Origin of the sequence: Crossiella sp. CA198, assembly GCF_052078295.1 — a bacterium.
In the GTDB taxonomy this organism is placed as follows: domain Bacteria; phylum Actinomycetota; class Actinomycetes; order Mycobacteriales; family Pseudonocardiaceae; genus Crossiella.
In genome coordinates this window covers 111351-226693 of sequence record NZ_JBQJIM010000017.1, presented here as the reverse complement: position 1 = coordinate 226693, position 115343 = coordinate 111351, and the positions used below count along the sequence as shown (strand labels likewise).

The window sequence follows — 115343 nt, the reverse complement described above, 5'->3', positions numbered from 1 at the left end:
TCCCAGTCACCCAGCACGACCTCGGTGGACCCGCCGCCGAGGTCGACGACCACAAAGGGCCCTTCCTCGGGCTCCAGATCGCCCACAGCGCCGGTGAAGGAGAGCGCGGCCTCCTCATCCCCGGTAATCACTTCGGCGTCGATACCGAGCGTTTCACGGACCATGCCGAAGAAGTCATCCCGGTTGGCCGCGTCCCTGGTGGCCGAGGTGGCCACCATGCGCACCCGTTCCACGCCCTTGCGGCGCAGGATGGCGGTGTAGTCGGCCAGCGCGATCCTGGTGCGCTCCAGGGCTTCCGGCGCGAGCACGCCGGTGGCGTCCACGCCCTGCCCGAGCCGAACGATGCGCATCTCCCGGTGCACGTCCCGCAGCCAGCGGCTGCCGTCCTCGCGTTCGGAGACATCGGCGACGAGCAGCCGGATCGAGTTCGTCCCGCAGTCGATCGCACCTACCCGTGGCACAGCCCACCCCACCCTCGCGAAGCTTCCGCGACAACCCTACTGCGGCGGCTGCGCCGAGTTGGTCCTGGCCACCGTCGGCGTGCTGCTGGTGGAGCTGGGAGTGGGGGTGACGCAGGCAGGCAGGCCGGAGCTGCTGGTCGGCGTGGGCGAACTGGAGGGGGAGCTGCTCGACGGCGGCGGGGTGGTGCAGGTCGGCGTCGGCGACGGGCTCGGGGAGGGGCTGGTGCTGCTCGACGGCGACGGGCTGGTGCTCAACGACGGCGTCGGCGAGACCGAGGGGGACGGGCTGGGACTCGGGCTGGAACTCGAACTCGAGCTGGTCGGGCCGGGGTTGCCCGGGTCCGGCGGCGGGTTCTGCGGCGGCGGGGTGACCCCGCCCTGCGGCGGCGGCTGGGTCAGGTTCGGGTCGGTGGGCACCAGCGGGTCGTCCGGCAGGATCGTGACGCCCTTGGCGTAGCGCTCCATCCAGGTCAGCACGTTGCGCACGTAGACGTTGGAGTGGTTGTAGCGGAACACCGCGGTGGCCAGCTGGGCCGGGTTGCTCAGGTCCAGACCGCCGGAGCACAGGTAGTTGCCCGCGCCGAGGGCCGCGTCGTAGACGTTGTTCGGATCGGACCTGCCGTCGGCGTTGCCGTCGGCGGCGTAGCCCCGCCAGGTGCTCGGGATGAACTGCATCGGGCCGACCGCCCGGTCCCACTGGGTGTCGCCGTCCAGCGCGCCGTTGTCGGTGTCCCTGATCGCGGCGAAACCGGGACCGCCGGAGAGCTGCGGGCCCAGGATGCGCGGGCTGGCGTTGCCGTTGATGTCGACCTTGCCGCCGCGGGCGTGGTTGGACTCGATCTTGCCGATCCCGGCCAGCAGCGACCAGTGCAACCGGCAGCCGGGGGTGGTGCCCGCCAGGATCTCGGCGGCCCGCCGGTAGGCCTTGAGCACCTCGCCGGGGATGCCCTCCACGGCCGAGCCGGGGTCGAACGGGTCCGGCGGCGGCTGCTGGCTGGGGTCGCGCAGCGCGGCGACCAGCTCCGGGCTGACCGAGTCGGCGCTGGGCAGCGCGCCGTTCACGCCAACGCTGTTGTTGTCCTGCAACAGGGCCAGGATGTTGCCGGGGCGCGGGGTGTCCAGGCCGCTGATGTCGGCCACCGGGAGGATGCCGAGCGCGCCACTGCCCGCGGCGAGCAGGCCGGGGGCGACCAGGGCGGCGCTGACGGTGGCCGCGGCGATCAGTCTCCGACCCTTGCGCCGTTGTCGTGTCGTCGCCGCCACGAAGCCAGGCCCGTTCGGAGCACCCACCTGCAACCTCTCCCTCACCACATCCCGCGGCCGGTCGACGGCCGTGCCTCCCCCACACCCACACGCACTGGGCCGTCGCAAGCCTGCCTGATCAGCGAAGCCGTGTCACCGGTTCTCACCGTACTGAGCACAACGAGCGGGTACCAGGAATGTCACGTAACACGGCCGGAACCTGTCCAACTGAATTGAACCGGGTCATCACGCGCGCTTATCGGCGGCGCAACGAGACGAGATCGGCGGGCGAGAGGGTGACGGTGAACGGCTCGCTCAGCGTGACCGACTCGGTGCCGCGCGCGAATGCGACCTCCACATAGCGGTCTTCCCGCAAATGCCAGCAGCGCAACGCCGGTTCGTCCGGATCGACCACCCAATAGTTCGGGCATCCGGCCGCCTGCATACGCGCCCGCTTGAGTTCCAGGTCGAATCGCCGGGTGCTCGGCGAGAAAACCTCGACCGCGAGCACCGGCGGGCCGAAGAGCCCGCGATCGGTCCAGTCCACCGTGCGCGCGATCACGATGTCCGGGATCAGCACGGTGTCCTCGGCCAGCACCACGTCCACCGGGGCGGGCAGGATCTCCAGCTCCTCGGGGCAGTGCGGTTCCAGCGCCATGATCAGTCGCAGGATGGCGCGCTGGTGGAGTGGACGGGGTGACGGGCTCACGGTGAGCACCCCGTCCACGAGCTCGTAGCGATGACCGTCATGAGGCATCGCCTCCAGGTCAAACCGCGTCAGTGGCCTGCTGTGAGGAAGCGCGGGGACACTACCCATGGTGGCTGTCCTTCCGCTGGCATTCCACCCTCGTTGCGAGGCGGTGACCTGGCCGAACCCCGGTGCTGAGCACGAGATACGCGAGTGTAGCGACTCGACCGGTGCAGCCGAAGACCGCGAGTTCCCCAGAGAGCCCAGCGCGCGCTACACGCAGCTACCGGAGCGCCACCAGTCAGTCAGCCGGTCGGCCGATTCATCACCAAAAGGGTTCACTCCGCGCCCACAGGCAAGTGCATGTGCAACTTGTACGTGCAAGCACTTGACCCGGTCCGGCATTCCGCCCGCGGTGACCCCGGTGCCCAGCGACTCGATCCCGTCGCGCTCGGCGAGATAGCTCTCGTGCGCCTTCCGGTACTGGTCAGCAAGGCCCTCATCGGTTTCGAGGCGGTCGGTCATCTCCTTCATCAGACCGGAGGCCTCCTGCGTCCCCAACATCGAGTTCACCCGGGGGCAGGTCGAGTAGTACATGGTGGGGAACGGGGTGCCGTCGTCCAACCGGGGGTTCGTCTGGAGCACCGCCGGGTTGCCACACGGACAGCGGTACGCCACCGCCCGTACACCGCGTGGTGACCGGCCCAGCTGCGCGGTCACCGCCGCGCGATCGGCCTCGGTCAGCTCCTCCCGCACCGGCGGGACATCCAGTCCCAGGCGCGGTTTCTCCTTGCTCACGAACCACTCCCGGTGATCGAGTCCCATAGCCGGTCGTACCAAGGCTTGTCGTTCTTGCGTTGTTCGGCCTCCGCCGGCGCGGCCGGCGTGCTCGGCTGCGGCAACTGCACCACGTACGGCGTCTCACCCGGCCGGACGTAGCGCAGCCTGCGCCGGGCCTCGGCCTCGATCTGGGTCGGGTCCGAGAGCTGGGTCTTGCGCTCCTCGAGCTGCTTGGCCACCTCGTTGAGCTGCTTGACCTTCTCGGTCTCGGCCTGCATCTCCGACTTCTGGCTCCAGTAGTTGCGCAGTGGCACCGCGATGGACAGCGTCAGCGCGCAGGCGATGATCGCCAGCAGGGCGGCCCGCCGGGTGGAGGAGAGCTTGAACGCCCCGCCCGGTCCCGCGGTGGGCCTGCGCGTCCGCGCGCCGGGCGTGCCGCGGCGGGTGGTCTCACTGCGGTCCCGCGCGGACCGGTCCCGGGCGGAGCGGACCTCCTCGGTGCTGGAGGAGGCCGCCGCCGCGCCGGTCCGGTCCGGTCGTTGCCACTTGCGGCGCGCGCGCTCCGGCCGGCGCGCCGAGGAGGCGGAGGAGTTCTCCGTCCGCCTGCGCCGCCGCTCCCTGTCGTGCTCGCGCCCCGCCATCGGGCTCAGCCCTGGGTGTCCGGGGTGAACCGCGGGAACGCCAGCTCGCCCGCGTAGCGGGCCGCGTCGCCGAGGGTCTCCTCGATGCGCAGCAGCTGGTTGTACTTGGCCACCCGCTCGCTGCGGGCGGGCGCGCCGGTCTTGATCTGACCGCAGTTGAGCGCCACCGCGAGGTCGGCGATGGTGGTGTCCTCGGTCTCGCCGGAGCGGTGGCTCATCATGCTGCGGTAGCCGCAGGACTGGGCCAGGCTGATCGTGTCCAGCGTCTCGGACAGGGTGCCGATCTGGTTGACCTTGACCAGCACCGCGTTCGCGGCGCGGCGGGCGATGCCCTCCTCCAGGCGCTCCTGGTTGGTGACGAACAGGTCGTCGCCGACGATCTGCACCCGGTCGCCGACCTCCTTGGTCAGCTGCACCCAGCCGTCCCAGTCGTCCTCGGACAGCGGGTCCTCAAGGGAGATCAGCGGGTAGTTGTTGATCAGCTCGGTGTAGTACCCGGTCATCTGCTCGGCACTGCGCTTGGACTTCTCGAAGTGGTACGAGCCGTCCTTGTAGAACTCGGTGGCGGCCGCGTCGAGCGCGAGCGCGACGTCCCGGCCCACCCGGAAACCGGCCTTCTCGATGCCTTGCACGATCAGGTCCAGCGCGTCCCGGTTGCTCGGCAGGTTCGGCGCGAAGCCGCCCTCATCGCCCAGGCCGGTGGCCAGGCCCTTGGCCTTGAGCACCGACTTGAGCGCGTGGTAGACCTCCACGCCCCAGCGCAGCGCCTCGCGGAAGCTCTCCGCGCCGATCGGCGCGATCATGAATTCCTGGATGTCGACATCGCTGTCGGCGTGCGCGCCACCGTTGATGATGTTCATCATCGGCACCGGCAGCACGTGCGCGTTCGGACCGCCGACGTAGCGGAACAGCTCCAGCCCACTGGACTCGGCCGCGGCCTTGGCCACCGCGAGCGAGACGCCGAGGATGGCGTTCGCGCCGAGCCGGGACTTGTCCGGGGTGCCGTCCAGGTCGACCAGCTTCTGGTCCACCAGCCGCTGCTCCACGGCTTCGATGCCGACCAGCTCGGGGCCGATCTCATCGAGCACCGCGGTCACGGCCTTCTCGACACCCTTGCCGAGGTACCGGTTGCTGTCGCCGTCGCGCAGCTCGACCGCCTCGTGCTCGCCCGTGGACGCACCCGAGGGCACGGCCGCGCGGGCCAGCGTGCCGTCATCCAGTGCCACCTCGACCTCGACGGTGGGGTTGCCGCGAGAGTCCAGGATCTCGCGGGCGCCTACCTGTTCGATGACCGCCACGTGCGCTCTCCTTAATCACCCAGCCTGGGACTTGACCACCGCCGAGCCTAGCCGGACCCCACACCCACCCGTGCGCCGTGTTGGCCGTTGTCGTACGCAGTGTTGGCCACACTGGTACGGCTGCCGCCCGAAAACGGCCAACACCTGGTACTACAACGGCCAACACGCCGTACCAGAACGGCCAACACGGCTGGTGGGGTGTGGATCATGGCCCGGATGGCGGGCGCGCGATCGGCGAAGACGTCGTACCGTGGGGTGACTATGACCGAGGGCACCTTCGAGGCGTATCGCAGGGCGGAGTCGCTCCTGGCCGCGAACCGGCCACTGGACGCACTGCGCTGGCTGGAGCCCGTCCTGGAGTCCAATCCGGACCTGCCGAGTGTTCATCTGCTCGCCGCCCGGTGTTATCTGCACTCCGCCCAGTTCACCAGGGCCGAGCGGTCCTTCCGCCGGGTGCTGGAGCTGGATCCCACCGATCACTTCGCCCGCTTCGCGCTGGGCCGGACCCTGCAACGGCAGAGCAGGCTGTCCGAGGCGATCACCCAGCTGCGGATGGCCGCGGCGATGAACCCGAAGCCGGACTATCTGGAGGCGGTCAACGAGGTCCGGGCCCGGATCATGCTGCGGGAGAAGGACACCGGCACCTGAACCGGCTTCAGCGCTGGCCGAGGCTGCCGCGGGCGTAGCGGTCGGCCAGGCCGAAGACCTTCTGGCCGTACTCCACCGAGTTGTTGTAGGTGAAGGTCGCCGCCCACCAGTCCTTGCCGGTGCCCAGGTCCCGGTTGGCCGAGCACAGGTAGCGGCCTGCGGCCACCGCGGCGTCGTCGATGTCCTGCGGATCGGCCTTGCCATCGCCGTCGCCGTCGGCGGCGAAGCGCTTCCAGGTGCCAGGGATGAACTGCATCGGGCCCACCGCCCGGTCCCACTGGGTGTCGCCGTCGAGCTGGCCCTTGTCGGTGTCCGGGATGGCCTTGAAGCCGGGCGAGCCGTCCAGCGGCACGCCGATGATCGGCTTGGACGGGCGGCCGTCCTCCTGCAGGGTCGCGCCGCCGTAGCGGTTGTGGTTGGACTCGATCCGGCCGATCGCGGCGATGGTGGCCCAGGTGATCCGGCAGCGCGGCTTCTCCGCGCGCAGGGTCAGGTCGGCCACCGCGTAGGCGCGTAAGGCGCGGGCCGGGACCTCGATGGTCTCGCTGACCCGGTTGGCCCAGTCGCCGATCGGGTCCGGGGCCGGACCGCCCTGGGCCGCTGGCGGCGGCTTGCGGTCCGGCGGCGGCTGCCGGTCCGGCAGCACGTCGCCGGGAATCACGGACCCGGGTTCCACCGGCACCGCCACGATCGGCGGCTCCACCCGGCGCGGGGTCCGGTCCGGCTCGGTGATCTGGGTCAGCGCCCAGATGCCCGCCCCGGCCACGCCGATGACCACACCGGCGATGACCAGCCGCCCGGCGACACCGCCGCGACGGCGGGGCGGCGGCTCAGGAGTAGGCGTCGGCAGGGACGGTGCAGCAGGGGTGACCACCAGACCAGGCTACGCACACCCGGCGCGGGCGGGTCAGTTCTCGCGGCTGGCCCGGCCGTAGTGATCGGCCCGGTCCAGCACGTCCTGGCCGTAGCGGCGGCTCTCGTTGTAGGTGGTCACCGCACGCCACCAGCCCTCCGGCGTGCCCAGGTCGCCGCCGCTGGCGCACAGGTAGCGGGCGGCGGAGAGGGCGGCGTCGTCGAGGTCGTCCGGATCGGTGCGGCCGTCGGTGTCGGCGTCGGCGCCCCAGTCCTTCCAGGTGGTCGGGATGAACTGGAGCGGGCCCATCGCCCGGTCCCACACGGTGTCCCCGTCCAGCCTGCCGCCGTCGGTGTCCCTGATCGCCTTCACGCCCGGCCGCCCGTCCAGCGGGATGCCGCGGATATCGCTGGTGGGGCGGGCCGAAGCGTCCAGCTTGGCGCCGTTGAACCGGCCGTGGTTGGACTCGACCTGGCCGATCCCGGCGAGCGCGGTCCAGGTGATCCGGCAGGCGGGCCGCTCGGCCGCGGTGAGCGCGGCGGCGTAGCCGTAGGCCTCCAGCGCGCCCTTGGGCACGTTGAGCTTGTTCGAGTACTGGGCGGCCCAGCCGGCCAGCTGGGCCTGCGGGCGGGCGCCCGGCGGCTGCGGGGTCAGCTCGGGCAGGGCCGCGCCCGCGTTGGGCGGGGCCAGGGCGGTGGGCAACTTGAACTCGGCGACCGGTGGTTGCCGCAACGCGGGCGTGGCGGCCAGCTCGCCGCGCACCACCACCGCGCCGAGGGTGACCATGGCGGCTCCGGTGGCCCCGAGCAACAGGAAGGCCCAGCGTCGTTCGCTTCGGGTGTGGCCGTCGGCGTTCATCGCCACCCAGTGTGCCTGGGAACCCGCTCAAGGTCATCGTCAACCCACACGGCGGGTCACGAATTCATTCCGATTAACCCAATCAGGGGTAGCCCGTCTCGCCCGTTCAGCCGGTTGAGCTGTCGCCGCGTGAGCCGCCGTTGAGCTGTTCAGTGGGCCAGTACCGGCGCCAGCCGTCCGCGTCCAGCCCAGCCGGATCGGCGCCGTCGGCGCGGGCGGCGGCCTCGGCGGCACGCAGGGCGTCCCCGAAACCACGGGCCACCGCGCGCAGTGCGGACTCCGGGTCGCCGCCGTCGAGTTTGGCCCTGGCGGCCACCGCGAACAGGGCCTGGCCGGGGTCGCCGCCGTCGGGCAGCAGGTCGGCTGGCACTCCGGCGCGACCGGCGCGCTGGGCGAGTTTGGCGGCCAGGGCCACCGCGGGCTGGCCGAGGGCGACCCCGTCCACCGCGGACTCCCGGCGCTTCTCCATCTGCTTCAGCTCCTCCCAGCGCTGCTGCTGGGTGTGGCTGTCCCGCACCGCGGGGTCGCCGTGCTCGGCGAAGACGTGCGGGTGGCGGCCGACCAGCTTGGCCACCAGTTCGGCGGCCACCTCGTCGATGGAGAACGGGTCGGCCCCGTCCTCCTCGGCCACCCTGGCGTGGAAGAGCACCTGGAGCAGCACGTCGCCGAGTTCCTCGCGTAACGCGGCCCGGTCGCCGTCCTCGATCGCCTCCAGCAGCTCGTAGGTCTCCTCGACCAGGTACTGCCGCAGCGAGTCGTGCGTTTGCTCGGCGTCCCAGGGACAGCCGCCCGGCGAGCGCAGCCGGTGCATCACCTGGGCCGCCTCGACCAGTCCGGCGCCACGGGGCTCCGGGGTGCCGATCAGCTTGGCCCCGGCCCGCACCAGCGCGGCCGCGGCCGGGCCCTCGGCGTCCAGGGTCAGCAGCACCACCGGCGCCTCGGCGGCCAGCGCGAGCAGCTCGGCCGCCGGTGGCGGAGCGGGAAAGCCCAGCTCGGCCGGGTCGGCGTAGACCTCGGCCGCGGTGCGCACCACGGGCACCGCGGCCAGCGGTAAGACCGCGCCGAGGCGCTCACTGAGCAGGACGACGGCGCAGCCCTGGACCACGGGGGTCACTTCCGGACTTCGGCCCGCGCCGGGATGCTGAAGGTGGGGGCCGGGTTGCCGGGGCCGGTGATCCGGGCCTGGGTGTCGGTGGAGGTCGGCTCCCAGACGCCGTAGCGCGGGTTGATCTCGATCTGCTGGCCCGCGGCGTAGTGCGAGATCACGGCCTGGCCGACCAGTTCGAGCTGGGACGGGCCAGCCTGCTCGGCCACCTCACCCGGCGAGGTGCCCGAGGTCGGCTGGTCGGTGCGGCTCTTCACCCTGGCCACGATCCACTGCTGCGCGCCGCCGCCCTGCTGACCGGAGTTCAGCGAGGCCCCGACCACGGTGCCCGCGGGCACGGTGAACAGCGACATCAGCGCGCGCGGGGTCTGCTGGCCGAGGAAGTTGGTCACCGGCAGCGTCTGGTTCAGCCTGCTCTGCTCGGCGGTCTGGCCGGTCTGCGGGTTGGCGGGCATGCCGGCCACGTCCTTGCGCACCAGCGCGGTCGCGGCCTGCTCGCTCTGCGCCATCTCCTTGGCCTTGCGCTCGGCCTCGGTGCGGCTGGTCGCGGTGGTGAAGTCCATGGTGATGCGCAGGTTCTGGATGTGCCTGCGGCCGATCGCGGCCGCGAGCAGCTGGGCCCGCACCGACTGGTGGTAGTTGGCCGGGGTCTCCAGGGTCTGCGCCGCCGCCTCGGTGGAACCGCCTACCTGCTTGATCAGCTCCTGGACCTCTTCCTCGCTGTAGGTCACGCCCTCGGCCTTGGCGACCTGGCGGACCAGCTCGCGGCTGACCAGCACACTGGCCTGCGCCCGGCCCAGGTTGGCCAGGCCCTGCCGCTCCCGCTGGGCCCCCGACCCGTCCGAGTAGGCCGCCAGCCAGGCGTCGAAGCGCTGCTGCACGGTCTCCAGCGGGATGGCGGTGTCGCCGACGATCGCCGCGCTGCCGATCTTGCTGGGGCCACCGGCACAGCCGGTCAGGAACAGGCCCGCGGTGATCGACACGGCGACCAGGCGGGTGCGAGTCATGGCCTTCGTCACAGCTCCGTACCTTCTCACGATCGGGTGGCGCAGGTCGTCACGAGTCTTGCCCATCAGGCCCTTCCCGCCCCAACGGGGGTACCCGGAGTGGCTCCGGCGAGGTTGCGCAGGAACTGCGCGCACCAGTCCAGCAGTGCTTCGTCGCGCAGCGGCGGCGCGCCCATCCGCCCGCCTGCCGGGCCCTCGGTGGGCCGGGGCACGTTGATCAGGTGGCTGGCCTGCTTGTACAGCGCCTTGGGGTAGAGCCGCTTGAGCCGGATGGTCTGCGAGTCGCGCAGGTCCATCGGGGCGAACCGGATCTGGCTGCCCTGCAGGGCGATCTCGGTGACCCCGTGCTCCCGGCAGGTCTGGCGCAGGGTGGAGACCGACAGCAGGTGCTCCACCGCTCTGGGCAGCGGGCCGTAGCGGTCGGTCAGCTCCGCGCGCACCGCGTCCAGGTCGGCAGGGCTGACCGCCGCGGCGATCTTGCGATACGCCTCCAGCCGCAGCCGCTCGCCGGGCACGTACTCGTGCGGGATGTGCGCGTCCACCGGCAGCTCGATCCGCACGTCGGCCAGCTCGGTCTCCTCGGCCTCGCCGTCCCCGGCGCCCGCCTGCTTGCGGAAGGCGTCCACCGCCTCGCCGACCAGCCGGACATAGAGGTCGAAGCCGACCCCGGCGATGTGCCCGGACTGCTCCGCGCCCAGGATGTTGCCCGCGCCGCGGATCTCCAGGTCCTTCATGGCCACCGCCATGCCCGAGCCCAGCTCGGAGTTCTGCGCGATGGTGGCCAGCCGGTCGTGCGCGTGCTCGGTGAGCGGGGACTCCGGCGGGTAGAGGAAGTAGGCGTAACCGCGTTCCCTGGCCCGGCCGACCCGGCCGCGCAGCTGGTGCAGCTGGGAGAGGCCGAGCAGGTCGCCGCGTTCCACGATGAGGGTGTTGGCGTTGGAGATGTCCAGGCCGGTCTCCACGATGGTGGTGCAGACCAGGACGTCGTACTCCTTCTCCCAGAAGCCCTCGATGATCTTCTCCAGCCGGTCCTCGTTCATCTGCCCGTGCGCGGTGACCACCCTGGCCTCTGGCACCAGCTCACGCAGCGACCGGGCCGCCTTCTCGATGGTGCTGACCCGGTTGTGCACGTAGAAGACCTGGCCGTCGCGCAGCAGCTCGCGCCGGATGGCCGCGCCGACCTGCTTCTCGTTGTGCCCGCCCACGTAGGTCAGCACCGGGTGCCGTTCCTCCGGCGGGGTGAGGATGGTGGACATCTCGCGGATGCCAGCCAGGCTCATCTCCAGCGTGCGCGGGATCGGGGTGGCGGACATGGTGAGCACGTCCACGTGCGTGCGCAGGGACTTGATGTGCTCCTTGTGCTCGACCCCGAAGCGCTGCTCCTCGTCCACGATGACCAGGCCGAGATCCTTGTAGCGCACGGTTTTCTGCAGCAGCCGGTGAGTGCCGATGACCACGTCCACGCCGCCGTCGGCCAGCCCGGCGAGCACCTTCTCCGCTTCCATGGTGTCGGTGAACCGGGACATGCCCCTGACCGTGACCGGGAAGGCGCGCATCCGCTCGGTGAAGGTGTTGAGGTGCTGCTGGGCGAGCAGCGTGGTGGGCACCAGCACCACCACCTGCTTGCCGTCCTGCACCGCCTTGAACGCCGCGCGCACCGCGATCTCGGTCTTGCCGTAGCCGACGTCGCCGCAGATCACCCGGTCCATCGGCACCGGGCGGCGCATGTCAGCCTTGACCTCGTCGATGGCGGCCATCTGGTCCGGGGTCTCGGTGAACGGGAAGGCGTCCTCCAGCTCCCGCTGCCACGGGGTGTCCTCGCCGAAGGCGTGCCCCGGCGCGGACTGGCGGGCCGCGTAGAGCTGCACGAGTTCGGCCGCGATCTGCTTGACCGCCTTGCGCGCCTTGGCCTTGGTGGCCTTCCAGTCCGAGCCGCCGAGCTTGTTCAGCGCGGGCAGTTCGCCGCCGACGTAGCGGGAGACGTCGTCGAGCTGGTCGGTGGGCACGAACAGCCGGTCGCCGGGCTGGCCGCGTTTGCTGGAGGCGTACTCCAGCACCAGGTACTCCCGGGTGGCGCCCTGCACGGTGCGCTGCACCATCTGCACGTACTTGCCGATGCCGTGCTGCTCGTGCACCACGAAGTCGCCGGGCTTGAGCGCGAGCGGGTCGACGGCGTTGCGGCGGCGCGAGGGCATCCGGCGCATGTCCTTGGTGGAGGTGCCGCCGCGGCCGCCGGTGAGGTCGGTCTCGGTGAGCACCACCAGCGCCGGGTCGGTCAGCACGAAGCCGTCCTCCAGCGCGCCGCGGACCACGGTGACCAGGCCGGGAGCCGGGGCTTCCGGCAGGCCGTCCTCGGCCCAGCGGCAGGGCACCTCGGCCTCGCCGAGCTGTTCGCAGGCCCGCTGCCCGGTGCCGGTGCCGGGCACCACGAGCACCGCGGCGCCGCCGGCGGCGGCGTGCGCGCGCAGGTCGGCGAAGGCCCGTTCGACCTCGCCGCGGTAGGCCTCGACCTGGCGGATGTCCAGCCGGATCGGGCGGCGCTCGCCGTCCACGTCGTCGGTGGTGAGCTGGCTCAGCGACCACCAGGGGCGGCCGGTCTCGCGGGCGTGCTCGGCGATGTCGGAGAGGCTGCGGTAGGCGGAGGCGCCCAGGTCGATCGGGGCCTTGCCGCCGGTGGCCGCGGCCATCCAGGAGGCTTCCAGGAACTCCTGGCCGGTGCGCACCAGGTCGTGCGCGCGGGTGCGCACCTTCTCCGGGTCGGCCACCAGCACGTGCGTGCCGACCGGGACCACGTCGGTGAGCAGTTCGAGCTGGCCGGGCAGCAACGCGGGCAGCAGCGCCTCCATGCCCTCGCACGGGATGCCGTTGGCGATCTTGTCCAGCATCTCGGCCAGCTGCGGATCGCCCTGGTGTTCCGCGCCGAGGCCGGCCGCTCGGGCCCGGACCTCGTCGGTGATCAGCAGTTCCCGGCAGGGCGGGGCGAACAGCTCGGGCACCGGATCGGCCAGCGAGCGCTGGTCGGCCACGGCGAAGGCGCGGATCTCGGTGACCTCATCGCCCCAGAACTCCAGCCGTACCGGGTGTTCGGCGGTGGGCGGGAAGACGTCCAGGATGCCGCCGCGCACGGCGAACTCACCGCGCTTCTCCACCATGTCCACCCGCACGTAGGCCAGCTGCACGAACCGCTCGACCAGGGTGTGGAAGTCGTGCTCGGAGCCGACCCGCAGCCGCACCGGCTCCAGTTCGCCCAGGCCGGGGGCCATCGGCTGGATCAGGCTGCGCACGGTGGCCACCACCACCCGCAGCGGCCCGAACTCCTCGGGGTGGGCCAGCCTGCGCAGGATGGACAGCCGCCCGCCAACGGTGTCCGCGCGCGGGGAGAGCCGCTCGTGCGGCAGCGTCTCCCAGGACGGGAAGACCGCCACGGTGTCCGCGCCGAGCAGATCGGACAGGGCGGTGCCGAGTTCCTCGGCCTCCCGGCCGGTGGCGGTGACGACCAGCGCCATCCGGTCCGCGCCGAGGGGGGCGGGCGCGGCGAGGGTGGCCACCACCAGTGGCCGGGCCGAGGCCGGGCCCTCCAGTTCCAGATCGTGCGCGCCGACCGCGGTGACGACCTTGCGGAGGGCCTCGGACTTCGCGGTGGCGAGCAGCAGACCGGCCAGCGGTGCGGAGGTGGTCATGACGGAGTGCGATCCCCTCGGTGTTCGAACGCGAGACAGACCTCTGCCCGGGATGTTGCCCCGGAGAGGGGTCTCGTCAGTCAGCCTACGTCGGCCGCGCGCTCATCGCCCGCGACCCACCAGTCGAGCAGTCCCGGCAGCCCCGCGATGCCGATGAGCAGGCCGGGGTTGAACCAGCCCCAGTGGAACTCGTTGAACCAGAAGCTGACCACGAGCACCGCAACCAGCACCGGGATCCGGTACCAGCGGTGCACGAGCGAGCGCCCGATCCGCCGCACGTTCCCCGCCAGGCTCATCGCGGGGCCAGCGAGTCCAGGACGTCCACCACCGCGGCCGGGCGGGCCAGGAAGCCGAGGTGGCTGCTGGGCACGGTGTGCACGTCGAAGGGGTGCGCCGGGTTGGCCGCGTCCGCGTCCGCGATGAGCAGGTCCTGCCAGGCAGGCGGCAGCAGCCGGTCCCCGGCCAGCCGGATATAGCTGCGCGGCACGCGGCCCCAGCGCGCCGGGTCCAGGCTGGTGTCGCCCTGGGTGATGTGCACCGACTCGTCCGGGTCCAGGGTGTTGATCGCGGCCAGGAACTCGGCCTCGGTGCCCTCGGCGAACATCGCCTGGTGCGCGAGCGCCAGCCGGGCCGGATCGCCGGTGCGCCAGTTCATCCGGACCACCCCGGCCCGGACCGGATCGGTCACCACCAGCGCCTGGCCGACGGCCATCGCCTGGCCCGCGGTGTACTCCGGCGCGGTCACGTAGTCGGCGACCGGCCGGGTGCAGCACCAGGCGGCGATGTAGACGATCCGGTGCAGCAGGTCCGGGATCGTATTGCCCACCCCGCCCAGGGTGAACCCGCCGAGGCTGTGCCCGACCAGGATCACCGGCCCGTGCCCGGCGGCCCGGCGCACCACGGCCACGGTGTGTCCGACGTAGTCGGCCAGTGTCGCCTCGGCCACCGTGGACGGGGCCGCGGTGAACGCGTCCGGGTCCTGGGGCGCCTGGTATGCGGGGCTGAAACCGGCCTGGAAGCCGTGTCCTGGCAGGTCCACAGCCAGGGAACGGTGTCCGCGCAGCGCGAGTTCCCGCTGCACCGCGGACCAGCTGAAGGAGTTGGCGTTGGCACCGTGCACGAGCACGAACGTGGCTGTCATCCCGCGCAGCGTGCCACGCGATGCTCGTCGCGCCCTACCGATTTCCGCCGGTGATCCGGACATTCACGGCGAGACCACAGCAGATGCCGCACTCTGGAGAACATGAACTCGCGGGTCGCGATCATCGGGTTGTCGGTCCTGCTCACGGCGGGCTGTGCGGGCGGGGTGGGCGGCAGCGCACCGTCCACGAGTCCCTCGCCCAGCCTGGCGGTGGAGGTGGTCACCGACAAGCTCACGCACGGCTGGGAGATCGGCTTCCTGCCGGACGGGCAGGTGCTGGTCAGCCAGCGACCCGGCAGGCTGGCGCTGCTGTCCGGGTCCAGGCCGGGGGCGAGCGTGACCGAGGTGCGCGCGGACTTCACCGACGTGCTGGTGCGCGGGGAGGGCGGGCTGATGGGCCTGGTGGTGCACCCGGACTTCGCCACCAGCCGCAAGTTCACCACCTGTCAGACCTACCAGCAGGACGACCGGCCCATCGACGTCCGGCTGGTCACCTGGACGCTGGCCGCGGACGGCCGTAGTGCGACCAAGAGCCCGAACCCGCTGCTGGCCGGGTTGCCGGTGAGCAGCGGACGGCATTCCGGCTGCCGGTTGCAGCTGGCCCCGGACGGCGCGCTGCTGGTCGGCACCGGGGACGCGGCGCAGGCCGCGGCCGCGCAGGACCGGCACGGGCTGGGCGGCAAGGTGCTGCGGATCGACCTGAACACCGGGGCGCCCGCGCCGGGCAACCCGTTCGCCACTTCCGGCGACGCGCGGGAGCGGCTGATCCACACCCTCGGCCACCGCAACGTGCAGGGCCTGGCGGTCCGGCCGGGCGGGGACCAGGTCTTCGCCGCCGAGCACGGGCCGACCAGGGACGACGAGGTGAACCTGCTCAAAGCGGGCGCCAACTACGGCTGGGATCCGGCCCAGGGCGGCACGGTGACCAGCTACGACGAGAGCGTGCCGATGACCGACACCGAGCGGTTCCCTGACGCGGTGCCCGCGGTGTGGAGTTCGGGTTCCTCCACCGAGGCGGTGTGCGCGGTGGACTTCCTCAGCGGCGCGAACTGGGGCGAACTGGACGGCACGCTGGCCATGACCACGTTGAAGGGCAGCAAGCTGTTGCTGCTCAGCCTGGACGAGACCGGCGCGGTGAAGTCGGTCTCGGCGCCACGGGAGCTGGACGACACGCACGGCAGGCTGCGCGCGGCCCGCCGCGGCCCGGACGGCGCGCTGTACGTCACCACCTCCAACGGCACCGGGGACAAGCTGCTGCGGATCACCCGCCGCTGAGCGCGGGCGAGGTGTTCTCCAGCCGGCGCACACTACGGCTGGCCAGCATGAACAGCGTGGCCAGCGCGATCACCCCGGCCGCGGCGTAGAGGGTCTCGGTGACCCCGAAGGCGTGCGCGGCAGGGCCGATCGCGATCTCGCCGATGGGCACCGCGAGGAAGGACCCGATCGCGTCGTAGGAGTACACCCTGGCCAGCCGGTCGGCCGGGATGTGCTGCTGCATCGAGGTCTCCCAGGCCACGCCGAACTGCTCCAGCCCGATCCCGGCCAGGAAGGCCATCAGCACCAGGGTCCAGGTCTGCGGGCTGATCGCCAGGGTCAGCGGCAGCACCGCGTCCAGCAGCATGCACACACAGCCGACCAGCAGCAGCCTGCGCACCCGCAACCGCATCGCGATCACCGCGCCCACCGCCATGCCCGCGGTCTGCGCGGCGATCACCAGTCCCCAGCCGGAGCGGCCGATGGTCTGGTCCGCGACCGCAGGGCCGAGCACCTGCAGCACGCCGACCGTGGCCGCGTTGAGGAACATGAACCCGACCACGACCACCCACACCCAGCGCCGGGAGACGAACTCGCGCCAGCCGTCGACCAGCTCCCGGACCATGGTGGTGCGCTCGGTGCCGGGCTCGGTCCTGGGCAGCCGGATCAGCAGGAAGCACAGCCCGGCCACCGCGAAGGTCAGCGCGTCCAGCGCCAGCCCCCAGCCGGGTCCGACCACCGCCACCAGCAGCCCGCCGATCGAGGCACCGACGATCTTGCCGCCGCTGATGCCCAGCCGGACCAGCGCGTTGGCCTGCTGCCAGGTCTCCACCGGCGCGGTCTGCGGGGTGATCGCGGCCGAGGCTGGCCAGGAGAAGGCGACCGAGGTGCCGTTGATCGCGGCCAGCACGGCCACCACCGGCACGGTCGCGGTCCCGGTGAGCAGCAGGGCGGCCAGCAGGGCCTGGCTGAGCGTGCTCACCGCGCTGCAGCCGACCAGCACGAAATTCCGGGGCAGCCGGTCCGCGATCACCCCGCCGAAGAGCAGGGAGAGCACGGACATGATCGAGCGCAGCCCGACCACGAGCCCCAGCGTGACCACCGAGCCGGTCAGGTCGAGCACGGCGAAGGCCAGCGCGATGGTGGCGACGGAATCACCCAGCTGAGTGATCACCCGGCCTACGGTCAGCAGCCGGAAGGCGGGATACCGCAGGGGTGCGAGCACCCGCTCAAGTTATCGAGAGAGGCGCAGCTTGGGTGCCGGATCCAGGTGTGACAAACCCTTCCAGGACAGGTTGACCAGGTGCGCGGCCACCTCTTCCTTCTTGGGCTTGCGCACCTCCAGCCACCACTGCCCGGTGAGCGCGACCATACCCACCAGCGCCTGCGCGTAGAGCCCGGCCAGCTTGGGGTCGTAGCCGCGGGCGGAGAAGTGCAGCCCGAGGATGTGCTCGACCTGGCTGGCGATGTCGTTGAGCAGGCTGGAGAAACTGCCGGTCGCGCTGGCCACTGGTGAGTCGCGGACCAGGATCCGGAACCCGTCGGCGGACTCCTCGATGTAGTCCAGTAACGCGGTGGCGGCCCGTTCCAGCAGCTCACGGGGGTGGGTGGCGCCGGAGAGGGCGCTGATGACACCTTCCAGCAGCAGGTCCATCTCGCGATCCACGACCACCGCGTAGAGGCCCTCTTTGCCGCCGAAGTGCTCATAGACCACGGGCTTGGACACGCCGGCCCGGTGCGCGATCTCCTCGATGCTGGCCGCGTCGTAGCCCTTCTCGGCGAACAGCGCCCGCCCGACGTCGAGGAGCTGCTGCCGCCGCTCCTTGCCGGTCATGCGCACCCGCGGCACTGGCGGGCGCGCCGCGGCGACTTCGCTCTGCGCCCGCTCGCGTCGTCGTGCTGCCATCTCCCCCACCCTAGATGCTTTTCCTACCGCAATATGCCAGCGGCCCAGCTCACGCCGCACGTGAACTGGGCCGCCGAAGCGAAAACTGCCGGTAATTCAGTGCGCCGCTTCCGTGACAGTGATGCGGGCCAGGCGCTGCTCACTCGGCCAGCGCACCGAGTGCACCCAGCCGAACTTCTCGAAGATCCAGATGATCCGGGCCGAGGTGTCCAGCTGCCAGCGCTTGACGCCGTGGCGGGCGCTGGTCGGGTCGGCGTGGTGCAGGTTGTGCCAGGACTCGCCGAAGCTCAGGATGGCCAGCGGCCAGAAGTTGGCCGCCTTGTCCTTGGACTTGAACGGGCGGTCGCCGATCAGGTGGCAGATCGAGTTGGTCGACCAGGTGACGTGGTGCAGGAAGCCCACCCGGACGATGCCTGCCCAGAAGAACGCGGTCAGCGCGCCCCACCAGGACCAGGTGATCAGGCCGCCGAGCACACCGGGCAGCACGAAGGTGGCCACGGTGAACAGCGAGAAGTACTTGTCGACCAGCTTGATGTCGTCGTCGGCCAGCAGGTCGGGGGCGAAGCGCTCGGCGTTGGTCTTGTCCCGGTTGAGCGTCCAGCCCATGTGCGCGTGCCAGAAGCCCTTGGTCAGCCCCCACGGTGTGGTGCCGTGCAGCCACGGCGAGTGCGGGTCGCCCTCCTTGTCGGAGAAGGCGTGGTGCCGCCGGTGGTCGGCCACCCAGTGCAGGATCGAGCCCTGCACGGCCATCATGCCGGCCACCGCCAGCCCGATCCGGACCGGGCGCTTGGCCTTGAACGAGCCGTGGGTGAAGTGCCGGTGGAAGCCGATGGTCACACCGAGACCGGACAGGTAGTAGAAGAACACGGCGAGGCCGATGTCCACCCAGCTAAGCCCCCACCCCCAGGCCAGCGGCACCGCCGCGATCAGCACCAGGGTCGGGATGATCACGAAGGCGCAGATGGTGATGTGCGCGGTGGTGGAGCGCGGCTCGCCCAGCATGGGCTTGGGGCCGCGCGGGGTCTCCTCGGTGGGAGCGGGAGTCTCGACAGTGGTCGTCATTCGATAGCTACCTCAGCGATGTGGGGGACGGTCGAGGCTGGTCTCGGTCCAACTTACGGCACCGTAACTTACGCAAGCGTAAGTAAGGTCAGCCCAACTCGCCAGACCCCGTGGCGCAGGTCTCGGCGTTTCGGCTTCCCCGGGCGTGTCGGTTCACCCGGAACTGACCCGCGGGCCACCTGAACGGCGCAGGCTGGACATGATCAGGACAATGCGCTGGTGGAGAACACCTCGGTCCGGATCGACCCGCCTGCCGCGCCCGCGCGGCCCCGCCGCACCGGACGGCGGATCGTCGCCGCGGTGGTGGCCACCCTGGTGGTGCTGACCCTCGGCGCGGGCGGCGTCGGCTGGTACTACAGCGGGGAGCTGCTTGTCCCCTACTCGGGTGAACCGCAGTTCCGGGACCTGGTGCTGGCCACCAGCACCGCCACGGTGACCCTGGAGGACAGCGAGAACTCCCGTCAGCCGGGCACGTTCACGCTGGTCTGGCCGGGTGGCGCGACCCGGGTCGGGGAGGTGGTGCGCCGCTCCGGCGAGCAGGTGGAGCGCAAGCTGATCGGGGCCGGCACGGTGACCGCCGGGACCAAGGTGCGCTTCGACAACGACGTGTTCGACGGCGATCCGAAACGGGCGCTCGGCCTGGACTTCACCGAGGTGCCCATCGCCTCCGAGCTGGGCCCGATGCCCGCCTGGCTGGTGCGGCCGGAGACCTCCGCCGACACCGGGGTGTGGGTGGTGCAGGTGCATGGGCGGGGTGCCAGCCGGGACGAGACGCTGCGGATGATCCCGGCGATCCGGAAACTCGGATACACAAACCTTTCGGTTACTTACCGCAATGACAAAGGTGCGCCAATTTCACCCGATGGGCTGTATCACCTGGGTGACACGGAATGGCGGGACGCGGAAGCCGCGGTGCGGTTCGCGGTGCAGAACGGCGCCCGCAAGGTGGTGTTGTTCGGTTACTCGATGGGCGGGGCGATCATCGGTCAACTCCTGGCCCGCTCCGAACTGGCTTGGAACGTGGCCGCGGTCGTGCTGGACGCACCCGTGCTGAGCTGGAAGAAGACCCTCGACTGGCAGGCCGGTGAACGCGGTCTGCCGAAGTTCCTGACCCCCATCGCGACCACGGTGTCCAGCTGGCGCTCCGGCATCGACTTCGACCGCCTGGAGTTGATCGAGCGCCCACCGGCGGCCAAGCCGCCCACCCTGGTCATCCACGGTTCGGCCGACGGCACGGTGCCGGTCCAGGCCAGCCGTGACCTGGCCGAGCAGTCCCGGCGGCTGGCCTGGCCGGTGCAGTACGAGGAGGTGCCCGGCGCCGACCACGTGGCCGCGTGGAACCTGAATCCGGCCGGTTACGAGCAGATGATCAGCGCTTTTCTCACCCGGCTGCCGGGTCTGCGTCCGTCCTGACCAGGGCGGCGACCGGCAGGACCGGACCGGCCGAAAGTCGCCAGGGCGGCGTTCGAACATGGCAAACCCGGCCGGATGTCACTGCCCGGTGCCCGGATATGTAACGATGTCCGGGCGGACGCGCAGCCGGTGTCCGTGATCCGCCGTGGTGTAACGGCAGCACCTCGGATTTTGGTTCCGATGGTCCAGGTTCGAATCCTGGCGGCGGAGCGGTGCGGACTCGGGGAGGGTCCAACCCGAACGGTGGACAACCGGCGGCTATGCGACACGTCAGTAAGGGGGTGTGCGCCACTGTCCTCGGAAACGGTCGACAGGCGGGACGGCCCCTTGCCCACGCGGTCTGAACTATCCGAAGCGTGGTTGGTGGGGCGTGCCCGCGAACTGGCCGCGGTGGCGCAGAACAGCGAGCTGGGCATCCAGCTCAACGCCGCCGAGGAGACCGACGAGCTGCTCACCGAGGCGCAGCGGCGCGGCGAACCCTGGATGGTCGGCGAGATCCTGCGCTGTGCCGCGGTGGTCCGCCTAGTCACCCCCAGCATCGCCGATGACGCGGAACCGCTGCTGGAGGAGATGATCGCGCACACCCGCAGGCACGGCCTGCTGGTGCTGGAGGCCGACGCGCACGCGTTGTCCGGCCGCCGCGCGCTGATGGCCGACCGCGAGGACGCGGCGCTGTCCTCCATCGCCAGGGCGCTGGCCATGCTGGACGACGAACCCGCCCCGGACGCGCTGTTGCCGCGCCGCGCCTGGGACCGGCTGCTGGTCTCCGCGCTGGTCGACATCGGCCTGGTGCTCACCCAGCTCGGCGTCTACGACATGGCCGATCAGGAACTGGCCAAGGCCAACCAGCACATCCGGCACTCCGGCGGCCCGCACGACATCGCGGTGCACCTGATCAACCGGGTCCGGCTGCAGCTGGGCTGGGGCCTGCGGCTGGAACGGGTGGACCGGGACGAGGCGGCGCTGGACCGTTTCGCCACCGCCTCGGCCATAGCGGTCGCCGTGGAGGGCCCGTGGCGGGAGTCGCTGTTCCCGCGCCGCACCGATCTGCCCGCCGCCGCCCAGGTGCCGGTGCTCGGCGCCGCGCACGCGCTGGCCCGGCCGGGGATGGAACACGTGGAGGGGCTCAAGGACCTGCTCGACCAGGCCATGTACCCACCCGAGATGATCATGACCTCGATCGCGCTGGCCCGCTGCCTCGCCGAGGGCGACCGGCACGAGGAGGCGCTGTCCGCGCTGACCAAGGTGCGCATGCAGCTGGAGCACGACAGCTCCGAGCCCTCGCTGCGGCTGTGCCTGGTGCGCGAGTTCGCGAGGTTGTCCGGGCCGGACAGCCGGGCCACCAACACCGCGCTCTCGGAGTACGCCAACGAGCTGGAGAACGAGCTGTGGGGACTGGCCCGCACCCGTGAGTCCACCCTGCGCACCCGGCTGGACCACGAGCGGCTGACCCGCAAGCACGGCGCCATGGCCCAGCAGGCTTTGCAGGACCCGCTGACCGGCCTGCCGAACCGGCGCGCGCTGGACGAGCGGATGGACACCCTGTTCAACGCGCCCGGCGCCTACCCGCTGTCGGTGGCGCTGATCGACCTGGACGGGTTCAAGGGCGTCAACGACCGGCACTCGCACGCCGAGGGCGACGATGTGCTGCGCGCGGTGGCCAGCACCATCCGGGACGCGCTGCGCGGGGACGACCTGGTGGCCCGCTACGGCGGCGACGAGTTCGTGGTGCTGCTGCCCGGCGCCCCGATCTCGGCCGCGGACGCCGCGCTCAACCGCGCGGTGGACGCGGTCGACCGGCTGCCCGTGCATCTGTCCCGCGGGGTCACCCTCTCCATTGGCGTCGTCGCCGTGTTCCCGCAGGAAAGCCCAGGCCAGGCCCTGTCCAGAGCGGACTCGGCGATGTACTGCGCCAAGCGCGAGGGCGGCAACCGGGTCTACGGCGGCCCGGCGGGCGCAGGTCTGGAGAGCCTGAGCGGCCCCGGACTGCTCCCGCCGCTGGCCCCGTAGGATCGGCGGGCGCGGCCCCCGTCGCGGGGTGGTCCGCGCCCGGACTTTCCACAGACGGCAGGCAGGGAGATCAACCCCATGCTCCAGGGCGACGTCGGCCCCATCACCGCGATCGTGCTCGCCGCGGGCGAAGGCACTCGCATGCGCTCGGCCACTCCGAAGGTGCTGCACCGGCTGGCCGGCCGCACCCTCGTCGAACACGCGGTGCGCGCCGCGGCCGAGCTGGGCCCGGACCACCTCGCGGTGGTCGTCGGGCACGGCCGGGAGGCGGTGCGGGACCACCTCGACACCGTCGGCAAGGCCCTGGACCGCGAGATCCGGATCGCCGTGCAGGACCAGCAGAACGGCACCGGGCACGCGGTGAGCTGCGCGCTGGACACGCTGCCCGGCGAGCTGTCCGGGGTGGTCGTGGTGACCTACGGCGATGTGCCGCTGCTGGACGCGGAGACGCTGCGCGGCCTGCTCGCCGAGCACCGGCACGCGGGCAACGCGGTCACCGTGCTCACCGCGAAGGTGGACAACCCGACCGGCTACGGCCGGATCGTGCGCGATGCCACCGGGGTGGTCACCGCGATCGTGGAGCAGAAGGACGCCGACGAGGCGCAGCGGGCCATCCAGGAGATCAACTCCGGCGTGTACGCCTTCGACGCGGCCGTGCTGCGCGGCGCGATCGGCAGGCTGTCCACCGACAACGCCCAGGGCGAGCTGTACCTCACCGACGTGCTCTCCATCGCCCGCGGCGACGGGCTGCGGGTGGGCGCGCTGGTCAGCGCGGACGCCTGGCTGGTGGAGGGGGTCAACGACCGGGTGCAGCTGGCCCGGCTGGGCGCGGAGCTGAACCGGCGGCTGCTGGAGCGCTGGATGCGCGAGGGCGTCACCGTGATCGACCCGGCCTCGGTCTGGCTGGACGCGGACGTGGAGCTGGCCAGGGACGTGCTGCTGCACCCCGGCGTGCAGCTGCGCGCGGGCGTGCGGGTGGGCGAGGGCGCGGAGATCGGCCCGGACACCACGCTGGCCGAGTCCGAGGTCGGCGCGGGCGCCAAGGTGATCCGCACGCACGGCACCGGCGCGGTGATCGGCGCGAACGCCAGTGTGGGCCCGTTCGCCTACCTGCGGCCGGGCACCCGGCTGGGGGTCAAGGGCAAGATCGGCACCTTCGTGGAGACCAAGAACGCCAGCATCGGCGAGGGGTCCAAGGTGCCGCATCTCACGTACGTGGGCGACGCCACGATCGGCGAGTTCTCCAACATCGGCGCCGCTTCAGTTTTCGTGAACTACGACGGGGTCAGCAAGCACCACACGACGATCGGCGCGCACTGCCGGACCGGCTCGGACAACATGTTCATCGCCCCTGTGACCATTGGCGATGGCGTCTACACCGCCGCCGGATCGGTGATCACCAACGATGTGCCGCCGGGGTCCATGGCGGTGGCAAGGGCCAAGCAGCGAAACATCCCCGGTTGGGTGGAACGCAAGCGCCCCGGCACCGCCGCCGCGGATGCTGCCGCGCGAGCACTCGCTGTCACCAGCGATGATAGGGGCAAACACCAGCCAAACGGGGAGTGAAAATACCGTGAGCGCGATGTCGGCGACCCCCAAGAAGAGCTTGATGCTCTTCTCCGGTCGCAGCCACCCCGAGTTGGCCGACGAAGTGGCCAAGCACCTGGACGTGACTGTGACCCCGCAGTCGGCGTACGAATTCGCCAACGGGGAGATCTTCGTTCGGTTCGAGGAGTCGGTGCGCGGGTGCGACGCGTTCGTCATCCAGAGCCACTGCGAGCCGATCAACACCTGGGTGATGGAACAGCTGATCATGGTGGACGCGCTCAAGCGCGCCAGTGCCAAGCGGATCACCGTGATCATGCCGTTCTACCCGTACGCGCGGCAGGACAAGAAGCACCGCGGCCGGGAGCCGATCTCGGCCCGGCTGATCGCCGACCTGTTCAAGGTGGCAGGGGCCGACCGGATCATGACCGTGGACCTGCACACCGCGCAGATCCAGGGCTTCTTCGACGGCCCGGTCGACCACCTGCTGGCGATGCGGCTGCTGGCCGACTACGTGGGCGAGAAGTACGCGGGCCGGGACATCACGGTCGTGTCCCCCGACTCGGGTCGCACCAAGCTCGCGGAGAAGTGGGCGGACACCCTCGGCGGCTGTCCGATCGCCTTCATCCACAAGACCAGGGACCCGCTCAAGCCGAACGAGGTGGTCGCCAACCGGGTGGTCGGCGAGGTGCGCGGGCGGCTGTGCGTGGTGATCGACGACATGGTCGACACCGGCGGCACCATCGCCAAGGCGGCCGACCAGCTGCGGGCCGAGGGCGCGGCGGACGTGATCATCGCGGCCACCCACGGCATCCTCAGCAACGACGCCCCGAAGAAGCTGGCCGCCTCCGGGGCCAGCGAGGCCATCTTCACCAACACGCTGCCCATCCCCGAGGAGAAGCAGTTCCCCGGTCTGAAGGTGCTCTCCATCGCTCCGCTGCTGGCCAAGGCCATCCACGCGGTGTTCGAGGACGGCTCGGTGACCAGCCTGTTCGACGGTCACGCCTGATCTTCCGGCAGTAGTTCCGTCACGCGCCGGGCCCCCCGCTCCAGGGGTGCCCGGCGCGTGTTTCGTAAGGGCCCCAAGGCGGAAAACCCGGATGGCGGTACCCCCGATTGGGACCGGGAGCCCGTACAGGCATACACTGGTTGGGTTGCCTCGGCGAGGGTGTTCTTCTCGCGGCTCCGTGATCGACGCGGCGGCGTTCATTCGCCGCGTGTTGTCATTTTCCGCCGCGCTGGGTACGCCGCCGCAGGTCACCACACACGACTGGTTTTATTCTGCCCGACGTCATGCAAGGAGAGCATCGCCGTGTCCGAGGTCCGTCTCGCAGCCGAGCCGCGCACCGAGTTCGGCAAGGGCGCCGCTCGCCGTACCCGCCGCGCTGGAAAAATTCCCGCGGTGCTCTACGGCCACGGCTCCGACCCGAAGCATGTAGCCCTGCCCGCTCTGGAGTTCGCCCGCGTCGTGCGTGAGCACGGCACCAACGCGGTGCTGACCCTGGACCTGGGCGGCGCCGCCAACGAGCTGGCGCTCACCAAGACCGTCACCACCCACCCGCTGAAGAACTACATCGAGCACGTCGACCTGCTGCTGGTCAAGCGGGGCGAGAAGGTCACCGTCGAGGTGCTGCTGGTCATCACCGGCGACGCCGTGCCGGGCGCCCTGATCACCCAGGAGATCTCCCAGCTCCAGGTCGAGGCCGACGCGCTGAACATCCCGGACCAGGTCGAGGTCTCGATCGCGGGCGTCCAGCCGGGCACCCAGATCCACGCCTCCGACGTGATCCTGCCGGAGGGCACCACCCTGGCGATCGACCCGGAGGCCCTCGTGGTCAACGTGGTCGCCGCGCCGACCGCCGAGCAGATGGAGGGTGGCGCCGAGGAGTCGGCCGCCACCGAGTCCACCGAGAGCTGAGCCCTCGACGTCGGGCATCATGCTTGAACGGCGCGCTGTCCCAGCCCGGGACGGCGCGCCGTTGGCATCTTCGCGCCGCTGGTTTCTTCAGGAGGGGTTCCGTGTCCGAGGACGAGCTGCTGCTGGTGGTCGGCCTGGGTAATCCCGGCCCGCAGTACGAGGGCAACCGGCACAACATCGGTTTCCTGGTGCTGGACGAGCTGGCCGCGCGGACCGGCGGGAAGTTCAAGGCGCACAAGGGCGGCGCGGCCGTGTCCGAGGGCAGGCTGGGCGCTCGGCGGGTGGTGCTGGCCAAGCCCCGCTCGTACATGAACGTCTCCGGCGGCGCGGTCGCGGGCACCGCTCGTTTCTACAAGATCGACCCGGCCCGGATCGTGGTGGTGCACGACGAGCTGGACCTGCCCTACGGCAGCATCCGGCTCAAGCTCGGCGGCGGCGAGAACGGGCACAACGGCCTGCGTTCCATCTCCAAATCGCTGGCCACCAAGGACTACCTGCGGGCGCGCTTCGGCATCGGCCGCCCGCCCGGCCGCCAGGACCCGGCCGACTTCGTGCTGAAGGACTTCTCCAGCGTGGAGCGCAAGGAACTGGCGCTGCTGATCGACCAGTGCGCCGACGCGGTCGAGGCACTGGCCGCCGACGGCCTGGAAGCCGCGCAGAACCGCTTCCACGCCCTGTAGAGCCTTAGAGCCACTCCCCCAGGCGCTCGCGGACCTCGGTCCGGCGGAGCTTGCCGGAGGGGGTCTTGGGCAGTTCGCCGGGGGCGAGCACGACCACCGCGTTGGGGCGCACGCCGAGCGCGTGCACGACCTCGGCGGCCACGTTCTTGCGGATCAGCCGTACCGCCTCGGCCTCGCCCGCCCGGCGGGATTCGACCACCACGGCCAGCCGTTCCCGCCCGTTGCCGTCCCAGCGCACCGCGACCGCGTTGCCGGGGCGCACGTCCGGGGCGGCGCAGGCGGCGCGTTCCACGTCGGTGGGGTAGATGTTGCGGCCGCCCAGGATGATCACGTCCTTGCGCCTGCCGCAGACCACCACCTGACCGCCTGCCAGGTAGCCCTCGTCGCCGGTGGAGAGCCAGCCCTGCTCGTCCTGGGTGGCGATCGGGCCGTCCACGGTGAGGTAGCCCGCGGTGACCGCGGCGCCGCGCACCTGGAGTTCGCCGATCTCGTGCTCGGGCAGCACCTGGCCGCCCGCGCCGATCGCGCGCACCTCCAGGCCGGGCAGTGGCGGGCCGAGCAGTGGGAAGCCACGCACCTCGTCGAGGGCCAGTCCGGTGCGCAGCGGCGCGAAGGAGACGGCCAGGGTGGCCTCGGCCATGCCGTAGGCGCACAGCACGCACTCGGCGGGCATGCCGAAGCGCGCGCCCTGCTCGGTGAAGCCGCGCATCACGGCCGGGTCGATGGGTTCGGCCCCGCTGAGCGCGATCCGCAGCCGGGACAGGTCGAACCGGCTCACATCGTCCACTTTGGACAGTTGGCGGGCGAAGACCGCGTAGCCGAAGTTGGGTGCGGCGGTGATGGTGCCGTGGTAGCTGGTGATCAGTTCGGGCCAGCTCAGCGGGGAGCGCAGGAACTCCACCGGAGTGATCTTGACCAGCTCCATGCCCACCGTCATCGGCACGGTGAGGAAGCCGACCATGCCCATGTCGTGGAACAGCGGCAGCCAGGAGACCATCACGTCGGTCTCCGGCGCGAGCTGGGCCGCGGTGCGCATGGCCTCGATGTTGGCGATCAGGTTGCCGTGGCTGATCACCACCGCCTTGGGCTCGGCGGTGGAACCGCTGGTGAGCTGGAGCAACGCCGCGTCGGACTCGGCCGAGTGCACCGGCTCGGCCGGCGCGCCACCGGTCAGCTCCAGCACCGGCAGCACCCGGATGCCCTTGTCCCGCAACGGCTCGGCCAGCGCGGCGAAGGTGTCGTCCAGCACCACGGTGACCGAAGAGATCATGCCGAGGGTGCGCACGGTGTCCCCGGCCCAGGCCACCAGGTCGGTGCGCGGGGTGGGCTGGTGCAGCATGGTCACGCTGGCCCCGGCCAGCCAGATGCCCTGCACCGCCGGGGCGATCAGGCCGGGGTCGGCGGCCAGCACGCCGACCGCGTCCCGGGGGGAGACCCCGGCGGCGAGCAGTGCGCCGGCGATCCGGCGGGCCTGCAGGTGGACTTCGGACCAGGTGCGGCGGATCGGCTCCTGCGGGGCGCCCGTGGTGATGCCACGTTGCACTGGGTTCCCCGCGGTGGCCACCATCGTCTCAACGAACCGGCTCACAGCATCGAAAGTAGCGCGAGTTATCGTCCTCTGGTGGCCCTGAACCGATCTTCCACCGAGACTGCCGAACTGGTGGCTGGCACGGCCAAGAAGGTCATCGCCGATCTGAGCGAGGTCACGGCGGCGGGCACGCCCAGTCTCAAGGTGTACGCGGAGCTGATGGCCGACCACCCTGACCTGGCCCTGTACGAGGTGACCTTCTACCCGGAGCGCTGGGAGTCGGTGGTCGGCCGGGACGCTCCGGGCGCCACCGAGTCGGATCCGGAGTTCATCGCGCGGGCCGCCGAGGAGTTGCAGCAGCTGGTCCGCGAGCACCGCGGCGTTGACGCGCCGCGCTGCCCCGGCCACGAGCACCCGGTGACACCGGTGGCCGCCGAGACCGCGCGGTGGACCTGCCCGGAGGACCCGGCGCACTTCAGCGCGCTGATCGGCGAGTACCACCAGCGCTGAACTCGGCCTCGTATCGGGCACCCAGCCCGGCGCGCAGCCGCTGCTCGATCCGGCTGACGTCCTGGCGTTCGGCGGGTGGCAGCGGCGCGCCGACGGCCGCCCGCAACGCGGTGGCCTCGCCCAGCAGCCTGGCCCCCTCGGCCGGGTCCGCGGTCGCTCCGGCCAGGCCCTCCAGGGCCAGCGCGATCGCCCTCGGGTCGGCGAGGCGCTCGGCGATGGTGTGGCCCTCCTGGTGCAGCGCGAGGGCTTGCTCCTGATCACCGCGGATCTCGGCCAGGAAGCCCAGTTCGGCCAGCAGCAGCGGCGCGCCGTAGTAGGGCTGGGCCAGGCCCCGGTTCCAGGCCAGTGCCGCACCCAGCAGCCGCTCGGCGGTGTCCAGGTCGCCCTGGCGGCGCGCGCCCAGGCCGAGGCCGACGTTGGCGAAGGTCTCGGCGAACGGGTTGGCCTGCTCGACGGCGAGATCACGGGCCCGCCGGTGCAGGTCGGCGGCGCGGTGGTGCTCGCCGGTGAGCAGGGCGATCCGGCCCAGCCCGGCGAGCCGGTAGGACACATCGGTCCACAGCCGCAGGTCCTGGGCGATCCGCAGTCCGGCGGCGTGCAGTTCGGCCGCAGCCGGGTAGTCGCCGGTGACCTCGGCGGCATAGGCCAGCACGTCCATGGCCTGCAACCGGCCCCAGTCGTCGCCGAGTCGGGTGAACAGCGCCAGGCTGTCCCGCCCGGCGGTGCCGGTGGCGGCCAGGTCACCGCGGAAGCTGGCCAGTTTGGCCCTGGCGATCAGGGTGGCGGCGGTCAGCCAGGGGTCGCCCGGGTGATCGGTGAGCAGCTCTTCGGCGGCGGTGGTCTGACCCAGGTGCAGGTGCGCCCAGGCCAGGAACCAGGTCGCCAATGGACTGTCCACAGTGGACGATTGGGGGCTGGTTTCGCCGATGAGCAGGGCGAAGGCGGCCCGCCAGGTGCCGGTGGTGGCGGTGTGCGCGTCCCGGTAGCGGCCGCGCAGGAACCAGTGCCAGGCCAGCGCGGTGCTCAGGCGGGTGGCGGTGGGTGGGTCGGCCAGGTCGAGCGCGGCCCGCAGGTTGGCGGCTTCGGTGTCCAGGCGGGTCAGCCAGTCCCGCTGGGCCGGGCCGCGCAGGTCGGCCTGTTCGGCCAGCTCGGTGTAGTGGGCGAGGAAGCGTTGCCGGATCTCGGGTTGTTCGCCGTGCTCGGCCAGGCGGGTGCGGGCGTAGGCGGCGATGGACTCCAGCAGCCGGTAGCGCGGCCCTGGCTGGGCGAGCAGCAGTGAGCGGTCGACCAGGCCGGTCAGCGCGTCCAGCACGTCCAGGCCGTCCTGCGCGCAGATCGCCTCGGCGGCGGCCAGGGTGGCGCCGTCGGCGTGCACGGACAGCCTGCGCAGCACCAGGCGTTCCGGTTCGGTGAGCAGGTCCCAGCTCCAGTCGATCACCGCCCAGAGCGTGCGCTGCCGGGCCGGGACACCCCGGGATCCGTTGGCCAGCAGGCGGAACCGGTCATCGAGGCGCTCGGCCAGCAGGTGCACGCCGAGCGCGCGGACCCGGGTGGCGGCCAGTTCCAGGGCCAGCGGCAGGCCGTCCAGCCGGGTGCAGATCGCGCGGACCGCGGCCGGATCGTCCAGCACCCCGCCGGTGGCCTCGACCCTGGCGGTGAACAGGCTGATCGCCTCCGGCAGGGCCAGCGGCGGCACCTCGTACCGGATCTCGCCGGGCAGCCGCAGCGGTTCCCGGCTGGTGGCCAGCACCCGCACCCCGGGGGCGGCCCGCAGCAGGGCGGCGGTCAGCTCGGCGGCCTGCTCGATCACGTGTTCGCAGTTGTCCAGCAGCAGCACCAGGTTCCGGCCGCGCACCGCCTCGGTCAGCCGGTGCGCCGGATCGCCGGTCTCCTCCCGGATGCCCAGCACCGCGGCGATGGTGGCGGCGAGCGTTCCGGTGTGGCCGGCGAGTTCGACCAGCCAGACCCCGTCCGGCGCGGTCAGTTCGCGGGCGGCGGCCAGTGCGAGGCTGGTCTTGCCCACCCCGCCGGACCCGGTGAGGGTGAGCAGCCGGGCTTCGCCGAGCAGCTCCCGGACCCGCCGCTGGGCCTGTGTGCGGCCGATCAGGCCGGTGAGCGGGGCCGGCAGGTTGCCGCCGCTGCGCACGGGGGTGAGCGCCGGGTCCTGGCTGAGCATTGCCTGGTGCAGTGCGGTCAGCTCGGGCCCGGGGTCCACGCCCAGGTCCTCGGCGAGCCGGTGCCGCAGGTCCTCGTAGGCGGCCAGGGCTTCGTGCTGTCGCCCGGCGAGGTAGAGCGCGCGCAGGTGGGTGGCGCGCAAGCGTTCGCGCAGTGGGTGCTCGCGGGTCAGCGGACCGAGTTCGTCGGCCACCCGGGTGTGTTCGCCGAGTTCCAGGCGGGTCCGCGCCAGTTCCTCCAGCGCGGTCAGCCGGTGTTCGGTCAGCCGGGTGCGGGCGGCCTGGCTGAAGTCCGCGTCGGCGAAGTCGGCGTAGGCGGGCCCGCGCCAGAGCGCGAGCGCCTCGGCGAGCAGCCCGGCCCTGGTGCCCGGATCGGTGCTCGCGGCGGCCTGGCGGGTCAGCTCGGCGAAGTGGTCCGCGTCTACCTCGGCGGGCTGAAGCCGGTAGCCAGCCGGTTCGTGCGTCACCGCGTCCCGGCCGAGCACCCGGCGGAGCTGGGAGACCTTGGTCTGCAAGGTGTTCAGCGCGTTGCCGGGCGGCTGCTCGCCCCAGAGGCCTGCGATCAGCCGGTCCGCGCTCACCGGTCCGCCGTCGTGGGCGAGCAGGGCGGCCAGCAGGGCACGGACCTTCGCCTCGGGCACCCGCACCGGGCTGCCCTCGCGGGTCCACACGGCCAGTTGTCCCAGCACCCCGAAACGCATGCGCTCACGCTAACCGTCAGAAAATCATCAGCGGCCCGTGCGCGGCCGCTGACACAGTCCGGGCCATGACGACGAAGACCCGCGAGATCCACCTGACCGCCCGCCCGGCCGGCGCGCCCGGCCTGGAGCACTTCACCATCACCGAGGTCGACCTGCCCACCCCCGGCCCTGGTCAGCTCCTGGTCCGCAACACCTGGCTGTCGGTCGACCCGTACATGCGCGGCCGGATGAACGCGGGCGAGAGCTACATCGAGGCGTTCCCGGTCGGCGGCCCGCTGCAGGGGCACGCGGTGGGCGAGGTGCTGGCCAGCGAGGCACCGGAGATCCCGGTCGGCGCGACCGTGGTGCACTTCGACGGCTTGCGGGAACACGCCCTGCTGGACGCGGCCTCGCCGATGGTCACCGTGATCGACCCGGCGCTGGCCCCACCCCAGGCCTACCTCGGCGTGCTGGGCACCACCGGCCTGAGCGCGTACGCCGCGGTCAAGGAGGTCGCGCCGGTCATGCCGGGCGACGTGGTGTTCGTCTCCGCCGCGGCGCGCGCGGTGGGCAGCGTGGCAGGCCAGGTGGCCCGCGAACTCGGCGCGGCCCGGGTGATCGGCTCGGCCGGCGGCCCGGTCAAGGCGGCGAAACTGGTGCGCGACTTCGGTTACGACGCCGCCCTGGACTACCGCGCGGGCGACCTGCCCGGCCAGCTGGCCAAGGCCGCCCCCGAGGGCATCGACGTCTACATCGACAACGTCGGCGGCGACCACCTGCAGGCCGCGATCGGCGCCATCCGCCCGCACGGCCGGATCGCCATGGTCGGCATGATCAGCGGCTACAACACCCCGGTCCCCGGCCCGGACAACCTGTTCCTGGCCGCCAGCCGGGAAGCCACCCTGCGCGGCATGCTGGTGACCACCTACTTCCACCTGTTCCCGGACTGGATCGCCCAGGCGTCGGGCTGGCTCGCCGACGGCACCCTGCGTATCGCGGAAACCGTGGTGGAGGGCCTGGAGAACACCGCGGCGGCGTTCCTGAGCGTGTTCGAGGGGGCCAACACCGGGAAGATGCTGGTGCGGCTGCCTGGGTGAGGTCCGGGTGGGCGGCTACTCGGCGGCGTCGGCCGCCAGCAGCCACTGTTCCTCCACGTCCGACTTCTCCGCCAGCACCGTGCGCAGTTCCGCGTCCAGCTTGAGCAGCCGGGTCGAGTCCGTCGCGGCCTCGGCCAGGGCGGCGTGCAACTCGGCCTCGCGCTTGGCCAGCTTCTCGAACTGGCGTTCCAGGCGGGCGAGTTCCTTGCGGGCGGCGCGGGTGTCGGCGGCGCTGGGGCCGGTGGCGGCCGGGGCGGGGGCGAGGGGTTCGGCGGCTGGCAGGGTGGCTCGGGCGATCAGGCCCAGCTGGCCGCTTTCCTCGCGGCGGCGCAGGTATTCGTCGATGCCGCCGATCAGGTGCGTGATCTTGCCGTCGCCGAAGAGCGCCACGACCTGGTCGCAGACCCGTTCCACCAGGTAGCGATCGTGGCTGACCACCACCAGGGTGCCGGGCCAGGAGTCGAGCAGGTCCTCCAGTTGCTGGAGGGTGTCGATGTCCAGGTCGTTGGTGGGCTCGTCGAGCAGCAGCACGTTGGGTTCGGCCATCAGCAGGCGGGCGAGCTGCAGCCTGCGGCGTTCGCCGCCGGAGAGGTCGCCGACCGGCGTCCACTGGCGCTGCGCCGGGAAGCCGAAGAGTTCGGCCAGCTGGGAGGCGGACAGCTCGCGTTTGCCGAGCGTCACCCGGCGGGCGACCTCTTCCACCGCCTCCAGCACGCGCTGGGTCGGTGGCAGGTCGGTGAGTTCCTGGGACAGGTGGGCCAAGCGGACCGTCTGGCCCTGGATGCGTTTGCCCGCCTCGGGTTCGCGTTCGCCGGCGAGCAGCCGCAGCAGGGTGGTCTTGCCGGAGCCGTTGACGCCGACCAGGCCGATCCGGTCGCCGGGGCCGATCCGCCAGGTGACGTCGGTCAGCAGGGCGCGGTCCGGGATGGACAGGTCGACGTTCTCGATCTCCAGCACGGTCTTGCCCAGCCGGCGGCGGGCGAAGCTGACCAGTTCGACGGTGTCCCGTGGCGGCGGCACGTCGGCGATCAGGCTCTCCGCGGCCTCGATCCGGTACCGGGGCTTGGCGGTGCGGGCGGGCGCGCCGCGGCGCAGCCAGGCCAGCTCCTTGCGGGCCAGGTTCTTCCGCTTCTCCTCCAGGGTGTCCGCGACCCTGGCGCGCTCGGCGCGGGCGAAGATCCAGTCCGCGTAGCCGCCCTCGTACTGCTCGACCTTGCCGCCCACGACCTCCCAGGTCGTGGTGCACACGGTGTCCAGGAACCAACGATCGTGGGTGACCACCACCAGCGCGCCGCGCCGGGTGAGCAGGTGCTCGGCCAGCCAGCGCACACCCTCCACATCCAGGTGGTTGGTCGGCTCGTCCAGCACGATCAGGTCCAGCTCCTGGACCAGCGCCGCGGCCAGCGCGACCCGGCGGCGCTCGCCACCGGACATCTCATCCAGCGGGCTGTCCAGGCCGAGCGCGGTCACGCCGAGCCCGTCCAGCACGTTGCGCGCCTTGGGATCGGCCGCCCACTCGTGTTCGGCGGCGAAGCCGAGCGGGTCGAGCACCAGCGAGCGCACGGTGGCGCCTGCCGGGAGTTCGCTGCGCTGGGTGACCACGGCCATCCGCAGGTCGCGGCTGCGGCTGACCCGGCCCTCATCGGGTGGTTCGATCCCGGCGAGCACCTCCAGCAGGGTGGTCTTGCCACCGCCGTTGAGGCCGACCACGCCGATGCGATCGCCTTGGGACACGCCGAGGGATACCGCGTCCAGCAACGGCCGAACGCCGTAGGACTTGGACACGGACTCCAGGTTGACCAGGTTGACCATCAGAAGTTCGCGTTCTCCACTTGAGTTGCCGACCGCGCAGGACCAGCAGGTCCTAGGCGTGCACCTCGGGCGGAGCGGAACGAGGGGCTTCCTCGACGCTCATCACCCTGGCGCCGTGCACCGGCCCCTGTGCCACTCGCACGGTACGGCACACGCCGACCCCGGACAGCTCCGCGGCGACCCGGACCGCGGACTCGCCGTCCTGGCAGAGGAACGCGCAGGTCGGGCCGGAGCCGGAGATGATGCCTGCCAGCGCGCCCGCGTCCACCCCGGCCCGCAGGGTGCGGCGCAGCGCCGGGCGCAGCGAGACCGCGGCGGCCTGCAGGTCGTTGCCCAGCAGCAGCGCGAGCTGGCGCGGGTCACCGGTGGCCAGTGCCTCCACCACGGGTTCGACCGCGCCGACGCGGGGCGGTTCGCCCTCGGCGCGCAGCCGGTCCAGTTCCTTGAACACCGAGGGCGTGGACAGGCCCTCGTGGTCGAGCGCGAGCACCCAGTGGAACTGGTGCCTGGCCAGCACCGGGACCAGCCGGTCGCCCCGGCCGGAGCCGAGCGCGGTGCCGCCGTGCAGGCAGAAGGGCACATCCGCGCCGAGCGCGGCGGCCACATCGGCCAGCTCGTCCTTGCCGATCTCCAGCTTCCACAGCGAGGCCAGCCCGACCAGGGTGGCGGCCGCGTCCGCGCTGCCACCGGCCATGCCGCCGGCCACCGGGATGCCCTTGCGGATGTGCACCCGGACCTTGGGGTCCTTCGGATCCCGGCCCACGTACTCGGCCAGCGCCTGCACTGCCTTCCAGGCCAGGTTGGAGAAGTCGGCCGGGACCCTCTCCGCGCTGTCGCCTGCCACCTCGATCCCCGGCTCGTCGGCGACCGCGACGGTGACCTCGTCGTTCAGGGACAACGCCTGGAAGACGGTCAGCAGGTCGTGGTAGCCGTCCTTGCGCACATCCCCGACGGCAAGATGCACATTGACCTTGGCCGGGGCGCGGACGATGACCGGTGGTGGAACGACTGCCAGCACGCTCCCAGCCTACGTGCTCGATCGACAAAACACGTCCGGCTCCCGCACCGCGGACGACTTTCTGCCGGTTGGCGAAAGTCTGCCACGGGCGGGAGCCGGACGGTCGCGCTCAGTTCCCGGTTGGCGCCGTTCAGGCGGGGATGACCGCGCCCGCGAACTGCTTCTGGATGTAGTCCCTGGTCTGCTGCGAGGTCAGCAGTTCGGCCAGTGCCTTGATCCGCTTGTCCTCGGCCAGCTCCGGCCGGGTGACCAGGCCGTTGGCGTAGGGGTTGTTCTCCGCCTTCTCCACCGCGAGCGAGCCCTTGATCGGGTCAAGGCCGGCGTCGATGGCGTAGTTGCCGTTGACGATGGAGGCGTCGGTGTCGTCCAGGCTGCGGGCCAGCTGGGCGGGCTCCAGCTCGACGAACTTGAGGTTCTTCGGGTTCTCCCCGATGTCCTTGAGCGCCGCGCCGGCCTCGGTGCCCGGCTTGAGCTTGAGCACGCCGTTGGCCTGCAGCAGCTTGAGCGCGCGGGTCTGGTTGGAGGCGTCCTGGGACAGCGCCACCTTGCCGCCGCTGGGCAGGTCGGCGATGTTCTTGACCTTCTTGGAGAACACCGCCAGCGGCTCGATGTGCACCGGGGTGACGAACTTCAGGTCGCCGCCGCGCTCCTTGAGGAACTCGGTGAGGTAGGGCACGTGCTGGAAGTAGTTGGCCTCCAGCTGCTTGTCCACCAGCGAGGTGTTGGGCAGCACGTAGTCCTGGAACTCCACCACCTCGATCTTGAGGTTCTTGCTGGCGGCCAGGTTGTCCTTGACCCAGTTGAGGATCTTGGCGTGCGGCACCGGGCTGACCGCGACCCGCAGGGTGGCCTCCTGGTTGGCGGCGTTGTCGGCGCCGCCGCCGCAGGCGGTCAGGGTGAGGGCGGCGGTGACGACGGTCGCGATGAGGGCGTGCACCCGCATGGAACTGGTCCTATCTAGACGGTGATCTGGCGGCGACGGTCGACCGTGCGCGAAACAAGATCAAAGAGGTATTGCACGAGGAAGGTGAGCGCGGCGAGCGCGGCCACCGAGGTGTAGAGCAGGCGGGAGTCGAAGCGCTGGTACCCGTAGGTGATGGCCAGGTTGCCCAGGCCACCGCCGCCGACCGCGCCCGCCATCGCGGAGTAGCCGATCAGCGCCACCGCGGTGACCCCGATGGCCGAGATCAGCGCCGGACCGGCCTCCTTGACCAGCACACTGCGCACGATCTTGGGCTTGCTCGCGCCGGTGGTCAGGGCGGCCTCGACCACGCCGACCGGCACCTCCCGCAGCGCGGACTGCACCAGCCGGGCCAGGAACGGGATGGCGCCGATGGTCAGCGGCACGGTCGCCGGACCGCTGCCGATGTAGCTGCCCACCAGCGCGCGGGTCAGCGGGATGAGCGCGACCAGCAGGATGATGAACGGCAGCGACCTGGTCAGGTCCACGATGAAGCCCAGCACCCGGTAGACCAGCGGTTGCGGCCGCAGTCCGCCGGGTGCGCTGGCGTGCAGCAGCACGCCGAGCGGGACGCCGCCGAGCACTGCGAACAGGGTGCCGAGTCCGACCATCAGGCCGGTCTCGGCCCCCGCCTGGGCGAGCTTGTCGAATACTTCCGCCCAGGGTGTTGCCTGTTTCACGCGGCTGCTCCTCCAGCGAGCACAGTCGGCCTGCGGCGGACGACGGCGCCGCGCTCGGCGATCCAGTCGAAGGCCGCGTCGGCGTTGGCTCCGGTCAACGCGACCCGGAACCGGGCCACGGGGGTGTCGGCGAGACGGGTCATCCCGCCGCCCAGCAGGTTCAGGTCCACCTCGAAGCGGCTGGCCGCCTCGGGCAGCAGCGCGCCGACGGCGGCGAAGCCGACCAGCACGACATCGGCCACCCGGTCGAAGCGGGCGTCGGTGTCCCCGGCGCGCACGATGTCCTCCACGCCCGGCAGCAGCGCGCCGGAGGTGCGCGACCCGGCCTGGGTGACCAGATCGAGGACCTTGCCGTGCTCGACCACCTGGCCGCGGTCGAGCACCGCGACGTCATCGCAGATCCGGCGCACCACGCTCATGTCGTGCGTGACCACCAGCACGGTCACACCCAGTTCGGCGCGGGCCCGGTCCAGCACGGTCAGCACCGAGGCGGTGGTGTCCGGGTCCAGCGCGGAGGTGGGCTCGTCGGCCAGCAGCACCGAGGGGTTGGCGGCCAGCGCGCGGGCGATCGCGACCCGCTGGCGCTGCCCGCCGGAGAGCTGGTCAGGGTAGTTTCCGGCCTTGTCGGCCAGGCCGACCAGGTCGAGCAGTTCGACCACCCGCTTGCGCCGGGATTCCACCGGCGCGCCCGCGGCCTCCAGCGGCAGCGCGATGTTGCCTGCCGCGGTGCGCTGGCGCAGCAGCGAGTCGTTCTGCGGCACCACGCCGATCTGGCGGCGGGCGGCCCGCAGCGCGGAGCCGCGCAGGGTCACCAGGTCGGTGCCGTCGACCAGGATGCCGCCCGAGTCGGGCTGTTCCAGCAATGCGATGCACCGGGCGAGCGTGGACTTGCCCGCGCCGCTCTCGCCGACGACGCCGCACACCGTTCCAGCGGGGACCTGGAGCGAGACGCCGTCGAGTGCGACGGTCGTGCCACTGCGGCCCCGGTAGGCCTTGGTCAGGTTCTCAACTGTGATCACGATGTCTCCATGGCAGGGCGGAACCGCGCTCGGCGGCCCGCGCACACCTGTTGCCCGGATGAATCCCGGGCAGAAAGCGGGTAGAGCGTTCTGGTGGAGGAGAGCGCGCCGTCAGACGGGCGGCAGACCGGTCAGGATCGACAACCGGTGACCGTGCGACGGCCGTGATCGACTACGCGTCGGCGCGTGAGTACGTGCATGAGCTTCATGTCTGCTCCATCGCTCCTGGCGGTAGCACCTGCCCAGGGACTGGGCGGTTGCTGCGGCTTCACAGATCCAGGTCTCTCGGCCGCTCGGGATGGATTTACTCGGACAGTACAACGGACCCACTCGAAGAAAAGCAAGTGGATCCGCCCGTTCGGCCGTGGTTCGTTCGCCAGATCACATGCTGTAACGAACAAGCAGGTGCGACGAACGCACCCCTTGGGGTCAACACGGCACCGAGCGTGGTTATTCCCCGAGTTCCGCCTCGGTTTTGGCGATCTTGACGAAGGCGTGGATGTCGAGCTGCTCGCCCCTGGCGGTCGGCTCGATCCCGGCCGCGGCCAGCACCCGGCCCGCGCGGTCGGCGGACCCGGCCCAGTTCGCCAGCGCGGCGCGCAGGCCCTTGCGGCGCTGGGCGAAGGCGGCCTCGATCACCGCGAACACCGCGGCCTTGTCCTCGCCCTCCGGCTCGGCCCTGCGAGTGAAGGCGACCAGCGCGGAGTCCACGTTGGGCACCGGCCAGAACACCGCGCGCGGCACCGCCGAGGCCCGGCGCATCCCGGCGTACCAGGCGGCCTTGACGCTGGGCACGCCGTAGATCCGGCTGCCGGGACCGGCGGCCAGCCGGTCGGCGACCTCGGCCTGCACCATGACCAGGCCGGTGCGCAGCGAGGGCAGTTCGGCCAGCAGGTGCAGCACCACCGGCACGGCCACGTTGTAGGGCAGGTTGGCCACCAGCGCGGTCGGCGCGGGCTCGCCCAGGTCGGCGGCGCGCACCCGCATCGCGTCGGCCAGCACCACCCGCAGGTTCGCCGCCAGCTCGGGCGCGCGTTCGGCCGCGGTGGTCGGCAGCAGGCCGGCCAGCACCGGGTCGATCTCCACCGCGACCACCGAGCGGCAGGCGGGCAACAGGGCCAGGGTCAGCGAGCCGAGCCCTGGCCCGACCTCCAGCACGACGTCCTCGGCGGTGAGCCCGGCCTCCCACACGATGCGGCGCACCGTGTTGGGGTCGTGCACGAAGTTCTGCCCCAGCTTCTTGGTGGGACGCACGTCCAGCTCGGCGGCCAGCCGACGCACATCGGCCGGGCCGAGGAGCGAGACGCCCTGCGGCCCGGCCGGTGCCGGAGTTTCAGTCACCCGGAAAGACTACTTGGGCAGTCCGAGCTTCGAGGAACAGTGCGGCCAGGCGCCGTAGCCACCGCGGGCGTCCCGGAGCTTGGTGGCCACCGCGATCTGCTGCTCCCGGCTGGCCTGGTGCGGCAGCGGGGCGTACTGCGCGCCGCCGTAGGCCCGCCAGGTGCTCGCGTTGAACTGGAGGCCGCCGTAGTAGCCGTTGCCGTTGTTGATCGCCCAGTTCCCGGTGGCCTCACACTGCGCCAGCCGGTCCCACACCGCGCCGTCCGGGGGCATCTTGGTGCCGACCCGGAGCTTCTTCGGCTTGGCTTCCTTGACGACCTTGGTGCCCAGCTTCTCCCGGGCGGTCTCCTTGCCGTTCTTCATGGTGACCCGGTAGGTGACCATCTGCTCGCCGGGCGTGCCCGGGTCCTCGACCTTCTGCTCACCGCGCAGCATGGTCGGGTCCTCGGTCTTCTCGACCGGGGGCTCGATGGCTTCCTTCTTGTTCACCACGGTCACGCCGGTGCGGCTGACGTGGATCTCCGCGCCGTCGCTGATCTTGCCGTCGGCGCCCAGGTTGACCGCGTCGGACGGGCCGAGGCTGAGCTGGAGCTGCTGGAGCAGTTCGGAGACGGTCAGCGCGGTGGTCTTCATCCGCTGCGGCTCGTTGCCGCCGTCGAAGAGCGTGACGTTCTTCGGGGTCTTGATCTCCAGCGCCAGGCCGTCCACCGGGATGGCCGCGGTGCGGTCCTTGGACAGCCAGGCGCCGTCGTGGTTGATGCCGAGCTGGTTGAGCGCGTCGCCGACGGTGCGGGCGCGCACCCAGGACTCGGTGGGCTGGCCGTCCACGGTCATCTTCAGCTGGCGGCCGCGCTCGAGCACGATCTTGCCGCCGTCGGCGATGGAGGCCTGCGGGGACGGGCTCAGCGCGTCGTGCGCCTTGGTGGCCAGCCCCTGGTCCTCCAGGACCTGGGCGACCGTGCTGGCGTAGGTGCGCACGGTGTGCTGGGTGCCGTCGATGTCGACGGTGACCTGCTTGTCCATCGCGACCGCTGCCGCGCCACCGCCGGTGAGCGTGATCAGCGCGGCGGCCACCCCGGCCTTGAGGAAGCGGCGCTTCCAGTCGGTGACGGCCTCCACCAGCACCGGCGGGACCTCGCCGCGGGCGCGGGCCTCGCGGTCCGCGTCGTCCTCCGGCCGGAGGTCGCGCAGCGCCGGGAGCATGGTGGTCTCGGCGTTGAGCAGGCCGATCAGTTCGTCGATGTCGACGTCCACGCTGTCCAGCAGCGCGTAGGCGTCGGGGCCGAGGACCTGGAGCACGTCATCGGTGGTGACGCTCAGGGACATCGACGGATGGCTGGGGTGGTCCAGGTTGACGCCCCGGAACGCCGGCCGGTCCATGACGGCGACGTTGTGCGCGGGGTTCTGCTCAAACCAGGAGTCCGAAGAAGAGGTGTCCTCGAACGTTCCAGTACCCACGGCAACACCACGGGGTTTGCCGGTTCCTGTCACGGGGTCGATACCTCCAGGAGGCGGTGTTCATGCAAGGCACGCCACGGTTGGTCGACGAGCCCCGACACACGTCTCCCTGTTTGGTGCGCACCGTCCCCGAAACCTGGTGTCCCGGGAACGATCACGGGACAGTAACGAGTCCCAGGGGGTTGCGCAAAGACCCCATTGGCGTTTTGTGACCTCGACCACAGCAACGGAAAAGGGTTACCAAGCGTCGTCAACGGGTAACCGACCGCTCTGCCAGCCGGAACACCCGTTCGGCCGTCGCGGAGGTGATCTCGGCGATCTCGGCCACATCCACTCCCCTGAGTGACGCGATGACACGCGCTGTATAGGTAACGGCGTAGGGCTCGTTGGGCCGGCCGCGGTAGGGGTGCGGGGTCAGGAACGGAGCGTCGGTCTCGATCAGGAACTGGTCGTCCGGCACCAGCCGGGCCGCTTCCCGGAGGTCCGCGGAGTTACGGAAGGTCACTGGACCGGCGAAAGACAGCACATAGCCCTTATCCACACACTTCCGGGCAAACGCAGCGTCACCGGAGAAGCAGTGGAAGACCACGGTGTCCGGCGCCCCCTCCTCGTCCAGGATCCGCAGCACGTCCGCGTGCGCGTCCCGGTCGTGGATCATCAGCGCCTTGTCCAGCCGCTTGGCCAGGTCGATGTGCCAGCGAAAGGCCAGGTCCTGGGCCGCGGGCGGGGCGTAGTCCCAGTAGTAGTCGAGCCCGGTCTCGCCCACCGCGACCACCCGCGGCGCGGCGGCCAGCTTCTCCAGCTCGGTCCGCTCGGCGTCGCCGAACACGCTGGTCCGGGTGGGATGCAGGGCGACGGCGGCGAACACCCGCTCATCCCAGCCAGCCGCCTCCACCACCCACCGCGCCGAGGGCAGGTCATCGGCCACGGTGATCACCCGCCCCACACCGACCGAGGCGGCCCGGTCCAGCGCGGCCCGCACCGAGTCGGGGTCGGTGAATCCGCAGGCATCCAGATGGGTGTGCGCGTCGATCACCGGCGCCGGAAGCGGTTCCGGCATCGGCGGCGGGTCGCCCTTGCGTCCGTGGTCAGCCACGGAGAACTAGCCTAGGAGACATGTCGGCGACTACCCGCCTCGCGGTGCTTGGCGCGGTGCGCATGCTCGCGCCGGTGAACTACTACCAGGTCCGCCGCAACCTGCTGAGCTGGAACATCGACCGCTGGGCGAACATCCAACCCGGCTCGATCTTCCACGCCCTCAAGTCCATGCACCGCGACGGCCTGCTCACCGCCGAGGAATCCGGGACCGAGGGCAGCACCCGCCAGAAACTGATCTACTCGATGACCCCAGCGGGCAACGCCGAGTACCTGGACCTGTTGCGCGCGGCCTGGATCCGCGAGGCCTACTCCCTGGACGGCCTGATGACCGCGATCTGCCTGCTGCCGGACCTGCCCCCCGAGGAACTGATCCCGTTGCTGAAGCACCGGATCGTCCGGATCGAGGCGGACCTGCTGATGACCCGCTCCGGCCAGGAGACGGTGCGCGCGCCCGGCAAGCCACGACACATCGTGGAACTGTTCGAGCTGACCGGCGAACTGGGCAACGCCGAACTGACCTGGTGCCGCAACCTGCTGACGAAGCTGGAGGCCGGGGAGTACCAGGGCTGGCAGATCACGGAGTAGCCCCAGGCGACAGCCAAGGCAACGTAGGACGACTCTGTTGGCGAATCGGCGGCGTGATCCACGCCCCGTACAACTTGGGCCAACTGGTACGCCCACTTGAGCCAAACCGGCGTACCAGTTGGCCCAACTCGCCGGAAGATCGGCACGCCAGGGCGAATTCGCCAACAGAGGCGTCCCACAACGGCCAACGCGGCGTACGACAACAGCCAACGTGCCGTACGAGAACGGCCAACACTCCGGCGGTGGGGTTGATCTTCGCTTGACGGCGAGGCCGAGCGTCCTTCATTCTCCTTGTAGTCAAATTTGACCAATACAATTTGACCTAGGAGTCGAGATGATCACAGCGCGCGGGCTGGCCCGCCGCTTCACCAGTAAGGGCGGGCCGGTTGACGCGGTCCGGGGTGTGGATCTGGACGTGGCGCCGGGCGAGCTGGTCGGGTTTCTCGGGCCGAACGGGGCCGGGAAGACCACCACGTTGCGGATGCTGACCACGCTGCTCAGCCCGACCGCGGGCACCGCCACCGTCGCCGGGCACGATCTGCGCCGGGACCCGGTCGGCGTGCGGCGACGGATCGGCTACGTGGCCCAGGGCGGCAGTGTCGCCTTCGACCGGGGGGTGGCCGAGGAACTCACCATGCAGGCCCGGTTCTACCGTTGCGATCCGGCCGATGCCCTTGCGCTGCTTGGACAACTGGAGCTGGTGGGGGTGGAGGACCGCGAGTGCGGGTCGCTCTCCGGTGGGCAGCGGCGGCGGCTGGAGATCGCCATGGGGCTGGTGCACCGGCCGCCGCTGCTGTTCCTGGACGAGCCGACCAGTGGGCTGGATCCGCAGGGGCGGGCGAACCTGTGGGCGCACATCCGGGCGTTGCGGGACGAGCATGGGCTGACCGTCTTCCTCACCACGCACTACCTGGACGAGGCCGACGCGCTGTGCGACCGGGTGCTGGTGATGGACCGGGGCGCGCTGGTCGCCCAGGGCACGCCGGAGGAGTTGAAGCGGCGGGTCAGCGGGGACACCGTGGTGCTGGAGACGGCGCATCCGGATCGGACCGAGGTGCTGGCGGCCCGGGTGCCGGGGGCCAGCGCGGTCAGCAGGCAGGGGCCCGCCGTGCGGTTCCGGGCGCCGCGTGGGGCGACCGTGTTGCCGGGGTTGTTGCGGGAGCTGGAACTGGCGGGGATCACCCCGGACTCGGTCGAGGTGCACCGGCCCACCCTGGACGACGTCTTCCTCACCCTGACCGGTCGCAGCCTGCGCGAGGAGGCCGTCCATGCGTGACACGCTGCTGGTGTTCCGCCGCTCCGTCCAGCCCACCCTGTCCAGCCCGCTGTCGCTGCTCGTGGACGCGGGGCTGCCGATCCTCTACCTGGTGCTCTTCGGGCCGCTGCTGGTCAACCTGGCTGCCGCGCCGGGGTTCCCGCCCGGTGGCGCGTGGGCGGTGTTCGTGCCGGGGGTGCTGTTGATGCTGTGCATGTTCGGCGCGATGTTCGCCGGGTTCGAGTTGCTGCCGGACTACCGGTTCGGGGTGTTCGAGCGGATGCGGGTGAGCCCGTTGAGCAGGCCCGCGTTGTTGCTGGGCCGGGTGCTCTACAACTCCGTGCGGCTGCTGGTGCAGGCCGTGCTGCTGCTGGTGCTGGCGGTGCTGTTGTTCGACCTGCGGGTGTCGGTGCCGGGCGCGATCCTCGGGTTGCTGTTGTTCGGGGTGCTGGCCTGCGCGGCGGCCTCGGTCTCCTACGCGCTGGCGTTGAAACTGAAGAACGAGTACCTGTTCGCGCCGGTGATCCAGGGCGTGTCCATGCCGTTGCTGTTGCTCTCCGGCGCGTTCATCCCGATCGACGTCGGGCCGGACTGGTTGCGGGCACTGGCCCAGGTCAACCCGCTGACCCACGTGCTGCGGGCCGAACGCGCGCTGTTCGCGGGTGAGTTCGCCGGGTCCGCGGTGCTACTCGGTATAGCGGCGCTGGCCCTGGTGCTGGGACTCGCGTTGTGGTGGGGGCTGCGGGTGTTCCGGCGGGAGAGCGCCTGAGTTCGGCTGGCCACATTCACTGTTCTGAAACAGCCTCACCAGTCATGATGCGCGCGTGCACGTGCTCACCCGGCCCGTTGGCCGTCACATCGCCCCGGAACTGGTGTTCCGGCGGCTGGTGGCGCGCGCCAGCGAACTGGGACTGCCGCCGCCCGCCGCGCTGACCGGCGACTGGTTCGACTCGCGGGCGGTGCTGCTGCCCTCGGTGCAGGTCAATCCGGTGGTGGACGGGGTGGCGGAGACGGTGCCCTGTCTGCAACCCACGGTGACCGGGCCGGTGCCGCCGGGCACGGTCGGCGGTGGCTGGTTCGGTTACCTCGGTTACGGGCTCACCGATCCCGGGACCTGGACCCAGCCGCGCGGACTGGCCAACGCGGTGTGGGGCTGGGCCGATCACGTGCTCCGGCTGGACCACAGTGGACAGTGGTGGTTCGAGGCGCTGGTCCCGGACAACCGGGACGAACCCGTTGCGCTGGCGGCGGAACTGGCCGAACTGGTGGCCGCGCGCGGCGAGCCCGCGCCGCGGCCGTGGCGGGCCGGACCGCTGCGCCGGGCCTCGGCAAGCAGGCACCAGGCCGCGGTGGCGGGCTGTGTGGACAACATCGCGGCCGGCGAGATCTTCCAGGCCAATGTGTGCACCCAGTTCGCCGCCGAGTTCGAGGGCGAGCCCGCGGAGCTGTTCGCCGAGGGCGTGGCCCGGCTGAACCCGGCCCGCGCGGCCTTCGTCGCCGGGGACTGGGGCGCGGTGGTCTCCTTCTCCCCCGAGCTGTTCCTGGCCAGGCGCGGCCGCACCGTGCGGTCCAGTCCGATCAAGGGCACGCTGCCCCGCCGCGGTCCGGAGGACGAGGGCAACGCGGCCCGGCTGCGCCGCTCGGCCAAGGACGTGGCGGAGAACGTGATGATCGTGGACCTGGTGCGCAACGACCTGGGCCGGGTCTGCCTGCCGGGCTCGGTGACCGTGCCGGAACTGCTGGTGGTGCGGCCAGCGCCCGGCGTGTGGCACCTGGTGTCCACCGTGCAGGGCGAGCTGCGGCCGGAGGTGGACGACGCGGTGCTGCTGGCGGCGACCTTCCCGCCCGGTTCGGTCACCGGCGCGCCCAAGGTGCGCGCGCTGGAGATCATCGCCAAGCTGGAGGATCAGCCGCGGCAGGTCTACTGCGGTGCGCTCGGCCTGGCCTCGCCGGTGGCCGGGATGGAGCTGAACGTGGCCATCCGGACGCTGGAGATCCAGGGCGGCGAGCTGCGGCTGGGCGTGGGCGGCGGGATCACCGCGGACTCGGATCCGCGGGCGGAGTGGCAGGAGTGCCTGGCCAAGGCCGCGCCGCTGGAGCGGTTGCTGGCCAGCGGCGCGGCCGTGCCCTGTCAGGTCAACCAGCGGGCTCGCTGAGCACCAGCGCGGCCAGTTCCTCGGCCAGCTGCGGGGTCGCCGCCGCAATGCCGGACCAGCGGCGGGTCAGGTCCACGTCCAGTTCCAGCGGACGGCCCCTGGCGTCGATCACCACGCCGCCCGCGGCCGGCACGGTGACCATGGCCGCGGCCAGGTCCATGATCCGGTGGGTGTCCGAGCCCGGGTCCGCGTAGGCGTCCACCGAGCCCTCGGCGACCAGCGCGCACTCCAGCGCGGTGGTGCCCAGCACCCGCACCCGGGACGCCCTGGCGGCCACCCTGGACCAGGTGGCCTGGTTGTTCTTGGGGCGTTGCAGGCAGAGCTGCGCGCCGTCCAGGGCGGTGCGGCCGGTGGTGCGGTAGGCGGTGGGTTCGCCGGTGCGCGCGTACCAGCTGTGGCCGGTGTCGAACCAGCAGGTCAGCGCCTCCAGGGGCTGGCCGTCCAGTGCGAGCACGCCGGCGAAGCAGCTCAGCGGGACGCCGGCGGCGGAGTTGCCGGTGCCGTCCACCGGGTCGACCACCAGGGTCAGCGCGGAGCCGTGGTCCAGGAACCCGGCCTCCTCGCTGAGCAGGTTGACCCCGTTGCGGGCGGCGGCCTCGGCGATGGCGTTCTCCACCAGGTCGTCCACCCGCTGGGTCGGCGTGCCGTCCGCGCCCATCCGGACGACCTCGCTCAGTTCCTCGCGGTCGAAGCGGTGCCGGGCGGCGCGCAGCGCGGTGGCCGCGGCGCGGGCGGCCTCGGCCAGCGCGTTGTGCACCGCGTCGGGCAGCTCGGGCTCGGGCACCGGCCAGGTGATGCGCCGCGGGCTGGTCAGCTCGACATCGGTCACTGCTGGCTCCTTCTCGGGGCGGGCATCTCCACTAGTTCGTACCCCGGTACTGGCGCGTGGCAAGCCTCATGCGCACAATGAACGAAAGAATAGATCGTTCATTGGTTCACAGGAGAGGTTGTGCCTGCCCCTTTCGACGAGCGGGACCGGGCCCGGATCAGGGCGGAGTTGCTGGCCAGCGGCCGGGAGCTGTTCGTGGCGCAGGGTCTGCGCAAGACCTCACTGGCGGAGCTGACCGCATCGGCCGGGATCGCCAAGACCAGCTTCTACGCCTTCTTCGATGCCAAGGAGTCCCTCTACGGCGAGCTGATGCTGGCCAACGCGCCCGCGATCCGGTCCCGGCTGCTGGCCACCCTGGACGGTGAGCCGAGGGCGGCGATCGGGGCGTTCCTGCGCGCGGTGCTGGCGGTGCTGGACGAGGATCCGTTGTACCGCAGGCTGATCACGCATCCGGCCGAGCTGGCCGCGGTGACCGCGCGGCTGTCCCCGGAGCGGGCCGCGGAGTTGCACGAGCAGGCGATGCCGCCGATCGGGGAGTTCCTGGCGCGCACCGGGCTGACCGGCCGGCGGCCGGAGGTGGTGCTCGGGCTGTTGCGCGCGGTGCTACTGCTTCCGTTGCACCGCAACGAGTTCGGCGAGGTCTACGACGAGGTGGCGGAGCAGATGATCGAGTTCGTGGCGACCGGACTGACCCGGTGACCGATGTCGAGGCTGGCGAGTTGCCCGGCGGATTCCCTTACCTGGCAGTGGGTTCCGGGCGGCCACTGGTGTACCTGCCGGGCTTCACCCCCGAGCACGTGAACCCGGCTGGGCTGCCCGCGCGGATGGCGATACGGTCGGTGCGGCCACTGGCCGAGGGCGGCTGGCGGGTCCACCTGGTCAACCGCCGACCGGGGCTGCGGCGCGGGATGTCGATGGCCGAGATCGCGGGCGAACACGCGGCGGCGATCACCGCGCACTTCGGCGAACCCGTTGCGCTGGTGGGACATTCCACCGGCGGCACGGTGGCCCTGCAACTCACCGCCGATCATCCGGCGGTGGTGTCCCGGGTGGTGCTGGCCTCGACCGCGTACACGCTGGGGCCGGTGGCGCGGAAGGCGCAGTGGGCGATGGCGCACCGGCTGGCCGAGCGCAAACCCGGCTATCACCTGCTGGCCGAGGGGTTCACCAGGAATCCGGTGCTGCTGCGGGTGTTGCGCGGGCTGATGTGGACGGTCGGCAACTTCGGGCCGTGGCCGTCGAACCCGGTGGACATGCTCACGATGATCGAGGCCGAGGACCAGGTCGACCTGCGCGCGCGGCTGCCGGAGATCGCCACCCCGGCGCTGGTGGTGGCCGGGGCGCGGGACTACTTCTGGCCGCCGGAGCTGTTCACCGAGACCGCTGAGCTGCTGCCGAACGGGCGGCTGGCGCTGTACCCGGAGGCCGGGCACGCGGTGAACGTGAGCCGCCGGTTCTACCGGGACGCGCTGGCCTTCCTGGCGGAGGGCAACGCGTCCCGGTAGAGCGGGAAATCAGAGGCTCTGGACGTCGGCCTGCTTGGCGCGGACGGCCTCGGCGGCCTCCTTGAGCGCGGCCAGCTCGGTGTCGGTCAGCTCGGTCTCGACGACCTTCTTGATGCCGCCCTTGCCCAGCTCGGCGGTGACGCCGAGGTAGACGCCCGCGATGCCGAACTCGCCGTCAACCCAGGCGCAGACCGGCATGACCGCGCCGGAGTCCTCCTGCACGGCCTTGGCCATGCGGGCGGCGGCGGCGGACGGCGCGTAGTAGGCCGAGCCGGTCTTGAGCAGCGCCACGACCTCGGCGCCACCGTTGCGGGTCCGGGTGACCAGCTCCTCGATCTTGTCGGCGGGCAGCAGCTCGGAGAGCGGCTTGCCGTTGACCGAGCAGGCCGAGGGCACCGGCACCATGGTGTCGCCGTGCGAGCCCAGGGTCAGCGTCTTGACCGAGCCGACCGGCACGGCCAGCGTCTCGGCGACGAAGTTGGTGAAGCGCGCGGTGTCCAGCATGCCCGCCTGGCCGATGACCCGGTTCTTCGGGAACTGGGTGGCGAGCTGGGCCAGCGCGGTCATCTCGTCCAGCGGGTTGGAGACGACGATCACCACGGCCTCTGGGGCGTGCTTGGCGACGTTCTCCGCGACCTGGCGGACGATCTTGGCGTTGGTCTCGATCAGGTCCATCCGGCTCATGCCGGGCTTGCGCGGCAGACCGGCGGTGATCACCACGATGTCCGAGCCACCGATGGCCTCGTAGCCACTGCCGTCGCGACCGGTGGTCTGGCCGACGACCTTGGTCTCGAAGCCCTCGACCGGGCGGGACTGGTTCAGGTCCAGCGCCAGGCCCTCGGCCTTGCCGTCGATGATGTCGGTCAGCACGACGGTGTCGAAGATGTCGTACTCGGCCAGCCGCTGCGCCGTGGTGGAGCCGTAGAAACCGGCGCCGATTACGGCGACCTTGCCGGAGCGTGCCACTGGGGAAGTCCTTCCGATCCGCATGTTCTTCCATGGGGTGGGTCCACGGACGCGCTGCGAAAAGACCGGTAAGGCCTCCGGCGGCGGTCACAACCGCGGGACCGCATCACCGGACTGTGTGCCCGGCTCCCGGAGGTTACCAACACCGGTGGGAGCCGGAGTTCTCCGGTGAGCAGCGTCTCTGTCAGGGGCCGATGGTCATGGCCACATATGTGATCATCGTCGCGAAGCCGCCGTAGGTGAGCACGTCGATCGGGCGGCTGCGGATGGCCAGCAGCAGGCAGACCTCCGGTGGCAGCGCGGCCCGGAACACCGCGGCCAGGAACAGCCCGCCTGCCAGCGTCACGGTGCCGCGTTTCCAGTGGTACATCAGGATCAGCACGAACCCGAAGATCACCATCGCCATCACCACCAGGAACGGCACCACCCGCAGCCAGCCGGGCCGCTGGTCCTGGGTGGAGGGCACGTCCTTGGCGGGGGGCAGGCCGGCGGTCACGCTCATCCCGCCGCTCGCTCGGCCGCCTCGACCACGTTGCTGACCAGCAGCGCCCTGGTCATCGGGCCGACCCCGCCGGGGTTGGGCGAGAAGAACCCGGCGATCTCACGCACGTCGGGGTGCACATCGCCGGACACACCGCTGTCGGTGCGGCTCACGCCCACGTCCAGCACGGCCGCGCCGGGCTTGACCATGTCCGGCGTGATCAGCGCGGGCACGCCGGCCGCGGCGATCACGATGTCGGCCCGGCGGACCTCGGCGGCCAGGTCCTTGGTGCCGGTGTGGCACAGGGTGACCGTGGCGTTCTCCGACTTGCGGGTCAGCAGCAGCCCCATGGACCGGCCCACGGTGATGCCGCGGCCGACCACGACCACGTGCGCCCCGTTGATCGGCACCTCGTACTGGCGGAGCAGCCGGATGATGCCGTGCGGGGTGCAGGGCAGCGGCGCCTGTTTGCCGAGCACCAGGCGGCCGAGGTTGACCGGGTGCAGGCCGTCGGCGTCCTTGGCCGGGTCGATCCGCTCCAGGATCGCGTTCGCGTCGATGTGTTTGGGCAGCGGCAGTTGCACGATGTAGGCGGTGCAGTCCGGGTCCGCGTTCAGCTCGTCGATCACCTTGGCCAGTTCGTCCTGGGTGATCTCGGCAGGCAGGTCGCGGCGGATCGAGTTGATGCCCAGCTGCGCGCAGTCCTTGTGCTTGGAGCGCACGTACATCGCCGATCCCGGGTCGTCACCGACCAGCACGGTGCCCAGGCCGGGCACGATGCCCCGCTCACGCAGTGCGTCCACCCGCGGCCGCAGCTGCTCGAAGATGGCGTTCTTGGTCGCCTTGCCGTCCAGGATCGTTGCCGTCACGGCCGCCATAATCCCATGTCATGTGGTGCTGGGTTGCTCGACCCGGTCCAGCCAGATCTCCCGCCAGAACGGGACGAACTCGCGCGGGCAGTTGCCGTTGTAGAGCCCGAGGCAGATCACGCCCTCCAGCACTATGCACGGGTTGCCCAGGTGCAGCATCCGGCCGGTGCGCTCGTCGATGCAGCGGTCCACGCTGGCCAGCACCCTGGCGGTGCGGCCGCAGAAGTGCGCCATCTCCTCGTCGAAGCTCATGCCGCGGTTGCGCAGGTTGTCGTCCAGGGTGGCCTCGATCTCCGCCCTGGACCGGATCCGCACCAGCTCGCCCGGTCGCAGGTTGAGCTTGACGCTGGGGGTCTTGCCCGGCTTGCCCGCGTTGAGGAAGCCCCAGTTCCGGCCGCCCTTGAACAGCACCTTGGCCGGCAGGCGTTTGCGGGTCTCCACCTGGATCCGGTTGAACACCCCGACCAGCAGTCCGCGCAGGGCCAGCAGCGGGCCGACGTTGCCGGTGCGCACATCGGTGAGGTACTGGCCGAGGCTGAGCACCGGCATGCAGATCGGCGCGGCCCGCAGCAGTTCGGTGGCCTGGCAGGAGTAGCGGGCCTCGCCGTCGGGGTCCGCGCCCTTGGTGGTGGCGTTGACCAGCAGCGGCAGGTTCGGTTTGCCCGCCGGTTCGGGCCTGCGGAGGTTGAGCTGACCGGGTTCGATCCGGCGCAGCCAGTCCTCCTTCCAGTACAGCGAGCAGGCGGTCTGGCAGCCGCCGTGCGCGGAGCCGTCGCAGCGCGCGCCGGTCAGGTGCACCGCGCGGGCCATCCGGCGTAGCCCGGTCTGGGTGATCGAGTCGCACAGCTTGTGGGCCACCTTGTGCACGGTCATCCGCTGCCCGCAGTAACGGAGCATCTCCGGCATGAACGGCAGCTCGTCCAGTTCGCCGCGTTCGTCCAGTGTCGCCAGAATCTCTTGCGCGCCAAGGACTTCGACCACGTCACCGACCTTCAGGCTCATGTCTCCGTGGTCCCACACCGCGACCCCGGGCGGCAACGCACCGTAACCGGTTTGTGACTCAATCGCGCTTGGGGAGCGCGGCCACGCCGACCGCGAGCAGGGTCAGCAGGGTGCCGGTGACGGCCAGCGCGGACAGGTGCGCGCCGTCGGCGGGCAGGAGCAGGTCCAGGGCGAGCGCGCCGAGCAGTTGCCCGGCCACCGAGCCGAGGCCGAGCAGCAGCACGCCGGTGACCCTGACCAGTGCGGCGGCCCCGGCGATGAAGGCCACGCCGACCACGCCGCCGAGGTAGAGCACCGGGTCGCCGGGCAGTTCGGCGGGCAGGCCGGCGATGCCGAAGTGGATCAGGCCGAGCACCAGCAGCGCGGCGGTGCCTGCCAGGAAGTTGACCAGCGCGGCCGGCAACGCGGCCCCCGCGACCTCCTTGACCTGGCCGTTCTGCGCCTGCTGCCAGGCCATGCCGATACCGGCCAGCAGCGGCAGCACGGCCAGCGCCAGCGTGCCAGGGTTGCCCAGCCGTTCGGACACCGCGACCAGCACGGCGAGGACCGCGAGCAGCGCGCCGGTGATCCGGGTCGCGGTCAGCGGCTGCGGACCGGCCGGGCCGAGGCCCGCGCGGTCCACCGCCAGGCTGCTCAGCGCCTGTCCGGCCACCACCGCCACGGTGAACACCGCGACGCCGAGCGAGGCCACCGCCACGCCCTGGGAGAACACCAGCAGCGCGCCGCACAGTCCGCCCAGGGTCTGCCACCAGCGCAGTTGACCGGTGCGCAGGGCCTGGCCGACCCGGCGGGTGGCCCGGCGGCTGCCGGGCAGCACCAGGATCAGCGCGAGCACCAGCAGCAGCCCGCTGCCGAAGGAGATCAGCGCGGCGCCGATGCCGTCCTGCATCCGCCTGCCGAGTTCGCCGTTGAGCCGGGACTGCAGCACGATCAGCACGCCGATGCCTGCCGCGCCGAACAGCCCGAGCAGCTTGGCGCGCGGGCTGACCTGGGGTGCGGTGGTCCGGGGCGGTGCGGCGGTGGTCATCACGCCCAGCCCAGCACAACTTCGTGGCCAGGTCATCCCATGTTTGCTCACACCGCGTCGGACGCCTCGGATTCGCGCTGGTCAGCCGCTGGGGTTGTGCGCCGGACCACAGTGACCGACCAGGCCATCATCGCGGTGGCGAAGACCATCACGATCGCGGCGCCCCCGGCTGCGGCGGCCGGGCCAAAGCGGTCCAGCAGCCAGCCGGCCAGCGGGGCGGCCAGTGCGCCGCCGGTGGTGGTGAAGCTGGCCATCCAGCCGACCGCCTCGGCGGCGCGGCCCTCCGGGGCCAGGTCGCCGATGCGCTGGTTGCCCGCGGAGATGGTGGGCGCGATGGCCAGGCCGCCGATGGCCAGGATCAGGCCGATCAGCACCGGCGAGGTCGGGTCCAGCACCGGTGGCAGCACCGGGATCAGCGCGGCCATGCCGACCCCGACCAGCGCCGTGCGCAGCGCGGGCCGCGGCTGCCCGCGCAGTCCGCCCGCGATCAGGCCACCGGCCAGCGAGCCCACCGCCCACACCGCGATCAGCGCACCGGCCACGGTGGGCATGTTCAGTTCCCGGCCCAGCGCCACGATGGCCAGGTCGACCATGGTGAAGGCCATCACCAGGAACAGCGAGGCGCCCAGCGTCAGGGCGAGGCCGGGCGTGACCAGCACCGAGCGCCGCCGGGTCCCGGCGGCCAGGGCGGGTCGCGGCGCGGGCTGGTCCATCCCGGCCTGCCGCAGCACCACGGCGAAGGCCAGGTTGGCGCTGAGCGCGACCACCGCGATCAGTCCGAGTGCCCAGCGCGGACCGAGCGCGCCGACCGCGAAGGCGGTGAGCACCGGGCCGAGCATGAAGGTCAGCTCGAACAGGGTGGCCTCCGCGCCGTAGGCGGCGGTGCGCGCCTGGCTGTCCTCGATCCTGGTGAACGCGCCGCGCACCACCTGCGTGGCAGGCGGCATGCTCAGCCCGGCGAGAAAGGCGATGACCGGTGCGGCGTACCAGGCCGAGGCGGGCAGCACGACCAGCACGGCCAGCCCGGTGACGTAGCAGAGCACGGTGATCACGATCAGCCGCGGCGCCGAGGTCCGGTCGGCCATCCGGCCACGCCACGGCCCGGACACGCCGTTGCCCACGGTCAGCGCGCCCATCACCAGACCGGCCAGCGCGTAGGAGTCGGTCCACTCGACCACCAGGAAGGTCAGTGCGATGGAGGTGCCGGTGTAGTGCATGCGGGCGAGCACCGACCAGACCAGCAACGAGGCCAGGTGGGGGACGGCGAGCAGTTGCCGGTAGGGACGGAGCACCAGCCCAGTGTGGCCAGGGGGTCCGACATTTCGCGCTCGATTTTTCTGGGCTTGTCCGCGGAGCCGCGTGGGCGAGAGTCGTGATCGAGGTGGTTCCTGGCGGTGCGGACGGGCCGCCCTCATACCGGGCGTATTCGGGCGGTCCGGCCGTGCCGCCAGGGGCCGCCTCGACGCGGCTATCGCTTGCGTGGCTCCGCGGACAAGCCCTGGGGCTTACGGCGGGTGGAGATCAGCGCGGACAGGGTGGCGATCAACGCGGCCACTGCCGCGCCACCAGCGGCGGCGGCCGGACCGACGGTGTCCAGCAGCCAGCCGGCGAACGGGGCGGCCAGCGCGGTGCCGGTGGTGGTGAAACTGGCCAGCCAGCCGAAGGCCTCGGCGGCCCGGTCGGCCGGGGCGAGTTCGCCGATGCGCTGGTTGGCCGCGGCCACGGTGGGTGAGATGGCCAGCCCGCCGATCGCGAGCAGGGCGCCGATCAGCACCGGCGAGGCGGTGCTCAGCGGCGGCAGCGCGGGCACCAGGATGGCCACGCCCGCGGTGAGCAGGGCCATCCGCAGCACGTACCGGGGTGTGCCGGTGCGGCCGCCCGCGACCAGTCCGCCGATCATCGAGCCGATCGCCCAGACCGAGACCAGCGCGCCTGCCACCGCGGGCAGCGCCAGCTCCCGGCCCACCGCGATGATCACCAGGTTCACGCTGGAGAAGCCCATCATCAGCAGCATCGCCGCGAGCAGCGCCGGGGTCAGCCCCGGCACCGCCAGCACCGAGCCGCTGGTCACCGCGGTCCCGGCCGCCTTTGGCGCGGGCTCGCCGAGGCCTGCCCTGCGCAGCGCGGCGGCGAAGGAGAGCACGCTGGCCAGTGCCAGTGCGGCGATCAGCCCGACCGCGGCGCGTGGCCCGGCCAGGCCGACGGTCAGCGCGGCCAGCAGCGGACCGCTCATCACGGCCAGCTCGAACAGGGTGGCCTCGGCCGCGAACACCGCCGACCGGGTCGTGCCGTCGGCGAGCCGGGTGTAGGCGGCGCGGGCGACCGGGCCGACCGGCGGCGTGCTCAGGCCGATCAGCAGCGCGAGCACCGGCGCGGCAGGCCAGGCCCAGCCGGGCAGACACAGCATGGCGATCATGCCCGCGGCGTAGAGCAGGCAGGTGGTGGTGAGCAGCCGGGGCGCGGACCGGCGGTCGGCCAGCCTGCCCCGCCACGGTCCGGATACCCCGTTGCCGAGGGTGAGCGCGCCGATGACCAGTCCGGCCAGCGCGTAGGAGTCGGTCCAGGACACCACCAGGAAGGTCAGCGCGAGCGAGGCGCCGGTGGCGTGTACCCGGCCGAGCACGGACAGGAACAGGATCGGTCCCAGGTGCGGGACCCGGAGTAACTCGCGGTAGGGCTTGAGCACCGGGGTCAGTCCACGACCAGGCCGTGCGCGGCGGCGAAGGCCACCGCGGTCCCCAGGTCCACCCGCGCGCCGACCAGCTGGGCCTGCACCAGGGCGTGCGCGTCCAGCCGGGCCTCGCGCAGATCGGCCTCGCCGAGCTTGGCAGCCTGCATCCGGGCGCCCATCAGGTCCGCGCCGGTCAGGTCGGCGTGCCGCAGGTCGGCCTCGACCAGGTTGGCCTCGCGGAACCGGATGCCGCGCAGGGTCAGCCTGCGCAGGTCCGCGCCGCCGAGCGCGGTCAGCGAGAGGTCGCTCTCGCGCAGGGTCCACGGCCGCAGCCTGCACCGCTCGAAACTGGAGCCGACCAGCGAACAATTGTCCATTGTGGACTCACTGAGCACCGCGCCGCGGAAGGTGCAGCTGCGGAAGGCACTCGCGGTGTGCTTGGACTCGCCGAGGTCGGTGCCCGCGAAGAGGCAGTCGGTGAAGGTGCAGTTCGCGGTGATCAGCCCGCGCAGGTCCGCCTCGGTGAAATCGCAGGCGAGGAAGTGCCGCCCGGTCCAGCTCTGCCTGCCCAGCACCGCGTCCGCGTAGCTCTCGCCGGTGATCGTCTCGGTCACGCCTGCCCCCAGTGGATGGTGTCGAAGATCGCGCGCAGCCGCGCCGCCCGTGCCGGGTGGGTGGCCCCGACCCAGCCGATCCGGCCCAGCAGGTGCGCGCGGAAGTCAGGGTGCCCGGCGTGGTTCTGCGCGCTCGGGCCGGTCCGCGCGCAGTTGTGCAGCACCGCCCGCAATCGGTCGTAGTCCTGGCGCGATACCGCGGGTCGCACGTTGACCACCAGCCCCGCCAGCTTCTGCCGCTGGTGCGCCGCCGCGATCCGGGTCTTGCCGGGGTGCAGCCGGAACCCCTCGTCCGCCGCGATCCGCCGCACCCCGGCGCGCAGCCGGTCCACCGGCAGGTCACCGGAGAAGGCCAGGTCGTCGGCGTAGCGGGTGTAGTTCGCGCCGATCCGCGCGGCCAGCCCGGCCAGGCGGCGGTCCAGCCGCGCGGCCAGCGCGTTGGCGATGGCGGGCGAGGAGGGCGCGCCCTGCGGCAGGTGCGGGACGGCCAGCCGATGACGCTCGGGGCCCGGTGGTGCGGCGCGCAGGACTTCGGGCGGGGTGGCGGTGGTGAGCAGGCCGGTGAGGGCGACGGCGAGGTTGCCCGGGTAGCCGAGGTGGCGGAAGTAGGCGCGCAACCGGGCGGCGGTGATCGAGGTGAAGAACCCGGCCAGATCGAACCGGGCGACCAGGGGCTGCCCGGCGTGCGGGGCGGCGAAGGTGACGGCGGAGCGGCCGGGGCGGAAACCGTGCGCGGCCTCGTGCACCGGGAGGTGGGCCAGCAGCAGGCGGGTGAGCCTGCGCTGGATCTCGGCGAGGCGGGGTTTGGGGACTTCGAGCGGGCGGCGGCCGAGCCAGTGGTGCCGGTAGTGGCGCAGCGGGGTGGCGGCGCGGCGGTTCCAGGTGCGGGCGTCGGCGAACCAGTCGAGTTCGCCGGGGGTCAGGCGCAGGGCGGCGGCCAGGTCGGCCGGGGTCTCCCAGCGTGGGACCTCGGCTCGCCAGCGTGGGCGCGGCGGGGCTGGGGGCTCGGCCTGGCGGGGCAGGTCGGCGAGCAGGCGGGCCAGGGCTTCGGGCGGGCCGAAGAACGGGCTCGGGCTGAGGTCGACCAGCCGGGCGGCGAGGGCCTCGGGGTCGGGGTTGGGCGCGGCGTGCAGCGGGATCCCGGCCAGGCGGGTGGCCAGCTCAGCGCGGGTCCAGGCACCGGAGAGGGCGGTGTGCGCGATGTGCAGCAGGTCGGGTGCGGTCATCGGGCGGCCGCCGGAAGTGGACCCGGGCGGCGGGCGGCGAGCCGGACCTGCGCGGCCAGCGGGTGCCGCCCAGAGGTGTGCGGCGGGGCGGGGCGACCTCTGCCATCGTCAGCCGCGTGGGGCCTGCACGCGGAGCGTACCGAACCACGCGGGGCGCACTGACCAGCTAAAACACTGCTCCCCGGGGTAACCCCGGAGGGAAGGGCGAGCACTGGGCCACCCCTCGTCTCGCTCCCGCCCCACCGCACCCCGCTGACGCTAGCCGCTACCCCCGACAGGCGGTGCGGTGCTCCCCCTCGGCTCCAGCCTAGGCAGCTCGTCCTGCACGTCCTGCGCGGGCAGTCCGCCGACCAGCCCGAGCAACCGCCGGGCGGCGCGGGCGCCGAAGGCCGCGGTGTCCCTGACCAGCGCGGTGAGCTGGGGGTGGGTCAGGCGGCAGAGCGCGGAGTCGTCCCAGGCGACGATGGACAGCTCGGCAGGCACCCGCACACCGAGTTTGCTGGCCTCGCTCATGCCCGCCACCGCCATCACGTCGTTGTCGTAGATGACCGCGGTGGGGCGTTCGGACGCGGTGAGCAGCCTGCGGGTGGCCCCGGCACCCGCTTCGACGCTGTAGTCGGTGGCCAGCGAAGGTTCCGCGGTCAGGCCGTGCCGTTGCATGGCCTGCTGGAAGGAGCGGACCCGGCGTTCGGTGTGGATCAGCCTGGGCAGGCCGGCGATGTGCGCGATCCGGCGGTGGCCCAGGCCAACCAGGTGATCGACGATGGCGCCCATCGCGGCCGCGTCGTCCACCCAGATGCTGGGCGTGCCACCGGGGCACGGGCCTCCTATCACCAGCGCGGGCACACCCAGTTTGGCCAGCAGCGCCGGGCGCGGGTCGACCAGCCGGGGGTCCACCACGAGCAGTCCGGCCACCCGGCGTTCGGCCCACCAGCGGCGGTACAGCTCGCATTCGGCGGAAAGGTCCTCGACCACCTGGAAGAGCAACGCGGTGGAACTGCGGGCCAGTGCGGTCTGAATTCCGGAGACCAGCTGCAGGAAGAATGGCTCGACGCCCAGCGTGGCGGCCGGCCGGGCGAACACCAGGCCCACCACGTCGGTCTTGGCCGCGGACAGCGCGCGGGCCGCGCTGTTCGGCCGCCAGTCCAGATCCTCGGCCACCTTCAGGATTCGCCGGCGAGTCTGCTCGGACACGCCGGGCCGGTTGTTGAGCGCGAACGAGACCGCGCTCTCCGAGACCCCCGCGGCTCGGGCGATGTCCCTGATGGTGACCCGTCTGGCGGCTGCCTCCACCGGGTGTGCACCTCCCGAAGTAAAGCGGTTTATCGATTCCGAGATAAAGCGCATTAGTTCAGGCACTGTCGCGCGGGTGAACACGGCCTGTCAAGCACTGGACAAGAAAGTGGACAGGGCTACTCTCCGGTGTTGACTCAGCCCGATCGACAGCGCAATTTTCACCCCACCCGGAAACCCGCCGAAGGAGTTCTCGTCATGCGCCTTGCCAGAGGGTCGACAACGGTGTTGGCCGCGATGACGGCGACGGTGCTCGCGCTGTCCGGCTGCGGACTGGGCGGGTCCGGGCAGCAACCGGGCAACCAGGCGGTCACCGGTGAGATCAAGGGCCAGGTCAGCTTCCAGACCTGGAACCTCAAGAGCAAGTTCGGCGACTACTTCACCGGCCTGATCGCCGAGTTCGAGAAGCAGCACCCCGGCACCAAGGTCGAGTGGCTGGACCAGCCCGCGGACGGCTACGCGGACAAGCTGAGCGCGGACGCCACCGCCGGCACGCTGCCCGACATCATGAACCTCTCGCCCGACCTGGCCTACCCGCTGTACCAGAAGAAGCTGCTGCTCGACCTGGACACCGCGGTGCCGGAGGCGAAGAAGGACTACCTGCCCAACGCCTGGGCCGGCTACGTGATGCCCTCGCCCGACCCGGCGCTGCGCCGCAACGCGAGCTTCCCCTGGTACCTCAACACCGGCCCGTACTTCTACAACAAGCAGCTCTTCGGCCAGAACGGCCTGGACCCGAACAGGCCGCCCAAGACCTATGACGAGCTGAAGGAACAGGCGCTGCGGCTGGCCAGCGTCAGCGGCGGCAAGGTCGCCATGCTCGGCCAGACCCCCGGCATCGAGGACTTCGGTCTGTACGGCGTGCCGCTGATGGACGAGGGCGGCACCAGGTTCACCTTCAACGACAGCAAGGGCGTGCAGCTGATCGAGCTGTACAAGGCCATGTACGACGCCAAGGCGCTGCTGCCCGAGGCGCTCTCGGCCACCTACACCGGCGCGGGCGCGAAGTTCCTCGCCCAGCAGATCGCGCTGTCCTCGGGCAGTGCCTACGACCTGCAGAAGTTCCGCACCGACGCGCCCGGCCTGTACGCCAACATCGGCATCACCGAGCCGATGAGCAACACCGGCAAGGCCAACATGTACCTGCAGGGCCTGTCCATCGCCGCGCAGAGCAAGAACAAGCCGACCGCGATCGCCTTCGCCCGGTTCGTCACCAACGCCAAGAACCAGCTCGCCTTCGCCAAGATCGTCACGGTCTTCCCGAGCACCGCCGGCACCCTGGACGACGGCTTCTTCACCGCCGAGGACGGCACCGACGTCGGCCGGGTCCGGGTGGCCGCGGCCAAGCAGCTGGCCAATGCGGTCAACTACACCCCGGTGCAGCTCTCCGACCAGATGAAGACCATCCTGCGCAACGAGATCGCCAACGCCATGCTGGGCAAGCAGTCCGCGAAGCAGGCACTGGACAACGCGGTCGCGCAGAGCGACAAGCTGTTGCGCCCCAATGGCTGAGCTAACCCAGCGGCGCAAGCCGGTCAAGCGCGAGTGGTGGCTGACGCCCTGGCTGTTCCTCGCGCCCGGCCTGGCGGTCGTGCTGCTGTTCAGCGTCTACCCGTTCCTCAACACGGTGCTGCTGTCCTTCACCGACGCGACCGCGCTCGGCGGCGGGCAGTTCACCGGGGTGGACAACTTCGTCCGGATGCTGGACGACCCGCAGTTCTGGACCGCGATCACCAACTCCTCGCTGTACGTGGTCGGCGTGGTGCCCGCACTGGTGGTGCTGCCGCTGCTGCTGGCGTTGCTGGTGCGCAAGCAGGTGCCGGGCATCACCTTCTTCCGCTCGGCCTTCTACACCCCGGTGGTCGCCTCCATCGTGGTGGTCGGGCTGATCTGGACCTGGCTGCTGGACAGCCGCGGTCTGGTGAACAGCCTGTTGCAGGGCCTGCAACTCGTCTCCGAGCCGATCCCCTTCCTCACCGACGAGACGCTGCTGCTGATCAGCGCGATGGTCGTGACGGTGTGGAAGGGCCTGGGCTACTACATGATCATCTACTTGGCCGCGCTGGCGAACGTGCCCAAGGAACTGCACGAGGCGGCCGAGGTGGACGGGGCCGGGCCGATCCGCCGGTTCTTTTCCATCACCGTGCCCACCATCCGCTCCACCATGGTGCTGGTGGCCGCGCTGTCCGCGGTGGCCGCCTTCCGGGTCTTCGCCGAGATCTTCATCCTCTCCGGCAACTCCGGCGGACCCGGCGGCGCGGACATCACGCTGGTGATGCTGATGCGCCAGACGGCCACCGGCCTCAACGGCGACCTCGGCTACGCCTCCGCGCTGAGCCTGGTGCTGTTCGTGCTCACCCTCGGCCTGATGTTGCTGGTGCTGCGGCTGAACCGGAAGGAGGACGAGGCGTGAGGATCCGGCTCGTACTCCGCTACCTGGTGCTGGTGGCGGTGCTGCTGCTGTCCATCGGCCCGTTCCTGTGGCAGCTGTCCACCTCGCTCAAGGGCGTCGGCGAGGACATCTACAGCTATCCGCCCGCCTTCCTGCCCAGCGATCCGACGCTGGCCAACTTCGGCAAGGTCGCCGATGTGGTCCCGGTGTGGGACTTCGCGTTGAACTCGCTGATGGTGGCCAGCGCGAACGTGGTGCTCAACTGCCTCGGCGCGTCGATGGCCGGTTATGCCTTGTCCCGCATGCGTTTCCGCGGCCGGGGCTTCGCCGTGCTGGCCTTCCTGCTGGCGCTGCTGGTGCCCGGTGAGGCGATCCTGGTCTCGCTGTTCCTGATGATGCGCAGCCTCAACCTGGCCGACACGCTGGTCGCGGTGGTGCTGCCAGGGGCGATCGGCGCGCTCAACGTGTTGCTGATGCGCAACGCCTTCAGCGCGCTGCCCGCGGCGGTGGAGGAGGCCGCGGTGATCGACGGGGCGAACGCCTGGCAGCGGTTCACCCGGATCGCGCTGCCCTCGGTGAAGGGCTCGGTGGCCGTGGTGGCGATCTTCTCCTTCATGTTCAGCTGGGACGACTTCCTGTGGCCGTTGATCGTGCTGAGCAACCCGGAGAACTACACGCTCACCATCGGCCTCAACTACCTCAAGGGCACCTTCGCCCTTGACCAGCGGCTGGTCGCGGCGGGCACCATCATCGCCGTGGCGCCGCTGATCCTGATGTTCGTGAGCCTGCAGCGGTACTTCTTCCGCGGGGTCGGTGAGGGGGCGGTGAAGGGTTGAGCGTGCGATTCGGCGTCAACTACACACCTGCGCGGGACTGGTTCTTCCACTGGCTGGACTTCGATCTGGACGCGGTGCGGCGGGACCTGGACTCGATCGCGGGCCTTGGCCTGGACCACATCCGGGTGTTCCCGCTGTGGCCGGTGTTCCAGCCGAACCGGAACCTGGTGCGCGGCAACGCGGTCCGGGATCTGCTGGCGGTGGTGGACGCGGCAGCCGAACGTGGTCTGGACGTGGCCGTCGACGGGTTGCAGGGTCACCTGTCCAGCTTCGACTTCCGTCCATCGTGGACGGTGAGCTGGCACCGGCGGAACATGTTCACCGACCCGGATGTCGTTGCCGGGGAAGCCTTCTACCTCAAGACGCTGGCCACCGCGCTGGCGGACCGGCCGAACTTCCTCGGCATGACGCTGGGCAACGAGGTCAACCAGTTCTCCGACAAACCGCACCCGGACCCGGATCCCGTTGGCGTGGACCAGGCCGAGTCGTGGCTGCACCAGCTCCTCGCGGCCTGTGAGGACGGCGCGCCCGGCAAGTTCCACACGCACTGCGCCTATGACGCGGTGTGGTTGCAGGACGGGCACCCGTTCACCCCGGCGCACGCGGCCCGGATCGGCGCGGCCACCAACGTGCACTCCTGGGTGTTCAACGGCACCGCGCAGCGCTACGGCGGTGACTCCGCGGCCACCGCGCACTACGCCGAATACCAGGTCGAACTGGCCGCCGCCTGGGCCACCGATCCGGCCCATCCGGTGTGGTTGCAGGAGGTCGGCGCGCCCGCCCCGCACATCCCGGCCGAACGCGCGGGCGAGTTCGCCGCGGCCACCGTGGCGAACGCGCTGTCCTGCCCGAACCTGTGGGGCATCACCTGGTGGTGCTCGCACGATGTGAGCCGGGAGCTGGCCGACTTCCCCGAACTGGAGTACGGGCTCGGCCTGTTCACCAACGACAACCAGCGCAAACCCGCCGGGCAGGCCATCGCGGACGCGGTCGCCGCGCAGAAAACCGCGCCTGCCCAACGGATTGTGCGCAAGACCGCGCTGGTGCTCGACGTCGGCGACGAGCACACCGCGCCCGCCCGGTCCACCTGTGGCCCCGGCGGGGAGTTCTTCGAAGCCTGGCTGCGCCTGGCGCGGCAAGGCGCCCGACCGGCCGTCGTGCGCGCATCGGTCGCCCACGACGCCGAACACCTTGCCGCCCGCGGCATCTCCGAGGTTGTGCACGTGCCGGACGTCTGGAGTAGCAAGCATGCATGACGACCACAAGCTGATCGAGGGCCGGATCGAGCGGGTGCTGCGGGAGCGGATCCGCCCCGCGGTCTACCCCAGCTCGGTCGGCGTCGACCTCGCCGTGTGGCACGCCCCCGGTGAGCCGGTGCCCGCGGCCGAGGGCCTCGCCGCCGAGTACGAGCCCAGTGCCGTTGGCGCGCAATGGGGTCCGGCCTGGGGCACCAGCTGGTTCCGGCTCACCGGCACGGTGCCGCCGGAATGGGCCGGACTGGCCGTGGAGCTGGTCTTCGACCTCGGCTTCGACGAGAAGATGACCGGGTTCCAGTGCGAGGGCCTGGCCTACCGCGCCGACGGCACCCCGGTGAAGGGCCTCAACCCGCGCAACACCTGGCTGCCGGTCGGCGATCCGGCCCAGGGCGGGGAGGAGGTCGTCTACTACCTGGAGGCCGCGGCCAACCCGGTGCTGCTGGACTACATCCCGTTCCAGCCCACCCAGGAGGGCGACCGGCTCACCTCCAGCGACGCGCCGCTGTACCGGATCGCGCGGGCCGACCTGGCCGTGTTCGACCACCAGGTGTGGCACCTGGTGCAGGACATCGAGGTGCTCTACCAGCTCATGCTGGAGCTGCCGCTGACCGAGGCCCGGCGCTGGGAACTGTTGCGCGCCCTGGACCGCGCCATCGACGCGGTGGACCTGCAGGATGTCAACGGCACCGCCAGCGCGGCCCGCGCCGAACTGGTGGACATGCTCAGCCGTCCCGCGCACACCAGCGCGCACCAGGTCTCCGCGATCGGGCACGCGCACATCGACTCGGCCTGGCTGTGGCCGCTGCGGGAGACCGTGCGCAAGGTCGCGCGCACCGCCGCCAACGTGACCAACCTGATGGACGAGCACCCCGGCTTCCACTTCGCGATGTCCCAGGCGCAGCAGCTGGCCTGGATCGAGGAGCACCACCCGAAGGTCTTCGCCAGGGTCAAGGAGAAGATCGAGAACGGGCAGTTCGTGCCGGTCGGCGGGATGTGGGTGGAGTCGGACACCAACATGCCCGGCGCGGAGGCGATGGCCCGGCAGTTCGTGCACGGCAAGAACTACTTCCGCTCCCGCTTCGGCATCGAGACCAACGAGGTGTGGCTGCCGGACTCCTTCGGCTACACCGCGGCGATGCCGCAGATCGTGCGTGCCTCGGCCTCCCGCTGGTTCCTCACCCAGAAGATCAGCTGGAACCAGACCAACAAGTTCCCGCACCACACCTTCTGGTGGGAGGGCCTGGACGGCACCCGGATCTTCACCCACTTCCCGCCCGCGGACACCTACAACTCCGAGCTGAGCGGCAAGGAGCTGGCGCACGCCGCGCGCAACTACCAGGAGAAGGGCAAGGCCACCCGCTCGCTGGTCCCGTTCGGCTGGGGCGACGGCGGTGGCGGCCCCACCCGCGAGATGCTGGCCCGCGCGGCTCGACTGTCCGATGTGGAGGGTTCGACCCGGGTCACGGTCGAACCGCCGGGTGAGTTCTTCCGCAAGGCGGAGGAAGAGTACCCGGACGCACCGGTGTGGGTGGGCGAGCTGTACCTGGAGTTCCACCGCGGCACCTACACCAGCCAGGCCAAGACCAAGCAGGGCAACCGGCGTAGCGAGCACCTGCTGCGCGAGGCCGAGCTGTGGGCGGCCACCGCGGCGATCCGGCTGGACGCGGCCTACCCGTACGAGCGGCTGGACCGGCTGTGGAAACTGGTGCTCACCAACCAGTTCCACGACATCCTGCCCGGCTCCTCGATCGCCTGGGTGCACCGGGAGGCCGAGGAGACCTACGCCGCGGTCGCCGACGAGCTGAACGAGATCATCGGTGCGGCGCAACAGGCCCTGGCCGGGGCCGGGGCCCAGCCGGTGGTGTTCAACGCGGCCCCGCACGCCCACGCCGAGGTCCCAGCCGCGGGCGCGCTGACCCGCGGTGAGTTCACCGGACATCCGGTCACTCTGTCCACAGTGGACGATGCAACGGTGCTGGCCAACGAGTTCGTCACCGTGACCGTGGACGGCGATGGCCTGATCAGCTCGATCCACGACCAGCTCGCCGACCGCGAGATGATCGCACCCGGCGCGCGGGCGAACCTGTTGCAGCTGCACCCGGACTTCCCGAACATGTGGGACGCCTGGGACGTGGACTCCTTCTACCGCAACAAGGTCACCGACCTGACCGCGGCGAAGACGGTCAGCGTGGAGACCAACTCACCAGAGCTGGCCACCATCCGGATCGAGCGGTCCTTCTCCGTCTCCACCGTCACCCAGCTGCTCACCCTGCGCGCGGGCAGCCGGTCGGTGGAGATCGACACCGAGGTGGACTGGCACGAGACGGAGAAGTTCCTCAAGCTGAGCTTCCCGGTGGACGTGCAGTCCGACCGGGTGGCCGCGGAAACCCAGTTCGGGCACGTGTACCGGCCCACGCACACCAACACCAGCTGGGACGCGGCCAAGTTCGAGATCTGCGCGCACCGCTGGGTGCACCTCGGCGAACCGGACTACGGGGTGGCGCTGGTCAACGACTCCACCTACGGCCACGACATCAGCCGGAGCGCCCGCGCGGGCGGTGGCACGGTCAGCGTCATCCGCGCCTCGCTGCTGCGCGCGCCGCGGTTCCCGGACCCGCAGACCGACCACGGCGTGCACCGGTTCCGGCACGCGCTGGTGGTGGGCGCGGACAAGGCCGACGCGGTGCGCGCCGGGTACCGGATCAACCTGCCGGAGCGGGTGGTGCCCGGTTCCGGCGCGGCCATCAGCCCGCTGGTCACCGTGGACAACCCGGCCGTGGTGGTCGAGTCGGTCAAGCTCGCCGAGGACCAGAGCGGCGATCTGGTCCTGCGGCTCTACGAGGCCCTGGGCTGCCGCGCCAGGACCCGGCTCGCCCTCGGCACGGAGGTCGCCGCCGCGTACTCCACCGACCTGCTGGAACGCCGCTGGGACGAGACAACCGAATTCGAGGTGACCGGCAACGGGTTCGACCTGAGCCTGCGCCCCTTCGAGATCATCACCGTGCGACTCCCTCGAACCCCTGTCACCGAAGGAGATCACTGATGCGCAAGCTGCTCACGGCGGCAGGCGGGGCACTGGTCCTGTTGCTGGCGATGGCCTTGCCCGCGCAGGCCGCGCCCTACCAGCGCACCGTCGTCTACTACCAGACCCAGTACAGCAACGGGGCCACCGGTGACTACGTCTCGCCGTTGCCGTTGCTGACCAACAACACCGGGGTCACCGACCTCATCGTGGCCGCGATCCACCTCAACGCGGACACCTCGGTGCACCTCAACGACCACCCGCCCGCGCACGAGCGCTACACCCAGATGTGGCGGGACCTCAAGACCATGCAGGACCGCGGTGTCAACGTGATCGGCATGGTCGGCGGCGCGGCCCAGGGCACCTACGCGAACCTGGAACGCGACTTCGGCACCTTCTACCCGCTGCTGAAGAACGTGATCACCACCTACGGGCTCAACGGCGTCGACCTCGATGTCGAGGAGAAGATGTCCCAGGCTGGCATCAACAAACTGATCGATGCGCTGCGCACCGACTTCGGCAGCGGCTTCATCATCACCCTGGCCCCGGTGGCCAGCGCGCTGTATGGCGGCGGCAACATCTCCGGCTTCAACTACGAAACGCTGTACCGGGACCGCGGCAGCAAGATCGACTGGTTCAACGCCCAGTTCTACTGCGGCTGGGGCAGCATGGCCAGCACCACCGGCTACGACCGCATCATCGACCGCAAGCTCATCCCGGCGGCCAAGGTGGTCGCCGGCGTGATCACCAACCCGGCCTCCTGCGGCGGGTACGTGGAACTGGACACACTGAAGACCACCATCCGCGCGCTGGTCGCCAAGTATCCGACCTTCGGCGGCGTGGACGGCTGGGAGTACTTCAACGCCAACCCCGGCGGCACCGCCCGCCCGTGGGAATGGGCCAAGGAGATCACCGCGGCCATGCGCTGAACCCGGCATCCCGGTGCGCTCACTGGAAATCGCGGGAGCGCACCGGGATCCGCAGGTCCAGCACGGACAGGTGCTCCGCGCGCAGGCTGATCACCGTGCCGACCCGCTCCACCACCCCGCGCACCACCAGCGCCGAGGACGTCCGGGCGATCCGGCGGTAGCGGGCCCACACACCCTGGACGCACACCACGTTGACCATGCCGGTCTCGTCCTCCAGGTTGAGGAAGGTGACCCCGCCCGCGGTGGCCGGGCGCTGCCGGTGGGTGACCGCACCGCCCACCGCGACCCGCCGCCCGTTGTCCACAGTGGACAGTTCGGCGGCGCTGAGCACACCCCGCTCGGTCAGTTTCCCGCGCAGGAACTGGATCGGGTAGCTGTCCGGGGAGATCCCGGTGGCCCACACGTCCGCGATGGCCTGTTCCAGCTTGTCCATGCCCGGCAACGGCGGCGCGGCGTCGCCGACCGTGGTGCCCGGCAGTTTCTCCGGTCCCTCCCTGGCCACCGCGCCCGCGGCCCACAGCGCGGCCCGGCGGCTCAGCCCGAAGCCACTGAACGCGCCCGAGGTGGCCAGCGCCTCCAGTTGCGGCAGGCTCAGCCGGCAACGGCGGGCCAGGTCGACCATGTCCACGAACGGCGCCTTGGCGCGTTCGGCCACGATCCGCTCGGCTAAGGGCAGACCGACCGTGCGCACCGCGGCCAAGCCCAGTCGCACCACCGGTTTGTCCGGCTCACCGGGTTCCAGCCCGGCCTGCGGTTGGCTGGCGTTGATGTCCGGGCCGAGCACGGTGACCCCGTGCCGCCGGGCGTCGGCGACCAGGGACTGCGGTGAGTAGAAGCCCATCGGCTGGGCGCGCAGCAGCGCGGCACAGAACGCGGCCGGGTAGTACAGCTTGAACCAGCTGCTGGCGTAGACCAGCAGCGCGAAGCTGAGCGCGTGACTCTCCGGGAAGCCGAAGTTGGCGAAGGCCAGCAGTTTGTCGTAGATGCGCTGGGCGCGCTCGCCGGTGATCCCCTTGTGTCCCATACCGGTGAAGAACCGGTCCTTGAGCCGGGCCATCCGCTCGCCGGAACGCTTGGACCCCATGGCCCGGCGCAGTTCGTCCGCCTCGGCCGCGGAGAACCCGGCCACCTCCACCGCGATCTGCATGAGCTGCTCCTGGAACAGCGGCACGCCAAGGGTTTTCGCCAGCACCGGTTCGAGCAGCGGGTGCTCGAAGGTGACCTCCTCCTTGCCGTTGCGGCGACGGATGTAGGGGTGCACCGAACCGCCCTGGATCGGACCGGGCCGGATCAGCGCGACCTCCACCACCAGGTCGTAGAACTTCTCCGGCCGCATCCGGGGCAGGGTGGCCAGCTGGGCCCGGCTCTCCACCTGGAACACGCCGATCGCGTCGGCCCGGCACAGCATCTCGTACACCGCGGGATCGGCCAGGTCCTGCCCGAGCTGGTGCAGGGTGACCTTCCGGTCGTGGTGCTGCTCGACCAGGTCGATCATGTAGTGCAGCGCGGAGAGCATGCCCAGGCCGAGCAGGTCGAACTTGACCAGGCCCATGGCCGCGCAGTCGTCCTTGTCCCACTGCAGCACGCTGCGGTTCGCCATCCGGGCCCACTCCACCGGGCAGGTCTCGCCGATCGGGTCGTCGGAGATCACCATGCCGCCGGAGTGAATGCCCAGATGCCGTGGCGCGCCTTCGAGTTCGGCGGCCAGCTCCAGCACCGGCAACGGGATCTCGGTGTCGTCCACAGTGGACTCCATCGGCCCCCAGCGCTCGATCTGCTTGCTCCAGGCGTCCTGCTGGCCGGTGGAGAAGCCCAGTGCCTTCGCGGTGTCCCGCACCGCGGACCGGCCGCGATAGGTGATCACGTTGGCCACCTGTGCCGCGTGACTGCGGCCGTAGCGTTCGTAGGCGTACTGGATCACCTCCTCCCGCCGGTCGGACTCGATGTCCAGGTCGATGTCCGGCGGCCCGTCCCGCGCCGGGGCGAGGAACCGCTCGAACAGCAGCTTGTACTTCACCGGGTCGGCGTGCGTGATGCCCAAGGCGAAGCACACCGCCGAGTTGGCGGCCGATCCCCGTCCCTGGCACAGGATGTCCGCCTTGACGCAGAACCGCACCAGGTCCCACACCACCAGGAAGTACCCGGCGAACCCGAGGTCTTTGATCATCGCCAGCTCGTGCTCGACCTGCCGCCGCTGCGCGGCGAATTCCGCACCCTCGGCGACCCGCTTGCGCAGCCCCAGGTAGACCTGTTCACGCAGGTAGCTGTCCTCGTCGTGGCCCGGCCCCACCGGGTAGGGCGGCAGCCGCGGTTTGACGCTGTTGAGGTCGAAGCGCAACCGGATGCCCAGTTCGGCGGCGGTGGGCACCGCGGTCGGATAGCGCCGGAACCGCTCGGCCATCTCCGCGCCGGAGCGCAGGTGCGCGGCTCCCGCGGCAGGCAGCCAGCCGTCCATCTCGTCCAGGCTGCGCCGGGCCCGCACCGCGGCCAGCACGGTGGCCAGCCGGTGCCGGTGCGGCGCGGAGTAGTGCACCGCGTTGGTGGCCACCACCCGCAACCCGGCCCGCTCGGCCAGGCCGGCCAGCCGGTCGTTGCGGATGGTGTCGCCGGGCAGCCCGTGATCGGTCAGCTCGACCACCACGTGCTCCCGCCCGAACAACGCCACCAGCCGGTCCAGCTCCCGCCCGGCCGCGTCAACGCCACCGGTGGCCAACGCCTGGCGCACCATGCCTTTCCGGCAGCCGGTCAGCACCAGCCAGTCCTCATCCGCCTGCGCGGCCACGTCTTCCAGCTCGTAGACCGGCTTGCCCTTCTCCTGCCCCGCCATGTGCGCCTTGGTGATCGCCCGGCACAGCGAGCGATAGCCGTGCGCGTTCCGGGCCAGCACCAGGAGGTGGCTGCCCTCCGGGTCCGGGATCCCGTTCTGCGGCATGGTCAGCCCCAGGCTCAGCTCGGCCCCGAACAGTGTGCCCAGCCCGTGCGCCCTGGCCGCCTCGGCGAAGCGCACCACGCCGTACATGCCGTCGTGGTCGGTGATGGCCAGCGCGGTCAGCCCCAGCCGCGCCGCCTCGGCCGCCAGTTCCTCCGGGTGGCTGGCGCCGTCCAGGAAGCTGAAGTTGGAGTGGCAGTGCAGTTCGGCGTAGGGCACCCGCGGCGGCAGCTGGCTGGGCGGCAGGTCCGGTTCGTAGGCGGCGCGGCGGCGGGTCCAGGCCGGGCTGTCCCCACCGTCGCCGGGATGTTCCTCGTCCCTCGGCGTGCCGGACAGCGCCCGCTCGAACTCCTGCCAGCTCACCGGCGGGTTGTTCCAGCCCACTAGTCGTACACCCCTTCCACCTGCCAGGACCCGTTGACACAGGCCAGCAACAGCGCCTGCCCGTCGGCCAGCAGCACCTGTAATCGGGCCACCCGGTTCGCGCCCTGCTCCGGCGGCAGCCACCAGCGCTCCTCCACCGTCCACGGCCCGGCCCAGGCGGTCACCAGCCGCGACCGTCCACTTTCGACAGTCACCTCATACGGCACACCGCTGATCCGCTGCCGCGCGCTGACCCCGATCAGGTTGCCGAGCCGATCCCGCACGATCGCGGCCACCGGCTCCTCCGGCACCAGCGTCGGCGAGGGCGCGGGCAACTGTCCCGGCCACGGCGGTTCCGGATCATGCCGGGCCCTCGGCTCATCCCCCCAGGGCACCAGCCGGACGCGCTCCCCAGGACCACGCCCACCGCCGATCACCCCGGTGCACACCGCGTCCGGCCCCAGCATCCCCTGCACCCGGACGAAGGCCCGCCCGGCGCGTTCGGCCAGTTGCGCGGCACCCTCGCCCTTCCACAGGTCGAGCTGGAGCACCCCGGCGTCGACCACCTCCTCCGGCTCCACCCGCAGCAGGCTGATCCCGGCGGTGGGCCCGCCCGCCCGCAGCCAGCCGTCCAGCTGCCAGCGCACCCGGTCGGCGATCCCGTTGGCGGTCAACGGTTCCGCACACCGCCACACCCGGCTCAGCTCCTCGCCGTGCTCGGTCCGGGCCTGGATGCCCAGCCGGGTGCAGGCCAGCCCGCGCGCGGTCAGCAGCGTGTGCAGTTGTTCGGCCAGCGCCCGCGCCGCGAACGCCGCCGCGTCCACCCGCTCCACCGGCGGATCCAGCACCTGCGCCACGGCCAGTTCCGCAGGCGGCAACCGCCGGTCCGCGGGCCGTTCCTCCAGCCCACGCGCCAGCCGATGCGCCCGCACCGCCCCCGCCCCGAACCGCGAGGCCACCTCCCGCTCCGGCAACGCCCCGAACTCCCCCAGCGACCGCAACCCCAGCCGCCGCAACAAATCCACCAGCTCCCCCCGGCCGCTCAGGCGCTCCGCAGGCTGGTCCAGCTCGCCAATCCCCAACGGCGCCAAGAACTCCGGACTCCCACCCGCGGGCACCAGCACCCCCCGATGCGCCGCCAGCGTCGCCGCGAACAACCCGTCAGCCACCCCGACCTGGCACTCCACCCCCGCCAGCGCGCCCACCTGGTCCACCAACCGCTCCGCGGCCCCCGCCGCCCCGAAGTACCCCACCGGCCCCTGGGCTGGCAACGCGACCAACCCCGGCCGCACGATCTCGATCCCCGGCGCGAGTTCCTCGATCCCCGACGCCACCGGCTCGAACAACCGCGCATCCCGGGTCTGGTCGTCCTCGAACACCACCAACTCCGGACAGCGCCCCTCGGCCTCCCGCCGCCGCAACCCACGCCGGATGCCCTCCACCCGCGCGGTGACCGAGCAGGCGAGCACCTTGCCGCCCGCGAACACGGCGCAGGGGGTGCGCGGGTCGAGCCCGGCGGCGGCGATGGCGGCGGTCACCGGCCAGTCCGGGCACCAGAGCACGAGCAGGCGCAGCGGGCGGTAACCAGCGGGGATCGCGGGCAGCGCGGCTTCCGGGACCCGGTGCGCGAGCCCGGCGTAGCGCGCCAGCCCGGTACCGCCGCCGGTAGGACGGGGAGGGTGGCCCGGCTCGGTACCACCGCCGGTAAGACGAGGAGGGTGGCCCGGCTCGGACGGCTCGGCTCCCGGCGGGGTTGCCGCCGCCCCGGTGCCACCACGCTGGCGGGATGGCGAAGCTCCCGCTGCCCCGCGCACCAAGCCGCGGCCACCGCGCTGGTCAGGCTGCCCCGACGCGGCCGCCCCAGCCCCCGGCCCGCCGCCGGGCAGGCCGGACTGCCCCGGCTCCGACGGCGCGGATCCTGGCGAGCCGGACTCCAGCCCAGTCCCGTCACCCAGGCCAGGTCGTCTCGACTCCGAGAACACGAATCCCGGCGCCTCGGCCGCCAGCCCGCGGCCACCCCGCCGGTCAAACGGCTCCGGCGCCAACGGCACGGACTCGGGTGACGCGGGCCCGGACAGCACGGCCTCGGACACTGCGGATTCGGACACCGCGGATTCGGACACTGCGGACTCGGATACCGCGGACTCGGATACCGCGGACTCGGACAACTCAGGCTCGGAGAACGCGGGCCCGGACAGCGCGGCTCCCACCGTGCTGCCGCCACCCCGGCCGGACTGCCCCGCCCCCGGTTCGGCCGCCATCATCAGCCCGCCAGCGCCGCGTCCGCCGCGACACCCACACCCGAAACGCCCGCCGCCGCAACACCCACAGCCGCGGCACCCGCTGCGATGCCCACCGCAGCAGCACCCGTCACCGCAGCACCCGTCACCGCGGCACCTGTCGCCGCATCCACCGCTGCAGCACCCGCCGTTGCAGCACCTACCGCCGCAACGCCCCTCGTCGTGGCATTCCCTGCCGCGGCGACCACCGCGGGACCTCTCCCCGCCGCGGCATCCACTGCCGCAACACCCACTGGCGCGACGCCCACCTCGCCGAACTCATCCGGTGGTGGCGTGCCCGGTCCCGCCAAGCTCAGCCAGTCGCGGCGGGGGCGGGTGGCGGCGCGTCTGCCGCTGACCTCGATCAGCAGTTCGCTGTTGGTGAACTGGCCGTGGCCGTTCGCCAGGCCGTGCCAGCGGATGTCCACACAGGACAGTTGGAGGTCGGCGCCCGGCCAGGTGCCGAAGGCGAGCAGCACCGAGCCACGGTGGCGGGCCCGGACTTCCAGCTTGCGGGCCTGGGCGGGGGCGAGCGCGGCCGGGTTCGCCAGGACGACCAGGTCCAGGCCGTCGAGCAGGGCGGCGGTCACCGCCGCCGATTCCCGGCGCGGCCGTGGTACCAGGGCCAGGCGTTGTACCGCCACCCCCGCTTCCGCGGCGGCGACGAGCCCCAGCCCCGGCAGCCCAACCACGGCGGCCCAGGAACCGGCGGCGGTGGCCGTCGACAGCAATCCCAGCAGGAGTGCTGTCGACCCGCGCACCGCTACGGTGCTGCCGCGGCGCAGGCCACCCCCTGGGAGAACGGCAGCCAGCTCCGCGCGCACCGGCAGCATCCGCCCCAAGGCACGATCGCCGGTGGTCACGGCAACCCCATTTGCCGTGACCACCTCAGCGAGCGCTGCCAGCGAGGCAACTGCCACCTCAACACCGCCTTCCCACGTTCACGTGCACGCACCCAGGTGCACGTCACCAAGCCGTGGGAAGTCGGCTGATCGAGTTCCCCGGAACCCCGGCACCGGTTTCCTCGACTCAATCGAACAGGTGTTCGATCGATGGGAGTATCTAATCGGGTTGAGGGGGTGAAGGTCAAGTGACGTCACCCGTTTTTTCGAACTGACGTTCGAGCGCCACACTGTCGGGCAGAACGATGTTCGACCGTCACGCTCTGGGGGTTTGATGACCGCGGTTCCACCACCCGGCTGGGGGATGCCGAAGCCTCGCAGGCATCGCAGCACCATCCCGCTGGTGATCCTGCTCGTCGTACTGGTGCTGGCGATCATCGGCGGCGGGATCTTCGCCTACGTCCAGTACGAGTACGCGCACAAGGACTACGGCACCTCGCCGAACACTCTCAGCTCGAACCCGTTGTGCGACAAGGTGTCCGGGCAGGTCAAGGAGCGCGCCCGGACCACCAACCCGGACAAGGCCGAGCTGCGGAAGTACGACAACGGCAGCCAGATCGCCTGGTGCGGCTGGCGGCAGACCAAGGGCAAGGACGGCGAGGGCCAGCGCTTCCTGCAGGTCGAACTGGCCGACTCCACCGAGAGCACCGACACCCGGCGGGCCGAGGACCTGGTGGAGCGGCTGGAACTGGCCAAGCGCTACGCCGGCGGCGACTACCAGGTGGACAAGCTCGACGGCGTCGGCGACGAGGCCTACTTCGCGGTGAAGAAGCCGGCCACCACCAGCATCACCACCGTCGAGGTCCAGGTGGGCGCGCGCAACGCGAACGGCTTCGTCAAGGTCACCTACAGCGGCTTCGACGTGGGCACCTTCAGCAAGCGCCAGCCGAACCTGGACGACCTGAAGACCGCGGCGGTCGCGGTCACGCGGGATGCCCTGCGCTGACCACGACCGCCGCGGCGGAACTCAGTGTGCGAAGTGCCGGGTCCCGGTGAGGTACAGGGTGACCCCGGCGGCCTCCGCGGCGGCGATGACCTCGGCGTCGCGGACCGAGCCGCCGGGCTGCACCACGGCCCGCACCCCGGCGGCCAGCAGCACTTCCAGGCCGTCCGGGAACGGGAAGAAGGCATCCGAGGCGCCGACCGCGCCCTTGGCCCGCTCACCCGCGCGGGAGACCGCGAGCCGGGCCGCGTCCACCCGGTTGACCTGGCCCATGCCGCAGCCCACGGTGGCCCCGTCGGCGGCGAGCAGGATGGCGTTGGACTTCACCGCGCGGCAGGCCCGCCAGGCGAAGGCCAGATCGGTCAGGGTGGCCTGGTCCGCGGGCGTGCCGCAGGCCAGGGTCCAGTTCGCCGGGTCGTCGCCGGTGGCGTCGATGGCGTCGGCCTGCTGGACGAGCAGCCCGCCGGAGACCGGGCGCAGCTCGATGCCCCCGCGCCGCGGCGGCTCGGCCACCAGGATGCGCACGTTCTTCTTGCGTGCCAGCACATCCACCGCGCCGTCGGCGTAGCCGGGGGCGATGATCACCTCGGTGAAGATCTCCGCGACCTGTTCGGCCAGCTCCACCGTGACCTCGCGGTTGACCGCGATGACCCCGCCGAAGGCGCTGACCGGGTCGCAGGCGTGCGCCCGCCGGTGCGCGTCCGCGATGGCGCCAGGGTCCCCGTCGGGCAGCGTGGAGACCGCGATGCCACACGGGTTGGCGTGCTTGATGATGGCCACGCAGGGCAGCTCGTGGTCGTGCGCGGCCCGCCAGGCGGCGTCGGAGTCGACGTAGTTGTTGTACGACATCTCCTTGCCGTGCAACTGCTCCGCGCTGGCCAGCCCGCCACCGCCGTGGCCGGAGGTGTACAGCGCGGCCTGCTGATGCGGGTTCTCGCCGTAGCGCAGCACCGAGGCGCGCTGCCAGGTCGCGCCGACCCAGCCGGGGAAGCCGGAGCCCTCGTCGTCGGGCGCGAGCGTGCTGCCGATCCAGGAGGCGACCGCGACGTCGTAGCTCGCGGTGTGCCGGTAGGCCTGCGCGGCCAGCCGCTGGCGCTGGGCCAGGGTGAAGCCGCCTGCCTGGATCTGCTCCAGCAGCCAGCCGTAGCGGGCCGGGTCGACCACGACGGCCACGTTGGCGTGGTTCTTCGCCGAGGCGCGCACCATCGCCGGGCCGCCGATGTCGATCTGCTCCACGCACTCATCCGGCCCGGCGCCGGAGGCGACCGTGGACTCGAACGGGTACAGGTTCACCACCAGCAGGTCGAACGGGGCCACGCCGAGCTGCCCGAGCTGCTCGACGTGCTCGGGCCGCCGCACATCGGCGAGCAGCCCCGCGTGCACTCGCGGGTGCAGGGTCTTGACCCGCCCGTCCAGGCACTCGGGGAAGCCGGTCAGCTCCTCCACCGGGGTCACCGGCACGCCGGCGTCGGCGATCCGCGCCGCGGTGGAGCCGGTGGAGACGATCTCGATGCCCGCCGCGTGCAGGCCGGTGGCCAGCTCAAGCAGGCCGTCTTTGGCGGAGACGCTCACCAGTGCGCGGCGCACGGGACGTCGTTCGTCCACCGGGGACTCTGTGGGTCGAACCGTCGCATCTGGCGCAGCGGTCACGGAATGCTCACCTCTCGTCCGGTCACGGTGCAGCCGTGTGCGGCCAGCCTGGCGATGGTGTCCACCAGCAGGCCGCGCTCCACCGTTTTGATCCGTTCATGCAGCTGGTCAAGGCCCTCGCCGGGCCGGACGTCCACCGCGCCCTGGGCCAGGATCGGGCCGGTGTCCACCCCGGCGTCCACCAGGTGCACGGTGCAGCCGGTGACCTTGACCCCGTAGGCCACGGCGTCGGCCACCGCGTGCGCGCCGGGGAAGGCGGGCAGCAGCGCGGGATGGGTGTTGACCACCCGGCCGCCGAAGCGGGCCAGGAAGTCGGGGCCGAGGATCTTCATGAACCCGGCCGAGACGACCAGGTCGGGTTGGCAGGCCTGGACCGCCTCGGCCAGCGCGGTGTTCCAGGCCGCCCGGTCGGCGTGCTCGCGCAACCGGACCGTGAAGGTCGGGATCCCCGCGCGCTCGGCGCGGGCCAGCCCCTCGATGCCGCCCCGGTCGGCGCCGACCGCGACCACGGTGGCCGGGTAGTCCGGCACGGCCGCGGCGTCCAGCAGCGCCTGCAGCAAAGTGCCGGAGCCGGAGACGAGGGCGACGATGCGGACCGGTGCGCTCCACCGCAGCCGTTGGACTGCCGGGGCGAGGTCCGGTTCGATAGTGCTCAGCGTGGTCTCCTGCGGGCCGGATCCGGGGCTGCGACCAGCGTAGGCGCTGCCCCGTTCGGCCCTGTGGCCAGGGCCCGGCCTAGCGTTTCCCCGGTTCATCCGGCGGTTCCAGGAGGGCTTGTTCCAGCTCCTCCTCGCCGACGAAGTCCTCCTCCTCGCCGGCGGGCGGCGGCACCTCCTCGGCCACCGGCGTCACCTCGGGAGCACCATCCCCGGCGACCTCCGGCTCGCTGTCCTGCACCGGTTCCACGTCGTCCGTGGCCGCCTGCTCGTCCACTTCGGCGGCGTCCTCGTCCTCGGCCTCGTCGTCGGTTTCCGCGTCGTCAGCGGCATCCTCGGCCGCCTCGGCGTTCTCCTCCTCGACGGTCTCCGGGTCGTCCTCGTCCTCGATCTCGTCCGTCTCCTCGCGCGGCCCGGCCACCCAGGCCACCACCGCCGCGGGTCCGGCCACCCAGCAGAACAACGCCACCGCGAGCAGCCCGGCCTGGATCCGGAAACTCGTCACGCCCAGGTTCCCGCCGGTCAGCGCCGCCGCCACGAAGGCAGCCGCGGCCACCACCGCGCCGGCCACGCCGACCACCAGCACCCGGTTCTGCGGCTGCGGATCCGCCCGGCGGCACACCCAGCCCAGCAGCACCCCGGCGCCGATCGGCAGCAGCAGGCACACCAGCCACCACCGGGTGCCGGACTCCGGCAGCGCGGCCAGCAACGGGAACGGCGGTTCCAGCCCGCCGATCACCCGCAGCGGACTCACCACCACCGCACCGAGGTTGAACCCCGCACCGGCCACAAAGGACAGTGCGGCGACCACCGCGTTCGGCAGGTACAGCAGGCACACCAGCAGCAGCCCGAACCCGCCGATCCCGGGCGCCAGCTCGGCGAAGGCGCCGCGCACCGAGCCGAAGGACAGCGCCAGCGCCAGCGCGACGAGCAGCGCACCCATGGCGCACAAGGACATCAGCGCGACCCTGGCCGCGCGCAACCCGGCGTACCCGCCCTCGCCCAGCCGCCGCCGGAGCAACGCGGTCAGCCCACAGCCGCGGGCCACCCCGGTGGTCGCGGCCAGCGCGGCGATCAGCCCGCAGGCCAGCGCGCCGGTGGCCGGGGCGGCGCCGAAGGGCGGATCGGTGAAGGCGGCCAGCATCCCGCCGACCACCAGGTGTGCCACGCCCATGGTGGCGATCACCCGCACCGCGTCGGCCGGGCGGCCCAGCCGCAACCGGCGGGCCAGGCCACCGGCGGCCTTGGCGGACAACAGGAACACCAGCACGGTGGGCAGCAGCGGCAGCACGCCGAGGGCGAAACCGCGAATGGTCAGCGGCACGTGGTGGGCGGCCAGCCACAGCGGTCCGGCGGCCGCGGACACCGCCTCCAGCGAGATCACCGCGCGGTCCGCACCCGCCAGCACCAGCGCGATGACCGCGGCCGATCCCAGGTAGCCCAGGGCGATCACGCCGAGGGCCACCGCCAGCGCGGCCCGCACCTGCTGCGCCGCGGTGGCGGGCGGCGCGGCAACGCCGGGACCGGGGACGCTGCCGTGCGTAGTCGGTCGGAGCACGGTCACCCGGCCACCATCGCACCCCGACCTGGGCGATTCGCCGAGGCACGCCGAGGTGACCAGGTATCTGCACACCACCGGGGTGACTCCGAGTGTTCGGAATCACCCCGGCGTCGCACTGTCCGCTATGGACAGTGCTGGTGGCTCAACTCTGTTGCGGGCCGCCGAATCCACTGGGCGGGGTGCCCGGGTGCTGGAACTGCCGGGTCGCCTCGGGCGAGCCGAAGCCGCCACCGGCGGGCGGCGGCTGCTGCTGGCCGAACTGCGGCGGCTGCCCGAACTGGCCGGGCTGCGGCTGCTGCTGGCCGTACTGCCCCGGCTGCTGGCCATAGGGCTGCTGCTGCGGCATCGCACCCGAGGCCGGGTTCCAGCCGCCGGGCTGGCCGCCGTAGGGATTGACCGGCGCGGCGGGCTTCGGCTCGAACTTGATCATGCCGATGTCCAGCAGCAACGCGGCGGAGACCGCACCGGCCTGGAGCACCGCGGCGATCAGCACCACCACGTACAGCCCGGCCACGCTCACCGTGTTGGTGATGTTGATCAGCAGGTCGAGCATGCCGACCACGGCCAGCATGGCCGCCACCCACAGGAACTGCGGCGCCTTGGGCAGCAGGGTCATCCCGGTCAGCACGGCGCTGGCCAGCATCAGCGCGATGCCGGAGGGCAGGCCGAGCCGGGAGACGTCATCGGAGAAGGTGCAGAAGAAGATGACCAGGCCGAGCCCGGCCGCGACCAGCGCGAGGATCAGGCCGAAGTTCGGTCCGGCGGCTGACTGCCCCGGCTGCTGCTGGGGCGGCTGCGGCGGGGGAACGCCGAATGGCACGGACATGACCGGTTGTCCTCCTCGTTCGAGGTGACCGCGAGTGACGGCTCTGCGCCGGAAACGCTAGCCGATATCGATCGGGTGAGATGCCCCGGGACCCCGGAACGACAGCGGCCGGGCGCCCCCGTTGGGCACCCGGCCGTGTCCGTCCACAAAGGACTATTGGGCTCAGCCCAGGTTCTGCATGATCTCGCGCATCAGCGCGGCGGTCGCACTCGGGGTCTTGCCGACCTTGACCCCGGCCGCTTCCAGCGCTTCCTGCTTGGCCGCGGCGGTGCCAGAGGAGCCGGAGACGATGGCGCCCGCGTGGCCCATGGTCTTGCCTTCGGGGGCGGTGAAGCCCGCGACGTAGCCGACCACCGGCTTGGTGATGTGCTCGGCGATGTAGGCCGCCGCGCGCTCCTCGGCGTCGCCGCCGATCTCACCGATCATCACGATCGCCGCGGTCTCCGGGTCGTCCTGGAAGGCCTGGAGGGCGTCGATGTGGGTGGTGCCGATGATCGGGTCGCCGCCGATGCCGACCGCGGTGGAGAAACCGAAGTCCCGCAGCTCGTACATCATCTGGTAGGTCAGGGTGCCGGACTTGGACACCAGGCCGATCTTGCCCGGCCCGGAGATGTCGGCCGGGATGATGCCCGCGTTGGACTTGCCGGGCGAGATGACGCCGGGGCAGTTCGGCCCGATGATCCGGGTCTTGTTGCCGGTGGCGTTGGCGTGCGCCCAGAAGTAGGCGGTGTCGTGCACCGGGATGCCCTCGGTGATGACCACCGCGAGGCCGATGCCCGCGTCGATGGCCTCGACCACGGCGCCCTTGGCGAACTTCGGCGGCACGAAGACCACGGTGACGTCCGCACCGGTGGCGGCCATGGCCTCACCGACGGAGTTGAACACCGGGAGCACTCTGTTCTGCGGGACACCCGCACCCGGGGCCAAGTCGAAGTCGACGGTCTGGCCGCCCTTGCCGGGGGTCACCCCGCCGACGACGTTAGCGCCGGACTTCAGCATCCGCTTGGTGTGCTTGGAGCCCTCGGCACCGGTCATGCCCTGGACGATGACCTTGCTGTGCTCGGTCAGGAAAATAGCCATCGGTCATGCCCCCGCAGCAGCGAGCTCGGCGGCCTTGTCGGCCGCGTTGTCCATCGTGTCCACCACGGTCACCAGCGGGTGGTTGGCCTCCGCCAGGATGCGGCGGCCCTCTTCGACGTTGTTGCCGTCCAGGCGGACGACCAGCGGCTTGGTGGCCTCGTCACCGAGGATGCCCAGCGCCGCGACGATGCCGTTGGCCACCGCGTCGCAGGCGGTGATGCCACCGAAGACGTTGACGAAGACCGACTTGACGTCGGTGTCGCCCAGGATGATCTCCAGGCCGTTCGCCATCACCTCGGCGGACGCGCCGCCGCCGATGTCCAGGAAGTTGGCAGGCTTGACGTTGTTGTGCTGCTCGCCCGCGTAGGCCACCACGTCCAGGGTGGACATGACCAGGCCCGCGCCGTTGCCGATGATGCCGACCTGGCCGTCGAGCTTGACGTAGTTGAGGCCCTTGGCCTTGGCCTTGGCCTCCAGCTCGTTCTCGGCGGCCTTGTCGACCAGCTCGGCGTGCGCCGGGTGCCGGAAGTCGGCGTTCTCGTCCAGGGTGACCTTGCCGTCCAGGGCGATGATCTTGCCCTGGGGGTCGCGGACCAGCGGGTTGACCTCGACCAGGGTGGCGTCCTCGGCGACGAAGGTCGCCCAGAGCTTCACGATGACCTCGGAAACCTGGTCGGCCACCTCGGCCGGGAACTTGGCCAGCGCGACGATCTCGTCCGCCTTGGCCTTGTCCACGCCCTTGATCGGGTCGATCAGGACCTTCGCGAGGGCCTCGGGCTTGGAGACCGCGACCTCCTCGATGTCCATCCCGCCCTCGACGGAGGCCATGGCCAGGAACGTGCGGTTGGCCCGGTCCAACAGGAAGGAGAAGTAGTACTCCTCCGCGATGTCGGAGGCCGGGGTGACCAGGACGCGGTGCACGATGTGCCCCTTGATGTCCAGGCCCAGGATGGCTTCCGCCTTGGCCTTGGTGTCCTCGGGGCTCTCGGCGAGCTTGACGCCGCCGGCCTTGCCACGCCCGCCGGTCTTGACCTGGGCCTTGACCACAACGGTCGTGCCGAGGTCCGCCGCGATCGCGCTGGCTTCTTCAGGGGTGCTGGCCACGTTGCCGGGCAACACCGGCACTCCGTGGGCGGCGAAGAGATCCTTCGCCTGGTACTCGTACAGGTCCACTAGAAGTCTCCTGCGACGCCGGTGTCGGACTGGCAGACCCTATCGACACCAGACCCTTGACACGCGCCCCTACCCGGTGAAGTCCGTCACCGTGAGCAACGGCACTACTGCGCAGGCACGTTCCCGCGGACCCAGTCCACGATTTCCTGGGTGGTCGCGCCGGGGGTGAAGACCTTCGCCACGCCCAGCTCGCGCAGCCTGGGCAGGTCGTCGTCGGGGATGATGCCGCCGCCGAAGACGACCACGTCCGCCGCGCCCTTCTCCCGGAGCAGTTCGATCACCCTGGCGAACAGGGTGAGGTGCGCGCCGGAGAGCACGGACAGGCCGACCACGTCGGCGTCCTCCTGGATGGCGGTCTGCACGACCTGCTCCGGCGTCTGGTGCAGGCCGGTGTAGATGACCTCCATGCCGGCGTCCCGCAGTGCCCGCGCGACCACCTTGGCGCCCCGGTCGTGGCCGTCCAGACCGGGCTTGGCCACCACCACGCGAATGCGACCGCTCATGCCGGCACGCTACTCCGTGGAGCGCGTTGCTGACGAGCGTCGCGACCACGCGACACCCGCCCCGGCGAGCAGCACGATCAGCGCGCAGACGCCGGGGAAAAGCCCGGCACCGGCAGAACCGCCACCGCGGATCGGCAGTTCCGCCACCCGCAGCGCGATCACCAGCGCGGCCCCGGCGAGCAGCGCGGCGCCCCTGGCCGGCCGGGCGCGCGGGGCGAGCAGGGCCGCGGCCAGCACGGCGGCCACGCCCAGCAGCAGGCCCCAGCTCTCGGTGCGGAAATCGCCGAGCAGCCCGCTGGCGAAGTCCGGGCTGTCCACCACCGGCAGCAGGTAGGCGGCCAGTCCCAGCGCGGCCGCGAGCAGCGCCGGGACCAGCACCACCCGGTCCACGCTGATCTCGGACAGGTCCACGGTGTCCTCCCGCTCCACCCCGCCCGCCAGCAGGGTGAGCAGCCCGGCCACCGCCGCGCAGCCCACCGCGATGATCACCAGCACCGCCGCCAGCACCGCCACCGGCGTCCCGTTGACCTGGCTCAACGCCGTGTCCAGCACATCAAGGCCGGTGACCGGGACCGCCACCCAGGCCACCGCGAGCGCGGGACGGGTGCTGGTCGCGGTGTCCCGGAAGAGCAGCAGCAGCCCCAGTCCGAGCAGGATGAACCCGGCCGGGGCGAGCATCCGGGAGGAGCCGACGGTCTGCGTCACGCCCGAGGCGAGCCGGGCGATCGGCAGCGCGCTGGCCGTCACCGCGAGCACGCCGGAGACGGTGGCCAGGACGCCCGCGGCGAGCTGGAGCTTCTGGTGCCCGGCCAGCCCGATCTCCAGGACCAGATCCCGGCGCAGCCCGGCCACCCAGGCCAGACCCAGCAACGCGGCCAGCAACAGCGCCAGCGCCAGCGCGGTGAACAGGTGCAGCGTTTCGAGGTCGAGACCGGGCGTGGCCAGTGCGGAGATCACCGGCACCAGCACCGGGCCCGCGGCGACGGCGACCAGACCGACCAGGCCACCCCTGGCCACCGCGGCATCGGCCGAGCTGGCGTAGTACCCGGTGACGAAGAGCATCGAAGCGGCCAGCAGCAACGCGCCGACGAACACCAGTGCGGGGGACTCGGCGATCGTCCGGGCGGGCAGGAACGGCTCGGTGGAGGTGAACTGGGGCAGGAACATCCCCAGCACGAGCAGGCAGGCCACGACCAGCGCGCCGAGCAGCAGCCCCGGCCGGGACCGCGCGGCCTCCCTGGCCTCGACCTCCCCGCCGCTGCCCGCGAGCACGCCGGCCGCGGCCAGCAGCAGCCTGCTCAGCAGCAACAGGTAGAGGCCGCCGCTCGCGGAGAGCTGCACCAGCGCGGTCGGCACGAACAACTCCGGCCGGGTGACGCTCCACGGGTCGGCCAGCACCTGGAGATCGGCCAGCAGCAGACCGGGGGTGAGCATCGCGGCGGCACGCAGGATCCCGGCCGCCCCGCCGTGGTCGCCACGCGCCGTCCAGATCAGCGCCAGCACCGGCGGTAGCGCGCTGACCAGCCCCAACAGCAGCCAGGACGGGTAGCTGGGCGGCATCGCTGGCGAAACCGACCCGATCAGCGGAGCGAGTGCGGCGAACGGGACCGCGAGCGCGGCCACACCGATCGCGGCGCGTAGCCGAACGGGCGGAACGGGGGATCCGGACGTCACTGCGCAGATCGTAGGTGAGCCGGGTGGCCCAGGCGCGGCGACGATCTCCAGAGTTACCCGGTTCCCGCAGGTCCACGCAGGGATTAAACGATTGCTATCGCAGGCGGCGAATATGGCCCAGATCACTTACCGTGAGTTGCATGGGCAACGATGCCACGACCGGGTTACTGGGGTTGGCCAGCGGGCTGCTCCAGCAGGCCCGGCATGGCGTGGACGAGGTGCTCGGGGTCTCGTCGGAGACGCTGCGGTTCGTCCGGTCGCTGCTGACCCCCGGCGGGCTGCGCGGGGCGACCATGGAGACGGCCTGGCTGGCCGCGCACGCGGTGCTCTACCCGTGGGGCGCGCTGACCGAGCAGCTGCGCCCCGAGGGGCCCTACGGCAGCTACCGCACCGACGGGCTGCCGCCGATGCAGCGCGGGCTGGTGTGCTCGGACCTGGAGGCGGCGGGCACGCCGATCGTGCTGGTGCACGGGATCGGCGACAACCGGTCGATCTTCACCTTCCTGGCCGCCGCGCTGCGCAGGCGCGGCTTCGGCGTGGTGCACGCGGTGAACTACAGCGTGCTGACCGCGCTGACCGGCGACATCCGGGCCGCCGCGGAGTACCTGGGCAGGCACCTGGAGCGGATCTGCGAGCAGACCGGGGTGGAGTCGGTGCACGTGGTCGGGCACTCCCTCGGCGGTGTGATCGCCCGCTACCACGTGCAGAAACAGGGTGGGGACGCCCGGGTCCGCTCGCTGGTGACGCTGGGCTCGCCGCACGCGGGCACGATGACCGCCTACCTGCTGCCCACCCGGCTGGCCCGGCAGCTGCGGCCGGGCTCCAAGCTGCTCGGCGAGCTGGCCGAGCCCGCGCCCGGCTGCCGGACCCGGTTCCTGGCGGTGTGGAGCGAGCTGGACCAGATCATGATCCCGCAGCGGACGGCCTGCCTGGAGCACCCCGATCTGGACGTGGTCAACCACCGGGTCCGGGATGTGGGTCACCTCTCGTTGCCGGTGGACCCCGCGATCGTGCACACGGTGCTCACACATCTCACTCGATCGGATGGATTGAGCAGCCACCCAGTAGCGAGCAGAAGTGAGCTGGGTCACATGATCGCGGATACTGAGTGTCATCTCAGCAAGTCTCAGACTTGCCAGTAACCCCCGTTCAGCAGAATCTCCGCCCAGGGGTTTGCCCCTAGGGGCGCCGCGCCGTTACTGTCCCCGGGTCCGTTGTCACGGTCCGATCACAAGAGGACACGGAGCCGGTTACCCCGACCAGCTCCACCAGGATCCCCCGCCTGGTTCGTCCAATCGGACTCCCCGAGACGGAAGGGCAGGCATTGACTCAGCACCGCTCCCCCGGCGGCGGTCATCCCTCCCACGCTGTCGACGTGGTCGATCAGCAGAAGGGCGAAGTGCGTCCCCGTGGCGCGCACCGGCTTCCGCCGCCGTCCTCTGCTATGCGTGGCAGGGTTGTCGTAGCAGCAGTAGCAGCAGGCGCTTTTGTCGCCGCAGGGTCATCCCTGGGCACCGGCAACAGCACCGCCGCGGCCAATGACGAGGTCACCCCGCTGGCCTCCGGCGCTGACGCGTCGGCCAACTTCACCGCCGTCGGCGGCGACTCCCTGGAGGTCCTCCCGCTCGCGCGGTCCACGGACTCCTCGGTCGAGTACCAGAAGCTGGCCAAGAGCGAGCGCCTCAAGCAGGACCGCGCGGCCCGCGACGCCGAGGCGCGCAGGCCCATGTTCGTCCCGCCCGCACAGGGCGTGTTCACCTCCGGCTTCGGTGGCCGCTGGGGCACCACGCACTACGGCATCGACATCGCCAACCGCCTGGGCACCCCGATCGTCTCCGTCGCTGATGGTGAGGTCATCGAGGCCGGCCCGGCAAGCGGTTTTGGCCTGTGGGTCCGCGTGCAGCACAAGGACGGCACGATCACCGTCTACGGGCACATGGACCGCATCACGGTCAAGGAAGGCCAGAAGGTCAAGGCCAACCAGCAGATCGCCACCATGGGCAACCGCGGCTTCAGCACCGGCGTGCACCTGCACTTCGAGGTGTGGAGCCCCAGCGGCAAGAAGATCAACCCGCTGCCCTGGCTGAACGAGCGCGGCGTCTTCGTCAAGTAGGTCGCGCCCAAGCCTGTACCGCGCCCGCCCGGGTGTCGCATTCACGTGCGGCACCCGGGCGGGTGCGTGTCCCCACAGTTCTCCGGCCGGTTGTCTCCCGTCGGACCCGGCGGCCCCCGAAACACGCCGCCCAAGCCCTCAACCGCCGAAGCTCTGTCCTTTGGTAACTACCCGTTTTCCTCCCCGGTTATTCCCGCCCGTTCGGGTGCCGATGACGATCTAACACCGCCCCACCGACAAAACTTCCCGGTCTGCGCGCCCGGGTGCCTGTCGAGTTCCTGTTGGGGTGGAGTCGCAGGTCAGGGGCTTGGCCAGAATTGGTCAGGGGCGGTTTTGGATGTCCGGAGGGGCAGCACGCCGCGACCGTTAGGCCAAACGGGTCAGGGCATACCGGCTGGTAGCGTGCTCGGCGGTGCCAGAGGGGAGGCTGCACCGCCCCTCTCGCCATGTCTGTGTTCCGACAGTGCGGGGAGGCGCTGTGGCTGGAATCAGCCTGACCGAAGAACAAATCCGCCAGGCAGGCCAGGTCTTCGTCAACGAGGCCGCCGTGATCGGCGAACAGGAACGCACGGTGGCCGCGGGCACCGTGGACGCCACCGCGGCGGGCCGGACCTTCTTCGCCGACGCCGAGGCCTACACCACCGTGATCGACCGCCTGCGCGCCGCGGTACGCGACTCCAGCGCCCGCGCGAGCCGGATCGGCGACACCCTGATCACGAACGCGGGCGACTACGCGAGCACGGAAGGCACGAACACCGGCCACCTGCGAGCCGCCCAATGAGCTTCGTTGTCACCATCGCCAAGCTCCAGGAAGCCTTCACCCCGGGACTGACGGGCTACGCGAAAACCCTGGAGCAGGCCATCTCGACCGGGGAGGCCTACGACCGGTCCATCGCGCAGGACACCCAGGCGCTGGAACGCGGCCGGCAGGTCATCGCCAAGGCTCCCGGCGACCTCGGCAAGTCCGACGAACTGCTGGACGCGGCCCGCCCGGCGCTGCTCTTCTTCGACCGCTTCCTGCCGCTGTACAACAAGTGGACCTACTCCGCGCTGAGCCTCCAGGAGGAGGTCTACGCGAAGTTCGACCGGTTCCGCGGCATCGATTTCGCCCGGTTCCGTGCGGACAGCGAATCACTGCGCTCGGTGCGGCAGGAACTGGTCGGCGCCGACGCGGTGCTGCGCAAGGCTCACGACGGCCTGAGCACGCAGTGGCGCGGCAAAGCAGCGGATGGCGCCACCGAGCACATCGACCGGTACCTGACCGTCACCGACGAGGTGAACCGGCGCTTCACCACCATCAGCGCGCACACGGACAACCTCACCAACGGCCTGGTGCGCGACATCCAGCGACTGGCCACCGAGGTAATCGCACTGCACTCCGCGGACTGCGGCGGTTACACACCGCATCAGGTGGACGAAATGATCAACTTCGTCCGCGGTGAGACCGGCATGCCGCTGGCCAACGCCTTCAGCAAGGTCCTCTCCTGGACCGGCGACACCTCGGCCGATGTGGTCAAGGAACTCCCGAACGTCGGCTCGGCGGCGGCCGCGGGTGTCATCAAGGTGCTCAACGCCATCCGCAAGAGCTTCGAGGAACGGCTCAACGAGCGGTTCGCGAAGAACTTCACGGAGAAGCTGAAGACGTTCCAGGACACCCTGTGCAAGGGGCGCGAGGCCGCCATCCGGGAGATGTGGGACGGGTTCAGGGGCGCGACCGCCAAGTTCACCGACCACCCGTTCGAGAAGGTGCCGCTGCTGCCGCCCAGGGGGAAGTGACCATGACTCAGGACGAGCACCGCTTCGCCGAGGAGATCGACCGGATCCTGGCCGCCACCCAGGAACGCACGGACACCGCCCTCGCCGAGCTGCACCGCGCCGAGGAGGGGTTCCGGGAGGTGGCCGCCGCCGAGAACGCCCAGTTCGAGGCTGAGGCCGACGCCGCCGTCAGAGCCGTGCGGGAGGCCGAGGCGCGCCCGACGCCCGGCGGCGCTCCGGACCTCAAGCTCTACGACGACTCCTGGGAGGAGCGGCCCGCCCAGCCCAGGCCACCGGCCAGGAAACCGATTCAGCACCCGGCGGACGAGGACGAGGACTTCTCCGAACGGAAGTGGACCTCATGAAGGGACCGGCACGCCGATGACCTGGCAACCACCCATGCCGCCCCAGCCGCCGAGCTACCCACCACCGCTGTTCCAGCCGCCACGCCGACCGGCGGCGGTGGAAGCGGCCTTCGTGCTGCTGCTCATCCGATCGCTCGTCCTCATGGGCTTGCTGAAGCTGCGCATCGACGCCAGCAACGAGGCGAACCGCTCGCCGGGCGTCTCGCTGCGCCCCGAGATCGAAATCCTGTCGGTGCTGTTTCCCCTTGGCGTGCTGGCGTTGCTGGTGATGTTCGCGGTCAAGATCCGGCGTGGGTCCGGCGCGACCGCGATCGGGATGAGCGTGCTGTTCGGCTTCCTCGCCGTGTCCGAGGTGACGGGGCTGTTCAGTGCCGCCACGCCGGTCGCGCTGGTGACCGGTCTGGTGAGCATCGCGCTCAGCGGCGCCATGATCGCGCTGCTGTGGCTGCCGTCCGCGCGGGCCTACTTCGAGGGCATGCGGCCGTTCCGGGCGAAACGGCCGCCCATGCCACCACCACCGCCACCGGGCTGGCAGCCGCCCCCACCGCCGCCGCAGCAGCGCTGGGGGCCGCCGCCGGGTTAGAGCTTCACCATCGGCACGCCGCCGATGAGCATCAGACGGACCTTGCCGGAGCTGCCGAAGTCGATGGTGGCGGTGGCCTGGGGGCCGGTGCCGTTGGTCTCCACCACGGTGCCGAGGCCGTACTTGTCGTGGCTGACCCGGTCGCCGACGTCGAGTTGCATGGCGGGGGTGTTCTGCCAGTTGCGGGCACCGGGCATGCGGGAGCCGCGCAGTGGGGAGGTGACCGTCTGGCTGCTGCTGGCGGCGCGGTCGAAGCCGCGGCGGCCCCAGGTGGTGGCGGCGGCCGGGCCCGCGCGGTCGGGTTCGACCCGGCGCCAGTCGAGCAGTTCGGCCGGGATCTCGTCCAGGAAGCGGGAGGCGGGGTTCATCATGGGCTGGCCCCAGGCCGAGCGCATCAGGGCCCTTGAGACGTAGAGACGTTCCCTGGCCCTGGTGATGCCGACGTAGGCCAGCCGGCGCTCCTCGGCCAGCTCAGCCGGGTCGCCGAGGGCACGCTGGTGCGGGAACATGCCGTCTTCCCAGCCGGTGCAGAACACGACCGGGAACTCCAGGCCCTTGGCGGTGTGCAGGGTCATCAGGGTGACCACGCCGTCGCCCTCGTCCGGCAGCTGGTCGGAGTCGGCGACCAGGGAGACGCGTTCCAGGAAGGCGGCCAGCGAATCCTGGGCGGGCAGGCCGTCGTCCTCGGGCAGCGGGGCGGTGTCCGCCTCGTCCTCGCCGTCGGCGGGGGTGGCGACCTGGAGCTGGACGAACTCGCGGGCGACGGTGACCAGTTCGGTCAGGTTGTCCAGCCGGGAGGCGTCCTGCGGGTCCTCGCTGGCCTCCAGCTCACCGCGGTAGCCGGTCTTGTCCAGCAGGGTGTCCAGCACCTCGGCCACGTCCTGGCCGACCTCGACCAGGCCACGCAGTTCGGTGATCAGGTCCACGAAGCCGGTGATGGCGCGCTGGGAACGCGGGTTGAGCAGCGGGATGCGGTCCGCGGCCGCCTCGCGCAGGGCGGCGGCGAAGGAGATCCGCTCGCGTTCGGCGTGCGCGGCCAGCACCGCCTCGGCCCGGTCGCCGATGCCGCGCTTGGGCACGTTGAGGATGCGGCGCAGGCTCACCGTGTCCTCCGGGTTGTCCAGCACCCGCAGGTAGGCCAGCGCGTCCCGGACCTCGCGCCGCTCGTAGAAGCGGACGCCGCCGACCACCCGGTAGGGCAGGCCCAGCCGGATGAAGACCTCTTCGAAGACACGGCTGGAGTTGTTGGTGCGGTAGAAGACCGCGATATCGCCGTTGACCGCCTCGGCCGAGTCGACCAGCCGGTCGATCTCGTTGGCCACGAACGCGGCCTCGTCGTGCTCGTTGTCCGAGACGTAGCCGACGATCTTCTCGCCGTCGCCGGAGTCGGTCCACAGCCGCTTGTCCCGGCGGCCGGTGTTGCGCGCGATCACCGCGTTGGCCGCGGACAGGATGGTCTGGGTGGAGCGGTAGTTCTGCTCCAGCAGGATGGAGCGCGCCTGCGGGTAGTCCCGCTCGAACTCCTCGATGTTGCGGATGGTCGCGCCGCGGAAGGCGTAGATGGACTGGTCCGCGTCGCCGACCACGCACAGCTCGGCGGGCGGGATGCCGTCCGCCCCGGTGCCGACCAGCTCGCGGATCAGCACGTACTGCGCGTGGTTGGTGTCCTGGTACTCATCGACCAGCACGTGCCGGAACCGCCGCCGGTAGTACTCGGCAATGCCGGGGTGCTGCTGCAGCAGCTCCACCGTGCGCATGATCAGGTCGTCGAAGTCCATCGCGTTGGCCTGGGTCAGCCTGCGCTGGTACTCCCCGTAGACCTCGGCGACCCGGCGCTCCAGGTCGTTGCCCGCGCGCTCGGCCGCGTCCGCCGGGACGAGCAGCTCGTTCTTGAGGTTGGAGATCTGGATGGCCAGGTTCCGCGCCGGGTAGCGCTTGGGGTCCAGGTCCAGATCCCTGGCCACCAGGGTGATCAGCCGGCGGGAGTCGTCGCTGTCGTAGATGGAGAAGTTGGAGTTCAGCCCGGCGGACTTCGCCTCCCGGCGCATCACCCGCACGCACATGGAGTGGAAGGTGGACACCCACATCGCCCGCGCCCGCGGTCCGACCAGGGCGGTGACCCGCTCCTTCATCTCCGCGGCTGCCTTGTTGGTGAAGGTGATCGCCATGATCTCGCCGGGGTGCACCCCCCGCGCGGCCAGCAGGTAGGCGATCCGGCTGGTCAGCACCTTCGTCTTGCCCGAACCAGCGCCGGCCACCACCAGCAGCGGCGCCCCGCTGTGCTCAACGGCTTCGCGCTGCCGTGGATTGAGCCCGTGCACCAGCTCGGCCGGATCGGCGACGACCGGGCGGCGGGGGGCGGGGGGGTCCTGGAGTTCGAACAAGGCGTCCATCGGGAGACCACGGTACTCGGGGCCACCGACACCCCAGGGTTTGCGTTCAGGGACGGCCCAGGGTCGTTCCCCGATTCTTCTCACCAGGTTCAGCGACAACATCACTACTAGTCCGATCGACCTAGTAAGTAGGGATGCCATGAACCTGATGCCGGACCTCGCTGGGCTGGGACCGCTCACGGTTCTGCTCATCATCACCGCGCTGTGCGTGGTCGAGGCGACCCTGCTGATCGGTTCCCTGGTGCCGGGCGAACTGGTGGTCATCGCGGGCGCGGTGGCGCTGGGGCCGGAGTACTTCCCGCTGGTGGCCATCGCCGCCGGCCTTGGCTCGCTGCTCGGCCAGACCGGCGGCTACCTGCTGGGCCGCGGCACCGGCGGCCGGATCAGGTACAGCTGGGCCGGGCGCAAGCTGGGCGAGCACCGCTGGGCCCGGACCGAGGCACTGGTCAACCAGGCAGGCCCGAGCATGATGATCGCGGTCCGGTTCGTCGCGGTCGGGCACACCCTGGCGCCGATCCTGGCCGGCGCGATGCGGGTGCCGCCGCGCCGGTTCTTCTTCCTCGCCGCGGTCAGCTCGATCGGCTGGGCAGGCGTGTGGGCGCTGCTCGGCCTGTTCGCCAGCAGCCTCGGTCAGGCGATGGACAGCCAGCTGATGGCCCTGGCGCTGGGCGTCGCCGGCATGGTCGTGGCCGGGATCCTGCTCACCAGGGCCGCCAACAAGGCCCTGCCGGTCGAGGTCAGTGGTCGTAGCTAGTCACCTGGATGTTGACCACGTTGTTGGTGTGGTTCTGCTCGGAGCGGCGGTGGCCGTCCGCCGTCACCGGGATGAAGGTGTGCGAGGTGCTGCCGTCCGTCACCCCGCTCACCCTGATCTTGGGCAGGCTCTGCCCGTGCTCCAGGTTTACCTGGTTCATGCAGAAGAACGACCAGGACTCCGCGGGCTCGGGCACGCAGTCCCAGCCCTCGCCGGTGGCGGTCAGCTTCAGACCCTTGATCCTGGGCGCGTGCACCGCGCCCACGCTGCCGGCCTCCGTGCCCAGGTTGGTCACGGTCAGCTCGAAGTTGAACGCCTCCCCGTTGTAGGCCTGGATCTCGGTGACGTTGCTGGCCATCGCGATGTCGTACTGCAGTGCGGGCGCGGCGCTGGCGACCGGCGCCGTGACGGCGAGCACGGTCAGTCCGACCGCGGTGAGGGCGAGCTTGCGCATGTGGGTTCCTCCCAGTGAGTGGATCTAGCTACCCAGCACATTCACGCACAAACGGGCCGTCAGGTTGCCCGGTATCCGGGACACGGGTCGACGCGGGCCGATGATCGTGCCAGAATCGGCGACGTGGCTCACCGCGCGTTCTATTTTTTCTACGGGTACCGGACTCCGGCACCCGTGGTCAGCTGACGCCAGCCGAACCACGACCGATGCCCCGGAGTCCTTGGACCCGGGGCTTTGTGCTGCGGGGACCGGGATAGCCGGGTCAGATGACCCGAGCAGATGAGGATCACCATGAACGCCGCGCTCGACAGCGACTCACAGCCCACCAGCACCGACGGCGACATCAGCGCACTGCGCGAGGAGATCGACCACCTCGACGCGGAGATCCTGCGGTTGATACAGCGTCGGACCCAGGTCTCCCAGACCATCGGCGCCGCGCGGATGGCCGCGGGCGGGCCCAAGATCGTGTACAGCCGGGAGATGGCGGTGCTGGCGCGCTTCCGCGAACTCGGCCCCGAGGGCAAGGAGCTGGCCATGATCCTGCTCCGCCTTGGCCGCGGCCGCCTCGGGCGCTAGAGCTGTGTCGATTGGCGTGCTCCGCACGCTGGATTTTTCGCTCTAAGTCGCCTTGTCGTGCATCCGCCGCACGCGAAGCAAGCTTCGGATGCGTCGGACGCACGACAAGGCAACGCGAAAAATCGGTACCCCGCCGCTGGTGAAGAGCCCGCCGTGTCGCTGCGCGCCACGCCTTTTCGCAACAAGTGGACGGGGGAGGCCGCGGCCTCCTCGGGCGTTAGAGGTCCCAGTGTTCGTGTAGCGCCGACCGCACCTGGTTCAGATCGGCTGTGGTGCGGTCGGGGTTTCGCGCTGAATCGTCCGGCAGGTAGGCCAGTGGGTCGGCCAGCAGGGGTTCGGTGTGGCCGAGCAGGCCCTCGATGAGGGCGTGCAGGCACAGGGCCGCGTAGCCGCGCAGGTAGCCGCCCTCCTGGGTGAGGACCGGGCCGTGGCCGGTCAGTTCGCCGGCCAGCGCCGCCACGCGGCCGCCGATCCAGCGGTAGCCGGCGGCGGTCAGGTTGTGCCTGCCGTTCGGGTCGAAGGTGGAGCCGTCGAAGCCGGAGGCGCCCAGCAGCAGGGTGGGGCGGAACTGGCGGAGCACGGGTTCGGCGATCTCGGTGAAGGCCCGGCGGTAGGCCGCATCGCCCGCGCCGAGGGACAGTTCGATGTTGACGTTGTGGCCGGTGCCGACCTCCGCTGGCGCGCCGGTCTGCGGGTGCGCCTGGCCCCAGCGGCCGTGCCGCATGTGCACCGAGATGGTGAGCACCCTGGGGTCGTCGTAGAAGGTCTCCTGGGTGCCGTTGCCGTGGTGCACGTCCCAGTCCAGGATCGCCACCCGCTCGACGCCGCCGGCCAGCGCGTGTGCGGCGGCCACGGCCACGTTGTTCACCAGGCAGTAGCCGTCGGCCTGGGTGGGCTGGGCGTGGTGGCCGGGTGGGCGGACCAGGGCGTAGGCGGTGCTCGACCGGCCGGACAGGACTGCCTCGGTGGCGGCGATGGCGGTGCCCGCGGCGGCGCGGACCGCGTCCCAGGAACCGGGGCCGACGACGGTGTTCTCCTCGATCGCGACCAGCTCGCCGGTCGAGCAGGCCGCTTGGAGGTCGGTCAGGTAGGCGGGGGTGTGCACGGCGGTCAGTTCGGCGGGGGTGGCGTGCCTGCCCTGGTGCCAGCGCAGGGCGCCGGCGACCGGGCCGTGCTGGAGGGCGTGCCGGAAAGTGCGTAGCCGGGCCGCGTTCTCCGGATGTGGTTCGGGCTCGTCCAGCCAGTCCCAGCGGCCGGGCAGTTCCCACAGGCCTGCACCGGTGTCGTGTGCCAGGCAGTCCGGGTGCCAGTAGACGTCGATCACCGGGGGAGCATTTCAGGGATGTCACCGATGCCGCCGCCGTTTTACCGGCGCACACTGGGCCTATGCATCTCATCGCTGTTCTCGTCGCGCTTGTCGCCTTGCTAGCCGCGCTGGGCAACGGCGGCTACCTGGCCATGCTGAAGTCCGCCGCCGCCAAACGGGCCGGTGGCGAACCGGTCGTGCACTACGTGCAGGAGCGGATGCCCAAGGTCGGGATCACCGTCGTGCTCGCCGTGCTGGCGCTGGTGATGACCTCCGGTGGGTTCATCCTGGACGTGCTGGCCGTCGTGGTCGCCGCCGGCGCCGGGGCCACCGCCGCCAAGGAGCTGCGTTCCACTCACGAGCGGTATGGCAAGGCAAGCTGATCTTGCTCCCGGGCGGGTGGAATACACCCGTCCGGGTATCACTCCGGGTAGTTAGAGGGACCCGGAGCGCAACCAGATGGCGGGACACCTACCCTGGGTGAGATGGCTCACGGACCCGCTCTCGACGACCACGACATCACCCGCGCCCTGGTCGTCGCAGCTCACCCAGACGACGTCGACTTCGGCGCCGCCGGGACGGTGGCCGCCTGGATCAAGGCGGGCGTCGACGTCGCCTACTGCCTGTGCACCTCCGGCGAGGCGACCGGCGATCTGGCCACCCCGCGCGCGGACATCGCCGACCTGCGCGAACAGGAACAGCGCGCGGCCGCCGAGATCGTCGGCGTGACCAACCTGTACTTCCTGCGGCACCCGGACGGCCGGGTCGTGCCGGGGCTCGCCCTGCGCCGCGACATCACCAGGGTGATCCGCACCTTCCGGCCGGACCGGGTGCTCACCTGGTCGCCGGAGATCAACTGGGACCACATCGTCACCTCGCACCCTGACCACCGCGCCGCGGGTGAGGCCACCCTGGCCGCGGTCTACCCGGACGCCCGCAACCCGCACGCCTACCCCGAGCTGCTCACCCAGGAAGGGCTCCAGCCCTGGACGGTGCGCGAGCTGTGGCTGGCCGACGGGCCCCGGCAACGACGCAACCACGCCGTCGACATCACCGACCTGATGCCCCTCAAGCTGGCGGCGCTGCGCGCGCATCAGTCACAGACCGGAGGAATGGCGGGGCTCGAGGAGCAGCTCCGCGGCGAGTTCGCCAACCAGGCGAACTACGCCGGCCTGCCCGTCGGCAGGCTCGCCGAGACGTTCCAGGTGGTCAACACGGCATAGGCGGGAAACCGCCCTGCTGGGGCGAAAGAGGTCAGCGAGATGAACAGCGGACAGGGGCCCCCTGAGCGGTACCGGCCACGCCACGGCCGGCACCGCCCGGAAGCCAACGCGCTGTCCTGGACGCCGGAGGTGTCGCGGCCGGAGCCGCCACCCCTGGTGGACCCGGTGGCCGACACCGCGCCGCCCGGTCTGCGCAAGTTCGACCTCGGCATGGTCCCGGCCTCGGTCACGCCCCCGCGCACCTGGAAGCGGGCGGCCTGGTTCGCCGGGCTGTCCTCGGCCACCGTGCTGCTGGTGCTGGTCGCCGCGGCCACCGCGCTGGTCAGTCCGGGCGGGGACGACCAGCTCGACGCGCTGCCCGGTTATCCCAGTGACATGGTGCTGCCCGAGGGCAGCAGGTCCGGCACGCCGAAGCCGACCGTCAGCAGTGGCGCCCGCGCGGGCAGCCGCACGCCCAGCGCCGGGCCCAAGTCGCCGCGCACCTCCGGCACGCCGTCCGGACCGGCCCGGCTCACCGGGGGCGAGAGCAAGGCGGGCAGCAGCACCTCGCAGCCGCCGGTGACCACGGTGACCAACGACCGGGCCGTGCCCCTGGTCCCGGTGGACAAGCTGGCCGGGCAGACCATGGCCTTCTTCGCCGTGCTGCCCGAGGACCCGCAGCGCGCGTTCGAGGCGCTGACCGGCCCGGCGATCAAGGACAGCGGCTTTCCCGCCTTCCAGCAGCGCTTCGACAACCTCCAGCGGGTCGAGGTCAAGACCATCCAGGTCGATCCGGGCCGCGGGGTGACCACCTCGGTGGTGGAGGTGCAGGCCAAGGACGGGTCGCTGAGCACCCAGCAACGCGAGCTTGTGTTCACCGTGGCCGAGGTGCCATTGGTCAACGGCGAACGGCTGGTGTCCGCCGCCGAACGGTGAGCCCGGACCTCAGCCGGACTCAACGCACGCAGTGACCATTCATCCGTTCGACTGGCTTTTTTCGACCGCTTGTCGACTCGAACGGGTGAACTGTGGCCAGTCGCTGGCTCCCGCTGCCGATGTGACGGTACGAGTCCTGACGACCACAGAACGTACGGAGGCCACCACCGTGGAGCGTTCGACGACTGGTCGTCGGCACCACCGTGCCGGATCAGTCACCGTGGCGGATCTGATCAGGCAGCAGCCCTGCCCGGTCCGGATCCCGCCACGCGAGGTAGTCGAGACCGAGGAATTCGTCGACGAGCTGCTCGGCGAGGAGACGACCGTGACGGTCGCCCCGCCGCAGCCGGTAGAGCGCACCAAGCGCTCGACCCGGCTGATCGGCATGCTCATCGGCGCCATCGTGCTCACCGGCGCGGTCACCGCCGCCTCGGCGATCACCTCGAACAACTGGACCAGCCCGCAGGCGAGCCCGGCCCCGGTGCAGCGGGCGACCGAGCTGACCGGCGCCATGGTGCTGCGGCCCGACCTGCTCACCGCCGAACTCGTCAGCTCGCGCACCTCGCAGCGGGCTCCAGCGGCGCAGACCCCGGCCCCGGTGGCCGGGGTGCTGGTGGCCGAGGCGACCAGCTCGCCGCTGGCCGTGCGGCCCGGCAAGCCGGTGGTGACCACCACGCCGGTGGCCCAGCGCACCGCGACCACCCAGCCGCCCGCGCAGGGCTTGAACACCCCGGCCGGCGTGGTCAAGGAGTTCTACCAGCGGCTCGGCCAAAAGCAGCCGGAGACCGCGGCCGGGCTGCTGACCCCGAACCTGCTCGGCGACCTGGCCGCCTTCATCCGGTCCTGGACCGAGCTGCGCCAACTGGAGCTGAAGGAGACCGAGACCCGGCCGGACGGCTCGGTGCTCGCGGTGGTCCGGTTCCAGCAGGCCGACGGGAGCTGGCTGCACGTCGAGCAACTGCTCCGGCTGGCCAACTCGGTGCCCATGCGGATCACCGGCGCCGAGCTGCTTTCAGCCCAGCGCGGTTAGGCCATTAGGCCGAAGATTGCGCATAAGTTCACCCGAATTGGTGGCACACAACACCTCAAGTCCGGTATCTCAACCCCGTTGAGAAGCTCCCCGGCCGGAAGGTGATCGCGGTGCGCAAGGGCAGTTCACGGGATACCGAGTCCCAGATCCTGGTGACCGACCTGCTCCGCAGGGAGGGCCAGACGCCCAAGGCGGAACGCCGCCCGAAGACGGGGCTGCGGGTGCTCGGCGCGGCCGCGGGTGTCGCGGTGCTGTGCGGCACGGTGGCACTGGGCATCACCTACGCGACCTACGAGGACGGCCCCAAGACGCCGGCCGCGGCGCAGCAGAACCTCTCCGGCATCGTCGGCGGCAAGGCGCTCTCGCCGAACGCGATCAACGCGCAGACCGGCCAGGAGGGCGGCGGCGAGCAGCCCGGCGGCGGCACCGGTGGCGACCAGCCCGGCGGCCAGGGTTCCAACGGCGGCAACGGCGGTCAGGGTGGTCAGGGCGGCCAGCAGGGCGGCGCCGGGACCGGCGGCGGTCAGCAGGGCGGCAACGGCGGCACCGGCAACGGTGGCGGTCAGCAGGGTGGCAACCCCGGCGGCGGCAGCACCGACCCCGCGCCCACCGGCGGCCAGACCAGCCAGACCGGCGTCCCGGCCACCAGCGCGGGCAAGCCGACCTCCAGCGCGCCCAAGCCCACCTCGGCCGCGCCCACCAGCAGCAAGAGCGGCGGGATCCTGGACCCGATCCTGGATCCGATCCTCGGCCTGCTGGGCAAGGCGCCCGACCAGCCCGAGCAGGCCTTCGCGATGCTCGCCCCGGAGATGCGCGGCGGCGGCGTCGAGGAATTCAAGGCCGACTGGGCCGGGGTCGAATCGGCCACCGTCGCCGAGTCCCGCGCCGACGGCGTGGACGCGGCCGTGGTGACCGTGGACTACCGCTGGAAGGACGGCCGCACCCTGCGGGTCGAGCAGCGGATGACCGTGGACAAGGTCCAGCGGAAAATCACCAACGCCAAGGTTCTGTCCAGCAAAGGGCGTTGACCAGCACTGATGGCATTACCTCCAGGAGCGGCTGCACCCGTGTTGACCAGCCGCAAGTCAACCCGTCCGGGTGATACCCCTAACCTAGGAGGCGTGACCGACACCGGGACCCGGGCTGACGAGCGCCGCTGGCACGCCCCGATCCTGCCGGTGCGCAGGACGGAGGAGCTGTGAGCGACGAAGGCCGCCTGGTCTCCGGGCGCTACCGACTCACCAGGCGGATCGGCGCCGGTGCGATGGGTGTCGTCTGGCAGGCCAAGGACGAACGTCTCCAGCGGGTCGTGGCGGTCAAGCAGTTGCTGCTCCAGCCCAACCTGGAGCACTCCGAGGCCGAGGAGGCCAAGCAGCGGGCGATGCGCGAGGGCCGGATCGCGGCCCGGTTGCAGCACCCCAACGCGATCGGCGTCTTCGACGTGGCCGAGGACGACGGCGCGCCGTGGCTGGTGATGGAGTACCTGCCCTCCCGCAGCCTGGCCGCGGTGGTCAGCGACGAGGGTCCGCTGCCGCCGCGTGAGGTCGCCCGGATCGGCGCGCAGGTCGCGCTGGCGCTGTGGGCGGCGCACCAGGCCGGGATCGTGCACCGGGACGTCAAGCCCGGCAACATCCTGATCGGCGACGACGGCACGGTGAAGATCACCGACTTCGGCATCTCCCGTGCTCAGGGCGATGTCACGGTGACCCGCACCGGCATGCTCGCCGGCACCCCGGCCTACCTGGCCCCCGAGGTGGCCAAGGGCTACGAGCCGGGCGCGCCCTCGGACGTGTTCTCGCTGGGCTCCACGCTGTACGCGGTGGTCGAGGGCGAGCCGCCGTTCGGGCTGAACGAGAACACCCTGGCGCTGCTGCACTCGGTGGCCGCCGGCGTGGTCCGGCCGCCGCAGATGGCCGGTCCGCTGACGCCGGTGCTGATGCACCTGCTCCGGCCGCAGCCGAACGACCGCCCCAACATGACGCAGGCGAGCGAAGCCCTCTCCGCGGTGTCCGTGGGGCGGCAGAGCGCACTCAGCACGCCTCCGGGCGGCTGGGCCACCGTGGTGACGCCGACCACCCAGCTGCCCAACGGGCCGTCCGCGCCGACCCAGTCGATGCCGCCCGCCCTGCAGTCGCACCCGCAGGCGTTGCAGTCGCCCCGGCTGCACCAGGGTTCCGGCCCGCACCTCCAGAACCAGCAGCCGATGACCCGGCTGGACGCGCGTCCGCTCTCCGACGCGCCGATGACCAGGGTGGGCCCGCCCACCCCGCCGCCGCGCCCGCACCCGGCCACCAGCACCGGCGGCCGTCCGATCGGCCCTGGCGGCCCGGTCAAGAGCGCGCCGCCCCCGCCGCCGGAGCGCTCGCGGCGCAAGACGATCCTGCTGGCCGCCGCGGCGGTGGTGGTCGCGGCGCTGGTCGGCGTGCTGATCGCGAACTACGCGTTCGACTACAACACCGGCAACGCGGGCACCCAGACCTCGAACGTGGTGGTCCCGCAGACCACCGCCTCGGCCACGAAGAAGACCACGCCGAAGAAGACCACCGCCGAGTCCACCTCCAGCAGCACCACCACCAGCACCACGACCACCTCGGCCGTGCCGACGCTGGCGCCGGAGGACATGGTCTCGGAGGTCAAGAAGTACTACGCGCTGCTGCCCGACCGGGCGGAGGCCGCGTGGCAGCGGCTGGGCCCGGCCATGCAGCAGAAGACGCCGTTCGCCTCGTACAAGAAGTTCTGGGACGACATCAAGGACGTCGAGGTCGGTGACGTCACCGCGCAGGGCAAGGACAAGGTGCGGGTGCAGCTGACCTACACCAAGAAGAACGGCGAGCAGAACGAGTCCTCCGAGACCCGGGTGCTCACCATGATCCCCAACGCCGACACCGGCACCGCCCAGATCAACGGCGACCAGCGCACCGGCGGCGGCAGCAACTAGCCCGGCGCTACCGGGCGGCCGTGCGCGCGGCCGTCTGGAGCGCGCCGAGCAGGGCACGCAGCACCGGGCGGCCGGCGTCGGCGGTGCGCACCGCGGCGTAGATCCGGCGCACCGGCTCCGGGTTGCGGACCTTGCGCACCAGCACGCCGGGGTGCACCGCGCCCAGGCCCAGTTTGGGCACCAGGGTCAGGCCGAGTCCGGCCGCGGCGAAGCCCTGCGCGGTGGGGAAGTCGTCGGACTCGACCACGAAGCAGGGGCTGAATCCGGCGCTGGCGCAGGCTTCCAGCACCGCCTTCCGGCAGGGTCCGCTGGTGGCCATGCTGTCGACCAGGGGTTCGCTGCCCAGGTCGGCCAGGTCGATGACCCGTTTCGCGGCCAGCCGGTGCCCCTTGGGCAGGACCAGCCGGTAGGGATCGTCGAAGAGGTGGGTGAGCGCGATGCCGGGCACCGCGGGCTCGTCGTCGAAGACCACCACCACGGCCAGGTCGGACCGGCCGGCGATCACCTCGGCCAGGGGGCTGTCCGGGTCCTTGAGGGTCAGGTCGAGCCGGACCGTGGGGTGTTCCCGGCGGAAGGCGGCGACCGCGGGCGGGACCAGGGCGGCGCCCGCGGTGGCGAAGAAGCTGACGCCGAGCCGTCCGGTGCGGCCCTCGCGCAGGTCGGCCAGGGAGCGTTCGGCCTCGGCGAGCTGGGCGGTGATCACCCCGGCGTGGTCGGCGAGCAGCCTGCCCGCCGCGGTGGGGCGCACGCCGCGGCCGGACTTCTCCAGCAGCGGCAGGCCTGCCTCGCGTTCCAGCGCGGTGATCTGCTGGCTGATCGCCGAGGGCGTGTAACCCAGGTTGGTGGCCGCGGCGGTGACCGAACCGCTGGTCACCACGGCACGGAGGACTCGCATCCGGCGCACGTCGAGCATGGTTCGACTGTACAGATTCGCTAAAGGGTCGTGTAGAAGTATTCACTTGTGCTGACAGGTTGCGGAGCGCACCGTTGTTGACGTGACATCCAAGGGCAATCTGGTGCGGTTGGGCCTGCTGGCGCTGTTCTGGGGCTCCAGCTTCCTGTGGATCAAGTTCGCGCTGACCGGGTTCTCCCCGGTGCAGATCGTGCTGATCCGGGTGGGGCTGGGGGCGCTGGTGCTGCTCGCGGTGGTGCGGGTGCAGCGGCTCCGGCTGCCGCGCGGCGGGCGGCTGTGGGGTCACCTGGTGGTGGCCGCCTTCTTCAGCAACGTGCTGCCGTTCACCCTGTTCGGCATCGGCGAGCTGACCGTGGACTCGGGCATGGCCGGCGTGCTCAACGCCACCGTGCCGCTGTGGACGGTGCTGCTCGGCCTGGTGGTCGGCCAGGAACGGCGGATCAGTGTGATCAGGGCGATCGGCCTGGCGATCGGGTTCGCCGGCACGCTGGTGATCTTCGCCCCGTGGCAGGGCGCGACCTCGGAACTCGGCGGCGCGCTGGCGATCACCGCGGCCGCGGTGAGCTATGGCATCGGCGCGCTGTACATGGCCCGGTTCCTGGCGGGTGAGGGGCTGCCGCCGGTGGTGGTCTCGGCCGCGCAGATGATCTCGGCCACCGCGCTGATCACGCTGGCGGTGCCCTTCGCCGGGCTGCAGCCGGTGCACCTGAGCTTCGCCTCGGTGGGTGCGGTGACCGTGCTCGGCGTGCTGGGCACCGGGATCGCCTTCATCTTCTTCTACCGGCTGATCGCCGACGAGGGCCCGACCAGCGCGACCACCGTGGCCTACCTGATGCCGCTGGTGTCGGTGCTGCTGGGCGCGCTGGTGCTGCAGGAAGAAATCGGACTCCGGGTGGTGCTGGGCATGGTCGTGGTGCTCGCCGGGGTCATGCTGGCCCGGCGCCAGCCGAAGGTGGCCGCCGCCGCACCGGAACCACTGCCGGTGCCCACGGCGGCCACCGCCGGGAAATGAGCGGTGCGGCCCGGCGCTCGCCGCCGGGCCGTGCCGGTCAGACCAGGCGGCGGTCGGAGGCCCAGCGGGACAGCTCGTAGCGGTTGGACAGCTGGGTCTTGCGCAGCACGCTGGACACGTGCGTCTCCACCGTCTTGATCGAGATGAACAGCTCCGAGGCGATTTCCTTGTACGCGTAGCCCCTGGCCAGCAGGCGCAGCACATCGCGTTCGCGCGGGGTGAGCAGGTCCAGCTCGGGGTCGCGGATCGGGGCGGCGCCCGGCCGGTCGGCGAAGGCGTCCAGCACGAAGCCGGCCAGCCGCGGGGAGAAGACCGCGTCGCCCTCGCGCACCCGGCAGACCGCGTCCACGAGTTCGCGGCCGGAGATGGTCTTGGTGACGTAGCCGCGGGCGCCGTTGCGGATCACCGCGATGACGTCCTCGGCCGCGTCGGAGACGCTGAGCGCGAGGAAGACCACGTCCGGGAAGGCCTTGCGGGCGCGGCGCAGCACCTCGTTGCCGCCGCCGTCGGGCATGTGCACGTCCAGCAGCACCACGTCCGGGCGGAAGTGCCCGATGCCGGCGACCGCCTCGCCGACCGATCCGGCCTCGCCGACCACCTCGACCTCGGCGTGCGCCTCCAGTTCGGCGCGCACGCCCGCGCGGAAGAGCGCGTGGTCGTCGACCAGGAAGACCCTGACCGGTCCCTTGGCCTCCGCCGGTGTCCCGGTGCTCTCGACCTCTTCGCTCACGTCCGTGCCTCCTTGCTCGCCCTGGGCATCTCGAGCTGGATCTCGGTGCCCTCACCGGGCGCGGTGCGCACGCGCACCTTCCCGCCGTTGCGCTCCATCCTGCCGTGAATCGAGTCGGCGAGCCCGTGCCGGTCGGCCGGGACCGCCTCCGGGTCGAATCCGGCGCCCCGGTCGCGCACGAAGACGTAGACCACCTCGGGCTCGACCTCGGCGTACACGCTGACCTCGCCGACCCCGGCGTGTTTGGCCGCGTTGACCGCGGCCTCGCGGGCGGCCTGCACCAGCGCGGCCAGCTGGTCATCCAGCGGGCAGTCGCCGACCACCACCTGCTGCACCCGGATGGCGAAGGTGTCCTCGACCTGGCCGCAGGCGATGGCCACCGCGTCGGCCAGGCTCTCCCCGGCCACGCCGTGCGCGGGTTCCTCGGTCTCGGGAACGGCGGTGCCGCGGCCGTAGCCTGCCGGGCCGTAGAGCCAGTTCCGCAGCTGGCGTTCCTGGCCGCGGGCCAGCCTGCTGACCTCGCGCGGGTTGTCCGACTGCTTGAGGATCAGGGCGAGGGTCTGCAGCACGGAGTCGTGCAGGTGGGCGGCGATCTCGGCGCGTTCCTCGGTGCGGATGCGCGCGCGGCGCTCCTCGTTCAGGTCGCGGACCAGGCGCAGCCACCAGGGCACGGTGAGCACGCCGACGCCGAGCAGGGTGGTGATCACGGCCAGCACGGCCAGCTGGGCCTGGTTCAGGTCCACGCTGCCGACTAGGAAGAACACGATGCCCGCGGTGGCGAACAGGATGCCTGCGCCCATCCGGAGCACGGCCATCCGGCCGCCCTGGCCGAGCATCCCGGACTTGGCCGAGTCCCGCCAGCGCCGTTTCTGCGCCTCGTCGGCCTCCCGCCAGACCAGGGCGGCACCGGCCAGCGCCACGCCCAGCGGGCCGACCACCCAGCCGCTGATCGCACCGCTCCACATGCTCAGCGCGAGCGCCATGGCCAGGCCGATGGCGATCACGCCGATGGCCTGCTGGCGCTGCACCGGGGTGTCGGTCTGCGGTTCGGCCCCGGCCATCCGCTGCGGCACCAGCAGCCACAGCAGGCCGTAGGCGAGCACGCCCGAGCCGGCGAAGGCGACCAGCACGGTGAAGGCGACCCGCACCCACAGCACGTTGACGCCGAGGTGCTCGGCGAGGCCGCCGGCGACCCCGGCGAGGATGCGGCCGTTGCGGCGGCGGTACATGCGCAGCGGGAGCACCATGGTGGCCTCGCCCGTGATCACGGGCGGCTGGCCCACGCCGCTGCGGTCGGTGCTGCCCGACGTGGCCTGGGAGTTCACCATGGCATGGTCACACGCGGGTGGCAGGGCCCGCATCGGGGCGGAACCCGGAGACCAGGCCTCGGGGTGAGGTCGGGGGGCTTCCCTGATGTGGCGGAGCGGGCGGATGACCGAAGCTGTTCATCGTGAGCGGGACGGACGGAAACATGCGCGTCGAGGAGACGCTGCGCGACCTGTGGTCGTCGCGGCCACGGCGGCCCAAGGACGATCGCAAGATCGCCGGGGTGGCCGCCGCGATCGGCAATCGCTATGCGATCGATCCGGTCGTGATCCGGGTCGGACTCGTGGTGACGGCGGTGTACGGCGGCATCGGGTTGATCATCTACCTGGCCGGGTGGCTGTTGCTGCCTGGTCCGGAGGACCGGGTCTCCCCGCTGGAGTCGCTGCTCGGGCGGGGCCACAGCGCCACGCCCAAGGTGCTGACACTGCTGTTGCTCTTTGGCATGCTGCCCGCCTTCGGCTGGGCGGCCACCACCTTCATCGGCGGCATCTTCGCACTGGTCCTGGTGGTCGGACTGGCCTACCTGCTGCACCGCAGCCGCGGCAAGACGCCCGCGCCGCCACCCGCGGCGAGCTTCATGCCGCCGCCGATGCCGCCCTTCCCCGCACCGGAGACGACCAGGTACCCGGCCGCGCCGGAACAGCCGACCATGGACCTGCGGACCCCGCCGCCCGCGGCCCCGGAGACCTCGGCCGCTCCGGAGCCCCAGCACACCGTTGACCTGGGCATCCACCAGGAGCAGGTGACCAGCCGGGTCGAGCCGGTGGCCGGGACGAGCACCCAGGCCGCGGACGCGCCGGTGACCGGAACGACCGCAGGGCACCCGGCGGAGTCGCCGCAGGTCACCCAGTCGATCAGCACGCCGGAGACCCCGGAGGCACAGGCCCGCCGCGAGCAGCTGCCCGCGCCGAGCTTCCCGCCGGTGACCTACCCGGCCGTGACCTACCCGGCCACGGGCACCCCGCCGCAGTGGGACCCGCTGGGCGCCGCGCCGTTCGCCTGGGACCTGCCGGAGCCGCGCCGCACCACCGAGGTGGAGGCCGAGCCGGAACCCAAGCGCAAGACCAGGGTCACCGCGGTGACGCTGGCGCTGGCCTTCATCGTGGGCAGCGTGTCCGGCATCCTGGCCGGGCTGGTGCCCTGGTTCACCGCACCGCACGTGGCGGGCATGGTGGTCGCGGTGCTGGCCATCGGCACCATGGTCGGGGCCTTCCGCGGTGGCGGCAGGCTGCTGGTGGTGCTGGGCTTCCCGGTGGCCATCGTGGCGATCGGGCTGACCGCCTCGCAGTACTGGACGCAGACCGTCGGCGACCGGAACTACCGGATCACCTCGGTCAGTCAGCTGGAGCCGACCTACCGGCTCGGCGCGGGCTCGATCGAGCTGGACCTGAGCGCGCTGGACCTGAACGACCCCAAGGTCAACGCGAGCACCAGCATCGTGGTGGGCGCGGGCACTATCCAGGTGATCGTGCCCAAGAACGTGGACCTCGACCTCTTCTGCAAGTCCGCGATCGGCTCGGTCCAGTGCCTGGGCAACGAGCGCGACGGCGGCGGCGAGGTCAAGGTGGACGACAACGGGGTCGACGGCCCCGGCGGCGGCAAGTTGCGGCTGCGCGCGGAAGTGCAGGGACCGGGAAGCGTGGAGGTGCACCGTGTCGGCTGAACAGCAGACCGAACGCAAGCCGAAGGCAAGCCTGTTCATGGTGTTGTTCGGGCTGTGCGGCCTCGGTGTCGCCGCCTACGCGCTCACCGACGGGGTCATCTGGCAGGTGGTGGACGTGCGCTGGGCGATCGCCGCCATCGCGTTGTTCATCGGGCTGGCACTGCTCGGGAACTCCCTGCGTCCACGCAGGTAGGAGACCTGCCGGAAATCAAATCGATACTGAATTCACGTTTGACCCGATTGCGTCGCCCCGGTGGTTTCTTCCCACCGGAGCGGCGCATTCGGCTTTTTCGATCCATATCTGTATTAATAGCGGGGTGAAGACGCCGCCAGCCCTGCACGGAATCGGCCGCCCCACCCTGGAAGACGTGGCCGCGGTGGCGGGCGTGTCCCGCGCGACCGTGTCCCGGGTGATCAACGACTCGCCCCGGGTGAGCCCGGAGGCGCGCGAGTCGGTGCACGCCGCGGTCCGCCAGCTCGGGTACGTGCCGAACAAGGCGGCCCGGACGCTGGTCACCCGGCGCACCGAGGCGATCGCGCTGGTGCTCTCGGAGGGGGAGAACAAGGTCTTCGACGACCCGCACTTCGCCACGGTGGTGCGCACCGCCACCGAGGAGCTGGCCGCGATGGACACCCAGATGGTGCTGATGCTGACCCAGGACGAGACCACGCACGCCAGGGTGCTGCGCTTCCTCGGCGGCGGGCACGTGGACGGCGCGCTGCTGCTGGCCCCGCACAAGCAGGACCCGCTGCCGGAGGCGGTGGCCAACCTGCCCATCCCGGTGGTCTTCGGCGGCAAGCTGTGGCTGCCCGAGGACGGTCTGCACCTGGTGGACAACGACAACGTGGGTGGCGCCCGGATGGCCACCGAGCATCTGCTCGGCCTCGGCCGCCGGACCGTGGTGACCATCACCGGCCCGTCCGATGAGAAGGCCGCGCTGGATCGGCTGGCCGGCTGGCAGCAGGCGATGAGCGCGGATCAGGACCGGGTCGCGCGGCTGAGCGCCTGCGGTGAGTTCACCCGGCAGGGCGGCGAGCAGGCCATGCGGGAACTGCTGGCCAGGGTGCCGGAGCTGGACGGGGTGTTCGCGGCGAACGACCTGATGGCCGACGGCGCGCTGCGGGCCCTGCGCGCGGAGGGCAGGCGGGTGCCGGAGGAGATCGCGGTGATCGGCTTCGACGACCAGCCCGCGGTGGCCCCGCTGTCCGACCCGCCGCTGACCACCATCCGCCAGCACCCCGGCGAGCAGATGCGCCGGATGGTGCAGATCCTGCTCCGCCTGGTCGCAGGCGAGGACGTGCCGCCCGGCCGGGAGATCCTGCCGACCGAACTGATCCGCCGCGCCTCCGCCTGACCCGCCCACAACGGCCAACACCCCGTACAAGAACGGCCAACACTCCGGGTGGTTTTAGCTGCTGCCGGAGTGTTGGCCGTTGTGGGACGGGGTGTTGGCCGTTATGGGGCGGTCACTCCCACTCGATGGTGCCTGGGGGCTTGCTGGTGACGTCGAGGACGACCCGGTTGACGTCGTTGACCTCGTTGGTGATGCGGGTGGAGATGCGTTCCAGGACGTCGTAGGGCAGGCGGGTCCAGTCCGCGGTCATCGCGTCCTCGCTGGAGACCGGGCGCAGCACCACCGGGTGGCCGTAGGTGCGGCCGTCGCCCTGCACGCCCACCGAGCGCACGTCGGCCAGCAGCACCACCGGGCACTGCCAGATGGTGCGGTCCAGACCGGCCGCGGTCAGCTCCTCGCGGGCGATGGCATCCGCCGCGCGCAGCAGGTCCAGGCGGGCCGCGGTGACCTCGCCGATGATCCGGATGCCCAGGCCCGGTCCGGGGAAGGGCTGGCGGTGCACGATGACCTCCGGCAGGCCCAGCTCCAGGCCGACCCGGCGCACCTCGTCCTTGAACAGCGCGCGCAGCGGTTCGACCAGCTTGAACTGGAGATCCTCCGGCAGGCCGCCCACGTTGTGGTGGCTCTTGATGTTGGCCGCGCCGGTGCCGCCGCCGGACTCCACCACATCCGGGTACAGGGTGCCCTGGACCAGGAAGTCGTAGTGCTCGCCGGACTGGCCTGCCTCGGTCTGCAGATCGCTCGCGGCCTGCTCGAAGACCCGGATGAACTCGCGGCCGATGATCTTGCGCTTCTCCTCCGGGTCGGTGACCCCGGCCAGCGCGGTGAGGAACCGCTCGCGCGCGTCCACGGTGACCAGGCGGACGCCGGTGGCGGCCACGTAGTCCCGCTCGACCTGGCCCCGCTCACCAGCGCGCAGCAGCCCGTGGTCGACGAAGACGCAGGTGAGCCGGTCGCCGATGGCCCGGTTCACCAGTGCGGCGGCCACCGCGGAGTCGACCCCGCCGGAGAGGCCGCAGATGGCCTTGCCGTCGCCGACCTGGGCGCGGATCAGCGCGACCTGCTCGTCCACGATCGAGGAGGTGGTCCACTGCGGCCGCACGCCCGCGATCTCGTGCAGGAAGCGGCGCAGCACCTCCTGGCCGTGCGGGGAGTGCATGACCTCGGGGTGGTACTGGACCCCGGCGAAACGGCGCTCGACGTTCTCGAAGGCCGCGACCGGCGCGCCGGTGCTGGTGGCGGTGACGGTGAAGCCCTCGGGGGCCTTGGTCACGCAGTCGCCGTGGCTCATCCACACCGGGTGGTGGCCGGGCAGGTCCTCGTGCAGCACCCCGCCGTCCTCGGCGATGGTCAGCTCGGTGCGGCCGTACTCCCTGGTGCCGGTGTGTTCGGTGGCCCCGCCGAGGGCGACCGCCATGGCCTGGAAGCCGTAGCAGATGCCGAACACCGGGATGCCTGCCTCGAACAGCTTCGGGTCGACCTGCGGGGCGCCGTCCTCGTACACGCTGGACGGGCCGCCGGAGAGCACGATGGCGGCCGGATTGCGCTTGATCAGCTCGTCCACCGATTCGGTGGAGGGCACGACCTCGGAGTACACCTGGGTCTCGCGGACCCGGCGGGCGATCAGCTGGGCGTACTGCGCGCCGAAGTCGACGACGAGCACGGGGCGGTCGGTATTACTGGCCACCGTGGCGAACCTCCAGGTCAGGACCGGGATCGGGGAAACCGATTCTCCCAGCCGCACGGGTCCGGTTAACGTCCGGGGGTGAACGAGGAGCAGCTGCTGGGCGCGGGCGTGACGCAGGTCGCGCGGGCCGGGGACACGGTTCGACGCACCGCCAGCAGGTGGACACCTGCCGTGCACGAGCTGCTGCGCGGTCTGCGCGAGGCAGGGTTCACCGAAGCGCCGGAGCCGCTGGGCTTTGACCAGCAGGGCCGGGAGGTGCTCAGCTTCGTGCCGGGCGAGGTCGGCGACGACCCGCGCGGCGAGGCGGCGGTGGTCTCCGCGGCCCGGCTGCTGCGGCGGTTCCACGACGCGAGCGCGACGCTGGTGGAGCGGCTGCCGCGCACCGGCTGGCAGTTCCCGGCGCTGGACCCGGCCGAGGTGATCGTGCACGGGGACTTCGCGCCGTACAACCTGGCCTTCGCCGGGCCGGACGCGGTCGGCATGATCGACTTCGACACGGCCCGACCGGGTCCGCGCTGGTGGGACATTGCCTACGGGGCCTACCGGTTCAGCCCACTGCCCGATTTCGCGCACCGGGCGAACCTGTTCTGCTCGGCCTACGGGCGCGAGCTGGCCGAGCCGGAACTGCTGCCCGGCCGGGTGGTGAGCTACCTGCGCTGGCTGGCCGGGCTGATCAGGGAACAGGCCGCGGCGGGGCACCCGGCCTTCTCCCAGCACCTGGCCGAGGGCCACGACCTGGGCTATCTGGCCGACGCCGAACGGATCGCCGGGATCACCCTGTGCTGAGGCCGGGGGCAGGCTTACGGTGATTCCATGACCGACCTCGAGCCCCCGAAACCCCGCCCGTCCTGGATCGCCGGCAGCGCCGAACCCGGGGTCACCGAACTTCTCGTGCGCCATCCCTTCGACGGCAGCGAGGTCGCCACCGTCGGGGTGCCCGGGCCGGAGCAGGTCGAGCGCGCGGTGGCCGCGGCCGCCGCGGTGTTCACCGAGTTCCGCTCCTCCCCCGCGCACCTGCGGGCCAACGCGCTGGCCCACGTGTCCAAGCGGCTGGCCGAGCGCACCGAGGAGATCGCCGAGATCATCACCGCCGAGAACGGCAAGCCGCTGAAGTGGGCCGTCGGCGAGGTCGGCCGCGCGGTGCACACCTTCCGGCTGGCCGCCGAGGAGGCCCGCCGGTTCACCGGCGAGCTGACCCGGCTGGACACCGATCCGGCCGCCGAGGGCCGGGTGGCGATGATCAAGCGGATCCCGCGTGGCCCGGTGCTGGGCATCTCGCCGTTCAACTTCCCGCTCAACCTGGTGGCGCACAAGGTCGCCCCGGCGCTGGCGGTGGGCGCGCCGATCATCATCAAGCCCGCCCCGCGCACCCCGCTGACCGCGCTGATCCTGGGTGAGATCCTGGCCGAGACCGATCTCCCGGCTGGCGCGTTCTCGGTGCTGCCGGTGGGCAATGAGGCGACCGCGGCGCTGGTCAAGGACGAGCGGCTGCCGGTGGTCAGCTTCACCGGGTCCGGGCCGGTCGGCTTCTCGATCATGGACTCGGCGCCGCGCAAGCACGTGGTGCTGGAGCTGGGCGGCAACGCGGCCGCGGTGGTCTGCGGGGACTGGAGTTCCGCGGCCGATCTGGACTTCGCGGCCAAGCGGATCGCGTTGTTCAGCAACTACCAGGCCGGGCAGTCCTGCATCGCGGTGCAGCGGGTGCTGGTGGACCGCTCGGTGTATGAGGACTTCCTGCCCAGGCTGGTCGGCGCGGTCGGCGCGCTGCGCACCGGCAGCCCACACGACCCGGACGTGGAGGTCGGCCCGCTGGTCGACGTGGCCGCGGCCGACCGGGTGGAGCAGTGGATCGCCGAGGCGGAGCGGGCCGGGGCGAAGATCCTGGCCGGCGGCACCAGGGACGGGTCAACGGTGGCGCCGACCGTGCTCACCGAGGTGCCCAAGGACGCCAAGGTGTGGTGCGAGGAGGTCTTCGGGCCGGTGCTCGCGGTGGCCGCGGTGGACGGCGTGGACGAGGCCTTCGCCGAGGTCAACAACTCCGCCTACGGGTTGCAGGCCGGGGTGTTCACGCACGACATCCAGACCGCGTTCCGGGCGGGCACCGAGCTGGAGGTGGGCGGCGTGATCATCGGCGATGTGCCGTCCTACCGCGCGGACCAGCTGCCCTACGGCGGCGTGAAGGGCTCCGGCGTCGGGCGGGAAGGCGTGCGCACCACGATGACCGACTTCACCGAGGAGCGGGTGGTGGTGCTCACCGGCGTCAGCTGGTGAGCCCTTGGGCGAAGCGGAACACCCCGTCCGGGTCGTAGCGGGCGGCGGCCGCCCGCAGCCGGGTCAGGTTCGGGCCGTAGTAGGCCTGCGCCCAGTCCCGTTGCGCGGGGTCGAGGTAGTTGACGTAGCTGCCCTTGCCGACCAGCCCGGTCAGCGCCTGCTGCACCTCGGTGACCGCGCTGGTCTGCCTGGCCAGGTCGGCGCGCTCGGCCGGGGCGTAGATCTGCACGCTGGCCAGGGCTTTGCGGTGCGGGAAGGCGGTCTCGGCCACGCCGATGTCGCCGACCGCGCCGCCGAGGCCGTCGAAGAGCAGGTCCATCTTGCGGCCCTGGATCTGGCCCACCACCTGGTCCAGGCCGGTGATCTTGTGCTCCATGATCCGGGAGGCGGCGGCGAAGCCCTCGCGCTTGCCACCGCCGCTGCCCGCGAAGTGCCGCATCGCGTCCAGGTAGCCCTTGGGCTGCACCAGCCGCTGGCCCGGACGCGCGCCGGCGGCGCTGATCAGCCGGTCCAGCAACGGGTTCAGCCCGGCCGTGCCACCGACGTAGCAGCCGGCGACCACCGGCACCGGCGGCGCGCCGCCCAGCAGGTGGCAGATCGACCACAGCTCGGGCGGGGCGGCACTGATCCAGTCCTGCCAGACGCCGAGCACCGCGGCCCCGGATCCGGCCGGGAAGCGCAGCGAGAACACGGTCAGCCCCGGCGCGGGCACGGTGCCGAACTCGAACTGGGTGACGATGGCCAGGTTGCCGCCACCGCCACCGCGCAGGGCCCAGAACAGCTCCTGCTCGGAATCGGCAGAGGCGGTGCGCAGCGACCCGTCCGGCAGCACTGCCTGGGCGGAGCGGAGGTGGTCGCAGGTGAGGCCGAATTTCCGGGCCAGCACGCCGATCCCGCCGCCGAGGGTGAGTCCGGCGATGCCCACCGAGGGGCAGGAACCGGCGGGCAGCGCACGCCCGGCGCGGGCCAGCGCGGTGTAGACGTCGGCGAGTTTGGCGCCCGCGCCGATGACCGCGGTGCCGTCCGGCCGCACCCGCACGGTGTTCATCGGCGAGAGGTCCAGCACCAGACCGCCGGCCGGCGCGCTGTACCCGGCGTAGCTGTGCCCGCCGCTGCGCGCGGCCACCGGGAGCTTGGCCCGGCGGACCACGTCCAGGCAGGCCTGCACCTGCTCGGGGGTGCCGCAGCGGGCCAGCGCGGCGGGCGGGGCCGGGCTGAGCGCGGAGTTGAACGGGGACCAGGCGCCGGTGAACTCCGGGTCCTGGGGCAGCAGCAGGCTGACTTTGCCGCGCAGACCCGCCCAGTCCGGTGGCGGGGGCGGGCCGGTGCTGCCGGGCGAGGGCAGCGCGCTGCCGCTGGTGGTGGCGCTGATCGGGGCGGTCTCGCCGCTGCCGCACGCGCCGGTGGCCAGTGCCGCGGCGCCGATCCCGGCCAGCCGCAGGAATCCACGACGGTCCATCCGTTCACCTCCTGCCGTACAGGAGACGCCTGATGGGGTGCCCGCGTTGGGTGTAACCCCGGTCACCACCCGGTCGCGCGACGCAACGCGCTGACCAGCCCGGCGCCGAGGTCCCCTGCCCGCAGCACCGCGGCCAGGTGACCGTCCGGCCGGACCAGCGCGGCCGAGCCCGGCGGCATGCGCAGCGCCTCGGCCAGCGCGCCGCCGTCGGCGGCCTCCTCCAGCGGCTGCACGTGCACCGGCGGGCCCTTGGGGATGCGCGGCCGGGAGGCCACGGTGAGCAGGTGGAACTCGGGGCCGAAGTGCGGGCGTAGCCGCCCGTGGCCGGTCAGCGGGGCGTCCGGGCAGAGCACGCCGGGCAGCGGTGGCCTGGCCTCGCCGGGATCACGAGGGAAGGCGGCGATCTCGGTGGGCTGGGCGGGCGTGGTCAGCGGGGAGTCCAGGTAGTAGAAGGGCTCGGCCAGCTTGCCGGAGTCGATCTTGGCCCGGGCCGCGGCCTCGCGCACGCTGCGTTCCAGCACGTCCCGGCGGTAGGCCTGTTCGGCGCCGGTGCGCGGCACCAGGAAGCGCATGGTCTCGCCGGTGACCCGCAGGTTCTCCCTGGCCGCGGCCCGGCGTTCGGCGTCGTAGGAGTGCAGCAGCACCGGCCCGCCCCAGCCCGCCCGGTCGAAGGCGATCTTCCAGGCGGCGTTCTCCGCGTCGGCGATGCCGGAGTTGAGCCCACGCGCGCCGAAGGGGCTCATCACGTGCGCGGCGTCCCCGGCCAGCAGCACCCGGCCGATCCGCATCGCGGGCACGCAACGCTGGTGGAAGCGGTAGACCGAGGCCCATTCCAGCTCGTAGTCGGCCTCCCCGACCACCGAGCGGACCAGGGTCTCCAGGCCGCCGTTGGCGCGTTGCTCGGTCAGGTCGAAGTCATCCGGCACCTGCCAGTCGATCCGCCAGCGGCCCTTGGGCTGCGGGTGCACCAGCACCTGGCGGCCGGGGTTGGCGGGCGGGTCGAAGTAGAAGCGGCGTTCCGCGGCATGGGTGAGCGGGGCGCAGATGTCGGCGATGAGGAACTTGTCCCGGAAGCTGTAGCCCTGGAACGGCAGGTCGAGCAGCTGGCGGACCAGCGAACGCGGGCCGTCGGCGGCCAGGCAGTGGCTGCCGCGGAAGGTGCGTTCACCCACCGGCGCGGCCACCGTGACCTCGACGCTGTCCCGGTTCTGGCTCAGCCCGACCACCTTGTGCGCCAGGTGCACGGTGATCAGCGGTTCGGCCGCGACCCGCTCGTCCAGCAGCCGTTCCAGGTCGGTCTGCGGCAGGTTCACGAACGGCGGGAAGCCCGGCCGGTGCGGCAGCCGGACGGTGAGCACCTCGTGCTCGCGGTAGTAGGTGCGGCCGGTGTGCCAGGTGACCCCGGCGGCGGCCACCCGCTCGCCGAGCCCGACCCGCTCCAGGATGTCCAGCACATCGCCCTGCACGCAGATGGACCGGCTGCCGACAGCGGACCGGCGCGGGGCCGCCTCCAGCACGATGCTCGGCACGCCTGCCCTGGCCAGGAGCAGCGCGCCCATCAGTCCGACCGGGCCGCCGCCGACCACGAGCACACACTCCGCACTCATGCCCGCTCCCTGACGTCCTCTATCGGCTGATCCATCCCCACACTGTGCCAGCGGTCACACTCGCGCGGAACATTCCGTGATGGATCAGCTACATGCCGTACCCCAACGGCCGAGATCGTCACCATTCCGCCCACTGAGCGTGATCTCCAGGGGCGGCACGAGGTCAGCTGACGATGGGCAGCCGGAGCGCGCCGGGCGCGGCAGCAGGCACCGCGGGACTGACCGGCGGGACCGGCGCGAGCCGCTGGTACGGGGCGTCCTGGGCCGGGCGGATGTCCGGCTCGCCCTTGTTCGGCCACAGCGAGAGCGCCCGCTCGGCCTGGGCGGTGATGGTCAGCGAGGGGTTCACCCCGAGGTTCGCCGAGATGGCCGAGCCGTCCACGATGGACAACCCGGGGTAGCCGTGCACCCGGTGGTAGGGGTCGATCACACCGTGCTCGGCGTCCAGGCCGATCGGGCAGCCGCCGAGGAAGTGCGCGGTCATCGGGATGTTGAACATCTCGCTGATCGCCCCGCCCGGGATGCCGTCGATCTTGTCCGCGGCCAGTTCGGCGGCCTTGACCCCGGCCGGGATCGAGTTCGGGTTGGGCGCGCCGTGGCCCTGCTTGGAGGTCAATTTGCGGCGGCCCAGCCAGGTCTTGCGGGTGAAGGTGGTGATCGAGTTGTCCAGGCTCTGCATCACCAGCAGGATCACCGTGCGCTGGCTCCAGTCCCGCACCGAGAGGTTGCGCAGGGTCAGCAGCGGATGCCGCAGCATGGTGGCCACCGCCGGGGCCTGCAGCAGGCCCATCGCGTTGCTGCCCTTGCCATAGCGGACCGGCTCGATGTGGGTGACCTCGTCCGGGTGGAAGGAGGAGGTGATCGCCACGCCCCTGGTGAAGTCCCGGCCCGGATCGATCTTGGACGCCTTGGCGCCCAGGATCGCCTCGGAGTTGGTCCGGGTGAGCTGCCCCAGCTTGCCGGACAGGTTGGGCAGCGAGCCGTTGTCCCGCAGCTTGTGCAGCAGGTTCTGGGTGCCCCAGGTGCCCGCGGCCAGCACCACCTGTCCGGCGGTGAAGGTGCGACGACCCTTGCGCAGCCAGGACCCGGTGCGCTCGGTGCCGATCACCCAGCCCCCGCCCTCGCGCCGACGCAGCCCGGTGACCGTGGTCAGCGGGAAGACCTCGGCGCCCTTGCGCTCGGCCAGGTAGAGGTAGTTCTTCATCAGCGTGTTCTTCGCGCCGACCCGGCAGCCGGTCATGCAGGAGCCGCATTCGGTGCAGCCGGTGCGCTCGGGCCCGGCGCCGCCGAAGTACGGATCGGCCGCGGCTTTGCCCGGCTGGTCGAAGAACACGCCGACCGGGGTGGTGGTGTAGGTCCCGGCCACGCCCATGTCCGCGGCCACGTCCTTGATCACCTGATCGGACGGGGTGGTGGTCGGGTTCGGCACCACGCCGAGCATCCGGGTGGCCTGCTCGTAGTAGGGCGCGAGTTCGGCCTCCCAGTCGGTGATGTGCGCCCACTGCGGGTCCCGGTAGAACGGTTTGAGCGGCCGGTACAGCGTGTTCGCGTAGTTCAGCGACCCACCGCCGACACCCGCCCCGGCCAGGATCAGCACATTGCGCAACATATGGATCCGCTGCACGCCGAAGCAGCCGAACCTCGGCGCCCACAGGAACCGCTTGAGATCCCAGGAGGTCTTGGCGAACTCCTCGTCGGCGAAGCGGCGCCCGGCCTCCAGCACCGCTACCCGGTAACCCTTCTCGGCCAGTCTCAGCGCCGAGACGCTGCCACCGAAGCCGGAACCGATCACCACGACGTCGTAGTCGTTGTTACTGGCGAGTTGGGTCATGCAGCCAAGGTAGGCAGAACGCGTCGCCGCCGCTAGAGGGTGTTACCCGAAGTAACGATTAAGAC

102 protein-coding genes, 1 tRNA gene and 1 riboswitch (2 of these 104 cut by a window edge) are annotated in these 115343 nt (G+C 71.4%); of the genes, 44 read left to right on the top strand and 59 right to left on the bottom strand.

The features are described 5' to 3' along the window. The 6 genes from ACTOWY_RS28185 to eno all read right to left on the bottom strand — a co-directional run. Positions 1-461, bottom strand: the start of a protein-coding gene (locus ACTOWY_RS28185; RefSeq protein ID WP_441312633.1) for a Ppx/GppA phosphatase family protein. The gene continues 493 nt to the left of window position 1, outside the view; 461 of the gene's 954 nt are visible here — the first part of the coding sequence; its start codon is at positions 459-461; its stop codon lies beyond the left edge, outside the window. Positions 462-497: 36 nt separating this feature from the next. Further along, positions 498-1751, bottom strand: a complete 1254-nt coding sequence (locus ACTOWY_RS28180; protein WP_441312632.1) for a lytic transglycosylase domain-containing protein — start codon at positions 1749-1751, stop codon at positions 498-500. A gap of 208 nt (positions 1752-1959) precedes the next feature. Next, positions 1960-2460, bottom strand: a complete 501-nt coding sequence (locus ACTOWY_RS28175; RefSeq protein ID WP_441312631.1) for a Uma2 family endonuclease — start codon at positions 2458-2460, stop codon at positions 1960-1962. A 204-nt stretch (positions 2461-2664) separates the two neighbouring features. After that, on the bottom strand, positions 2665-3189 hold the full coding sequence (locus tag ACTOWY_RS28170) for a DUF501 domain-containing protein (protein WP_441312630.1): 525 nt from the start codon (positions 3187-3189) through the stop codon (positions 2665-2667). Beyond that, positions 3186-3812, bottom strand: coding sequence for an FtsB family cell division protein (locus ACTOWY_RS28165; RefSeq protein ID WP_441312629.1), 627 nt, complete (start codon positions 3810-3812; stop codon positions 3186-3188). The genes ACTOWY_RS28170 and ACTOWY_RS28165 overlap by 4 nt, the downstream gene beginning before the upstream one ends. A gap of 5 nt (positions 3813-3817) precedes the next feature. Beyond that, positions 3818-5110, bottom strand: coding sequence for a phosphopyruvate hydratase (eno, locus tag ACTOWY_RS28160; protein WP_441312628.1), 1293 nt, complete (start codon positions 5108-5110; stop codon positions 3818-3820). Between the two features lie 261 nt (positions 5111-5371). Between eno and ACTOWY_RS28155 the strand changes: the two genes are divergently transcribed. Continuing rightward, a complete protein-coding gene (locus ACTOWY_RS28155; protein WP_441312627.1) occupies positions 5372-5758 on the top strand; it encodes a tetratricopeptide repeat protein in 387 nt (128 codons plus the stop codon). 7 nt (positions 5759-5765) lie between these two features. Here the strand turns inward: ACTOWY_RS28155 and ACTOWY_RS28150 are convergent, their stop codons facing one another. The 7 genes from ACTOWY_RS28150 to ACTOWY_RS28120 form a co-directional block, all read right to left on the bottom strand. Continuing rightward, a complete protein-coding gene (locus ACTOWY_RS28150; protein ID WP_441312626.1) occupies positions 5766-6632 on the bottom strand; it encodes a lytic transglycosylase domain-containing protein in 867 nt (288 codons plus the stop codon). Between the two features lie 33 nt (positions 6633-6665). Beyond that, entirely contained in the window at positions 6666-7469 is an 804-nt protein-coding gene (locus ACTOWY_RS28145; RefSeq protein WP_441312625.1) for a lytic murein transglycosylase, read from the bottom strand. Positions 7470-7575: 106 nt separating this feature from the next. After that, complete coding sequence (locus ACTOWY_RS28140; RefSeq protein WP_441312624.1) at positions 7576-8583, bottom strand: MazG family protein; 1008 nt, start codon at positions 8581-8583, stop codon at positions 7576-7578. After that, entirely contained in the window at positions 8580-9581 is a 1002-nt protein-coding gene (locus ACTOWY_RS28135; RefSeq protein ID WP_441312623.1) for a SurA N-terminal domain-containing protein, read from the bottom strand. The genes ACTOWY_RS28140 and ACTOWY_RS28135 overlap by 4 nt, the downstream gene beginning before the upstream one ends. Positions 9582-9646: 65 nt before the next feature. Continuing rightward, positions 9647-13261 (bottom strand): transcription-repair coupling factor, encoded by a 3615-nt coding sequence (mfd, locus tag ACTOWY_RS28130; protein WP_441312622.1) that lies wholly within the window; start codon positions 13259-13261, stop codon positions 9647-9649. A gap of 80 nt (positions 13262-13341) precedes the next feature. Next, complete coding sequence (locus tag ACTOWY_RS28125) at positions 13342-13557, bottom strand: hypothetical protein (protein ID WP_441312621.1); 216 nt, start codon at positions 13555-13557, stop codon at positions 13342-13344. Then, the gene (locus tag ACTOWY_RS28120) at positions 13554-14402 is read right to left on the bottom strand and encodes an alpha/beta hydrolase (protein WP_441312620.1); all 849 of its coding nucleotides are present in this window, start codon (positions 14400-14402) and stop codon (positions 13554-13556) included. The genes ACTOWY_RS28125 and ACTOWY_RS28120 overlap by 4 nt, the downstream gene beginning before the upstream one ends. Positions 14403-14504: 102 nt before the next feature. On the opposite strand from ACTOWY_RS28120, the gene ACTOWY_RS28115 reads away from it, so the two are divergent. Further along, positions 14505-15677, top strand: a complete 1173-nt coding sequence (locus tag ACTOWY_RS28115) for a PQQ-dependent sugar dehydrogenase (protein WP_441312619.1) — start codon at positions 14505-14507, stop codon at positions 15675-15677. Here ACTOWY_RS28115 and ACTOWY_RS28110 read toward each other — a convergent pair. The 3 genes from ACTOWY_RS28110 to ACTOWY_RS28100 form a co-directional block, all read right to left on the bottom strand. Further along, positions 15664-16881 (bottom strand): MFS transporter, encoded by a 1218-nt coding sequence (locus ACTOWY_RS28110; RefSeq protein ID WP_441312618.1) that lies wholly within the window; start codon positions 16879-16881, stop codon positions 15664-15666. The two genes, ACTOWY_RS28115 and ACTOWY_RS28110, sit on opposite strands and share 14 nt — an antisense overlap. Before the next feature lie 9 nt (positions 16882-16890). Continuing rightward, a complete protein-coding gene (locus ACTOWY_RS28105; RefSeq protein ID WP_441312667.1) occupies positions 16891-17490 on the bottom strand; it encodes a TetR family transcriptional regulator in 600 nt (199 codons plus the stop codon). A 168-nt stretch (positions 17491-17658) separates the two neighbouring features. Next, positions 17659-18624 carry an acyl-CoA desaturase gene (locus tag ACTOWY_RS28100; protein ID WP_441312617.1) on the bottom strand — a complete coding sequence of 322 codons (966 nt, stop codon included), beginning with the start codon at positions 18622-18624 and terminating at the stop codon, positions 17659-17661. 219 nt (positions 18625-18843) lie between these two features. On the opposite strand from ACTOWY_RS28100, the gene ACTOWY_RS28095 reads away from it, so the two are divergent. The 7 genes from ACTOWY_RS28095 (at position 18844) to pth (ending at position 26190) form a co-directional block, all read left to right on the top strand. After that, the gene (locus tag ACTOWY_RS28095; RefSeq protein WP_441312616.1) at positions 18844-20037 is read left to right on the top strand and encodes an alpha/beta hydrolase family protein; all 1194 of its coding nucleotides are present in this window, start codon (positions 18844-18846) and stop codon (positions 20035-20037) included. A gap of 139 nt (positions 20038-20176) precedes the next feature. Next, positions 20177-20247 (top strand) — tRNA-Gln (locus ACTOWY_RS28090). A gap of 153 nt (positions 20248-20400) precedes the next feature. Further along, positions 20401-22047: a diguanylate cyclase gene (locus tag ACTOWY_RS28085; RefSeq protein ID WP_441312615.1), complete on the top strand. Its 1647-nt coding sequence runs from the start codon at positions 20401-20403 to the stop codon at positions 22045-22047. 78 nt (positions 22048-22125) lie between these two features. Then, positions 22126-23613 (top strand): bifunctional UDP-N-acetylglucosamine diphosphorylase/glucosamine-1-phosphate N-acetyltransferase GlmU, encoded by a 1488-nt coding sequence (gene glmU, locus ACTOWY_RS28080; protein WP_441312614.1) that lies wholly within the window; start codon positions 22126-22128, stop codon positions 23611-23613. A 16-nt stretch (positions 23614-23629) separates the two neighbouring features. Further along, positions 23630-24601, top strand: coding sequence for a ribose-phosphate diphosphokinase (locus tag ACTOWY_RS28075; protein ID WP_441312613.1), 972 nt, complete (start codon positions 23630-23632; stop codon positions 24599-24601). A gap of 303 nt (positions 24602-24904) precedes the next feature. Then, entirely contained in the window at positions 24905-25510 is a 606-nt protein-coding gene (locus ACTOWY_RS28070; protein ID WP_441312612.1) for a 50S ribosomal protein L25/general stress protein Ctc, read from the top strand. A gap of 101 nt (positions 25511-25611) precedes the next feature. Next, a complete protein-coding gene (gene pth / locus ACTOWY_RS28065) occupies positions 25612-26190 on the top strand; it encodes an aminoacyl-tRNA hydrolase (protein WP_441312611.1) in 579 nt (192 codons plus the stop codon). A 4-nt stretch (positions 26191-26194) separates the two neighbouring features. On the opposite strand, the gene ACTOWY_RS28060 is transcribed toward pth, so the two are convergent. Beyond that, positions 26195-27778 carry a fatty acyl-AMP ligase gene (locus ACTOWY_RS28060; protein WP_441312610.1) on the bottom strand — a complete coding sequence of 528 codons (1584 nt, stop codon included), beginning with the start codon at positions 27776-27778 and terminating at the stop codon, positions 26195-26197. 33 nt (positions 27779-27811) lie between these two features. On the opposite strand from ACTOWY_RS28060, the gene ACTOWY_RS28055 reads away from it, so the two are divergent. Then, on the top strand, positions 27812-28228 hold the full coding sequence (locus ACTOWY_RS28055; protein ID WP_441312609.1) for a hypothetical protein: 417 nt from the start codon (positions 27812-27814) through the stop codon (positions 28226-28228). Here the strand turns inward: ACTOWY_RS28055 and ACTOWY_RS28050 are convergent. Continuing rightward, the gene (locus ACTOWY_RS28050; protein WP_441312608.1) at positions 28194-31103 is read right to left on the bottom strand and encodes a BTAD domain-containing putative transcriptional regulator; all 2910 of its coding nucleotides are present in this window, start codon (positions 31101-31103) and stop codon (positions 28194-28196) included. The two genes, ACTOWY_RS28055 and ACTOWY_RS28050, sit on opposite strands and share 35 nt — an antisense overlap. Before the next feature lie 65 nt (positions 31104-31168). On the opposite strand from ACTOWY_RS28050, the gene ACTOWY_RS28045 reads away from it, so the two are divergent. Then, entirely contained in the window at positions 31169-32179 is a 1011-nt protein-coding gene (locus ACTOWY_RS28045) for an NADP-dependent oxidoreductase (protein WP_441312607.1), read from the top strand. 15 nt (positions 32180-32194) lie between these two features. Here ACTOWY_RS28045 and ACTOWY_RS28040 read toward each other — a convergent pair whose 3' ends face one another. The 8 genes from ACTOWY_RS28040 to ACTOWY_RS28005 all read right to left on the bottom strand — a co-directional run bounded on the left by ACTOWY_RS28040 (position 32195) and on the right by ACTOWY_RS28005 (position 41528). Then, positions 32195-33991, bottom strand: a complete 1797-nt coding sequence (locus ACTOWY_RS28040) for an ABC-F family ATP-binding cassette domain-containing protein (protein ID WP_441312606.1) — start codon at positions 33989-33991, stop codon at positions 32195-32197. A 52-nt stretch (positions 33992-34043) separates the two neighbouring features. After that, complete coding sequence (locus tag ACTOWY_RS28035; RefSeq protein WP_441312605.1) at positions 34044-35009, bottom strand: 4-(cytidine 5'-diphospho)-2-C-methyl-D-erythritol kinase; 966 nt, start codon at positions 35007-35009, stop codon at positions 34044-34046. A 130-nt stretch (positions 35010-35139) separates the two neighbouring features. After that, a complete protein-coding gene (locus ACTOWY_RS28030) occupies positions 35140-35952 on the bottom strand; it encodes a MetQ/NlpA family ABC transporter substrate-binding protein (protein WP_441312604.1) in 813 nt (270 codons plus the stop codon). Positions 35953-35966: 14 nt separating this feature from the next. Further along, positions 35967-36650 (bottom strand): methionine ABC transporter permease, encoded by a 684-nt coding sequence (locus tag ACTOWY_RS28025; protein WP_441312603.1) that lies wholly within the window; start codon positions 36648-36650, stop codon positions 35967-35969. Continuing rightward, positions 36647-37669: a methionine ABC transporter ATP-binding protein gene (locus tag ACTOWY_RS28020; RefSeq protein WP_441312602.1), complete on the bottom strand. Its 1023-nt coding sequence runs from the start codon at positions 37667-37669 to the stop codon at positions 36647-36649. The genes ACTOWY_RS28025 and ACTOWY_RS28020 overlap by 4 nt, the downstream gene beginning before the upstream one ends. A 213-nt stretch (positions 37670-37882) precedes the next feature. Then, positions 37883-37974, bottom strand: a riboswitch (SAM riboswitch). Between the two features lie 145 nt (positions 37975-38119). Continuing rightward, positions 38120-39010, bottom strand: coding sequence for a 16S rRNA (adenine(1518)-N(6)/adenine(1519)-N(6))-dimethyltransferase RsmA (rsmA, locus tag ACTOWY_RS28015; RefSeq protein ID WP_441312601.1), 891 nt, complete (start codon positions 39008-39010; stop codon positions 38120-38122). 9 nt (positions 39011-39019) lie between these two features. After that, positions 39020-40390 (bottom strand): transglycosylase family protein, encoded by a 1371-nt coding sequence (locus ACTOWY_RS28010; protein ID WP_441312666.1) that lies wholly within the window; start codon positions 40388-40390, stop codon positions 39020-39022. Positions 40391-40718: 328 nt separating this feature from the next. After that, the gene (locus ACTOWY_RS28005) at positions 40719-41528 is read right to left on the bottom strand and encodes a TatD family hydrolase (RefSeq protein ID WP_441312665.1); all 810 of its coding nucleotides are present in this window, start codon (positions 41526-41528) and stop codon (positions 40719-40721) included. Positions 41529-41584: 56 nt separating this feature from the next. On the opposite strand from ACTOWY_RS28005, the gene ACTOWY_RS28000 reads away from it, so the two are divergent. The 4 genes from ACTOWY_RS28000 to ACTOWY_RS27985 all read left to right on the top strand — a co-directional run bounded on the left by ACTOWY_RS28000 (position 41585) and on the right by ACTOWY_RS27985 (position 45562). After that, positions 41585-42151: a PadR family transcriptional regulator gene (locus ACTOWY_RS28000; RefSeq protein ID WP_441312600.1), complete on the top strand. Its 567-nt coding sequence runs from the start codon at positions 41585-41587 to the stop codon at positions 42149-42151. Between the two features lie 334 nt (positions 42152-42485). After that, complete coding sequence (locus ACTOWY_RS27995) at positions 42486-43427, top strand: ATP-binding cassette domain-containing protein (RefSeq protein ID WP_441312599.1); 942 nt, start codon at positions 42486-42488, stop codon at positions 43425-43427. Then, positions 43420-44175 carry an ABC transporter permease gene (locus ACTOWY_RS27990; RefSeq protein WP_441312598.1) on the top strand — a complete coding sequence of 252 codons (756 nt, stop codon included), beginning with the start codon at positions 43420-43422 and terminating at the stop codon, positions 44173-44175. Before ACTOWY_RS27995 ends, ACTOWY_RS27990 begins: the two co-directional genes overlap by 8 nt. A gap of 55 nt (positions 44176-44230) precedes the next feature. Further along, positions 44231-45562, top strand: coding sequence for an aminodeoxychorismate synthase component I (locus ACTOWY_RS27985; protein WP_441312597.1), 1332 nt, complete (start codon positions 44231-44233; stop codon positions 45560-45562). On the opposite strand, the gene ACTOWY_RS27980 is transcribed toward ACTOWY_RS27985, so the two are convergent. After that, positions 45543-46391, bottom strand: a complete 849-nt coding sequence (locus tag ACTOWY_RS27980) for an inositol monophosphatase family protein (RefSeq protein ID WP_441312596.1) — start codon at positions 46389-46391, stop codon at positions 45543-45545. The genes ACTOWY_RS27985 and ACTOWY_RS27980 overlap by 20 nt on opposite strands. Positions 46392-46511: 120 nt before the next feature. Between ACTOWY_RS27980 and ACTOWY_RS27975 the strand changes: the two genes are divergently transcribed. Together ACTOWY_RS27975 and ACTOWY_RS27970 are read left to right on the top strand one after the other, a co-directional pair. Next, a complete protein-coding gene (locus ACTOWY_RS27975; protein ID WP_441312595.1) occupies positions 46512-47090 on the top strand; it encodes a TetR/AcrR family transcriptional regulator in 579 nt (192 codons plus the stop codon). Beyond that, the gene (locus ACTOWY_RS27970; RefSeq protein ID WP_441312594.1) at positions 47087-47896 is read left to right on the top strand and encodes an alpha/beta fold hydrolase; all 810 of its coding nucleotides are present in this window, start codon (positions 47087-47089) and stop codon (positions 47894-47896) included. The genes ACTOWY_RS27975 and ACTOWY_RS27970 overlap by 4 nt, the downstream gene beginning before the upstream one ends. Before the next feature lie 9 nt (positions 47897-47905). Here ACTOWY_RS27970 and mdh read toward each other — a convergent pair whose 3' ends face one another. The 10 genes from mdh to ACTOWY_RS27920 all read right to left on the bottom strand — a co-directional run bounded on the left by mdh (position 47906) and on the right by ACTOWY_RS27920 (position 58045). Further along, a complete protein-coding gene (gene mdh / locus ACTOWY_RS27965; protein ID WP_441312593.1) occupies positions 47906-48862 on the bottom strand; it encodes a malate dehydrogenase in 957 nt (318 codons plus the stop codon). A 184-nt stretch (positions 48863-49046) separates the two neighbouring features. Then, positions 49047-49364, bottom strand: a complete 318-nt coding sequence (locus tag ACTOWY_RS27960; protein WP_441312592.1) for a DUF3017 domain-containing protein — start codon at positions 49362-49364, stop codon at positions 49047-49049. After that, positions 49361-50212 (bottom strand): bifunctional methylenetetrahydrofolate dehydrogenase/methenyltetrahydrofolate cyclohydrolase, encoded by an 852-nt coding sequence (locus ACTOWY_RS27955; protein ID WP_441312591.1) that lies wholly within the window; start codon positions 50210-50212, stop codon positions 49361-49363. Before ACTOWY_RS27955 ends, ACTOWY_RS27960 begins: the two co-directional genes overlap by 4 nt. 18 nt (positions 50213-50230) lie before the next feature. Further along, positions 50231-51214: a hypothetical protein gene (locus tag ACTOWY_RS27950; RefSeq protein ID WP_441312590.1), complete on the bottom strand. Its 984-nt coding sequence runs from the start codon at positions 51212-51214 to the stop codon at positions 50231-50233. A 58-nt stretch (positions 51215-51272) separates the two neighbouring features. Then, positions 51273-52241, bottom strand: a complete 969-nt coding sequence (locus ACTOWY_RS27945; RefSeq protein WP_441312589.1) for a DMT family transporter — start codon at positions 52239-52241, stop codon at positions 51273-51275. Between the two features lie 47 nt (positions 52242-52288). Continuing rightward, on the bottom strand, positions 52289-53533 hold the full coding sequence (locus ACTOWY_RS27940) for an MFS transporter (protein ID WP_441312588.1): 1245 nt from the start codon (positions 53531-53533) through the stop codon (positions 52289-52291). Positions 53534-53709: 176 nt separating this feature from the next. Continuing rightward, complete coding sequence (locus ACTOWY_RS27935) at positions 53710-54927, bottom strand: MFS transporter (RefSeq protein WP_441312587.1); 1218 nt, start codon at positions 54925-54927, stop codon at positions 53710-53712. A gap of 5 nt (positions 54928-54932) precedes the next feature. Beyond that, a complete protein-coding gene (locus ACTOWY_RS27930) occupies positions 54933-55526 on the bottom strand; it encodes a pentapeptide repeat-containing protein (RefSeq protein WP_441312586.1) in 594 nt (197 codons plus the stop codon). Beyond that, positions 55523-56752, bottom strand: a complete 1230-nt coding sequence (locus ACTOWY_RS27925) for a reverse transcriptase family protein (RefSeq protein ID WP_441312585.1) — start codon at positions 56750-56752, stop codon at positions 55523-55525. Before ACTOWY_RS27925 ends, ACTOWY_RS27930 begins: the two co-directional genes overlap by 4 nt. Positions 56753-57010: 258 nt before the next feature. Then, on the bottom strand, positions 57011-58045 hold the full coding sequence (locus ACTOWY_RS27920) for a LacI family DNA-binding transcriptional regulator (protein WP_441312584.1): 1035 nt from the start codon (positions 58043-58045) through the stop codon (positions 57011-57013). 198 nt (positions 58046-58243) lie between these two features. On the opposite strand from ACTOWY_RS27920, the gene ACTOWY_RS27915 reads away from it, so the two are divergent. From ACTOWY_RS27915 to ACTOWY_RS27890, 6 genes are read left to right on the top strand one after another with little or no spacing between them, the layout of a single operon-like run. Beyond that, positions 58244-59557: an extracellular solute-binding protein gene (locus ACTOWY_RS27915; protein WP_441312583.1), complete on the top strand. Its 1314-nt coding sequence runs from the start codon at positions 58244-58246 to the stop codon at positions 59555-59557. Then, positions 59550-60458 (top strand): carbohydrate ABC transporter permease, encoded by a 909-nt coding sequence (locus ACTOWY_RS27910; RefSeq protein ID WP_441312582.1) that lies wholly within the window; start codon positions 59550-59552, stop codon positions 60456-60458. Before ACTOWY_RS27915 ends, ACTOWY_RS27910 begins: the two co-directional genes overlap by 8 nt. After that, complete coding sequence (locus ACTOWY_RS27905; protein ID WP_247755670.1) at positions 60455-61273, top strand: carbohydrate ABC transporter permease; 819 nt, start codon at positions 60455-60457, stop codon at positions 61271-61273. Before ACTOWY_RS27910 ends, ACTOWY_RS27905 begins: the two co-directional genes overlap by 4 nt. 2 nt (positions 61274-61275) lie before the next feature. Then, positions 61276-62529 (top strand): glycoside hydrolase 5 family protein, encoded by a 1254-nt coding sequence (locus tag ACTOWY_RS27900; RefSeq protein WP_441312664.1) that lies wholly within the window; start codon positions 61276-61278, stop codon positions 62527-62529. Further along, on the top strand, positions 62522-65572 hold the full coding sequence (locus ACTOWY_RS27895; protein ID WP_441312581.1) for an alpha-mannosidase: 3051 nt from the start codon (positions 62522-62524) through the stop codon (positions 65570-65572). Before ACTOWY_RS27900 ends, ACTOWY_RS27895 begins: the two co-directional genes overlap by 8 nt. After that, positions 65572-66480: a glycosyl hydrolase family 18 protein gene (locus ACTOWY_RS27890; protein WP_441312580.1), complete on the top strand. Its 909-nt coding sequence runs from the start codon at positions 65572-65574 to the stop codon at positions 66478-66480. Before ACTOWY_RS27895 ends, ACTOWY_RS27890 begins: the two co-directional genes overlap by 1 nt. Before the next feature lie 19 nt (positions 66481-66499). Here the strand turns inward: ACTOWY_RS27890 and ACTOWY_RS27885 are convergent, their stop codons facing one another. The 3 genes from ACTOWY_RS27885 to ACTOWY_RS27875 all read right to left on the bottom strand — a co-directional run bounded on the left by ACTOWY_RS27885 (position 66500) and on the right by ACTOWY_RS27875 (position 72914). After that, positions 66500-69793 carry an error-prone DNA polymerase gene (locus ACTOWY_RS27885; RefSeq protein WP_441312579.1) on the bottom strand — a complete coding sequence of 1098 codons (3294 nt, stop codon included), beginning with the start codon at positions 69791-69793 and terminating at the stop codon, positions 66500-66502. Beyond that, positions 69793-71310, bottom strand: a complete 1518-nt coding sequence (locus tag ACTOWY_RS27880) for a DNA polymerase Y family protein (protein ID WP_441312578.1) — start codon at positions 71308-71310, stop codon at positions 69793-69795. Before ACTOWY_RS27880 ends, ACTOWY_RS27885 begins: the two co-directional genes overlap by 1 nt. Positions 71311-72035: 725 nt before the next feature. After that, positions 72036-72914: a hypothetical protein gene (locus tag ACTOWY_RS27875; RefSeq protein ID WP_441312577.1), complete on the bottom strand. Its 879-nt coding sequence runs from the start codon at positions 72912-72914 to the stop codon at positions 72036-72038. A gap of 343 nt (positions 72915-73257) precedes the next feature. Here ACTOWY_RS27875 and ACTOWY_RS27870 point away from each other — a divergent pair, with 343 nt between their 5' ends. After that, positions 73258-73899, top strand: coding sequence for a hypothetical protein (locus tag ACTOWY_RS27870; protein WP_441312576.1), 642 nt, complete (start codon positions 73258-73260; stop codon positions 73897-73899). A gap of 21 nt (positions 73900-73920) precedes the next feature. Here the strand turns inward: ACTOWY_RS27870 and purH are convergent, their stop codons facing one another. The 8 genes from purH to ACTOWY_RS27830 form a co-directional block, all read right to left on the bottom strand. After that, positions 73921-75501, bottom strand: coding sequence for a bifunctional phosphoribosylaminoimidazolecarboxamide formyltransferase/IMP cyclohydrolase (gene purH, locus ACTOWY_RS27865; RefSeq protein ID WP_441312575.1), 1581 nt, complete (start codon positions 75499-75501; stop codon positions 73921-73923). A 41-nt stretch (positions 75502-75542) separates the two neighbouring features. Beyond that, positions 75543-76160, bottom strand: a complete 618-nt coding sequence (gene purN / locus ACTOWY_RS27860; protein WP_441312663.1) for a phosphoribosylglycinamide formyltransferase — start codon at positions 76158-76160, stop codon at positions 75543-75545. A gap of 121 nt (positions 76161-76281) precedes the next feature. Continuing rightward, the gene (locus tag ACTOWY_RS27855; RefSeq protein WP_441312574.1) at positions 76282-77766 is read right to left on the bottom strand and encodes a cell division protein PerM; all 1485 of its coding nucleotides are present in this window, start codon (positions 77764-77766) and stop codon (positions 76282-76284) included. A gap of 139 nt (positions 77767-77905) precedes the next feature. Further along, positions 77906-78589, bottom strand: a complete 684-nt coding sequence (locus tag ACTOWY_RS27850) for a DUF5336 domain-containing protein (protein WP_441312573.1) — start codon at positions 78587-78589, stop codon at positions 77906-77908. A gap of 162 nt (positions 78590-78751) precedes the next feature. Continuing rightward, positions 78752-79669 (bottom strand): succinate--CoA ligase subunit alpha, encoded by a 918-nt coding sequence (gene sucD / locus ACTOWY_RS27845; RefSeq protein WP_441312572.1) that lies wholly within the window; start codon positions 79667-79669, stop codon positions 78752-78754. A gap of 3 nt (positions 79670-79672) precedes the next feature. Beyond that, entirely contained in the window at positions 79673-80842 is a 1170-nt protein-coding gene (gene sucC / locus ACTOWY_RS27840; protein ID WP_441312571.1) for an ADP-forming succinate--CoA ligase subunit beta, read from the bottom strand. Between the two features lie 104 nt (positions 80843-80946). Beyond that, on the bottom strand, positions 80947-81345 hold the full coding sequence (locus ACTOWY_RS27835; RefSeq protein WP_247755659.1) for a cobalamin B12-binding domain-containing protein: 399 nt from the start codon (positions 81343-81345) through the stop codon (positions 80947-80949). 9 nt (positions 81346-81354) lie between these two features. Next, positions 81355-83019 (bottom strand): hypothetical protein, encoded by a 1665-nt coding sequence (locus ACTOWY_RS27830; RefSeq protein ID WP_441312570.1) that lies wholly within the window; start codon positions 83017-83019, stop codon positions 81355-81357. Positions 83020-83159: 140 nt separating this feature from the next. On the opposite strand from ACTOWY_RS27830, the gene ACTOWY_RS27825 reads away from it, so the two are divergent. The 6 genes from ACTOWY_RS27825 to ACTOWY_RS27800 all read left to right on the top strand — a co-directional run bounded on the left by ACTOWY_RS27825 (position 83160) and on the right by ACTOWY_RS27800 (position 87835). Further along, complete coding sequence (locus ACTOWY_RS27825) at positions 83160-84161, top strand: esterase/lipase family protein (protein ID WP_441312569.1); 1002 nt, start codon at positions 83160-83162, stop codon at positions 84159-84161. A 302-nt stretch (positions 84162-84463) separates the two neighbouring features. Continuing rightward, positions 84464-85132, top strand: a complete 669-nt coding sequence (locus ACTOWY_RS27820) for a M23 family metallopeptidase (RefSeq protein WP_441312568.1) — start codon at positions 84464-84466, stop codon at positions 85130-85132. 478 nt (positions 85133-85610) lie between these two features. Then, complete coding sequence (locus ACTOWY_RS27815) at positions 85611-85913, top strand: hypothetical protein (RefSeq protein WP_441312567.1); 303 nt, start codon at positions 85611-85613, stop codon at positions 85911-85913. After that, positions 85910-86908: a hypothetical protein gene (locus ACTOWY_RS27810; protein WP_247755654.1), complete on the top strand. Its 999-nt coding sequence runs from the start codon at positions 85910-85912 to the stop codon at positions 86906-86908. The genes ACTOWY_RS27815 and ACTOWY_RS27810 overlap by 4 nt, the downstream gene beginning before the upstream one ends. A gap of 2 nt (positions 86909-86910) precedes the next feature. Further along, positions 86911-87252 carry a hypothetical protein gene (locus ACTOWY_RS27805; protein WP_441312566.1) on the top strand — a complete coding sequence of 114 codons (342 nt, stop codon included), beginning with the start codon at positions 86911-86913 and terminating at the stop codon, positions 87250-87252. A gap of 16 nt (positions 87253-87268) precedes the next feature. Then, entirely contained in the window at positions 87269-87835 is a 567-nt protein-coding gene (locus tag ACTOWY_RS27800; protein ID WP_441312565.1) for a hypothetical protein, read from the top strand. Here the strand turns inward: ACTOWY_RS27800 and pcrA are convergent. Beyond that, a complete protein-coding gene (gene pcrA / locus ACTOWY_RS27795; RefSeq protein WP_441312564.1) occupies positions 87832-90228 on the bottom strand; it encodes a DNA helicase PcrA in 2397 nt (798 codons plus the stop codon). The genes ACTOWY_RS27800 and pcrA overlap by 4 nt on opposite strands. A gap of 148 nt (positions 90229-90376) precedes the next feature. Between pcrA and ACTOWY_RS27790 the strand changes: the two genes are divergently transcribed. After that, complete coding sequence (locus ACTOWY_RS27790) at positions 90377-90982, top strand: DedA family protein (protein ID WP_441312563.1); 606 nt, start codon at positions 90377-90379, stop codon at positions 90980-90982. On the opposite strand, the gene ACTOWY_RS27785 is transcribed toward ACTOWY_RS27790, so the two are convergent. After that, positions 90966-91436, bottom strand: coding sequence for a hypothetical protein (locus ACTOWY_RS27785; protein WP_441312562.1), 471 nt, complete (start codon positions 91434-91436; stop codon positions 90966-90968). The genes ACTOWY_RS27790 and ACTOWY_RS27785 overlap by 17 nt on opposite strands. Before the next feature lie 291 nt (positions 91437-91727). On the opposite strand from ACTOWY_RS27785, the gene ACTOWY_RS27780 reads away from it, so the two are divergent. After that, positions 91728-92012 carry a chorismate mutase gene (locus ACTOWY_RS27780; RefSeq protein ID WP_441312561.1) on the top strand — a complete coding sequence of 95 codons (285 nt, stop codon included), beginning with the start codon at positions 91728-91730 and terminating at the stop codon, positions 92010-92012. A gap of 217 nt (positions 92013-92229) precedes the next feature. Here the strand turns inward: ACTOWY_RS27780 and ACTOWY_RS27775 are convergent, their stop codons facing one another. Next, positions 92230-93336 carry a histone deacetylase gene (locus ACTOWY_RS27775; RefSeq protein ID WP_441312560.1) on the bottom strand — a complete coding sequence of 369 codons (1107 nt, stop codon included), beginning with the start codon at positions 93334-93336 and terminating at the stop codon, positions 92230-92232. Between the two features lie 62 nt (positions 93337-93398). Here ACTOWY_RS27775 and ACTOWY_RS27770 point away from each other — a divergent pair, with 62 nt between their 5' ends. The 6 genes from ACTOWY_RS27770 (at position 93399) to ACTOWY_RS27745 (ending at position 99424) form a co-directional block, all read left to right on the top strand. Then, positions 93399-93701 carry a hypothetical protein gene (locus ACTOWY_RS27770; RefSeq protein WP_441312559.1) on the top strand — a complete coding sequence of 101 codons (303 nt, stop codon included), beginning with the start codon at positions 93399-93401 and terminating at the stop codon, positions 93699-93701. A gap of 102 nt (positions 93702-93803) precedes the next feature. Next, a complete protein-coding gene (locus ACTOWY_RS27765) occupies positions 93804-94541 on the top strand; it encodes a PIG-L deacetylase family protein (protein WP_441312558.1) in 738 nt (245 codons plus the stop codon). 39 nt (positions 94542-94580) lie between these two features. Then, entirely contained in the window at positions 94581-95456 is an 876-nt protein-coding gene (locus ACTOWY_RS27760; protein WP_441312557.1) for a hypothetical protein, read from the top strand. A gap of 220 nt (positions 95457-95676) precedes the next feature. Then, positions 95677-96486 (top strand): hypothetical protein, encoded by an 810-nt coding sequence (locus ACTOWY_RS27755; protein WP_441312556.1) that lies wholly within the window; start codon positions 95677-95679, stop codon positions 96484-96486. A 110-nt stretch (positions 96487-96596) separates the two neighbouring features. After that, positions 96597-97514, top strand: coding sequence for a hypothetical protein (locus tag ACTOWY_RS27750; protein ID WP_441312555.1), 918 nt, complete (start codon positions 96597-96599; stop codon positions 97512-97514). Positions 97515-97684: 170 nt separating this feature from the next. Continuing rightward, positions 97685-99424, top strand: coding sequence for a serine/threonine-protein kinase (locus tag ACTOWY_RS27745; RefSeq protein WP_441312554.1), 1740 nt, complete (start codon positions 97685-97687; stop codon positions 99422-99424). A gap of 7 nt (positions 99425-99431) precedes the next feature. On the opposite strand, the gene ACTOWY_RS27740 is transcribed toward ACTOWY_RS27745, so the two are convergent. After that, positions 99432-100337, bottom strand: coding sequence for a LysR family transcriptional regulator (locus tag ACTOWY_RS27740; protein ID WP_441312553.1), 906 nt, complete (start codon positions 100335-100337; stop codon positions 99432-99434). A gap of 82 nt (positions 100338-100419) precedes the next feature. Here ACTOWY_RS27740 and ACTOWY_RS27735 point away from each other — a divergent pair, with 82 nt between their 5' ends. Next, positions 100420-101349, top strand: a complete 930-nt coding sequence (locus ACTOWY_RS27735) for a DMT family transporter (protein ID WP_441312552.1) — start codon at positions 100420-100422, stop codon at positions 101347-101349. 37 nt (positions 101350-101386) lie between these two features. On the opposite strand, the gene ACTOWY_RS27730 is transcribed toward ACTOWY_RS27735, so the two are convergent. Together ACTOWY_RS27730 and ACTOWY_RS27725 are read right to left on the bottom strand one after the other, a co-directional pair. Further along, entirely contained in the window at positions 101387-102079 is a 693-nt protein-coding gene (locus ACTOWY_RS27730) for a response regulator (protein WP_247755638.1), read from the bottom strand. After that, positions 102076-103326 (bottom strand): ATP-binding protein, encoded by a 1251-nt coding sequence (locus ACTOWY_RS27725; RefSeq protein ID WP_441312662.1) that lies wholly within the window; start codon positions 103324-103326, stop codon positions 102076-102078. Before ACTOWY_RS27725 ends, ACTOWY_RS27730 begins: the two co-directional genes overlap by 4 nt. Before the next feature lie 224 nt (positions 103327-103550). Between ACTOWY_RS27725 and ACTOWY_RS27720 the strand changes: the two genes are divergently transcribed. From ACTOWY_RS27720 to ACTOWY_RS27710, 3 genes are all read left to right on the top strand, one after another. Then, positions 103551-105068, top strand: a complete 1518-nt coding sequence (locus tag ACTOWY_RS27720; RefSeq protein WP_441312551.1) for a PspC domain-containing protein — start codon at positions 103551-103553, stop codon at positions 105066-105068. Then, on the top strand, positions 105058-105261 hold the full coding sequence (locus ACTOWY_RS27715; RefSeq protein ID WP_247755636.1) for a hypothetical protein: 204 nt from the start codon (positions 105058-105060) through the stop codon (positions 105259-105261). The genes ACTOWY_RS27720 and ACTOWY_RS27715 overlap by 11 nt, the downstream gene beginning before the upstream one ends. Before the next feature lie 124 nt (positions 105262-105385). After that, positions 105386-106423: a LacI family DNA-binding transcriptional regulator gene (locus tag ACTOWY_RS27710; protein ID WP_441312550.1), complete on the top strand. Its 1038-nt coding sequence runs from the start codon at positions 105386-105388 to the stop codon at positions 106421-106423. A gap of 112 nt (positions 106424-106535) precedes the next feature. Here ACTOWY_RS27710 and guaA read toward each other — a convergent pair whose 3' ends face one another. Next, on the bottom strand, positions 106536-108110 hold the full coding sequence (gene guaA / locus ACTOWY_RS27705) for a glutamine-hydrolyzing GMP synthase (protein WP_441312549.1): 1575 nt from the start codon (positions 108108-108110) through the stop codon (positions 106536-106538). Between the two features lie 78 nt (positions 108111-108188). Between guaA and ACTOWY_RS27700 the strand changes: the two genes are divergently transcribed. Together ACTOWY_RS27700 and ACTOWY_RS27695 are read left to right on the top strand one after the other, a co-directional pair. After that, positions 108189-108896, top strand: coding sequence for a phosphotransferase (locus ACTOWY_RS27700; protein WP_441312548.1), 708 nt, complete (start codon positions 108189-108191; stop codon positions 108894-108896). Between the two features lie 27 nt (positions 108897-108923). Further along, positions 108924-110381 (top strand): aldehyde dehydrogenase family protein, encoded by a 1458-nt coding sequence (locus ACTOWY_RS27695; RefSeq protein ID WP_441312547.1) that lies wholly within the window; start codon positions 108924-108926, stop codon positions 110379-110381. On the opposite strand, the gene ACTOWY_RS27690 is transcribed toward ACTOWY_RS27695, so the two are convergent. The 4 genes from ACTOWY_RS27690 to ACTOWY_RS27675 all read right to left on the bottom strand — a co-directional run. Next, complete coding sequence (locus tag ACTOWY_RS27690; RefSeq protein WP_441312546.1) at positions 110371-111840, bottom strand: FAD-binding oxidoreductase; 1470 nt, start codon at positions 111838-111840, stop codon at positions 110371-110373. The two genes, ACTOWY_RS27695 and ACTOWY_RS27690, sit on opposite strands and share 11 nt — an antisense overlap. A 62-nt stretch (positions 111841-111902) precedes the next feature. Further along, positions 111903-113447: an FAD-dependent monooxygenase gene (locus ACTOWY_RS27685; RefSeq protein ID WP_441312545.1), complete on the bottom strand. Its 1545-nt coding sequence runs from the start codon at positions 113445-113447 to the stop codon at positions 111903-111905. A gap of 163 nt (positions 113448-113610) precedes the next feature. Beyond that, on the bottom strand, positions 113611-115278 hold the full coding sequence (locus tag ACTOWY_RS27680; protein ID WP_441312544.1) for an FAD-dependent oxidoreductase: 1668 nt from the start codon (positions 115276-115278) through the stop codon (positions 113611-113613). 58 nt (positions 115279-115336) lie between these two features. Then, positions 115337-115343 carry the 3' end of a GNAT family N-acetyltransferase gene (locus ACTOWY_RS27675; protein ID WP_441312543.1) on the bottom strand. It continues 506 nt past the right edge of the window, so the window shows 7 of its 513 coding nt (coding positions 507-513); the start codon falls outside the window, past its right edge; the stop codon is at positions 115337-115339.

What these genes read in the sequence shown, in the direction of transcription:
- ACTOWY_RS28175 (WP_441312631.1), bottom strand. Translation starts at nt 2,460, where the DNA reads ATGCCTCATGACGGTCATCGCTACGAGCTCGTGGACGGGGTGCTCACC.
- ACTOWY_RS28165 (WP_441312629.1), bottom strand. Translation starts at nt 3,812, where the DNA reads ATGGCGGGGCGCGAGCACGACAGGGAGCGGCGGCGCAGGCGGACGGAG.
- ACTOWY_RS28155 (WP_441312627.1), top strand. Translation starts at nt 5,372, where the DNA reads ATGACCGAGGGCACCTTCGAGGCGTATCGCAGGGCGGAGTCGCTCCTG.
- ACTOWY_RS28145 (WP_441312625.1), bottom strand. Translation starts at nt 7,469, where the DNA reads ATGAACGCCGACGGCCACACCCGAAGCGAACGACGCTGGGCCTTCCTG.
- ACTOWY_RS28135 (WP_441312623.1), bottom strand. Translation starts at nt 9,581, where the DNA reads ATGACTCGCACCCGCCTGGTCGCCGTGTCGATCACCGCGGGCCTGTTC.
- mfd (WP_441312622.1), bottom strand. Translation starts at nt 13,261, where the DNA reads ATGACCACCTCCGCACCGCTGGCCGGTCTGCTGCTCGCCACCGCGAAG.
- ACTOWY_RS28125 (WP_441312621.1), bottom strand. Translation starts at nt 13,557, where the DNA reads ATGAGCCTGGCGGGGAACGTGCGGCGGATCGGGCGCTCGCTCGTGCAC.
- ACTOWY_RS28120 (WP_441312620.1), bottom strand. Translation starts at nt 14,402, where the DNA reads ATGACAGCCACGTTCGTGCTCGTGCACGGTGCCAACGCCAACTCCTTC.
- ACTOWY_RS28115 (WP_441312619.1), top strand. Translation starts at nt 14,505, where the DNA reads ATGAACTCGCGGGTCGCGATCATCGGGTTGTCGGTCCTGCTCACGGCG.
- ACTOWY_RS28105 (WP_441312667.1), bottom strand. Translation starts at nt 17,490, where the DNA reads ATGACCGGCAAGGAGCGGCGGCAGCAGCTCCTCGACGTCGGGCGGGCG.
- ACTOWY_RS28100 (WP_441312617.1), bottom strand. Translation starts at nt 18,624, where the DNA reads ATGACGACCACTGTCGAGACTCCCGCTCCCACCGAGGAGACCCCGCGC.
- glmU (WP_441312614.1), top strand. Translation starts at nt 22,126, where the DNA reads ATGCTCCAGGGCGACGTCGGCCCCATCACCGCGATCGTGCTCGCCGCG.
- ACTOWY_RS28075 (WP_441312613.1), top strand. Translation starts at nt 23,630, where the DNA reads ATGTCGGCGACCCCCAAGAAGAGCTTGATGCTCTTCTCCGGTCGCAGC.
- ACTOWY_RS28050 (WP_441312608.1), bottom strand. Translation starts at nt 31,103, where the DNA reads ATGCGTTTCGGGGTGCTGGGACAACTGGCCGTGTGGACCCGCGAGGGC.
- ACTOWY_RS28045 (WP_441312607.1), top strand. Translation starts at nt 31,169, where the DNA reads ATGACGACGAAGACCCGCGAGATCCACCTGACCGCCCGCCCGGCCGGC.
- ACTOWY_RS28040 (WP_441312606.1), bottom strand. Translation starts at nt 33,991, where the DNA reads ATGGTCAACCTGGTCAACCTGGAGTCCGTGTCCAAGTCCTACGGCGTT.
- ACTOWY_RS28030 (WP_441312604.1), bottom strand. Translation starts at nt 35,952, where the DNA reads ATGCGGGTGCACGCCCTCATCGCGACCGTCGTCACCGCCGCCCTCACC.
- ACTOWY_RS28010 (WP_441312666.1), bottom strand. Translation starts at nt 40,390, where the DNA reads ATGGACCGGCCGGCGTTCCGGGGCGTCAACCTGGACCACCCCAGCCAT.
- ACTOWY_RS28005 (WP_441312665.1), bottom strand. Translation starts at nt 41,528, where the DNA reads ATGCCGGAACCGCTTCCGGCGCCGGTGATCGACGCGCACACCCATCTG.
- ACTOWY_RS28000 (WP_441312600.1), top strand. Translation starts at nt 41,585, where the DNA reads ATGTCGGCGACTACCCGCCTCGCGGTGCTTGGCGCGGTGCGCATGCTC.
- ACTOWY_RS27995 (WP_441312599.1), top strand. Translation starts at nt 42,486, where the DNA reads ATGATCACAGCGCGCGGGCTGGCCCGCCGCTTCACCAGTAAGGGCGGG.
- ACTOWY_RS27990 (WP_441312598.1), top strand. Translation starts at nt 43,420, where the DNA reads ATGCGTGACACGCTGCTGGTGTTCCGCCGCTCCGTCCAGCCCACCCTG.
- ACTOWY_RS27960 (WP_441312592.1), bottom strand. Translation starts at nt 49,364, where the DNA reads ATGAGCGTGACCGCCGGCCTGCCCCCCGCCAAGGACGTGCCCTCCACC.
- ACTOWY_RS27950 (WP_441312590.1), bottom strand. Translation starts at nt 51,214, where the DNA reads ATGAGCCTGAAGGTCGGTGACGTGGTCGAAGTCCTTGGCGCGCAAGAG.
- ACTOWY_RS27945 (WP_441312589.1), bottom strand. Translation starts at nt 52,241, where the DNA reads ATGACCACCGCCGCACCGCCCCGGACCACCGCACCCCAGGTCAGCCCG.
- ACTOWY_RS27925 (WP_441312585.1), bottom strand. Translation starts at nt 56,752, where the DNA reads ATGACCGCACCCGACCTGCTGCACATCGCGCACACCGCCCTCTCCGGT.
- ACTOWY_RS27915 (WP_441312583.1), top strand. Translation starts at nt 58,244, where the DNA reads ATGCGCCTTGCCAGAGGGTCGACAACGGTGTTGGCCGCGATGACGGCG.
- ACTOWY_RS27910 (WP_441312582.1), top strand. Translation starts at nt 59,550, where the DNA reads ATGGCTGAGCTAACCCAGCGGCGCAAGCCGGTCAAGCGCGAGTGGTGG.
- ACTOWY_RS27895 (WP_441312581.1), top strand. Translation starts at nt 62,522, where the DNA reads ATGCATGACGACCACAAGCTGATCGAGGGCCGGATCGAGCGGGTGCTG.
- ACTOWY_RS27890 (WP_441312580.1), top strand. Translation starts at nt 65,572, where the DNA reads ATGCGCAAGCTGCTCACGGCGGCAGGCGGGGCACTGGTCCTGTTGCTG.
- ACTOWY_RS27870 (WP_441312576.1), top strand. Translation starts at nt 73,258, where the DNA reads ATGCCGAAGCCTCGCAGGCATCGCAGCACCATCCCGCTGGTGATCCTG.
- ACTOWY_RS27850 (WP_441312573.1), bottom strand. Translation starts at nt 78,589, where the DNA reads ATGTCCGTGCCATTCGGCGTTCCCCCGCCGCAGCCGCCCCAGCAGCAG.
- sucD (WP_441312572.1), bottom strand. Translation starts at nt 79,669, where the DNA reads ATGGCTATTTTCCTGACCGAGCACAGCAAGGTCATCGTCCAGGGCATG.
- ACTOWY_RS27835 (WP_247755659.1), bottom strand. Translation starts at nt 81,345, where the DNA reads ATGAGCGGTCGCATTCGCGTGGTGGTGGCCAAGCCCGGTCTGGACGGC.
- ACTOWY_RS27825 (WP_441312569.1), top strand. Translation starts at nt 83,160, where the DNA reads ATGGGCAACGATGCCACGACCGGGTTACTGGGGTTGGCCAGCGGGCTG.
- ACTOWY_RS27820 (WP_441312568.1), top strand. Translation starts at nt 84,464, where the DNA reads ATGCGTGGCAGGGTTGTCGTAGCAGCAGTAGCAGCAGGCGCTTTTGTC.
- ACTOWY_RS27810 (WP_247755654.1), top strand. Translation starts at nt 85,910, where the DNA reads ATGAGCTTCGTTGTCACCATCGCCAAGCTCCAGGAAGCCTTCACCCCG.
- ACTOWY_RS27805 (WP_441312566.1), top strand. Translation starts at nt 86,911, where the DNA reads ATGACTCAGGACGAGCACCGCTTCGCCGAGGAGATCGACCGGATCCTG.
- ACTOWY_RS27800 (WP_441312565.1), top strand. Translation starts at nt 87,269, where the DNA reads ATGACCTGGCAACCACCCATGCCGCCCCAGCCGCCGAGCTACCCACCA.
- pcrA (WP_441312564.1), bottom strand. Translation starts at nt 90,228, where the DNA reads ATGGACGCCTTGTTCGAACTCCAGGACCCCCCCGCCCCCCGCCGCCCG.
- ACTOWY_RS27790 (WP_441312563.1), top strand. Translation starts at nt 90,377, where the DNA reads ATGCCGGACCTCGCTGGGCTGGGACCGCTCACGGTTCTGCTCATCATC.
- ACTOWY_RS27785 (WP_441312562.1), bottom strand. Translation starts at nt 91,436, where the DNA reads ATGCGCAAGCTCGCCCTCACCGCGGTCGGACTGACCGTGCTCGCCGTC.
- ACTOWY_RS27780 (WP_441312561.1), top strand. Translation starts at nt 91,728, where the DNA reads ATGAACGCCGCGCTCGACAGCGACTCACAGCCCACCAGCACCGACGGC.
- ACTOWY_RS27770 (WP_441312559.1), top strand. Translation starts at nt 93,399, where the DNA reads ATGCATCTCATCGCTGTTCTCGTCGCGCTTGTCGCCTTGCTAGCCGCG.
- ACTOWY_RS27765 (WP_441312558.1), top strand. Translation starts at nt 93,804, where the DNA reads ATGGCTCACGGACCCGCTCTCGACGACCACGACATCACCCGCGCCCTG.
- ACTOWY_RS27760 (WP_441312557.1), top strand. Translation starts at nt 94,581, where the DNA reads ATGAACAGCGGACAGGGGCCCCCTGAGCGGTACCGGCCACGCCACGGC.
- ACTOWY_RS27740 (WP_441312553.1), bottom strand. Translation starts at nt 100,337, where the DNA reads ATGCTCGACGTGCGCCGGATGCGAGTCCTCCGTGCCGTGGTGACCAGC.
- ACTOWY_RS27725 (WP_441312662.1), bottom strand. Translation starts at nt 103,326, where the DNA reads ATGGTGCTCCCGCTGCGCATGTACCGCCGCCGCAACGGCCGCATCCTC.
- ACTOWY_RS27720 (WP_441312551.1), top strand. Translation starts at nt 103,551, where the DNA reads ATGCGCGTCGAGGAGACGCTGCGCGACCTGTGGTCGTCGCGGCCACGG.
- ACTOWY_RS27695 (WP_441312547.1), top strand. Translation starts at nt 108,924, where the DNA reads ATGACCGACCTCGAGCCCCCGAAACCCCGCCCGTCCTGGATCGCCGGC.
- ACTOWY_RS27690 (WP_441312546.1), bottom strand. Translation starts at nt 111,840, where the DNA reads ATGGACCGTCGTGGATTCCTGCGGCTGGCCGGGATCGGCGCCGCGGCA.
- ACTOWY_RS27685 (WP_441312545.1), bottom strand. Translation starts at nt 113,447, where the DNA reads ATGAGTGCGGAGTGTGTGCTCGTGGTCGGCGGCGGCCCGGTCGGACTG.
- ACTOWY_RS27680 (WP_441312544.1), bottom strand. Translation starts at nt 115,278, where the DNA reads ATGACCCAACTCGCCAGTAACAACGACTACGACGTCGTGGTGATCGGT.